This window comes from Ruegeria sp. BG5 (genome assembly GCF_056538425.1).
This window is the reverse complement of record NZ_JBQFTC010000008.1, coordinates 1-111342: the sequence shown is the minus strand read 5'-3', so window position 1 is coordinate 111342 and position 111342 is coordinate 1. Positions and strand designations below refer to the sequence as shown.

Here is a 111342-nt window from a genome sequence, read left to right as displayed (position 1 = left end):
CGATGGGGACAAAGTAGGTGTTTCACAATCTGCACTAGAGGGGCTGATGCCACTTAACGGGCTTCGTCATCCGCCGACATCAGGTGTAAGTGGTTGGTATCTTTGGGGTGGAGTAGAGCTTTCAGATGCTGCTGATTTCTTTAAACCGATGCATCTAGCTCACCTTGAAACCCGATGCGAACTCAGTCTTAAGTTTCTGATTCTTCCACCCGGTTGGCGCTTCCTCACTGACGGAACTTACGAGGATGTCTGGTTCGATCCGGCCTTGCTTGAAATCGAAGACTGAAAGCCTCCTGAGACTCGAACGTTAGCTTAATCCCACAAATGAACAAAAACGGCCCACCGGACAGGTAGACCGTTTTTTAGTTGAGCGGTTTCCAACTCAAACCTGACGCACCGCCCCTTTGGCGGCGCTGGTGGTCAGCTTGGCATAGGCTTTCAGCGCGGTAGAGACCTTGCGCTTGCGCGGCTCTGCCGGTTCCCAGCCCTTTTCGTCCTGCTCTGCGCGACGTGTGGCCAGTTCCTCATCCGACACCGCCAGATGGATCGAGCGTTTGGGGATGTCGATCTCGATCCTGTCACCCTGACGCACCAGACCGATCACGCCGCCTTCGGCGGCCTCGGGTGAGACATGGCCGATGGACAAGCCCGACGTGCCGCCCGAGAAACGGCCATCGGTCAGCAGCGCGCAGGCTTTGCCCAGACCTTTGGATTTCAGATACGAGGTCGGATACAGCATTTCCTGCATGCCCGGCCCGCCACGCGGACCTTCGTAGCGGATGACGACCACGTCGCCCTCTTTCACCTTGCCGGTCAGGATGTCACTGACCGCCTGATCCTGGCTTTCGCAGACATAAGCCGAGCCGGTGAAGGTCAGGCTGCTGGCATCCACACCTGCTGTTTTCACGATACAGCCGTCCCGGGCGATGTTGCCGAACAGCACCGCAAGGCCTCCGTCCTGAGAAAACGCGTGCTCCTTGGACCGGATCACACCGCCTTCGCGGTCGGTATCCAACTCCTTGTACCGGTTCGACTGGCTGAACGCCTGTGTGGTGCGCACACCGCCGGGGGCAGCTTTGAACAACTCCTGCGCGGCGGGGTTGTTGGCGATCTTGATGTCCCAATTGGCAATCGCCTCGCCCATGGTTGGCGTGTGCACCGTGCTGCAATGTTCGTGGAACAACCCGGCGCGGCTAAGCTCGCCAAGGATCGAGAAGATGCCACCGGCGCGGTGGACGTCCTCCATATGCACGTTCTCGGTGTTGGGCGCGACCTTACACAGGCAGGGGACATTGCGGCTGAGGCGGTCCATGTCGGACATGGTGAAATCGACGCCGCCTTCGTGGGCGATGGCCAGCAGGTGCAGAACCGTGTTGGTTGACCCGCCCATAGCGATATCCAGGCTCATAGCGTTCTCAAATGCATCGAAGGTTGCGATTTCGCGCGGCAGGAAGCCTTTTTCGTCCAGCTCATAATGCCGCTTGGTGATCTCGACGATGCGCCGACCAGCCTCAAGGAACAGGTTCTTGCGGTCTGCATGGGTGGCGAGGGTCGAGCCGTTGCCCGGCAGCGCCAGACCCAGCGCCTCGGCCAGACAGTTCATCGAGTTTGCAGTGAACATGCCCGAACAAGAACCGCAGGTGGGGCAGGCGTTTTCTTCGATATGCTGGACCTGCTCATCGGTAAAGCGGTCGTCAGCGGCGGCGACCATGGCATCCACAAGGTCGATCTTCTTGGCGTCGAGATCGGCGATGTCGATCTTGCCCGCCTCCATCGGCCCGCCCGAGACGAAAATGGCCGGGATGTTCAGGCGCATCGCGGCCATCAGCATGCCAGGGGTGATCTTGTCGCAGTTCGAGATGCAGACCATCGCATCGGCACAGTGGGCATTGACCATATATTCAACGCTGTCGGCGATCACCTCGCGTGAGGGCAGCGAATACAGCATACCGTCATGGCCCATGGCGATGCCGTCATCCACGGCGATGGTGTTGAATTCCTTGGCGACGCCGCCTGCGGCCTCAACCTCGCGCGCGACCATCTGGCCCAGATCCTTCAGGTGGACGTGGCCTGGCACAAATTGCGTGAACGAGTTGACGATGGCGATGATCGGCTTGCCGAAATCGTCATCCTGCATGCCGGTGGCGCGCCACAGGCCACGGGCGCCGGCCATGTTGCGGCCATGGGTGGAGGTTCTGGATCGGTACATTGGCATGATGCTGTTTCCCTATTGCCTCGGGTTGCATTGCGTCGAGATTGTGCGTTATAGCGCACGTATCACATGTGCGCTATAACGCACAAGGGGATTCGAAAGACAGCGATATGGCACCGGACGACATTACTCTGAAACTACGGGATGTGCGCGCGGCCTCGGGGCTGAGCCTGTCGAAAGTGGCTGAAATGACCGGTGTCAGCAAAGCCATGCTGGGCCAGATCGAACGGGGCGAATCCAGCCCGACCATTGCGACCCTGTGGAAGATCGCCAAGGGGTTCCAACTTCCGCTGAGCGCGTTGATCGGGTCGTCCGTTCTGCGCGATCCGGCCAATGCGGGCGTGTTCCAGACCGTCACCTTCCCCGGCAGTATCGAGGTCAAGATCGTATTTCCTTTCGACCCGGCGCTGGGCGCGGAAACCTTTCACGTCCAGCTTGCCCCCAACCAAAGCCACGAGTCCCCCCCCCACGCCGCCGGCGTCACCGAAGAGGTCTTTGTCCTCAGCGGAGATCTGGAGATTCTGCGCGATGGGGAATGGCTGCCCTTGCAGACCGGGCAGGGCCTGCGCTTTGCCGCCGATCTGGCGCATGGATACCGGGCCGGTGCCCAAGGGGCAGCTTTTCTGAATATGCACCACTATTCGCAACAGCCTGACCATCTGAACGGAACCTGACCGCATGACTGCATTGCTGGAAACCCTGACCATCGTGGACGCCATCGGGTCGTTCGGGGCGCTGATCGTGGTGGCGGCCTATTTTGCAACGCAGATGCGGATGATGAATTCGGACGATCTGGCCTTTCCGGTCGTGAACCTGTTGGGCTCGGTGCTGATCGTCTATTCGCTGGTGCATAATTTCAACCTTGCCTCGATGCTGATCGAAGGGTTCTGGATTCTGATCAGTCTGATCGGGATTATTCAGCATTTTCGCCTGCGCCGGGCGTCAGAATAGGCCTATCCAGCCTTGAACCCCTATCCTGCCGGGTATAGGGAAAATTCAAGCTCGCTGAGGAGAGGCTTTGATGCAGGACGATCCGAAAACCCTGGTATCTACCGAATGGCTGGCCGCACATATCAAGAACCCGGATCTGCGGATTCTGGACGGGTCGTGGTATCTGCCTGCGCAGAACCGTGACGCCAGGGCCGAATATGAGGCGGGCCACATTCCCGGCGCGCGCTTCTTCGACATTGACGAGATTTCCGACCACCGTTCGGACCTGCCGCATATGGCGCCACCGGTGGAAAAGTTCATGTCGCGCCTGCGGGCCATGGGCGTGGGTGACGGCCATCAAGTGGTGGTCTATGACGGCGCGGGGCTTTTCTCGGCGGCGCGGGTCTGGTGGCTGTTCCGCCTGATGGGGCAAGAGAACGTGGCCGTGTTGGATGGCGGTCTGCCCAAGTGGCAGGCCGAAGAGCGCGAGATCGAGGATCTGCCCCCCGTTATTCGCGACCGCCACATGACCGTGCGGGTGCAGAACCAGATGGTGCGCGATGTTACGCAGGTCTCTGCTGCTGCCAAGCTGGCCGATCACCAGATCATCGATGCCCGTTCCGCCGCCCGTTTCGCCGGAACCGAGGCCGAGCCGCGCCAAGGCTTGCGCTCGGGCCATATTCCGGGGTCGCGCAACGTGCCCTTTGGCGACCTGCTGAATGGGGACGGCACGATGAAATCGCCCGACGATTGCCGTGCCGTGTTCGAGGCCGCAGGCGTGGACCTGTCGAAACCTGCGATCACCAGTTGCGGGTCTGGCGTGACCGCCGCAATCCTCAGCCTTGCGCTCGAGCGCATGGGCAAGAAAGACCACTCGCTTTATGACGGCTCCTGGGCGGAATGGGGTGCCTTCCCGACCCTGCCCGTCGCAACCGGAGAGACCTGATGTTCGAGAACCTCAAACCGCAGCCCGCCGACAAGATTCTGGCGCTGATGCAAATGTACCGCGAAGACCCGCGCGATCAGAAGATCGACCTGGGCGTGGGCGTCTACAAGAATGCCGAGGGCGTAACCCCGGTGATGCGTGCGGTCAAAGCCGCTGAACAGCGCATCTGGCAAGAGCAGGAGAGCAAGGCCTATACTGGTCTGGCCGGTGATCCGGCCTATTCGGATGCGATGATCGGCCTGATCCTTGGCAATGCAGTTCCGCGCGGCAATATCGCCGCCGTGGCGACCCCCGGCGGCACCGGCGCGTGTCGGCAGGCGTTTGAAATGATCCGTATGGCCAACCCCTCGGCCCGTGTATTTGTGTCGAACCCGACATGGCCCAACCACCTGTCGATCCTGAACTATCTGGGGATGGAGACGGTCCAGTACCGCTATTTCGACGGCGAAACGCGCGGCGTTGATTTCGAAGGCATGATCGAGGATCTGAAAACCGCCACCGCAGGCGATGTGGTTCTGCTGCATGGTTGTTGCCACAACCCGACCGGTGCGAACCTGAACATGGTGCAATGGCAAGAGGTCGTGAACCTGATCAACGAGCGTGGCCTCGTGGCGATGATCGACATTGCCTATCAGGGTTTTGGCGACGGGCTTGAAGAAGACGCACAGGCAACCCGCCTGGTGGCCTCGTCCGTCAAGCGCTGTCTGATCGCGGCGTCCTGTTCGAAGAATTTCGGCGTTTATCGCGAGCGTACCGGCCTGCTGATGGCAATCAGCGATGATCCGGCGCAGACGGCGTTGAATCAAGCCACTTTGGCTTTCCTGAACCGTCAGAACTACTCCTTCCCGCCCGATCACGGTGCCCGGGTTGTGACCACGATCCTGAACGACGACGCCCTGCGCGCCGATTGGGCCGCCGAATTGGAAGAGGTACGCCTGTCCATGCTGGGCCTGCGTCAGCAACTGGCCGACGAATTGCAACGCCTGACGGGATCGGACCGCTTTGGCTTTGTCGCCCAGCACCGCGGCATGTTCTCGCGTCTTGGGGCTGCTCCGGAACTGGTCGAGAAACTGCGCGCCGATCACGGCATCTACATGGTCGGCGACAGCCGCCTGAACATCGCCGGTCTGAACGCAACGACAGTGCCGATCCTGGCGCAGGCGATTGTTGACGTTGGGGTTTAGTCCAAACAACATTCCAAAAAGAAACCCGGGCACGAGCGCCCGGGTTTTTTTGTTGAGCAGATTGCAGCTTAGCCCTTCGAGAACTCCGGGTAGGCTTCCATACCAAGTTCTGCCATGTCCAGACCGTTGATCTCGTCTTCTTCGCTGACGCGGATGCCGACAGTTGCTTTCAGAACCATCCACAGGATCAGCGCGGCGACGAAGGTGAAGACACCGTAGGCAACGATACCTGTCAGCTGGGTGATCAGGTTGGCCTCGCCGTAGAAGATCACGGCGATGGTGCCCCAGATGCCTGCGAACAGGTGGACCGGGATGGCACCGACCACGTCGTCGATCTTGAACTTGTCCAGCATCGGAACCGCGAAGACCACGATGATACCGCCCACGGCACCGATCCACAGCGCGCCGAACAGGGTCGGGGCCAGAGGTTCAGCAGTGATCGACACCAGACCAGCCAGTGCGCCGTTCAGCACCATGGTCAGGTCGGGCTTTTTATACAGGACCTGGGTCATGATCAGGGCGGCAACTGCACCTGACGCGGCGGCCATGTTGGTGTTGGCGAAGATGCGCGACACGTCGGATACGTCACCCACGGTGCCCATCGCCAGTTGCGAGCCGCCGTTGAAGCCGAACCAGCCCAGCCACAGGATGAACGTCCCCAAAGTTGCCAGCGCCAGGTTCGAACCGGGCATGGGGTGAACCTTGCCGTCCTTGTACTTGCCGATACGCGGGCCAAGGATCAGACAGCCAGCCAGAGCGGCCCAGCCCCCGACCGAGTGCACGACGGTCGAACCGGCGAAGTCGGAAAAGCCCATGGCGTCCAGCCAGCCGCCGCCCCATTTCCACGACCCCGAAATCGGATACAGGATGCCGGTCAGCACGATGACGAAGATCAGGAAGGGCCACAGCTTGATCCGCTCGGCCACGGCGCCCGACACGATGGACGCGGTCGCAGCCACAAAGACCAGCTGAAAGAAGAAGTCCGAGCCGATCGAGGCATAGTCCAGGGCGGCTTCGGCAGGGTCAACACCCACCGCATCAAGCACCGTCGGACCGCCAAGGGCGAAGAACCCGTTGAAGTCGCCCGGATACATCGTGTTGAAGCCGACCAGCCAGTACATGATCGCGGCGCAGGAAAACAGCGCCACGTTCTTGATCATCTGCATGGCCACATTCTTGGACCGCACCAGACCACCTTCCAGCATGGCAAAACCTGCCGCCATGAAGAAGACCAGAAAGCCCGCCATCAGGAACAGCAGGGTGGTAAAGATATACTGGGTGTGCAGCGCGGCCTCGCCTTCTGCGGCCTCTTGCGCCAAACCCATCTGCGGCAGCACGACCAGCGCAGCAGCAGGGATGAGAGATTTCATCAGGTTCATGTGTTTTCCTCGGGTTGAGTGTGAGTGTCGGCGCTTACAGCGCCTCTTCGTTGGTTTCCCCGGTCCGCACGCGCAGCGCCTGCTCGACATCGAGGACGAAAATCTTGCCGTCACCGATCTTGCCGGTCTTGGCGGTTGTGGTGATGGTCTCAATGATCTGGTCGGCCATCGTGGCGGGCACCACGATCTCGAGCTTGATCTTGGGCACGAAGTTCACGGCGTATTCGGCGCCGCGATAGATTTCAGTGTGACCGGATTGCGAGCCGAAGCCCTTAATTTCGGTCACCATCATGCCGCGCACGCCAGCCTGGGTCAGTGCCTCGCGCACCTCCTCGAGCTTGAACGGCTTGATTGTCGCAATGATCAGTTTCACGTCTTTCCCCTCTGCTTCTCCGGTCTGACCGGCTTGTTTGCACCTGCAGAAAAAGAGCGTGACCCGAGGCGGTAAGAAACGGTTTTGGGGCGTAATTCGGTTCAAAAATGACGCAAAGTTGCACAATTTTTGCACAAAACCTGCCGTGCGTCTAAATTTTAGGCGGATATGGGAGGGGAAATTCCGGTAAATCGGACCTCAACATAGGCAGGCCACCGGGGTATGGTGGGCCAAAAGTATAACCGGGCAGAGTTTGAGCATGACTGAGTCCAAGCGCCGCAAACCGACATTGGTCGCGGATAATCGGTACCCGTCGAAGGGGCGCAAACCTTCGGCGACCAAGCGGGCTGCGAAACCGGCGGGCAAGAAATCGACCGCCCGCAAGACAACCACGCGCAAGACCGCCCGCAAGAAGACACGCAAACGCTCGGGCGGCAATGGCGGTGGGATTTTTCGCCGTCTTTTCCGTTGGATCTGGCGTCTGATCTGGGGTGTGACCTGGCGCGTCGGGGCCGTGGTGGCGATGCTGATCGCGCTGGCGGTGGGGGTCGTTTACACCTCGCTGCCCGATGTGGATGCCTTGCTGGACGGGCGCGCGCGGGGGTCTGTGACGCTGTTGGATCGCGACGGCAAGGTGTTTGCCTGGCGCGGCGATCAGTTTGGTGGAGTGATTACAGCAGATACCGTCTCACCCCATCTTAAGAACGCGGTGATCGCCACCGAGGATAAGCGATTCTATCGCCATTTCGGCGTCAGCCCGCGCGGCGTTGCCAGCGCCGTGCGTATCAACCTGAGCGAGGGGCGCGGGCCGCTGTCTGGCCACGGCGGCTCGACCATCACCCAGCAGACCGCCAAGCTGCTGTGTCTTGGTGTTCCCTACGATCCCAGCGAGTGGGAGTCCGAGGCCGCTTATGAGTCGGATTGCCGTCAGGGCTCGCTGTGGCGCAAGGGGAAAGAAGCCATTTATGCGATGGCGATGGAGGTCAAGTACTCCAAGGACGAAATCCTGACGATCTATCTGAACCGGGCCTTCCTGGGTGCAGGTGCGCGCGGATTCGAGGCTGCAAGCCAGCGCTATTTCGGCAAATCCGCGGCCGAGGTCTCGCCGGCCGAAGCGGCGATGCTGGCGGGTCTTCTGGTTGCCCCGACACGCTATGCGCCCACCAACAGCCTGCAACGATCGCAGGATCGCGCGCGGCTTGTGGTCGGGTTGATGGAGGATCAGGGTTATCTGTCCGGCGCGCAGGCCAGCGAAGCGCGCAGCCGTCCTGCGGAACTGTCCGAGGCCGCAGCAGCAAGGGCTGGTGGCTATTTCGCCGATTGGGTCATGGCCAGCGGGCCTGAGTTTTTCACGCGCAATACCACCGAGGATGTGGTGATCCGTACGACTCTGGACCAGCGTATTCAGAGATCGGCAGAAGAGGCGCTGCAATTCATCTTTCAGGAGAAGGTTCGGGAAGGGTCCAAGGCACAGGCGGCGATTGTGGTGATGTCCGCTGATGGGGCCGTGCGCGCGATGGTCGGCGGGCGCAAGACCCGCGTGTCGGGCGCGTTCAATCGCGCGACGCAGGCGCTGCGCCAAACCGGATCGTCCTTCAAGCCATTCGTCTATGCCACAGCATTGGAGCTGGGCTATTCGCCCTATGACATTGTGGTCGATGAACCCTATTGCGTCGACATTCCGGGGTCGGGCAACTGGTGCCCCAAGAACTATACGAACAAGTTTTATGGCCGCGTGACGCTGGCCGATGCCCTGAAGAACTCGCTGAACATTCCCGCTGTGAAAGTGGCCGAAGTGGCCGGGCTGGACAATGTGCGCACCGTGGCCAGCGGCTTCGGGATTGCCAGCGATCTGGCGCAGGGACCGGCGCTGGCGCTGGGCGCATCCGAAAGCACACTGATCGAGATGACCGGGGCCTATGCGGGTATCCTGAACGGTGGGTCATCTGTGGAACCATATGGTCTGACCGAGTTGAAGCTGCTGGGCGATGACACGCCGGTCATGGTGACGACCACCGGGATCGGTGAGCGGGTGATCAATGACAACGCGGCCAAACAACTGACCTGGATGATGGAGCGTGTGGTCTCCGAAGGCACCGGTGGCCGGGCGCAATTGCCCGGATGGCAGGTCGCGGGTAAGACCGGGACGACTCAGGCCGCGCGGGATGCGTGGTTCATTGGCTTCACGGCGGATTACGTGGCGGGGGTTTGGATGGGCTATGACGACAACACGCCGCTGTCCGGTGTCACAGGCGGCGGGTTGCCTGCCGAGATCTGGAAAGAAACCATGCTGCGCGTGACCGAGGGGATGACGCCAACACCTTTGCCCATGATCGTGCCGGAACCACCGGTTCAGGTCGCGCAACCGCAACCCCGACGCCGCCAAGGTGGCGGCTTTGAACGGGCTATCAATAACCTGATCCGGGATATCTTCGGCGGGAACTAATACGAAAAAAGGCGGCGCACTGGGCACCGCCTTTTTTCAATTCTATTGGGGCAGCTTACAGGCTGGCATCCAGCGCCGCGATGATCGCCGCACCCATTTCCGTGGTCGAAACCGGGGTCACGCCCTCATCCGCCAGCAGATCGCCGGTGCGAACGCCATCGGCCAGAACTTTTTCGATCGCCGTTTCCAGACGGGTGGCTTCATCGCCCTGATCAAAGCTGTAGCGCAGCGCCATCGCGAAGCTGAGGATACAGGCAATCGGGTTGGCCTTGCCTTCACCCGCGATATCGGGGGCCGAACCATGCACGGGCTCGTACATCGCCTTGGGGCGGCCATTGGCCATCGGAGCGCCCAGGGACGCCGAGGGCAACATCCCCAGCGAGCCGGTCAACATCGCGGCACAATCCGACAGGATGTCGCCGAACAGGTTGTCGGTCAGGATCACGTCGAACTGCTTGGGCGCGCGCACCAGCTGCATCGCGCCATTGTCGGCATACATATGGGACAGCTCGACCTCGGGGTAATCGGCGGCGACGCGGGTTACAACCTCACGCCACAGAATGCCCGATTCCATCACGTTGGCCTTCTCCATCGAGCACAGCTTTTTGTTCCGGCGCATCGCCAGTTCAAAAGCCGAACGCGCGGCGCGTTCGATCTCGGATTCGGTGTAGCGCTGGGTATTGATGCCGACGCGCTCGTTGCCTTCCTCGAAGATGCCGCGCGGTTCGCCGAAATAGACGCCCGAGGTCAGCTCGCGCACGATCATGATGTCTAGGCCAGCGACGATGTCTTTCTTCAGCGACGAGAAATCGGCCAGCGCGTCAAAGCACTGGGCCGGGCGCAGGTTCGAATACAGGTCCATTTCCTTGCGCAGGCGCAGCAAGCCGCGTTCAGGCTTCAGGCTGAAATCCAGATCGTCGTATTTCGGACCGCCCACTGCGCCCAGCAGAACCGCGTCCACCTCTTGTGCTTTGGCCATGGTTTCGTCCGACAGGGGTTTGCCGTGGGCATCATAGGCCGCACCGCCGACCAGATCCTCGCTCACGTCAAAGTGAAGGCCGCGCTTGTCGCCGAACCAGGCGATGATCTTGCGCACTTCGGCCATAACTTCCGGGCCAATTCCGTCTCCGGGCAGGATGAGGAGCGAGGGGTTGGACATCGACAGTCTCCTTGCGTTTCGTCGCAAAGGCCCTAGCGTCTGCGCCGCATCGGGTCAATGAGACGATCCGGCAGAATCACGAGGAAAACACATGTTGATACCGGGAAATCCTGTCCCAGGCCTGAAAATCGAAACCGTAGGCCATGGAAGTTTTGATCTGGATGCCGACAAGGGCGAAAACGGCACGCTGGTGATTCAGTATCGCGGCCTGCATTGCCCGATCTGCATCCGCCAGATGACCGAGGTCGAAGCCGCGCTGGACGATTTCGCCGCGCTGGGGCTTGAGGTGATCATGCTGAGCACGGACACCGCCGAGCGTGCTGCGGAAACAGTGGAAAAGGCGGGCACAACCCGGCTGCGTGTCGGCCATAGCCTGCCGCTGTCCGTGGCGCGGGAAGACTGGGGCCTATACCTGTCCAAAGGCCGTGAAGGCACCGCCGAGGCCGCGTTCTTTGCAGAGCCGGGACATTTCTATATCGCCCCCGACCGGACGCTGTATTTTGCCTGGCAGCAATCGACCCCGTTTGGCCGCCCCTCGGTCGCCGACATGCAGGGTGGTATCAAATACGCGCTGGACAATGGCTACCCGCCGCGCGGCACCTATACCGGCCCGCTTTAAAGGCTGGCTTTCAGCCCTTCGGCCAGCAAGTCCCAGACCCTGCGAATGCGCGGGGTCTGGCGCATCGCTTGCGGCGCGGCCAGCCAGACCGGCAGGATCGGAATCTCGACATCCAGCGGCAGAACCTCGACCAGTGGATCTTCTTCGGCGACCTGAACCTGACTGAAGCCGATACCGCACCCGGCGCGGATCAGCTCCCAATAGGCGCTTTGCAGATCGCAACGGGTGGCAAAGCTGTCCTTGCTGGCGGGCCATCCCTTTTCCTGCATCTTTCGGATGATGTCTTCGTTTGCATCGAACCCGACCAGATCGTGATGGAACAGATCCTCGGGCGTTTTGGGGCGTCCGACGCGGTTCAGGTAAGTTGTGGCCGCGCAGAAACACAGCGGGACATCACCAAGGTAGCGCGACACGATATCCATCTGTTCGGGACGATACATGCGCACGGCGATATCGGCCTCGCGATAGAGCAGGTTTTCAGTTGCGTCCGTTGCGACCAGTTCCAGTTGAATGGCCGGTTCCTGCTGCCGGATATGCGCCAATATGGGCGGCAACAGGTGGTGAGAGGCAAAGACGGACGCGGTGATCCGCGCCGTGCCTTCCAGCTCTTGCGACTGGCCTGCCGCCGTCATGCTGAACGCGTTCATCGCCTGATGCATCTGCTGCGCCATGGGCAGCAGCTGGTTGCCCACATCGCTGAGTTTCAGCCCCCGTGCGTGCCGGTCAAACAGCGACACGCCAAGTTCCTCCTCCAGCGCATGAATCTGCCGGCCCAGCGTCGGCTGGCTGCGGTCCAGTTGCCGCGCGGCGGCGGACAGAGACCCGGTTTCGGCCACCGCCAGAAAGCTTTGGATCAGCGACCAATCGGCATGGGTAAGCGCTTTGTCCATTCAGATATGAATACATGATCTGCGTTTGCCGGCAATTCCTTGAATCCTGCGAATGGCTAGATTGATCCCGACAGGAGGACGCTATGCAACAAATCGCACTTATTTTGGGGGCCAGTGGCCGGTTTGGTCGCAATGCCGACCGGGCGTTTCGCAAAGCCGGTTGGACCGTTCGGGTTTTCGACCGCAAGACCGACAGGCTGGAGCAGGCGGCGCGTGGTGCGGACGTGATCGTCAACGCCTGGAATCCGCCTTATACCCAGTGGGCCCGTCTGGTGCCGGGCCTGCACCGGCGGGTGATTGAAGTGGCTGAACGCACCGGCGCAACGGTCATCGTGCCGGGCAATGTATATGTATTCGGGGCGGATACTCCCGGCCCGTGGTCTACGGACAGTCCGCATTTGGCCCGGAACCCTTTGGGTCGTATCCGGGTCGATATGGAGGACGCCTATCGCCGTTCAAGCGCGCGGGTGATCAACCTGCGGGCCGGGGATTTCATCGACACGTGTGCGTCGGGGAACTGGTTTGATCAGGTGATGATCAAGGGTCTGTCGAAAGGGCGGCTGGTCTATCCGGGCAATCCCGACATTTCCCACGCATGGGCGTACCTGCCTGACCTTGCAGCGACGGCCGTCACGTTGGCCGAGATGCGGCAAGACTTGCCTCGGTTCTGCGATCTGCCATTTGCCGGATATACGCTGACCGGGCGCGAGATTGCGCAGTCTCTGTCGCGGGTGACGGGGGGTGATGTGGCGCTCAAACGGATGCAATGGTGGCCCCTGCAGCTTGCCTGTCCTTTCTGGCGCATGGCCCCGCATCTGCTTGAGATGCGATATTTGTGGGATGTGCCGCACCGGCTGGACGATACGGCCTTGACCACGTTGATCGGCCCGGTGCCGCATACCGATCTGGATCAGGCGATGCGTACAGCGATACCATCAGAGCAGACCGCGACTGCGGTGCCTCATGGCATCGAGACATCCACCCAGACCAGCCGATGACGGCTGGCCCGTTCGGCGCTGTCCCTTTTCGCATCACCCGGCGCGGGCCAGAAGACACCGGCATCAACAACCTTCAGATCGGCTGAGGGCAGAACGTAATCCACCCGCAACTCCCCCACCGCCTTCCAATGGACCGTGGCCCTGTCGCCCGCGAGGGATTTCGGCTGCGGATCCTGCAGGCGCGGGTCCGAGAGAAGGTTGGCGATGGTCTCTCTGCGCCCATCGCTGTGATTGGGATCCAGATTGGCATCCCCAGCGATCACAAACGGATCGGTCGGGGCTGGGCCAATGCCACCATCCATCAGCACCGACCAGAGCCGGATCTCATCCCGGTTGCGCAGGCCGTTGCGATCCTCGGGGCCGTCGAACACGGGCGGGGTTGCGTGAAAGGTCATCAGGTTCAGACGGCCCGAGGGGGTGTTGATCGGCACGACCCAATGGCCGGTCGACGACAGGCGCTGCGCCGCTTGTGCCTGCTCGGACGGGTACGGTGCACCCTCGGCCACGGGCAACTCGGCCCCCGGTAGATCGCGCCACAGAAGGTCCGAGAAATTCCGCACCTCGGACATCGCAATCTCATAACGCGACAACACCGCCAGCCCGCCATGCCCGGTAAACAAGCCCCATCCCTGCGAGTCTCCCGGACCTTGCGTGCGGCCATCCCCATCCAGATCAAGCCCGCTGTCCTGCCCGGTATTGGGCTGCGCGGTAAACTGATAGGGGTAATCCAGCCCGGCCTCTCTGAGGCTTTCTGCCAGAGCCGTCAGGGCCATCGCGTTCATGTCCCAGTCGATGCCTTGCAGCGCCACGATGTCGGGCCCCGTGGCCACAAGCACATCGATGACCGCAAGCACCTGCGCCTCGTCGCGCTGAATGTCGCGCAGCAGCAGGCCGGGGCCTTTCCGGCTGAGCTCGGTGTTGAAGCTGGCAATGCGCACCACATCTGCCTGCGCCGCGACGGGCAGCAACAGCAGGATCAGGGCGCGGATCATGCGGCCTGAGTTGTCTCGGATGTTGAGTAAGCGCGGCGCTTTTCCACGATCAGCCCGGCGATACGCAGGGTCGCCATGCCACGCATGATCATGCTGGCGGGCAGGAAGGCCCAGGCGCTCATGGTCCAGATCAGGGTCTGCGGGTTGTTCAGCGAAATCGGCGTCACGAAATTGGTCAACAGCTTGATCACGGCCGGGATCAGGAACGGCAGCAGGATACCGATGCAGATGTTCAGACGACCGTCACGCTGCAGGCGGCTGACCACGTCACCGCCTTTGGTGGGGTCGAACAGCGGCAGGTTGGTCCAGACGTTGAAGGCCCCGTTGCCAGTGGGCCAGCCGCGCAGTTTCACCGCATAGGCAAAGCTGGCAATCGTGACCAGAGCGGCGACATAGGCGACACTCGCTGTGATCCGCACCAGTTCAACCAGCGGCGCGCTGGCGTCGGCAGGCAACATCAGAACGATCAGCCGGACGGGTGAGTACGGGAAGTCCACCACATTGGCGACGGCCAGACCCATAGAATACGAGAATGTGGTCAGATCGGTTGGTGCATAGCCATTCTTGCAGACCAAAGTCAGGAACGTGACCATCGACATCAGGCCGACAAAACGCAGCCGATTCACCGGCGGGGCGTCGCGGAATTCGATAAAGCTGGGAAAGGCAGAGTTGTATTCGGCAAAGGTCAGGATGAACGCGAGGATCGCGAGGAAGACCACTATCTCGGTCCCGTTCGTCGATGATACAGGCAGGTACAACGCGGGTGTCAGCACCAGAAGTGCAACCAATATTCCACGTATCGCCGCCCCAGTTGTGCGCGCAATCACTATCCGAACCCTTTTTCAAACTGGATCAGCCGATCTTTGCCGACTTGATTTCCAACTTGTGCCCGCCCGTTTCTTAATTCTGACGGATGCCTCTTTCCGTCACCATGGACGATAAGCGACATTTCGCTCAAGTCAGGGTGCAGATAACATGTGATTTCGGGCAAAATGATGGCGCAACTGGTGCGGGATTGCATCATTTTGGACGCAAATCCGACGTGTATCTCAATTTGATACCTAGATGTTGTGGTTTGGGAAAAATCAACCCCAAGAATGCGAACGGGGCCGCGTGCGCGACCCCGTTAGGTTGAGTGTCAACAGATTCGTCCCCAGAATCACACCCAGGGGCGCGCCTGACCTGCATGTTCTTCGAATTTGTCGATGTGGTGGTCTTTCTCCATCGTCAGGCCGATATCGTCCAAACCGTTCAGCAGGCAGTGCTTGCGGTGCGGGTCGATGTCAAACTCGATGACAACACCGTCCGAGGTGGTGATCTGCTGATCTTCCAGATGCACGGTCATGCGGGCGTTCTCGCCCTTGTGCGCGTCTTCCATCAGAATCGCGTGGTGTTCTTCTTCGACCACGATGGGCAGGATGCCGTTCTTGAAGCAGTTGTTGAAGAAGATGTCGGCAAAGCTGGTCGAGATCACGACCTTGATGCCGAAATCCTTGATCGCCCAGGGCGCGTGTTCGCGGGACGAGCCGCAGCCGAAATTGTCACCCGCGACCAGAATCTCGGTCTGGCGATAGGCGGGTTTGTTCAGAACGAAATCCTCGTTCTCGCCGCCATGGTCGTGATAGCGCATCTCGTCAAACAGCACGACGCCCAGGCCGGACCGTTTGATGGTTTTCAGGTGCACCTTCGGAATGATCATATCGGTATCGATATTGATCAAAGGCATTGGGGCGGCCACCCCGTGGACTTTATCAAACTTTTCCATGTTCACACTCCGTGCGGGAGAGGGCCGCGCCCATGTCCCGCGGTTAAGCTTGTTTCGTTTCGTTGGGTGCGTTTTTGACAAAGAACGCCATGAAGACCAATCCGAACCCGTTGAACAGCATCTCGATGCCCAGCAGGATGCCCAGCAAGCTCAGCAGAGCTGCGGGTTCCGATGCCGCGTAAGACCAGATGATACCGGCCAGCACGATGGACAAGATGCCCGAGATCAGCGTGGGCCAGAAGAACTGCGTTCCGCGCATCTGGAACGACAGGATGACCCGCGCGATGCCGCCTGCCATGAACAGGATCAGCATCACGGTCGCCAGCGTCAGCGTGCCTTGCAGCGGGTGATCCAGAAAGGACCAGCCCAGAAACAGCATCACCGCACCCATGATGAGTGACAGGATCTTGTTGCCGGTGCCTTCAACCGTGAAGCCGCCGACAACCTGCAATCCGCCTGCAATCAGCAGCAACACGCCGGTCACGACCGTTACGGCAACAGACGCCACCACCGGCGCACCCAGCACAAAGATGCCGAACGCGATGGACAGCAGTCCAAGCAAGAGCCATTTGATCCAGTCACTCATGTCTTCAATCCCTCAAATATCTAGATATGAGGAGACCTTACATCAATTCACGGACGTCTGTCAGCCGTCCTGTGATTGCCGCTGCGGCAGCCATCGCCGGGCTCAGCAGGTGGGTGCGTCCACCACGTCCCTGACGGCCTTCGAAGTTGCGGTTCGAGGTCGCGGCACAGCGCTCGCCCGGTTGCAACTGATCGGGGTTCATCGCCAGACACATCGAACATCCCGCCAGACGCCATTCGAACCCGGCCTCTTTGAAGATGTCAGCCAGACCTTCTTCCTCGGCCTGCGCACGGACTAGGCCCGAGCCGGGCACGACCATGGCGCGCATACCGTCCTTGATCTTTTTGCCCTTCAGAATCTCAGCCGCGGCGCGCAGGTCTTCGATGCGGCCGTTGGTGCAGGATCCGATAAAGACGGTGTCAATCTCGACATCGCTCAGCTTCTGACCGGCTTCCAGACCCATGTATTCGATGGATCGACGGGCCGCGTCGACCTTGCCGCCTTCGAAATCCTCGGGATGAGGAACCGATGCGGTGATCGGCAGCACATCCTCGGGGCTGGTGCCCCAGGTGACGACGGGCGCGATATCTTCGCCGCGCAGGGTGATGACTTTGTCGAAATGCGCGCCTTCGTCGGTGAAAAGGGTTTTCCACCAGTCCATCGCGGCTTCCCATTGCGCGCCTTTTGGCGCGTGCGGCCGGCCTTTGACGTATTCAAAGGTGGTTTGGTCCGGCGCAATCAGGCCAGCGCGGGCGCCGCCTTCGATCGCCATGTTGCAGACGGTCATGCGGCCTTCCATCGACAGATCACGGATCGCTTCGCCGCAATATTCGATGACATAGCCGGTGCCGCCAGCAGTGCCGGTCTCGCCGATCACGGCCAGAGTGATATCCTTGGCGGTCACGCCCGGCTGCAATTTACCGGTGATTTCCACCTTCATGTTCTTGGATTTCTTCTGGATCAGGGTCTGCGTGGCCAGAACGTGCTCGACCTCGGAGGTGCCGATGCCGTGCGCCAGCGCGCCAAACGCGCCGTGGGTGGCGGTGTGGCTGTCGCCGCAAACGACGGTCATGCCGGGCAGGGTCCAGCCCTGTTCCGGGCCGACGATGTGGACGATCCCCTGACGGACGTCATTCACCGGGTAATAGTGAATGCCGAAATCCTTGGCGTTCTTATCCAGCGCCTCGACCTGAATACGCGATTCGGGGTTTTCGATCCCGTTCACGCGGTCCGGTGTGGTCGGAACGTTGTGATCCGGCACGGCGATGGTCTTTTCCGGCGCGCGTACCTTGCGGCCCGCCATGCGCAGGCCCTCGAACGCCTGCGGGCTGGTCACTTCGTGCACCAGATGGCGGTCGATATACAGCAAACAGGTGCCATCATCGGCTTCGTGCGCGACATGGGCATCCCAGATCTTGTCATAGAGTGTTTTGGGGGACATCTGTCCTCTCCCGTATCTTAAATGAGAATTGGCTGGCGAGTTGGCTCAGGCCGCTTATAGGCGGGCCAGAACCGTGCGGGCAGCCCCAAAGAACCGTTCACGCAGGCGCGCACGGTCTTGCAGGTCGATATTCGGGGCCGTATGAGGTCTCATAAGCGGTCAGATATAGATACTGGCTGAGTCTATCAAGGTCCCTTGCACCCCCGCAGATGCCGTTCAGGCACAATGCTGTGCTTGTTCCGGGGCCTTCATTGAAATGTCACGGGGTGCTTGTTACCTTATAAGTATCCCTGCGCCGGGGATATGTCGGCGCGCAGCAAAGGAGGACTATGTCCTGTCTCTACATACCCAGGCGGGTTTGCCCGCCGATGATGGGGCCAGTGTAATGGCCCACTCTCAGTCAATCAGCGACAAGCTGCTTGAGCGTATCCTTTCCTCACTTTCCGATGACAAGGCCGAAGATGTTGTGCAAATCAACCTGCAGGGCAAGTCTTCTGTTGCGGATCACATGGTGATTGCCTCGGGTCGGTCGACCCGGCAGGTTTCGGCCATGGCAGAAAAGCTGACGGATCGCATCAAGCAGGAATTCGGTTTCACCTCGAAGGTCGAAGGCAAGGATGCCGGCGACTGGGTGCTGATCGATACGGGCGACGTGATCGTCCATATCTTCCGCCCCGAAGTGCGTGAATTCTATCAGCTGGAAAAGATGTGGCTGCCTCAGGGCGGCAGCGCCTCGGCGAACTGAGGCGTCATCCCGGCCCGTATTGAGGGGCCGGAGGCGAGAGAGATATGCGTATCAGCATAGTTGCGGTCGGGCGATTGCGTGCCGGACCGGAGAAATCCCTGCTTGATGATTATCTGACGCGTTTCGACCGGACCGGCCGTGGCTTGGGCCTTGGTCCTGCGCGGGTGATAGAGGTTGAAGACAAGAAAAACGCAGGCATGGGGGCCGAGGCCGCGCTGCTGCGCAAGGCCCTGCCCAAAGGCGCGGTGATCTGCACGCTGGATGAGCGGGGGCGGGTGATGACTTCGCCTGATTTTTCCAAGAAACTGGGCGGCTGGCGGGATGCCGGACGGCAGGATCTGGCGCTGATCATCGGCGGGGCGGACGGGATCGACCCCAGCCTGCGGGCCGAGGCGGATTTTTCCATCTCATTCGGGTCGATGGTCTGGCCCCATATGCTGGTCCGTGTGATGCTGGCCGAGCAACTGTATCGGGCCGCAACCATCCTGTCGGGCGGCCCTTATCACCGGGTCTGACATGGCGCAGCTTCTGATCGTTTACCATTCGCGCACCGGCGGAGCCCGGCAGATGGCCGAAGCGGCGGCTGCGGCGGGGCGAGAAGAGGCAGACGTTGTTCTGAAATTCGCCGATCAGGCCGGGCCGGAGGATTTGCTCTCCGCCGATGGCTATATCTTCTGCGCGCCCGAGAATTTGGCGGCGATTTCGGGTCTGATGAAGGAATTCTTCGACCGAAGCTATTATTCGGTGCTGGGCCGGATCGAGGGCCGCCCCTATTCCCAGATGATCTGCGCCGGGTCGGACGGAGAGAACGCCGCCCGTCAAACTGCCCGCATCGCCACCGGCTGGCGGTTGAAAGAGGTTCAGCCGCCGCTGATCATCTGCACCCATGCGCAGACGCCCGAGGCAATTCTGGCCGAGAAGACAATCCCCGACGAACAGCTTGAGAAATGCCGCGAGATCGGCGCGGCGATGGCAGCCGGTCTGAGCCTCGGGGTGTTCTGAGCGTCAGTTCAGATCGATGACCGTAGTGTCTTCAGCCCAGCCGCCAACATTGTCGCGGGCCTGAATCTGCACCTGCGCGGTGCCTTCGGGAATGGCGACGCCACCAAGTGACCGGGTAAAGGGCTGTTCATCCACATGCGGATGATGCAGCACGCGCATCCCCAGCTCGTTTCCGTCCATGTCCAGCACACGCCAGCCATCTGCGTAATCGTCCCAGCCGGTATCGGGGTGCCGGATGGTGACGTCAAACCGCCATGTATCGCCGCTTTGGCGAGCCGAGACCACTTCGATTGTCGGAGGATCGGCCAGGACGGGCGTTGCAAACAGGGCGGTGAGAATCAGATAACGCATGGGCAGACCATAATTTGTTAAGCGCAGTATTGCGATCACGTCTTGGTGTCAGGCGGCAAGTTCAAGAGAACCGAGCGGGAGTGCGAGGCGAACTCACGGCGGTACAGAACGCCAACCGTGATGGCCGCGCCAAGAATCAGCGTGATAGGCCCAAGGAACCACGCCAGCGAGGCCAGTGCGAAATAGGTGGCCCGCAGCGCGCGGTTGAAGCTGCGGGCGGCGGTCACGCAAATCTCGGCCGACTGGGCCGCGCGGGGGTAGGCCTGTGCGTCCTCTGGGTCGTTCGGAACAGCAGCCATCAGCACCGCGCAATAGCCAAACAGACGGTGCGCCCAAACGTATTTCAGAAAGGCATTGGCCAGAAACAGGATGACGACCAGTATCTTGATCTCCCACACCAGCGCAGGCGCGCTGCCGATGGCCAAATCGCTGGCGACACCGGCCAGTTGTTCGGTATTGCCCAGCAGCGCAAGCCCGCCGCCAATGGCGATCATCGTGGTCGAGGCGAAGAACGTACTGCCCTGCCGCATCGCAGCCACGACCTGCGCGTCGAACATGCGCGGTTGCCGGGTGACCATCTCGCGCATCCAGTCCCGGCGGAAGTCGTCCATCATCATGGAAACGGATCGCCTGTTGGGCGAAGGATGCTCGATCTTCCAGCCGATCCCCTGCCAGGCCCCGATCAGCAACAGGATGGCAACATAGTCCATCGTAGAAAACAGAAGCGCGCGATCAATCCAGGTCATGGGCGCGACAGTAGGCACAGATCATTGAACTTGCCAGATCGATAAATTGGTAATATTATTTTACCAAATTGGAGGATCAGCAATGGACATGCCCCAGCCAAATTCCGATGTGCTTGCGCGCAAGCAAAGCGTTCTGGCGCGTTTGCTGCAGGTTTTGCCCGAGGATGCGGTGATTCACGACCCGGCGGAAACACGCGCTTATGAATGTGATGCGCTGACTGCCTATCGCTGCCCGCCGATGCTGGCGGTGTTGCCGTCAACCACGCAAGAGGTCTCGGACGTTTTGCGCATCTGCCATGATGAGGGCGTGCCGGTGGTCCCGCGCGGGTCCGGCACATCGCTGGCGGGCGGGGCCTTGCCCACAGCGGATTGCGTGATCCTGGGCGTCGCGCGCATGAATGAGGTGCTGGAGACGGATTACGACAACCGCTTCATCCGCGTTCAGACCGGCCGCACCAATCTGAGCGTGACCGGCGCGGTCGAGGAAGAGGATTTCTTCTATGCGCCCGATCCGTCCTCGCAACTGGCTTGCGCGATTGCGGGGAATATCGCGATGAACTCGGGCGGGGCGCATTGTCTGAAATACGGTGTGACCACCAATAACCTGCTAGGCGTCAAGATGGTGATGATGGATGGCAGCGTCGTCGAGATCGGCGGCGCGCATCTGGATTCCGGTGGGCTGGACCTGTTGGGTGTGATCTGCGGCTCCGAAGGGCAGTTGGGCGTCGTGACCGAGGCAACGCTGCGCATTCTGCGCAAGCCCGAAGGCGCGCGGCCTGTGCTGATGGGATTCGATGACAATGAGGTGGCCGGGCAATGCGTTTCGGACATTATCAAGTCGGGCATCCTGCCGGTGGCGATCGAGTTCATGGATACGCTGTGCATCAAGGCCTGCGAGAACTTTGCCCATGCGGGTTATCCCGATTGCACGGCTTTGCTGATAGTCGAAGTCGAGGGGTCCGAGGCCGAGATCGACTATCAGCTTTCGAAGATCATCGAGATTGCCAAGCGTCACAACCCGGTCGAATTGCGCGAGAGCCAGTCGGCGGAAGAAAGCGCCAAGATTTGGCTGGGGCGGAAGTCGGCCTTTGGGGCGATGGGGCAGATGAATGACTATATGTGCCTGGACGGGACGATCCCCGTGTCGTCCTTACCCGAGGTGTTGCGCCGGATCGGTGAGTTGAGCGAGGAATATGGCCTGCCCGTAGGCAATGTCTTCCATGCGGGCGATGGCAACATGCACCCCTTGATCCTGTTCGATGCCAACAAGCCCGGTGATCTTGAGAAATGCGAGGCGTTTGGCGCGGATATCCTGAAGCTGTGCGTCGATGTCGGCGGGTGCCTGACCGGAGAGCATGGGGTGGGAATCGAAAAGCGGGATCTGATGTCGCATCAATACACGCCCGCCGATCTTGAGGCGCAGATGGCGGTAAAGGATGTGTTCGACCCACGATGGCTGCTGAATCCGGCCAAGGTGTTTCCATTGGATGCGTCGCAAGGGCGGCGGATGGCAGCGGAATAGGGGGCTCTGCCCCCGTCGCGCTTTGCGCGCCTCCCCCGGAGTATTTTCAAAAAAGATGAAGTGTCATGAAACCTGAGACAGAGACGGAACTGGCCGAGATCGTGGCCGGGATGAATGGACCAGTACGCATTGTGGGTGGCGGGACGCGTGGCGTGCATGGCCCAGAGCCGGTTTTGAGCACAGCCGGACTGAGCGGTATAACGCTGTATGAGCCGGGTGCGCTGACTTTGGTGGCCCGGGCGGGAACTCCGTTGTCTGAGGTCGAGGCAGCGTTGGCAGCAGAAGGGCAGCAACTGGCGTTTGAGCCTGCGGATTATCGGGTACTGCTTGGACATTCAGGAGAGCCGACGATTGGCGGAGTCGTAGCCGCCAATATCTCGGGCCCGCGCCGGGTGCAGGCCGGGGCGTGTCGGGACTTTCTGCTGGGGGTGCGCTTTGTCGATGGGCGCGGGCAGGTGGTCAAGAATGGCGGGCGGGTGATGAAGAATGTCACCGGCTATGATCTGGTCAAGCTGATGGCGGGGTCCTGGGGAACGTTGGGGGTATTGACCGAGGTATCGCTGAAGGTGCTGCCCATGCCCAAGGCGACGGCGACTCTGGGCGTTTCGGCCCCCCATGTCGCGGGTGCAATTGAAGTTCTGTCTGCGGCGTTGAAATCCCCCTTCGAGGTCAGCGGCGCCGCGTATGATCCAGCGATGGGGCAGGCTTTGCTACGGGTTGAGGGGTTTGTGGATTCGGTCGAATACCGCGCTGGTCGATTGCAGTCGGACCTGTCCGGGTTTGGTGAGGTGTCCGTCCTCGACAAGCCGGAAGATATTTGGCCCGCGATCCGGGATGCCCGGGCGTTTGCGGGCAAGGATGGCGATGTCTGGCGTATCTCGGTCAAGCCGAGCGACGCACCTGAGATTTCTGCGCGGCTTGAGGCCAACAAGCTGTTGCTGGATTGGGGTGGCGGATTGATCTGGGCGCTGGTGGATGAAGGGTCGGACGTTCGGGCGCGATTGGGGGATTTTTCAGGCCACGCGACGCTGGTGCGGGCGACTGTTGATACTGTTCGCGCGCTGGGCAGGTTTCAGCCTGAACCAGCACCGGTTGCGGCCTTGACCCGTGGGTTGCGGCAGCGGTTCGACCCGCATGGCCGCTTCAATCCGGGCCTGATGGGGTAGACAGATGCAGACGACATTTACCGAAAAGCAACTGCAGGACCCGGCGATCCGGCGCTCCAATGAAATTCTGCGCAGTTGCGTGCATTGCGGCTTTTGCACTGCCACATGCCCCACCTATCAGGTGCTGGGGGATGAGCTCGACAGCCCGCGCGGTCGCATCTACCTGATCAAGGACATGCTGGAGAATGAGCGTGTGCCGGATGAGAAAACGGTCAAACATATCGACCGTTGTTTGTCTTGCCTCGCTTGCATGACGACCTGCCCGTCGGGGGTGCATTACATGCATTTGGTCGATCACGCGCGGGAATATATCGAGAACAATTACAAGCGCCCTCTGTCGGATCGGGTATTGCGCTGGGTGCTGGCGCAAATTCTGCCCTATCCGATGCGGTTTCGTTGGGCCCTGATTGGGGCCAAGCTGGGCCGTCCGTTTCGGTTCCTGATGCCGGATGCGCGGTTGCGGGCAATGCTGGACATGGCACCGAAACAGATCCCTCCGGTCAGTCGCAATGACGATCCGCAGAGCTTTGCGCCCATCGGCCCGCGCAGAAAACGCGTCGCGCTGATGACGGGCTGTGCGCAAAAGGCTCTGAACACCGATATCAACGACGCCACGATCCGGTTGCTGACCCGTTTGGGCTGTGAGGTTGTGGTGGCCGAAGGGGCCGGGTGTTGCGGGGCGCTGACCCATCACATGGGCAAAAGTCGTGACAGTCACGTTGCGGCGGCGGCCAACATACGGGCCTGGGCCCGCGAAATGGATCGAGACGGGCTGGATGCCATCGTCATCAACACCTCGGGCTGCGGCACAACGGTCAAGGATTACGGGCATATGTTCCGCAATGATATCCTGGCCGATGATGCTGCGCGTGTCTCGGGTATTGCGATGGATATCAGCGAGGTACTGATGCAGTTGGACCTGCCTGAACAAAGGGATCAGGGCCTGACCGTTGCCTATCACGCGGCCTGTTCGCTTCAGCATGGGCAGAAGATCAAGACCTACCCGAAAGACCTGCTGAAGCGGGCCGGGTTCAAGGTGGTGGAACCCGCAGACAGCCATTTGTGCTGCGGCAGTGCCGGTACCTATAACCTGATGCAGCCCGAAATCTCGGGCCAGTTGAAGCAGCGCAAGGTCAAAACGCTTGAGGCGAAAAGACCCGATATTATCGCTGCGGGGAATATCGGCTGCATGATGCAGATCGGCTCGGCCACCGAGGTTCCGATTGTGCATACGGTCGAGCTGTTGGACTGGGCAACCGGCGGGCCGAAGCCCCGGGCACTGACCACCAGCCGGGCAAATCAAGACGTGCCAATCCTGCGCTGAAACCGCGTGATGCCCGGTGGCATCATATCGGTCACAAAACCCAATCCGCCCTATTTTCGCCGCACGCGCCCCATAAGACAGTGGGCCGGAGGAAACGGGCGGAGTACCGCGTGCGCAAATGGATCAAAGCGATGGCGCTGTGCGTGTTGCCTTTCACGGCAGCGGCACAGGACACCGGGCTAAAAAGCCTGGAAACCTCTGATTCCGGTCGGGATTGGATGGCTGTCGGTCGGTTGAACATCAAGGGCGTGGGGTTTTGCACAGGAACGCTGGTTGCGCCGAATCTGGTCCTGACCGCCGCGCATTGTCTTTTCAACAAAGGCACCGGCCAGATCATCGATCTGGCGGATATCGAGTTTCTAGCAGGCTGGCGTCTGGGGCGGGCCTTGGCCTATCGCGATGCACGGCAGGCGGTGATTCATCCGGGCTATAGCTTTGGTGCCGACGCGTCGCCTGACCGTGTCAGCACGGATATTGCCTTGATCGAGCTTTGGCAGCCAATTCGAAACACCTCCGTGACCCCGTTTGACACCGGCGCGCAGCCGAAACGCGGCGAAGAGGTCGGCGTGGTGTCCTACGCGGCGGATCGGGCCGAGGCCCCGTCACTGCAAGAGGTCTGTTCGGTCATGAATCGGCAGGCGGGCATTCTGGTCATGTCCTGCGATGTGGATTTCGGGGCTTCCGGCGCGCCAGTCTTTTCCTTCTCGGGGCCCGAGCCGCGCATCGTCTCGGTCGTGGCCGCCAAGGCCAGCATGGACGGGCAAAGCGTGGCCATTGGCACCGCAGTCGAACACGCGCTTGAGCTGTTGCAGGCCGAGCTTGCGGCAGGGCGCGGGTTCACATCCTCGGCGTCAGGAAACGGTGGGGGCAAAAACGTAGGGGCGAGGTTCGTCAAACCATGATCAGGGTCATTCTTTGTGTTCTTCTCGGTCTTTCCGTCATTGCAACCACTGCGCAGGCCCAGACCAACAAGCGCAAACTGACAGATCGAGAGGATCTGTACGGGTGGGAAGCGATTGGCCGGCTGGACGTCGGCACACGGTCTTTCTGTACCGGAACGCTGATTGCGCAGGATCTGGTTTTGACCGCCGCACATTGCGCTTTGGACAAACGGACGGGCAAACCTTATGTGCCGGGCGAGGTTACGTTTCGCGCGGGCCTCAGCAACGGTACCGCATTGGCTGAACGCAAGGTGGTGCAAATCGCCGCCCATCCCGGTTATGTGGCAAATTCGCCCCTGTCCGTTCAGAGCATTCAGGACGATGTCGCCCTGATGCGGCTGGAAGAACCGATCCCCTATGACATCGCTGACCCGTTTGCCCTGCATAACGGGCGGGTGGCGAACGGCGAGATCAGCATCGCCTCATACGGGCGCGGACGGGCCGAGGCGATTACGCGCGAACGCTCGTGCCGTATTCTGCAACGGCGGCAGGGGCTTATCACCTTTGATTGCGACATCACCTTCGGCTCGTCCGGGTCAGCCATTCTGGCCAGGAACGGCTCGCGCTGGCAGATTTTGTCCGTGGTTTCGGCCGTCAGTGTGCAGGGTGGCCGAAAGACCGGATTTGGGATGGAGCTTGAGGGCGTGGTCTCGGACCTCAAGGCAATCATGCGCCGCGACGCGCCCCAGCCCAAAGCGTCGATCCGCCGGTTGCAGGTTGGAACCGGCAAGTCCAGTTCCGGCGCGAAATTCATCAGCTCGGGCGGGGGTTGAACTTGGTCAAAATGCTACCCATGTGAACTGTACCGGGTCGCCACAAACGGGGCCTGGCAGTTGAAATCGCCCGTCCGTTCGGAGGGCATATATCGTAAATCGCTCAAGGATGAGGATACGACACATGCGTACATTTGATTTTGCACCGCTGCACCGCGCCACCATTGGCTTTGACCAGATCGCCGACATGATGGACCGCGTTCTGACCAACGACGTGGCTCAGCCCAGCTATCCCCCATACAATATCGAGAAAACCGACGCCGACACCTACCGGATTTCCGTCGCTGTCGCTGGTTTTTCCGAAGCAGACCTGTCCGTCGAAGTGAAGGAAAACTCGCTTGTCGTGGCCGGTAAGAAAGCCGCCGAGGATCAGGAGCGCAGCTATCTGCACCGTGGCATCGCCACCCGCGCATTCGAGCGTCGTTTCGCGCTGGCCGACCACGTCCGCGTCACCGGCGCGAGCCACGAAAACGGCATGCTGAACATCGACCTGAAGCGCGAAGTGCCCGAAGCCCTGAAACCGCGCCGGATCGAGATTTCTTCGGCCAAATCCATCGAGAAGGACGTGGTTGACGCCAAGGCGGTCAACTAACGCCTGAAAGTCCTGCGACAGTCGCCTCCTCCCAGACTGTCGCAACCCACGCCCCGCGTTCCTCCAGACGCGGGGCGTTGTTTTTTGTGCTGTGCCAGGATGTTCGCTGAGCGGACTAAGCTGCGGTACCTGCTGTGGACGACCCTCATTAGTTTTCAATGCTCATCGCGTTTGGCCACAACATCACTTGGAAGCATTTCAGCGGCAAATCTTGCACCCTTGGCAATCCGTTTGTAGTAGTCTCGTGATATCTGCTTATAATCGGCTAACGTGTTGCTCTCCCTATGCATAAGATACCTGAGCTCGCTAAGAACTAGGTAGATTTCTTCCAACTTCTCTTGGTCACTATGCTCGGTCATAAACTTGCTTCGGTCTTGGGGCATGAAGTCGAATCCTCACCTACATATCGGCAACACTTTCAACTGACCATCGTGTTCTTCCTCTGGTAGGTTTGGGCTCAAAGCTGACGTTAGAAATAAAACGACCCCGCACAATTTCGTGCGGGGTCTCTCAGTCTTCTGCAAGTAGTTCAATTCCCAGCCGTTACCGACCCGATCGACCAGAACATCGTCTCGCCCGAGGCATCGTCGACGCCGTCATTGTCGGTCATCACGAACGCCTCGCCCGAGGGCAGGATGGCCAGACCTTCGATCTTGTCCAGAACGTAACCGCCGGTCGAGGTCAGGTCGGGCAGCAGGTCGCGGACCTCTTCTTTGCTGACCACAGGCAGTGGGCCGCCCAGCGGGGCCGGGGTCATTTCGGACAGCGGGATGCGGTAGATCTTTTTGGTCACGGCGCGGTGGTCGTGCTGGTTGTCGCGTTCGATGACATAGACATGGTCACCGAAGGCCACGATTTCCGACAGGCCAACCCAGCCTGTTTCCGGATCCGCCTTGGGATAATGCACCGCTCCCCATTCCTGGGTCTCCAGATTGTAGGCGACCAGTTTCACGTGGTTTTCCGGGTCGTCCTGCCATTCGCGCTGAACCGCCATCCACAGGGTGTCGCCAGTCTTGGTGATGCCCTCAAAACCAAAGCGCTTTTCGACGGCCATCAATTCCGGCGGCAGACCGATCTCGCCCTTGCGGTCCTTAATCAAACCATCTGCCGAGACGTGATAGATCGCGTGCGGGATCACCCGGTCAGTGCGACCTTCCGAGGCGACGTAGAAACCGCCCTTGCCGTCCAGCGTGATGCCTTCCAGGTCCAGCTTCTGCGCCGGGTTGCCGTCTTGACGGTGAATGCGGATCACGTCCACGATACGGGCAGGTTGCTGGCTGGGGTCGATCTTGAAGATCGACGGCTGGAAACCGTAGAAGCTGTCATTGACCGCATAGATCATGCCGTCCTCATCCGCGACCAGGCCGGACAGCGCGCCCCATCCGATCAGTTCATCCGCGCCTTCCGAAGTGAGGTGCGGATAGCTGGCGGGGGCGTCCTGATACTCGAAGATCGAGACATGCGCGCGCGGGCCGCCATCTTCGATCAAGTCCTTTTCGTTGGCCGAGATCAGCAGGTTACGCTCGGGGATCGCCACATAGCCTTCCGGGCCAACACCCGAGGGCAGCAGTTGTTTCAACACCGGATTGGCCGGGTCGGTGGCGTCATAGACACCTACGACCGAGGCACGCTCGGCCCCGACAAAGATCATCGGCGTGCCGCCAAAGGTTGCTGCGGTTACGCTTTCAGGCTCAACGCCCTTGGCGTCTGAACGCTTATCCGGGTAGTGGCCGATCTGGATGATGGCCTTCTCGAACTCGGTGCCGTTTTCATAAACGACGGTGCCGTCCTTGTGGAAGATCGTCCAGCCGCGCGAGCCGCCCTGATAGTCGCCTTCGTTGGCGGTGGCGAAGTGGCTGTCGTCGATCCATTTCACTGCATCGGGTTCGCGCAGGCGACCCGGTTGGCTTTCGGTGAAAATCAGCGCGCCGCGTTCGTCGGTGGCGTCGATGCCTTCCAGATCCACGCTGCCTGCCGAGAAATGACTGACCACATTGCCGTCCTTGTCGACAACCGCGATGTGGTTGTTTTCCTGCAAGGTAACGACGGTTTCGCCAAGGGCGTTGATGCCAACAAACTCCGGTTCGGGGTCGGTGGGCGCAACTTCGGCCAAACCGGTCAGCGAGGCCATTTTCATGCCCGTGCACTCCAGTGCGCCGTCTTTCAGTGGCACCAGTGCCAGCGATCCGGCGGGCAGTTGCGGGATGATGCCGTCGTTCAGGTCTTCGTCCCGCTCATTCTCGATCGCCACGGCGACAAAGCTGCCATCGGGTGCGATCGCCACGCTGTCGGGCTGACCGCCCAGATCACAAGCACCGGTTTCGGCCTTACCCGCGATATCGACCGAGATCAGCTTGCCCGACGGCGCGGTGTAGCTTTCCGACGTGTTCACGCCCACAAAAGCCGTGTCGCCAATGATCCCAACCGAGGTCGGTTCACCCCCCACTTCCATCGCACCCAACGGCGCATGGTTCGCGGGGTCGCTGATGTCGATCATGCCGATCACGCCCAACGGGCTGTCGGTATAGACCAGCGTCATGCCATCCGCAGTGGCCGCGATGATCTCGGGCGAGGTTTCGCGAGTGGTATCGGCCCCTTCGGCCATGTTCTTGACGACGGGGAAAGACGCAATTCGGTTGAAATTCATCTCTGCCATGGCCTGACCGGCAGTCAGGGCAAGGGCAGATGTCAGGCAGACACAGCGCAATGACATCGGTTGGGATCCTCTCTGGGTTGGTCGCCAGAGGGATGACCCCGGTTCATTGCGGTATTGTGACGATTTCGATTCAGTTTGATGACAAGCGCATCCGGGTCGGCCACCGCCCGAAGGCGATGGCCGGATTGGATCAGACCGACAGGCAGACGTATTTCATTTCAAGATAGTCTTCCATGCCGTGATGGCTGCCTTCGCGGCCCAGACCGGATTGTTTGACGCCGCCGAACGGGCCAAGCTCGGTCGAGATGATGCCAGTGTTCACGCCGACGATGCCGTATTCCAGCGCCTCGGCCACTTTGTAAACGCGGCTCAGGTCCTTGGCGTAGAAATACGAGGCCAGACCGAAGATTGTGTCATTGGCCATTGCGATCACGTCATCTTCGTCTTCGAACTTGAACAGCGGGGCCAGCGGGCCAAAGGTTTCGTCCTGCGCCACCATCATGTCCTGCGTTACGCCGGTCACGATGGTCGGCTGGAAGAAGGTGCCGCCCAGATCATGGGGCAGACCGCCGGTCAGCACCGCACCGCCTTTGGATGTGACGTCCTCGATATGCTCTTTGACCTTCTCGACAGCTTCGGCGTTGATCAGCGGGCCGGTTGTGGTGCCCTCGGTCAGGCCATCGCCAATCTTCAGCGCTTCGACTGCGGCCTTCAGCTTGGCTGCGAATGCGTCGTAAACACCGGCCTGAACGTAGATACGGTTGGCACAAACGCAGGTCTGACCGTTGTTGCGGAACTTGCACAGCATCGCGCCTTCGACAGCCGCATCCAGATCCGTGTCGTCGAACACGATGAACGGCGCGTTGCCGCCCAGCTCCATCGAGCATTTCATGACCTGATCGGCGGCCTGTTTCAGCAGGATGCGCCCCACCTCGGTCGAACCGGTAAAGGTCAGCTTGCGCACACCGGGGTTTTCGCAGAACTCCTTGCCAATCTCACTGGCGCGCGACGATGGCACCACGTTGAACACGCCCGCCGGGATGCCCGCCTGTTCCGCCAGAACCGCCAGAACGATCGCGGACAGAGGCGTTTCTTTGGCTGGGCGCGCAACAAAGGCACAGCCCGCAGCCAGCGCAGGCCCGGCCTTGCGGGTGATCATCGCGTTGGGGAAGTTCCACGGGGTGATCGAGGCCGCCACGCCAATGGGCTGCTTCATCACCATGATCCGCTTGTCGCGCTGGTGGCCCGGGATCGTCTCGCCATAGATGCGCTTGGCTTCTTCCCCGAAGAACTCGATGAAAGACGCGCCATAGGCGATCTCGCCCACCGCTTCGGCCAGCGGTTTGCCCTGTTCGGCGGTCAGGATCTTGCCCAGATCCTCGGCGTTTTCCATCATCAGATCGTACCAGCGCCGCAGGATTGCCGCGCGTTCTTTGCCGGTCAGCTTGGCCCATTCCTTTTGTGCCGCCTCGGCCTGCGCAATTGCACCCGCCACCTGCGCGCGGCTGACATCGGCCACCTCGGCGACCACATCGCCCCGCGCAGGGTTGGTCACGGTGAAGGTGCCATTGTCGCCATCCACCCACTGACCGCCGATATAGGCCTTGGTCGCCAGAAGATCGGGGTTCTTGAGCAGGGATTTCAGATCGGTTGTTGCGTCCAGCATAGGTTAGCCTCCGGCAGATATGGTTTGCGCGCACCCAAACAGGTGTTGCGGGCTTTGTCTATGGCCACTGTGGCGGGCGGATCATCCCAGTTGGCGTTCCTTTCGGTCGGGCATAGCGTTGCAGCTGCGCCGCAGTGCCGTGTTCACCGTCTGGTTGCGCCTGCTTGCCTTTCAATTCGGGTGCGAGTTTGCCAAAGTTTCCGGGATTTTGGACGTTAAGGGGATGTAAATGACCGTAACATTCCCTATCTTATTGGGTATATAAGGAAAAAGGGATAGCAAGATGTCGAACCAGCAGTTTGAGGCGTTGATTCAGGAAACTCAGACCAAGGTGCGCGAGTCGCAATCGCAGATCGAAGGCCTGACCTCGCGCATTGAAGCCGCCCGTGCCAAGATTGGCACCGCCGAGGCGGATATCGACATCGAAAACGCCACGCTTGAAGATGTGCACGCTCATACAGAAGTGATGAACGCCAATATCGCCGAGCTGATCATGGGTCTGGACGACGTGACCAGTGCGTTTTCCAAGGATTTCGACGAATTGCGCTCGAAAACCGGGTGGGAGAGCTTTGTGGGCGTGTTCTCGAAAGGCAAATCCGAGTCGATGCGGCAGGAGCGGATGCGCACCGCCAATATCGACGACAAGCTGCAGGATCTGATCGCCAAATCGGACGTGATCGTGAAGCTGCTGGAAGGGCAACTGGCCGTGCTGGAAGAACAGCGTGTGAAGGTCGAGGAGAACCTGACCGTCACGCTGGATGATCGCGAAGCGACCGTGGCCGAGTTGGAGGCTCTGCGCGCCGAGATTCAGGGCATGGACCCCACGATTATCACTTTGGAAAACAAGATCAGCGTCGAACAGGACGCCGCCGCGCGGACCCAGTTGGAAACCGAACTGGCCGAGTTGAACAAGCAATACAACGCAAAGGTTCAGGAGGAACAGGTCAAGCTGGCCAAGTCGCAGACGCTTGAGCGCTACATCGAAAAGGGCAAAACCTGGGTCGATTCACTGCAGAACCAGGCGGCGACGCAGATGGTGCTGATCAACAAGCTGCAGACGGACACGCAACAGCGCGTGGTGCTGTATGACGCTCTGACCAAATCACTTAAAACCGCGCAGCAGCAGGACGTGGCCCACCGTATCAACGAGATCGGCGTGCAGACCGACCAAGAGGCACAGACGGCGATGGCCGCCATCGGCACCGCGACCAACCAGAAAATGGCCGACATGCTTGAGGCGCATGAGGACCACATGGTCTTTGCCCGCGATGTGCTGGAGAAAAAGGCCAAGGCCGACGAACGCTTTGCCCGTCGGTTTGCTTCGATTGTCGAGAAGCATGATAAGAATTTGTATGGGGGTTAGGCCCTTATGTGGAGTTGGAGAGTTTTTCGCAGATTTGGTTTCTTGGGCATCTTGATCGCGGTTGCAGGAAGACTGGTCTCGTTTTTCTCTGGACGAAGTGTTTCGTTGGCGGACATTGGTACAGACGCGCCATTTCGCTTCACGCTTCAAGATGACATGAACGGGATTATGTTCGCGGCACTCTTTCTTGTTTTTCTGTTTGTTTTGGTCGGTTGTTTCGGGATTCTTGCCCGCGCGCTTTTCTCCATGGCTGCTCACACTATTCGGAGCCGCGATCCACAATTCTTCAATGTGCGCCAATCGGAGGCCAATATGCTCTTTAGCTTCTTTGAACTTGATGCATTCGGAAGAGTGCGTTCCGCCAAGGGTAAAGGGCAGTGATTTCAGAATTTGAGATCCTGCTAAGAGACGCAAATGACTAACCCCACCCAAGACCATGTCGGCCTGACCGACACCTTCGCCTCGCGCCGCTATTTCCGCAAATTCGAGGTGATCACCGTCCACCTCCTGCGCGTGGCCGCGACGATGGAGGCCGAAGGCGCGATCAGCAAGCAAGAGGTGCGGATCGTGTCGCGTTACCTCTCGGGGCTGCTGTACACTTTCCGTGCGCTTTCCATGAAATACCTGCTGGTCGGGCGCGATACCGGGCGGTTCTTTGGCAGCCTCGCCATGGACAAGCGCGACAGCGGCTTTCCGGTGGCGGCCGAGTTGCTGACCATGGCCAACGACGCGCAGCAGGCGCAGGTGCATCTGGCGAATATGCCCTCGGAGGACGACCTGAAAACCGACATGGTGCGGACGATCATTGGCGACCGGGATATCCCCACCAAGCTGCAATTCGCGCTATCGCAAAGGCTCTATTACGAGGAATTGTTGAAGGGAGAGCTGTTCTGGGCGCGCAACGATCCCGAATGTCACTGGATCGGGACCGAGGGCGAGCGGCGCAAATTCCTGATCCACTGGGCGGTCTATGACAGCCAGATCAACCTGCCGGTCATTTACCTGATGCAGTTGGAGGACAGCGGCAAGACGGCCCTGCCCAAAGACCAGCGCCGCTGGCCCGAGGTGCAGGCGCATCTGATGGCGCAATCCTTAGGCGGGCTGAAACTGGTGACCATCGCCAAGGGCTTTGATCAGGATTTCGACGACCTGCACCCCAAACACATGCGCCGCATTCATGTGGGGCCGATGTATTCCTCGGCCTATACCGAGCAATCCGGCCCGCTGCGGCAGGTGCTGGAGGACGCGCAATCTCCGCAGGGGCAGGATTGGGCGCTGGCCTGGACCATGGAAGAGTTGGAGAGCGAGGACGTGATCGAGGAGCGCGCCGGGTGGTTTTCCACCGTCGAGCGCGAGGTCTTTGCGCTGGACCCGTTCGGCGGTCAGGGGGCCGAGACCGGGGCGACGCGCACGCAACGCTCGATCATCCTGCCTCAGCGACCCTTTCAGGTGCTGGCCGAGCGCAACCCGCCGGGTTTTGCCGATGTGCGCAAGTTTGTGGTCAGCAAGTCGGGGCAGGTGTTGCGGTATTAGAATTTTTGCCTCCGGCGGGAGTATTTTAGAAAAGATGAAGCAAGGGCTGTTATGAAATGAGTTTGACGTCAGATCAGATGGAATTACGCGAGGCGGATATTCGCAAGCACTATCCGGCAGCGACTGCCTTGCTGAACGGGTTCGAACATGCGCCGCGGATTGCCAAGGCGGTTGAGGCCGCCGTTGAGCGGTCTCCGGGCGTGTCAACGGGGCGGCGGTTTCGCTCCACGACGCCGGGACTGGTGACGCGGCGCACCGTGCGGGCCGATGGCGTGCATCTGGTCGAACGGATTGAGGCCTCGGATGATGGCGATACGCTGGTCTCTCCGCCGCAGGCGACCACTCAGCAGGCGATCCGACGCGCCATTGCCATCGCTTTGGCCGTGGCCGAGGCCTATGCGGAACAGACCCCGCTGGCTGATCTGAAGCGGGCGAATTTGGCCGGGGATTTGCATGCCGCCCGCAAGACGGAATTCTCGGAATTGCTGACGGCCGAGGCTCTGATTACGTCGCACGTGTTCGGCAATGCGCTGGCTTATCTGATGTCCTCGCATCTGGGCGAAACCACCGTCGATATTGGTGAGGTCGAAGAGGTTCTGACCGACAATGGCCAGCTCGCCCTGCATGGCGCTTTGTGGGAGCTGGACCAGACCCTTGCCAAACACGCCCCCGACGATACCCACCTGATCGCCGCAACCAGTGCCTATGCCGAGCAATTGATGGATAAGGCCGCCCTGCGTGCCCAGACCGCAGGTCATCTGGCCCCGTTCCAGAACGCCGCCTGGCATATTGAGGCTGATGATCTGACGATCCGGGGCTTTGAACCCGCCTCAAAGGCCAAATCCACCACCCTGACCATGACGTTCAAGAAACCGAACGAGGTGGTCGGCAACCATATCGCCAAGTATCAGGCGATGAAGCTGGCCAAAATGCTGATGGCCTATGATTTCGACCGTCGCCTGAACCCGTTCGCGGAACTCGGCGGGTTCATCTTTACCTTCATGGGCGACGGCAAACCGGGCACCGGCAAGACCACCCTGATCCAGATGATGGCCGGGCTGATCAACGACTATTGCCAGAACGCAGGCTATCCGTTCCGCTATCAGAACCTGAGCACCGACAATATCGACAGCTATCAGGGCAAATCCGGCCAGAACGCCAAGGCCTTTATCAACACGATCATCGACCCCTCGGTCATCGGCTTCGGCACCATCGACGATATCGACCAACTGGCGGGCAAACGTGGCGCCCGCCAGTCGTCAGCCGGTCAACTGGAAATCACCGCCGTGCTGATGGAGAGCTTTGCGGGTGCCAACACCGTCGTGCGCGGCAACTGCACCTTTGGCATGTTCTCGAACTACCCCGAGAATGTGGACGACGCCCTGCGCCAGCGGGCAGGCGCGCGGTTCCTGGTGGACGGGCCGCAAACACGCGAGGACTACATCGACATCCTGCACCTGCTGATGGGCCGCAACCATGACATACCCTTGGGCCAACACGACGCCTATGCCGCGCAGGAGATCAAAAAGGCCGTCGCCGCCAGTTTCGAAAGCCACTCCCGCCCGCATGAGGACGCGCTGTTGCAGGTCTATGACCGGGTCTCCGGTCAGATCGGCCAGATGGACACCATCGCCAAGCTGGGCACCTACCTTAAGGCGATTCAGGCCGCGGATGAGCGCTTTACCGGTCGCGCGATCAAGAACATCACCGACGCGGTCAAGGTCCGCGCGATGGATTTCGAACTGCCCGACGAGTGGATGGAAAACCCCGACCTGTTCCTGTTCCGGGACTACGACACCAAGAAGGCCATGATCGAGGACCTGCGCCAGCCGATCACGGTGGACATGGTGATGCAAGAGATCAACCGCTACGCCGACAGCGAATTCCGCTATGCCGACAAGAGCGACGAGGTCGCCATCGAAAACGCCGTGCGTGAGATGGGCCGGATGGACGAGGCCAAGAGAAGGTACTTGGAGGGGAAGGGGTGATGATTCCTTGCAATGTTGGGGTTACTACTACTACCTAAGCCATGAAAGGCATTTGATTAATGGGAATTGGTACACATCAGATGTGGAAAGATAGGCTCATCATTCCGTCATACCGGATTGGTGAAGCCGCATCTTATGCCAAGATCTCCCCTCAAACTGTGGCTGCGTGGCACAAGAAAAAGGGTGCAAAGTCCTCATCTGTTTTGAGTTCGAGAAAGGCAAAGGAAGGTTTATCGTTCCTACAACTAATTGAAGTTGCCGTGGTGGCCGAGATGCGAAAACTGGGTGTGAAACTCCCGGAAATAGAGCGAGCACGGAAGTATTTCAAAGAGACCACAGGACTGGACTATCCATTTGCGCAACTTCGCTTCAAGACTGACGGTGCAGACGTCTTGAGTGATATAGAAGGCGCTGTTGGCCGAGTCCTCACAGACAAAGTCCTCGCAGCAAATCATCAAGGCCAATACATCTGGACCGAAATGCTGTCTTCTCGTTTCAAAGAATTCAACTACGACGACGAAGGCGCTGTCATCGCTTGGAAGGTCGCTGGTGAGGACAAGCAAATTGAGATTGATCCAAGGCTTGCATTCGGTGCCCCTCAGATTCGCGGTGTCAAAACTAGCATCATTAAATCACGCTGGGCTTCTGGAGAAGAAGTAGACGAGATTGCAGAAGATTTTTCACTGTCGGAACTTCAAGTGGTTGACGCTTTGCTGTTCGAAGGCATGGAAGGAAGTGACCCTAGAATTGCACGATGGCTGAATTAACTCTTTATTTTGATAGAAATTTTGGCAAGCGGTTACCTAATGCGCTTTCTAAGCTTAGGCCGCCGGTTGGCATTCGTTGGCATCAAGGCGAGGGTTTTCGCCACGATATGCCAGATGATGAATGGATGGAAATTGTCGCGCAGAAAAACTGGGTTGTTTTAACGCAAGATGTCAAGTTCCACCTGATCGAACATGAAATGGCTGCTGTGAGACAACATGGTGTTCGATGTTTCTATTTCCCTGATGCGAACTCCGGCCTTTGGCGAACCCTCTGCTCCTTCATAAAGGTTCACGAGAGGGTAATAGAGGTGACTAACCGCAGCGAAGCACCATTTATTTTCAAAGTGGCAAAGAATGGTTCGATTAAGCCAGTTGGGATAGACTAATGATCCGCCTCATCGAAAAAGGCCTGATGTTCGGCAACCTTGTCCACATCTCCAGCCCGGCCTTAGTCGAGCGGTATAACCGCGCGCTGCAGCATCTGGCGGGCAAGACCACGGCGCTGACGGATTTCCATGTCGATATCTCGGGCTATTCGCCGGAGGTGGGGATTGAGCTGGAGGATGAGCTTTACCTCAACCCCAACGGGGTCAACCGGCAGTTCATCCTGCTGACGACCGAGCAGAAACGCGCGCCTTTGCTGAACGTCAAATTCTCAACCTCGCGCGATATCCTGCGTGAGTTCATCGAAATGAACGAGGCGCAGCTGTTCGCCCTGACCGCCACCGATGCGGTGGCCGGAGAGCTGGTGAACTCGGTCATCAAACTCACCACGCCGGGCGATCTGCTGAACCTGCGTAAGATCGAGATTGAGGCTGACACTGCCGGGGGCACCCTGCGCAAGGCGCAGCAACTGGCGGGGATGGTTGAGCGGTTCAAAACCGAAGAAGACGCCTGGTTTGACGATGTGCTGATCGCAAAAATGATCGAGACGGCCAAGGAAACCGGCGACGTCACTCGCAACCCCGTCCGCCTGCGCCATACTGCGTTTGAACAGCGCAACTTCTGGACGGCGCATTTTGGCGGGCTCTACCTGTTCCCGGATCTGGATCACCCAGCGGCGATTTGCATGGGCGAAAAACCAGACGACCTGCCGATCAAATATGTCTTTGGCCCTTCGCAACGAAACCAGATTGCGAAGTTCCTCGACTACAACGATCTGGTTGAACCCATCGTCAAGGCGCGCAGTGTGGATGCCGCTGCGATCCTGCAACAGAAGATGGATTTCCTGACCATCGCCGCCGCCGCAGATGCCGATGTCGATCTGACCGGGCTGGATCGCAGCGACATGCGACGTCTGGCGCGCAATCATTCGGATCGCCTGCCCGAGGCGTATCACGGTCTGGCGCAACTGCTGCGCTGGGCGACGGATGGCGGGCCATGGCCGCGCATCACCTCGGACCATCCGGCCTATTTCTACACACTGCGGGCCGCCGATACGCCAAACCGGGACCTTGTGAATATGCTATTGTCGGAACTGGCCCCACTGGACCCGCGCCAGATGTTCATCTGCCATAAAGAGCTGTTCTACAGCACGTATAAGACGTGGCCCGAGGCCAAGAAAGCCTATGTTGCCGACTTCCTCGCGCGCGAGTATCAGGTGGACAAGGCCGGGGCCCGCGCGGCCATGTTCGGGCATGAGCCGGATATGTCCGGCGAAGATCGGATCAGCGAGGCAGTGATCGCGCGGGTCGGGCCCTGGGGATCGGTGAGGAAGGGCTGAGATGTTCGGAGCGATGCGCCTGTTTCTGATCCTGCTGGTGATCCAGACGGTTGCCTATGTTGCGCTGTCGCTCTATTCGCGCAATGCACGCCGCCGCAAGCTGGAAAGTTGGTGGGACGAAAAGGGCAAGCGCGGCAACAAACAGGCCTTTGTGGAACGCGGTCTGCACGTCTACGACAATTCGTTCCGGCGCAAACTGATCCTGGGCGTTTATGTCGTGCCTTGGGTGGCAATCGGCGTGCTGATCTATATTGTGAATTATATGTGAGGGTTAGGGCATGGCCTATTTGAAATGGGCATTGATCATCATCTTCTGGGGCACGATTGCGGTGGTCCTGCAATACTCTCTGCCGCAGCGCGATATCGTGCGGATCGTAAACACATACGAAGAGCGGCAGGACCTGAACGACTGGACCCGTATCTTCTGGTCCGAGCCAGATGATCAATCCACCAGCCTGTCGAACCGCGATGTGCAGTTCATTCAGGCCGTGCGCGCCAATGGCAAGCCGATTGTCTACCGGAACGAGGATACCAGCTGGGGCTGGCCGCCCTATTTCAAGTTCGACACGGCAAACCTGTATACCGAAGCGAATGACGCGATATCTGATAAAGCGGACCCGGATTGGGTGGCGGTCACGCATTACGGCTGGCGGAACGAGTTCATGTCGATCTTTCCCAATGCGGTCTCCATCAAGCATGTGGACGGGCCGGATGTGCGCCTGATCCCGTGGTTCAACATCATTTTCCTGACCTTCTTCTTCGCCATGCTCTGGGCGATCTGGGTACGCTGGCGCAGGTTCCGCCAGCGTCGCATCGACCCGATGCTGGAAAATGTCGAAGACAGCCTCTATGCCGCTGGTGATGCGATCGAGGAAAGGCGCAACGGCTTCCGCCGCTGGCTGGACAGCTGGAAATCGAAATAGGCCACCTCAGCGTACTATGAATTCCGCATGAAGCGCCCCGGCGGCCTTGATCGTTTTCAGAATGTCGATCATGTCGCGGGGCGAGACGCCAAGGGCGTTCAGCCCGGCCACGACCTCGGACAATGTGGTGGCTTCAGGTATCTCGGCCAGACCGGTGCCCTCTTCTTCGATGCCAGCAACGGTACGCGGGACCACGACAGTTTCACCTCGGGCGAAGGGGTTGGGTTGCACGGCAATCGGTGCCTCTTCGACCGTCAGGGTCAGGTTACCCTGCGACACCGCCACGCGCGAAATGCGAACCTCCTGCCCCATGACAATCGTGCCGGACCGTTGATCGACAACAACCCGCGCCTTGGTTTCCGGTTCGACAAGGATGTTTTCGATCCGACCAAGGGCATGCGCGGTTGAGACAGATTGCGTCGCCGCAATGTTCAACTCGACCGTCCCCGAGTCGCGCATGATTGCCACGGCGCGATTGAATTCCGTGTTGATGGCGGCCTCGATCCGTCCGGCGGTGGTGAAATCCGGCTCACGCAGGGCAAGGCGCATCTGGGTCAGGGTTGAAAGGTCGAAGTCAATCTCACGCTCGACCCGTGCGCCCGATGGGATCACGCCGGAGGTTGGAACCCCTTGCACGACAGATGCCGCATCGCCTTCCGCCACGGCGCCGCCTGCCAGAACCGTGCCCTGCGCTACGGCGTAAATCTGACCATCCGCCGCGTTCAGAGGGGTCATGATCAGGGTGCCGCCCAAAAGACTGTTGGAATCGCCAATCGCAGAAACGGTGACGTCAATCTGCCCCCCGACGCGGGCAAAGGGCGGTAGGCTGGCGGTCACCAGCACGGCGGCCACATTCTTGGGCCGAAAATCCTCACCCGTGACATTCACGCCCAGCCGTTCAAGGATGTTCGACATGATCTCTTCGGTGAAGGGCGAGTTGCGCAGACCGTCCCCGGTGCCATTCAGACCAACAACCAGACCGTAGCCAACCAGATCGTTGCCGCGCACACCGTCGAAATCCACCAGGTCCTTCAGGCGGATTGCCCCGGCAGAGGCGAAACCGGGCAGAAGCAGTATCAGAAGGAAAACAAGAACTCTCATCTCAGGAAGTTTACCAGCGACAGGTTGGCGTTGCGCACAGTGACCGAATAGAGGCTTTCCAGTTGGAACTGCACGGTTTGCAACTGCGCTGCCGTTTCATACGGGTCTGCCTCGATCAACGCGTTGCGGCTGTATTCCAGACTGACGCGCGCCGAGGCGTTGCGCGTGGCCGCCTGCTCCACCCGTGCCTCGGCCGCGCCCACTTCGGCCCGGAGTTTCACCGTTTCGTCCTTGGCGTTGGCCAGATCGACACCCAGCTGCGTGAACATGCTGGTGCGCAGGGTCGGCGACCAGGCCAGCGCATCCTCGGACGCCAGTGCGGCCAGGGCCGTATCCCGCAGCGCGGCCTTGAACGTTGGGTCGGTGGCGGTGATCGGGAGGGTGATCCGCTCATTCTCGGCAATCTGCATGGGGGCGAGGGGGGTGTCCGATCCTTGGTAGATCACGGCATCGAACCCTGCGGGGTCGTTGAACCAATCCTCGGCTGCGGTGCGGATATCGGTCATGGTGGTGAGGCCTGAAAGCTCGGTTTCCAGTGCGGCCAGCAAGGTTTCGGCGGATGCCAAAGGTGAGATGTCGGTTGCATTTCCGGCATACAGGCTGCGCCCGGCAACCCGTGTGTTCAAGGCCGACATCATCGTGTCCAGCTCATTCCGGGCCTGAACCGAGGCCTGTTCGTGCGTGACCGTCTGATTGGCCGTACCAAAGGCCAACAGCGTGGCGGATACCTCGGCCAAGGACGTATCAAACGTGTCCAGGCTTTGCTGCATCACATCGGTGAACAGCCCGGCCTCGGTCGTGGCGATCTTGAAGGCGTCCAGCCGGGCAAGGCTGCGGTCCAGATCCAGAAGATGGGAATAATCGCCCCCCAGATGCCCCGAGATATCCTGCACCTTGCCGGTCGACATCTCGTGGGACAGGGTTTCGATCTGGGTTTTGATCTCGGTGGCGCGGCTGCGCAGGGTCATGCCGCGCGCCAGATCGCCTATAGCGGTCAAGTTCATTGTCATAACCTCAGCAGTGTTTCCATAAGCTCATCAACGACGGTGATGACCCGAGCATTTGCGGAATAGATCTGTTCGATCTGCATCAGGCGTTGCAGTTCCTGATCGGTATCAACACCTTGTTCAGCCTCGATCTGCGCCATCTGTTGCTGCGCGCCATTGGCGAAAGCGCGGCGCTGATCGGCGCGATGGGCGTTTGCGCCAGCTTCGGACAGCAGTGCTTGGGTCACTTCGGCGGCGCGCATATTGCCGGTTCCGAACAACGCGCCGGGAACAGGCCGGGCATCATTCAGCACGGTGCCAAAGGCCTGCAATTGCGATGAATCGCCCGGATTACCCGGTGTTGCGGCACCCAGACCCGCGCGCAGCCTCCAACTGTCGCCGCCTGCATCCGGGTCCACGATTGCGTTCAATGATATGCGAGAGGCCAGCCCTGTCACCATCGTTGCATCGAACCGGTTTCCATCGTCAGTGAACAGGCCCGGATCGGTTGCGGCTACGGTTGGGTCCAGCCCCGGCGTTTCGTACCGTTCGATCAGGTCGCGCGCGACGGTGTCCAGCTGTAGCTGCGCCTCAACGGCCAGATCATCCCGGATGGCAAACTGTGCCGCCAAGGTGCCGCCTCGTATCTGCGCCGCGTCACCGCCTGTGCGCACCGGGTTGCCGTTCATTTCCAGCCCCGAGAGCAGCCCGTTTGCCACGGTCATATGCGGCTTTGTCTCGCCCGTGGTGGTAAAGGCGAACTCTGCCGCCTTGCCTTCCAGCAGGATCAGCCCGCCATCTGAATAGAGCGAGACCTGATCGTTGTCGCGCGGGATCACGTTCACCGGGATCAGATCGTTGACCTGATCAATCAGCACCTGTCGCTGGTCCAGCAACGCGCCAATGTCGCCACCCGAATAGCGAATGGCGGGGATCTTGGCGTTCAGCTCTTCGATGTCCCGCAGCGTCTCGTTCAGGCTGTCGACCTGAGCGCCAATCCTGCGATCCGCATCCGATCGCGCCTGACGCACCCCTTCCGAGGCCCTATTGAGCTCGCGCGCCAGATCATCCCCGGCACGGGCGGCCTGATCCAGACGCTGCGCGGAGTCCGGCAGGCTGGCCGCAGTTATCAGGCTGCTGTCAAAGGCAGACAGACGGGCGGCCAGTGATGTCGCCTCATCCGGTGTTCCAACAAGGCGTTCGAACTGAGTATGGAACGCCGCAAGCGCCGTTTGTTGAGCCAGATCGGCGTCCGTTGCGCGTCTGTTGGCCGTCAGAACGGGATTCTCGTGACGAACCACACCGGCGGCGCGCACGCCATGGCCCGAGATCGGGCTTGTGGTCAGTTCCAGAGACCGGCGTGCATAGCCGGGCGTCAGCGCGTTGGCGATATTGCCGGACACGACCGCAGCCCCTCGACTGGCTGCGGTCAGCCCGCCCAAGGCATTGTTCAAAGCTGTCGACATATTCATGAGGCCATACCTTTCCCGTCACCGAAACCCGGATTACCGTTTGATATTCGTGGTTTCCTGCAACATCTCATCCACCGTCTGGATCACGGTCGCGCCCGAGGAATAGGCGCGCTGCGTCTGGATCAACGAGGTCAGCTCGGTCGCGACATCGGTGGTGGATTCCTCGCGCGCGAAGGAAATCAGGTTGCCGGTCGGGCCTTCGCCTGCGTTCCAAAGGAAAAAGGTGCCGCTGTCGCGCGATGGGGCATAGGTCTGGCTGTCCAGCGCGGTCAGGCCGTTGGGATTTGGAACGTCCGCCAGCGGGATCTGGAACATCCGGCGGCTGACACCTGTGTCGTAGAACGCAAAGACATAGCCGTTTTCATCCACCTCGACACTGGTCATCGTGCCCACGGCCGAGCCATCGCGTGTGATCGAAACCGGTGCAAAGGTATCGGACAGCTGCGTAATACCATCGGCGTCGCCGATCTGGCCGATATTCACCTCCATCGGACCACCTGCGACGTTGACGACAACGGTGCCCGTAGTCGGATCATAGGCCCCGCCCGAAACGGTCGTCACGCTGGCGAGGGTGCCTCCGGCGGTGCGGCTGTCGGTGAAGGTCAGCGTGTACTCTCCGATCACCGCGCCACCCGAGGCCGAATCGCGCAGGACCATCGTCCATTCATTGCTGGACCCGGTGGCCGGTACCGTCGGCACCAGCTCAATATCGACACTTTCGGATTTGCCCAGATTGTCGAAATATTCGACCGACAAGGGCTGCACGTCACCGGGCGCGCCCGCATCGGTCGCTGTTGCAGGCAGGTTCATGCGCAGGTTCATCTGCGTCGTTGGTGCGCCGGACAGCTGATTGACGCTCAGCTGCACGGGCTCCAGCGCGGCGGGGGTGTCGCGCGGTACGGCTGGGATCGACCCATCGGGATTCGCGCGCCAGCCCAGCAGCACCAGGCCGCTTTCGGTCACAAGATACCCTTCGTCATTGGTGCGGAACGACCCGGTTGTGGTCAGCAGCATCTCGTTCGATCCGCCCGCGATCTGCGAACTTGGGCGCACAGGGATCATCCCCCGCCCCCGCACCGCCAGATCGGTCGAATTGTTGGTCGTCACCAGCGAGCCACGCTGATCGATCAGCCGTTGGCTGGTGGTCCTGACGCCACCGGCGGAATAGCTGCCGCCCTGACCGGACGTAACCATCGAATGAAAATCCGTCTCGACCCGTTTATAGCCGAAGGTCGAAGAGTTCGCGATATTGTCGGATATGGTGGCCAGCCTGTTGGCATTGGCCCTCAACGCCGCCACACCGGCATTCAGCGAAGAGGAAATTGTCATCGGCACGCCCTTCTGTTGCGTCAATCGTTGATGCAACAGCTAACGCACTGCCCCTTAACAGCGCGCTAACAGGTAAAATGCGCCCTACCTTTAGGGGCCGCGCAGAAAGATCACCTCGATCCGATTGTTGCGCGGGGCCATCGGGTTATCACTGTGCAGCTTGCGATCGGCATGTCCCGTGACCCGGTCAAGTCGCTGTGCCACAACGCCTTTGTCCTGCAGCATCTGACGCACCGCCTGCGCGCGCGAGGTCGACAGATCCCAGGCAGGATTACGCGCCAGCACGACGGGCGAAGCGCCGACATGCCCCTCCACGGCAATGGAATTCGTAACCAGATCCGAGGCGCGTGCGATGAGCAAACTCAATGCCCGCAGGATCGGCGTCGGTGTATCCGAGCCCGATTCGAACAGCGGCTGATCCTCGGTATCGAACAGTTCGACAATCAGGCCTTCGTCGGTGACGCGGGTGACAATGTGCTTAAGCAGCTTGTCCGACACCGCGCTTTCACCGGTACGCCCCAGCAACTGCGCTTCGAGCGTCGAGAAATCCTGCTGCGCCCCTTTGCCGCCGCCATCCGCGTCCAGGCCGGTTGTACCGCGCGCCTTGTGCGCCTCGGTCGGAAAACGGTTGGTCGCACCCTTGCCGTCCGAGACCAGAGTGTTTTCCGAAAACATGCTGTCGCCGCCAAAGGCCCCGTCACCGCCACCGGAATCGGGGCTGATCGGGATCGTCGGCGAGAAGTAATCCGCCAGCCCCTTGCGTTGCGTTTCGGTCGTTGCGTTCAGCAGCCACATCAACATGAAGAAGGCCATCATGGCCGTGACAAAGTCCGCATACGCGACCTTCCACGCGCCACCGTGATGGCCATCGCCACCTGACACACGCTTCTTCTTGATGATGATTGGCGCCGCATTGGTCTGCGCACCCATCTCCACCACCTTTTTATCACCCAAGCTCAGGGGTAGCAGCGCAGGTCTTAAGGTGGGCTTAACACTTAAAACTGTACAGAGTTCACCTTACCTTGGCAGCCCAGCAGACGCTCGGCGCAGGATCAGGGACAGGCGGTTGAAGCTGTTATCAATCCCCTCGGGGTCGGTTTTGCCAAAGAAACCATCCAGATCGTCATGTACCCGGACCGCCTGATCCAGCAGGGGATCAGAGCCTTCGGTATAAAGCCCGGCTTTGATCATCACCTCGGATTGCTCATAGCTGCCGACCAGTTTCCGGGCCTCGGCGATCATCTGATTCTCGGCCTCGGTCGCGGCCCCCGGCAGACTGCGCGAAACCGACCGGCTGAGATCAATCGCCGGAAAGCGGCCACGTTCGGCTATCTCGCGGCTCAGCACGATATGGCCGTCCAGCACGCCGCGCAGGATGTCGGCGATGGGTTCGTCCATATCCGATCCGGCGACCAGAACGCTGAACACCGCAGTAATGTCGCCCTGTTCATGCGTGCCCGGCCCGGCGCGTTCGCACAACTTTGAAATCAGCGGTGTGACCGATGGTGGGAATCCGCGCAGCGAGGGGGTCTCACCCATCGCAACGGCAACTTCCCGATGCGCCTCGGCAAAGCGGGTGACGGAATCGGCCAGAAGCAGGACGTTCAGACCCTGATCGCGCATGTATTCGGCCACGGCCATGGCCGACCACGCGCAACGCCGCCGCGCCAATGCGGATTGGTCGGATGTGGCCGCCACAACGACCGCGCGTTTCATGGCCTCGGGCCCTAGGGCATCGGTAACAAACTCATTCACTTCGCGCCCGCGCTCACCCACCAGTGCCACGACAACAACGTCTGCCTGCATCGACCGCGCCAGCGTTGCCAACAGGGTGGATTTCCCGACGCCGGAACCCGCAAACAATCCGACCCGCTGCCCACGCACAATCGGCAGCATGGTGTTGAGCGCTGCCAGACCGGTCGCCATCCGTGCGCCAAGTGGCTTGCGATTTACGGCCGGGGGCGGGGCTTGCACGATGTCCCTCTCCTGCGTTCCGCCCAGCAGCGATTTGCCATCCAGCGGGGCACCAAACGGATCGATCACCCGCCCCAGCCAATGCATCCCCGGCGCAAAACCGGGTGAGGGGGTTAGAATCACTCGGTCCCCAAGGCTGACCCCGTCCGGTGCGCCGCCGGGCATCATATGAATATGATCGGAGCCCACATGCAGCACCTCACCCGTCAGATCGGGGCCGGATCGACGTTTCAGCGTCAGCAGATCCCCGATTCGTGCCTGTCGGGTCAAACCGCTGATTTCTATGACGCCCTGCGCGACCCCAGACACCAGCCCGACATGTCGTGTCGCGGCCATCCGGTCGAATTCGCATTTCAGAAGCATCGGGTCGAGATCTGACATCGTGGGTTCTCCAACTGAGTTCTGAAAACTGTTTCTAAAGGAATCGGGGTTAAGCCTTGATTGAAATTGATCGAGGGAGAAGCCCCGATGTTCTATGACCTGAACGTCTTTAAGACAGCGTACGCAATGGCAACCCATGCCGGGCAACGGCAGGCCGTCATCGCGCGCAACATGGCCAACGCAGATACGCCGGGCTATCAGCCGCGCGATATCGAAGCCTTTCAAACAGCATTCGAAAACACCGGGTCCGGGGCCGAAATGACGGCCACCCGGCAGGGGCATCTGAACGGCGGCATGACCGGGCAAAACTGGGCTGAATACACTACTGAGCCGAAAGGTGATCCCAATGGAAACGGTGTGTCGCTGGAAGAGGAAATGCTGAAAGCAGTTGACGTCAAACGGCAGCATGACCGGGCGCTGACGATCTACAAGTCCTCGATGGGCATTCTGCGGACCAGTTTGGGTCGGGGTTAATCGGAGATGAGCGATTTTTCCCACTCTCTCACCGCATCGGCCAGTGCCCTGCGGGCGCAGGCGGCCCGGCTGCGTCATGTGTCCGAGAATATCTCGAACGCGGATACGCCCGGCTACCGGCGCAAAACTGTCCCGTTCGAGACGGTGCAGAAGGATGGCAAGGCAATGGTGCAGGCCGGGCGCGTGCAACTGGATCGCCGCGATCTGCAGCGCGTTCACGACCCCAGCCATCCGATGGCGGATGAAAGCGGTCATTATCTGGGCTCGAATGTCGATCTGATGATCGAGATCGCCGACGCGCGCGAGGCGCAGCGCAGTTACGAGGCCAACCTCAAGATGTTCGACCAGACGCGCAAGATGTCGTCGTCGCTGATGGAATTACTCCGGAAATAAAGGAACGCCAGAATGGATATCCGATCACTCACCGCCGCACAGAACTATGCCGGCGCGCGCCCCGCAACGCAGGCCGACCCGGATCATGCCGGCATGGCGCAGGGGATGCGCGCGACGTTTCAGGACTTTGCGGCAACGCTGAAACACAGCGAGCAAATGTCTCAGGCCGCGATGACCGGACAGGCCGATCCGCATGCCTTGGTGCAGGCGCTGGCGCAGACCGAATTGGCCGTCGAAACCGCCGTTATAGTGCGCAACAAGGTGGTCGAAGCCTATCAGGAAATCCTGCGGATGCCGGTCTGAACGATGCTGAGCGAAGGTCTTTTCTACGACATCGTGCGTCAGGCGCTGTGGGTCGCGGTGATCACCTCGGTCCCGATTCTGGCTGTGGCGCTGGTGTCGGGTCTGATCGTCGGCCTGTTCCAGGCACTGACCTCGGTGCAGGAAATGACGCTGACCTTCGTTCCCAAACTGATCGCCATTGTCGTCGTGTTCTGGATTTCGATGGGCTTCATGACCCAGACGCTTGTCACGTTTTTCACAGGCACTCTGGTGCCGCTGATCGCAGGAGGTCGCTGATGGATACCGCCTATGTCACCCTGTCCCGTCAATCCGGGCTGATGAATGAAATGCGGCTGGTGGCGAACAATATCGCCAATGCCAACACCACCGGTTACCGCGCGCAAGGATTGGTGTTCTCGGAATTCGTGCGCGACATGCCAGGCAATCCGTCCCTGTCGATGAGCCGGGCCGAGGCGCGCAATACATCCCTGCAACAGGGCGTCCTGACCGAGACCGGCGGGCAGTTCGATTTCGCCATCGAAGGCGAGGGGTTCTTCATGGTCGAAACCCCCGATGGAAATCGCCTGACGCGCGCGGGCATTTTCACTCCAAACGCGCAGGGCGATCTGGTGGCGATGGATGGCGCGCGTGTTCTGGACAGCAACGGCTCGCCCGTTTTCATCCCGCCTGATGCGGCCTCGATCGACGTTGGTGCAGACGGCACGCTGAGTGTCGAGGGGCAGCTTCTGGGCCAGATTGGTGTCTATCAGGTGGACGACCCCGAGACCCTGGTCCGCGAAGGCAACACGCGGTTCCGTGCCGATGGTGGGATCGACGCCGTCGATGAACCCGTGGTCGTGCATCGGTTCCTTGAGGGTTCGAACGTGAATGCAATCCAGCAGGTCACGCGTCTGGTCGAAATCCAGCGCGCCTATGAGCTGGGGCAAAGCTTTCTGGAAACCGAGGATGAGCGCGTACGCGGGGCCCTCGACGCGCTGATGCGCTGATCTGAACAAGGAGTTTTTGAAATGCGTGCTTTGAAAATCGCAGCCACTGGCATGACCGCGCAGCAGATGCGGGTCGAGACGATCTCGAACAACCTCGCGAACATGAACACCACCGGTTACAATGCCCGCCGTGCGGAATTTGCCGATCTGCATTATCAGCAGATGGCCCGCGCGGGCGCGGTCAATGCATCGGACGGAACCGTATTGCCGACCGGTATTCAATTGGGCCTTGGCGTCCGGCCCGCTGCCGTCACAGTGCAACTGGCACAGGGTGCGCTGTCGGCCACGGGCAGCGATCTAGACGTGGCTATCGAAGGCCGTGGTTATCTGGAGGTGGCGCTACCCAACGGTCAGTCCGCCTATACGCGCGATGGCAGCCTGAAACGCTCGGCCGAAGGTCTGATCGTGACCTCGGACGGCTTTGCCGTGGCCCCAGAGATCACGATCCCGGATGATGCCCGGTCAATCTCGATCAACGCCTCGGGCGAGGTTTATGCCTATTTTGACGACACGCCCGAAGGGCAATTGCTGGGTGAATTCTCGCTGGCCAGCTTCTCGAACGCCAAGGGGCTTGAGGCCATTGGCAGCAATCTGTTCCGCGAAACCGAAGCGTCGGGCGCGCCGATCCTGGGCCTGCCCGGTGAGGATGGGTTGGGCACGCTGCGACAAGGCTATCTGGAAGACAGCTCGGTCGATGCCGTGCGCGAAGTGACCGAGTTGATCGAGGCGCAGCGTGGCTATGAGATGAATGCCAAGGTTATCACCGCCGTCGATCAGATGATGGGCGCGACAACGCAGGTGCGGTGATGCGGTTGGTGCTTCTGATTTGCCTGATGGGCGCACCCTTGGCTGCATTGGCGGATATCGTGGTCCCGACCCGCACGATCCGTGCGAAAGAGGTGATCTCGGCTGCGGACCTTGAATTGAAAGCGACGGATTTGCCCGGCGTCATCAGTGATCCGGACGCGTTGATCGGGCTAGAGGCACGCGTCGCCCTTTATCCCGGTCGCCCCGTACGCGCGGTGGATGTCGGCCCGCCTGCCATCGTGGATCGCAATGATCTGGTTGTTCTGGTGTTCAACCGCCAACCCCTGTCGATCTCCACCGAAGGCCGGGCGCTGGGGCGCGGCGCGGTGGGTGAGCGTATCCGCGTCATGAACCTGTCCTCCCGCACAACGGTCACCGGCCTGATCCGGCCCGACGGACAAATCGAGGTGAAATAATGACTGGACTGTCAAAACCCCTTCTGCTGACGATCTTTGCGCTTTCCGCCTGCGGTCGATTGGATCATCTGGGCAAACCGCCAAGCTTCACCCCGAACGAGGAGTCACCGGAACAGGTGGCAATGCTTTGGCCGGGCCTGCCCCTTCACACACAGACGCAACGGGTGGTCGACAGATCCTCGCTATGGAGCGGCGGGCAGCAATCCCTGCTGGGCGATCAGCGGGCGATCAAGAAAGGCGATATTCTGACCGTTGTGATCGAACTGGACGAAGAGGCCGAGTTTTCCAACAACACCAGCCGGTCCCGCTCCGGTTCGGAAAGCCTTGAGATCCCTAACCTGTTCGGGCTGCCGCAACGGGCCGAAGAACATCTGCCCGAGGGGGCGACCCTGGACGATGCAGTCGGGATCGAGTCGGATTCCTCAAGCTCGGGCCGGGGGTCGGTGCGGCGCAACGAAAAGCTGACTTTGCGGGTCGCGGCCACGGTGCTGGACGTGTTGCCAAACGGGGTTCTTTCGATCTCGGGTTCACAAGAACTGCGCGTGAACTTCGAATTGCGAGAGCTTTTGGTTGCCGGCTACGTCCGCCCGCAGGATATCTCGCGCAAGAATGAGATTACGTATGACAAGATCGCCTCGGCGCGGGTGTCTTACGGTGGGCGCGGGCAAATCACCGATGTCCAGCAGCCGCGCCTTGGCCAGCAGATCCTCGACTCGATTCTACCGTATTGAGGTGCGCACATGATGAAGCTGTTGCTGCCAGTCGTTTTCCTGTTGGTTGGTCTGGGTGCCGGTATTGGTGCTGCGAAATTCCTGACCCCTGAAAAACCGCCTGAGGTTGCGTCTGATGCGAAGGACGAAAAGAAGACAGAGGCCAAAGAACAAAAGGCCGATAAGAAATCCGACAAAGGGGACAAGGCGGGTGGTTTTGAGTATCTGAAACTGACCAAGCAATTTGTCGTGCCGGTGGTGAAAGATGATCAGATCTCGGCCATGGTGACGATGTCGCTAAGCCTTGAGGCGAACCCTGCCATCACCGAAACCTTCTATGCCATCGAGCCGAAACTGAGGGACGGGTTTTTGCAGGTTCTGTTCGATCACGCCAATACTGGCGGCTTTGACGGTATCTTCACGGAATCGGACACCCTGACCGTCCTGCGCAAGGCGCTGCTGGAAGTGGCACAGAAGGACCTTGGTGCGGATGTATCTCAAGTTCTGATCATGAGCGTGAACCGGCAAGATACCTGAACCCAAGAACCTCCGGCCCGATCCGATTGGGCCCCGGGGGCTACTGTTGATTTGACTGTTTTCTGACCTGAGCCAGCCGATGTTCTTGTCGAAGCTGGTCGGAGATTGAACGGATCGCCTGTTGCCGTCCGAACGCCGCCCGAAGTTGTTCGATCGCGGCTAGTTTCTGCGCCCGCAGACGGGCGAGGTCGGTGTTCAACTGGCGACGGGTTGCGGATTCCCACCCGTTCCACAGAAAATCCGTCCCGGTGACCTGATACCCTTCGGCCGAGGCACTGTCGCGCCGCACCTCTGCAACCTGTGTGTTCAGCGATGCAAGCTGCTGCTGTACGCGGGCTTCGGCCTCGATCACCGGGCGCAGGGTCTGATAGTTTTTCTGATACACGGCATCAGTGGCGCGTTGCAGGTCGGACATTTTTTTTCGGTTCATCTGATCTGACCTTTTGCACGTTTGCGCATCGCCTCGGCAAATCGAATTGCGGCGGCGACCGGGCGGTAGTGCTCTTCGGCGATTTCCTGACCGATCTCGACGGTCGCGTGCAGCGCGCGTGCAGTTGGCGGATCCGAGTGGATCGGGACCCCGCCCTCGCTGGCGGCGGATCGGATGGCCGCCGCCACCTCATCCACGCCCTTGGCAACGCAGACAGGGGCGGCACCTGCGGCGCGGGACCATTTAAGCGCGACCGCGAAATGGGTAGGGTTGGCGATCACCACATCCGCCTTGGGCACATCGGACATCATCTGGTTGGTTGCAATGTCCTGCGCACGTTGGCGGCGCTGTTGTTTGACATGCGGATCGCCCTCGGCATCCTTGGTCTCATCCTGGATTTCCTTGCGCGACATGCGGTTCTTGCGCATGTGCTCGGCATATTGCCAAAGGTAATCGATCACACCGATGGCCAGCGCAATGACGATCACGATGAACAGAAAGCGAAACAGCAGGTTCATCATCAACAGAATCGACGATTTTGCAGGTGCTGCGCTGGCCGAAATGATCTCGGTCAGATTGGCCTTCAGGAACAAGGCCAGGCAAGTGCCATAGATCAGCAGCTTGGCAAAACTCTTGGCAAATTCGAACAGGCCGCCGCGTCCGAATTTGTTTTTTGCATTCGACACAAGCGAGATACGCGAGAGCTTGGGTTTCAGCTTGGTGGGTGCAAAGATCAGCGCGCGCTGGGCAATCAGACTGAGCAAAACCGCCGCGGCGGGCAGTGCAAAAAGCATCGAGACCGGCACTAGTGCGCCCCGAAGCAACCCGGCAACCGGCGCAGAAGCAGGCCCGGTCGCGACCAGTTGAGACAACGCATCCGACTGGTCAATCAGCACAACAAACAGCGTGCCCAGATGTTGGGCTGTGTGCTGCCCCGCCGTCAGCAGCGCGATGACCAGACCGGTATATCCCGCGACCACGGACAGATCGCTGGACTTCGCAACCTCACCCTTTTCGCGCGCTTTCTGCAGCTTTTGCGGGGTGGGTTCAAAGGATTTGTCGCTGTCGTCGTCAGGTCCGCTCATGGCCTTTCCCCGGTCGGGTTGAGAAGGAAGGCGTTCAGGGCGTCTGACCAGACGGACAGGATCAGCGGTGCGCCGGCAAACAGCAGGAACAGCCCGGCAAAGGTGATGGCAGGGGCGCCGACGAAGGCCACCATCAGCTGCGGCATGGCACGGTTGATCACCCCAAGGGCCAGATTGTAGATCAGCGAGGCGATCACAAACGGGGTGGCCAGCGCAAAGGCCAGGCTGAAGCTGTGCGCGATCTGTTGCACCCCCCAGTGGGACAGATCCGATGGTGCCGGAAGCATCCCCATCGGGAACATCGCGTAGCTGTGGATCAGAAATTGCGCGGCCCGGATGTGCAGTCCCATGATCACGGCCAGCGTCAGACCGGCCAGCATCAGAAAATACCCCATTGCTGGCATCGGATCGACTGCGGCCCCGCCCAGAAGCTGCGACAGCGAGGTCGATTGTGCTGCAATGGACCCAGCGGTTTGCAGGGCCAGCACAAACAATCGTAACCCAATGCCGAGGGCCATCCCGATCAACACCTCTGTCCCCACCAGCCGGACCATCTGCGGGAAACCGGCGGCCAGCTCAGCTGCGCCAATTGCGGGCGCGATTATCAGGGTGAAGGCCATCGAAAGACCCAGTTTGACGCGCACCGGGATGCTGCGCTCGCCGAACGCGGGCAGCAGCGACACAAAGGCCGAGACACGCAGAAACACGGCAAATAGATGCCAAACGCTGACGCCGATCTGGTTCAGCAGTTCCGGGGGCAGGGCGATCACGCGGGAACCGTTCCGACCAGTGACGGCCGTGCCTCAAGCCCGATTTCCTCGAACGACAGGACCGGGTTGGCGACGCCCCGCGCCTGCATGATCGTGCGCAGCAACCGGCGGCGGCGGGTCGAGGTGACGATGGCCGGGAACAGCCCGCTATCTGCCGATTTCGCCACGCTGGTCACGACGCCATCTGCCAGTTTGTTGAACAGGTTGGGCGGCAGCGCGACATCCAGCCCGGCATTGGGGGCGTCGATCTGGTAGGTGGCGAACGTATCCTCCCATTCCGGGGCAAGTTGGATCAGCGGGATCGATCCGTCCTCTCGTTTCATCTCGGCGACCAGTTGGAAGCCAAGCCTCTGGCGAACGATCTCGCAAATCCCTTCGGGCTGTGTGGTGGTCATCCGTGCCTCGGCCACGGTTTCCAGGATCAGGGCCATGTTTCTGATCGAGACGCGTTCGTCCAGCAGCAGGCGCAGGACGGCGTGCAGCGTGTCGATCGGGACCTTATCGGGGATCAATTCGTCCAGCAGTTTGCGATTGGCCTCCGCCCGGACCGGATCGCTGAGGCGGGTCATCTCGGACAGCAGACGGCGCAGGGATTTCAGCGTCAGCAGGCGCGGGAAGTTCTGTTTTATGATCTCCAGCAGATGGGTCGCCAGAATCTCAGGCGGTGAGACGATGGTGGCCCCGCTCAGCGCTGCATCCTCCTGATCTTTGGGCAGAATCCAGCGGGCAGGCGCGCCGTAGACAGGCTCGGTCACGTCGTTGCCGTCGGGCAGCAGGTCAAAGCCGTCCTGCACCAGCGCCAGAACCAGATCGGGGTTCAGGACCCCGCGCGCCTGTTCTACCCCCTGAACCTTGATCACATATGTGCCGGTTGGCAGGTCGGCGCGGTCGGTCAGGCGAATCTCGGGCAGGATCAGACCAAAGGTCGAGGCGACATAGGTCCGCATATTGGCAATCCGCGCATCCAGCCCGGTGCCCTGGTTCAACACCATGCTGACCAGATCGGGCGCAAACTCCAGATGTACGTCGTCCAGATCCAGGATGTCTCCGATGGCCTGAGACACGGGTGCATCCACCTCGGACGATGGGGTTTCGGGTTCCAGCGCGGCGGCTTTTTGGGTGCGGTGGACGTGATAGGCGGCATAGCCCAGAACGCCGGCCCCCAGAATGAAAGGCAAAAACGGCAGGCCCGGCACCAGCGCAAACAGGACCATCAGAACGGCCACGGTTGCCAGCGCGGCGGGGTGTTTACCCAGTTGCGAGAAGATGGCGTTGTCGGTTGCCCCCTGCGTGCCGCCCCGCGCCAATAGCAACGCCGAGGCAATCGAAATGATCACGGCTGGAATCTGCGAGACCAGTCCATCGCCGACAGTCAGGATGGCATAGGTCTCAAACGCCGAGGCAACCGGCATGCCGTGCACGATCACGCCCATCACCAGACCCATGACAAGGTTCAAAAGCGTGATCAGCAGCCCGGCAATCGCGTCGCCCTTGACGAATTTGGACGCGCCATCGAGCGAGCCGAAAAAGGTGGTTTCCTGCTGTTCCCGCTCGCGCCGTTCCTTGGCCTGCTGGTGGTCGATGGCCCCGGCGGACATGTCGCTGTCGATGGCCAGCTGCTTGCCGGGCATCCCGTCCAGCGCAAAGCGCGCGCCGACCTCGGCCATGCGGGCAGCGCCTTTGGTGATGACCATGAAGTTCACGATCAGCAGCACGCCGAACACCACCAGCCCCAGAAAGATACTGCCGCCCATGACGAAATTGGCGAACCCTTCAATCACATCCCCGGCGGCATTGGGGCCGGTATGGCCCTGACCGATGATCAGCTTGGTCGAGGATACGTTCAGCGACAGGCGCAACATCAGCGACGCAAGCAGGATCGTCGGGAAGGACGAGAAATCCAGCGGACGCTCGATAAACAGGGTCAGGGTAAAGATCAGAATGGCCAGCGCAAAAGACGCGGCCAGCCCCACATCCAGCACCCAGGCGGGCATCGGCAAGATCATCATCACGATGATGGTCATCAGTGCTAGCGCCAGCAATACGGTGGGCGAGAACAGGGATCGGACGTCGATCTTGGGCACGAAACGCTCCTAATTGAAGGCGATAAAGGCGGTGGCGGACCCGCCGGTAGGCACCAGAGAGCCCAGCGACCCCCGAGGGGTCTGGGTCGGTTGCAGCGGGATCAGCGGGGCGGCGGAACCGGTGAACGGGTCACGCGACACAAAGGCTGTTTGTGTTTCAGGCGCGGTGCCAAGTTGCGCCAGGACGGTCTGGAACCGGCCCTGATAGGCGTTTGCCAGCTCGGGCGTGCGGGAATGATAGGCCCCGGCGGCGGCGGACCATGAGCCGAGCTCGGCGTGCAAATCCTTCAGGAACCGGGCCGCATAGGTGGCGTTTTCATCCGGGTCGAACATTGCGTCGATAGATCGGAACGCCTTGCCGTGCCAGCGATAGTTGATCTGGAAACATCCGACATCAAAGCTGCGCTTGCCCGCTTTGAAAATGTCGAACACGTAAGATTTGGCCTCGATTTCCGAGTTGAACCAGAACCCGTGCCCTTCGACATTGATGGTCCACGGCCAGGGAATGAAATGCCCGCCCTGCGTGCGCCCGGTTTCAACGCGCGTTATGGCGCGCAATACATCCAGCGGCACATCTTCGGACTGCGCGGCACGGCGGGCGGCCTGATCGCAGACATCGCCGGTGCGCGCGTCCGACATGGCAAACGCCGCCTGTGCCAACCACACCTGCATCAGGGAAACAAAAAACGCGACTAAACGAAAGGGCATTCTGCCGGTCCGGGATTCTGATCTGTCCCGGTCACGCTAGCCGCGCATTGGTTTACAGCGCGTTATCGCCTGTTCATTTTCGGTCGATCCGCCGACCGAACACGACGCTGGTATTGGTGCGCAGCACGCCGGGGATTTTGGCCAGATCATCGACCAGAATATCCAGATCCTCGATCCTTGGGGCCTCGGCGGAAAGCAGCAGGTCGAACTCGCCATTGATCGACAGGCAGCGTTTGACCTCGGGGTAGGTTTCCAGCCGTTTGATGATGCGGGTGGTTTCCTTCTGCTGCACTTCGAGCAGCACAACAACCTGCACACGAGGCGCATCCTCGGGCGCGTTCAGAATGACCGAATAGCCTGCGATCACGCCGCGGTCTTCCATGCGTTTGATCCGCTCGTGCACAGTTGTGCGCGCCACGCCCAGTTTGGCGGCGATATTTGTGGTCGATTCACGCGCGTTATGTTGCAGGGCGGCGATGATATGGCGATCAAGCTGATCCATAGGGTCTCCGGCAGGCGGTCGCTCAGGTTTAAAGCAAATCGATGGCGACGCTCAAGGTTTATGCGTCGCTGGCGCGGTGCCGGACCGGGGCCAGATCATCAGTGCAGTCGTCAGGCCCAGCACGGCAGCGCAAGTCATGCCCGTCAATGCGGTGGTCGCGCCGTACCGGGTCATCAACCAGCCCGCCATTGGGTACAGTACCAGCCAGCACGCGTGCGACAGGGTGAATTGTGCGGCAAAGAGGGCGGGTCGATCCTCGGGGCCGGCAGACCGGGTCAATAAGCGGCCCGAGGGGGTCAGGGTCATCGAATATCCAAAGCCCGCGATGGCCCAAAGCGTGGTCAGGGCAGGCAAAGACAAAAGGTCTGACATCGAAACAAAGGCTGCCGCTGCCATGGTCGATGTTGCGATGGTCGAGCCGCTTAGCATGACGCGGCGATCCGGAAACCGGTCCAACAGCGGGGGCAAGGCAAACGCGGCCAGCATGGACCCGCCGCCAAAGCCAGCCAGCGCAATGGCCACTGCGCTTTCGGACAGTCCCAGATCGGACCGCACCAGCACCACGGTGTTCACAATAACCATCGAACTGAGCGCGGCGGCGCACCAGCTGAGCGCCAGTAGGCCGCGCAAGCGTGTCGTGGACAGGTACAGACGAATGCCCCGCGTGGTTCGGTCGTAGATGCCGGTGCGCCCGGACGGTTTGGGCGAAGGCAATATGACTGACACCACCAGAAGGGCCGAGGCGACAAACCCAAGGCCGGTGCCCAGAAACAGGGTGTCAAAGCTGACGAACAGCAGCAGAAGGGCCGCCAGCATCGGGCTGAGCAGGCTTTCCAGATCGTAAGCCAGCCGCGACAGCGACAAAGCGCGGGTATAGTCCCGCTCATCCGTCAGAACATCCGGGATCGTGGCCTGAAACGTGGGTGTGAACCCGGCAGAGGCCGATTGCAGGACGAAAATCAGAACATAGACCTGCCAGATCTCGGAGACGAAGGGCAGGCAGAGGGCAACGGCGGCGCGGACCAGGTCCAGAACCACCAGCATCTTGCGTCGGTCGATCTGTTCGGCAATGGCGGCGGCCAGCGGGGCCACGACAACATAGGCCACCATCTTGATGGTCAGGGCAGTACCCAAAACCAGCCCGGCGGCGTCTCCGGCCAGATCATAAGCCAGCAACCCCAAGGCAATCGTTGCCAGCCCGGTTCCCGTCAGCGCAACAACTTGCGCCGCCAGAAGGTGGCGATAGGTGCGGTTTTGCAGGATACTGAACATGGATCAGAGACGGTTCGTGGTGACCTTGGAACACAGCCACTTTGTTTGGTTTGCCATAAGGGCAGACTATCCAGCAATTCAGGCGGATAACAAGACGTGCAGACCCAGGAAAACGGACGGCGTTGAGTTTGTGGGCCAAACCGCCTATCTCGGGGTCGAGACCGCACAAAGGACATTTCCGTGGCGAACCACCTGTATAAGAACGACCTGCCGGACGGGCTGGATCTGGGGCCTATTGTGGCCATTGATTGTGAAACCATGGGGCTGAACCCGCATCGGGATCGCCTATGCGTGATTCAGATGTCCGGCGGGGATGGAAACAGCCATATCGTTCAGGTCGAAAAAGGCCAGACCGAGGCCCCGAACCTGTGCGCCATGTTGGAAAATCCGGATGTGCTGAAGCTGTTTCATTTCGGGCGTTTCGACATTGCCGCGATGTATCATGCGCTCGGCGCTTTGGCCGCGCCGGTCTATTGCACCAAGATCGCCAGCCGCCTTGTGCGCACTTATACCGACCGGCATGGGCTGAAAAACCTGTGTCAGGAGTTGATCGGCGTCGATATCTCGAAGCAACAGCAGATGAGCGACTGGGGGGCGGAAACGCTGACCGACGCTCAGCTGGAATATGCTGCATCCGATGTTCTGTATCTGCACCAGTTGCGCGAGGCGCTGGATGGGCGACTTGCCCGCGAAGGCCGCACCGAGATGGCGCAGGCCTGTTTTGATTTTCTGCCGATGCGTGCGAAGCTTGACCTCGCTGGCTGGCCCGAAACGGATATTTTTGCACACTCATGACTGACACTGAATCTTTTCTGAAAACCGCCCGTCAGGTTGTCACCGATGAAGCCCGCGCGCTGGACGTGCTGGCCGACAGTTTTGATGAACATTTCGCTGAAGCCGTACAGATGATCCTGCAGGCCACGGGCCGTCTGATCGTCAGCGGGATCGGGAAATCCGGCCATATCGGGCACAAGATCGCGGCAACTCTGGCCAGCACTGGCACGCCCGCCCATTTCGTCCATCCCGCCGAGGCGAGCCATGGCGATCTGGGCATGGTCTCGAAGGGGGATGTGGTTCTGGCGATCTCGAATTCGGGTGAGGCGCCTGAGCTGGCGAACTTGCTTGTTTACACACGTCGGTTCGGCATCCCTCTGATCGGTCTGTCCAGCAAGCCCCAAAGCACGCTGATGAAACAGGCCGATGTGCATCTTCTGATCCCCTCGCTGGGCGAGGCTTGCGGGTTTGGCATGGTACCCTCGATCTCGACCACGCTGACACTGGCGATGGGCGATGCGCTGGCGATTGCGCTGATGAAATATCGCGATTTCAAACCCGAGAACTTCCGTGATTTCCATCCGGGCGGCAAACTGGGTGCGCAACTCAGCAAGGTGCGCGACCTTATGCACACGGATATGCCGGTGGTCTCAGTCGGGACACCGATGGGCGAGGCATTGCTGGTCATGAGCCAGAAAAGCTTTGGTGTCGTTGGTGTCACGGATGACGCGGGCCGCTTGCTGGGCATCGTCACGGATGGTGACTTGCGTCGTAACATGGACGGCTTGCTGGACAAGACCACCGAAGAGGTCATGACCGCAGACCCGATGACCATCGCGCCGGGCTCTCTGGCGGAAGAAGCCGTGGCGATCATGAATGACCGCAAGATCACCTCGCTTTTTGTGGCAGATCCGGACGCAGGTGGTCAGGCGCAAGGCCTGTTGCACATCCACGACTGTCTGCGCGTCGGGCTTGGGTAAGGGAGAGGCTGAGGTGGACCGCTATTCCCGCATGGTGCAGTTCCTGAAGGTTCTGTTGCCGCTTGCGGCCATTATCATGCTGTCTACCGTCTTCCTTTTGTCCCGCAGTATCGAAACCACGGTCTCAGGCCCGTTCAGCCAGCAGGATATCGATGCGCGCCTTGCCGATCAGGTGGTGACCCAACCGGACTATCGCGGCACCACAACCAAGGGCGAGGACGTGCGGATCATCGCCACGAAAGCGAAGCAGGGGACCGAAGGCGCGGTTCCAACTGCGACGGAATTCAGCGGTCGCTATGTATTGTTAAGCGGGCGGGTCATCACGTTGGACTCCAATTCAGGCCTGATCCGACCGGACAAGGGCACGGCCACCTTCGTCGGCGATGTGCTGATCACCACCGCTGACGGGATCGAGGTCACGACCGATCTGCTCAATACTTCACTTGATGAAATCCGGGGCGACAGCCCCGGGCAGGTCAACGGAACCGGCCCCATCGGCGATTTTTCGGCGGGTGGTATGACTTTCGGTACTGAAAAAACGGACGGCCCGGTCCATATTCTTTTTACAGATGGCGTGAAGCTGGTGTATGAGCCTCAAAAAGCAGAAAGATAACCTGTGTTCGATTTTCGTTTTGTCCTTTTGTGTTTTGCTCTGGTAACAGGTGCCGTTTCTGCAACCGCGCAAGAAGCGCAGGTGGCCTTTGGCGCGACGCGCGCGGACCCGTCCCTGCCGGTCGAGGTAACCTCGGAAACGCTGAACGTGAATCAAGAGGATGGCTCGGCCGAGTTCATTGGCAACGTGATCGTCATTCAGGGCGAAATGCGGCTAACGGCTGAACGGGTTCTGGTCATCTACAATGATGAACGCTCGGCGATTGAGCGGATGGAGGCGACCGAGAATGTGGTTCTGGTCAGCCCGCCCGACGCAGCCGAAGGGGATTGGGCCGAATACACGATCGACAGCGGTGTGATCGTGATGCGTGGCAATGTGCTGCTGACCCAAGGGCCCAGCGTGATCAGCGGCGATCAGATGAACGCGAACCTGACCACAGGTACAGCGACCATGACGGGTCGGGTCAAGACGATCCTGCAGCAGGGGAACAACTGATGGTGCGTCCCCAATTGTCCGTGGCAGAGGGCAGCTTGGGCCTGCGGATCGAAAAGCTGCGGAAATCCTACCGGAAAAAGACGGTCATTCGCGACGTTTCGATGACGCTGGACCGGTCCGAGGTTGTGGCGTTGCTGGGTCCGAACGGGTCGGGCAAGACGACGACGTTTTATTCCGTGGCCGGTCTGGTCTTTCCCGAAGCCGGAAAGGTGACGATTGACGGGCAGAATGTGACCACCCTGCCGATGTATCGCCGTGCCCGGATGGGGATCGGCTATCTGCCGCAGGAAATGTCGATCTTCCGCGGCATGAGCGTCGAGGACAACATCGCCTCGGTCCTGGACATTACAGTCAAACATGCCCACCGCCGCAAAGAGCGGCTGGAAGAGCTGTTGTCGGATTTCTCGATCGAACACCTGCGCCGCGCACCCGCGCTGGCCCTGTCGGGCGGTGAACGCCGCCGGGTCGAGATTGCGCGCTGTCTGGCGGCGGATCCGAAATATCTGCTGCTGGATGAACCCTTTGCGGGCGTTGACCCGATCAGCGTGGGGGATATTCGGCATCTGGTCGCGGATCTGAAAAAGCGCGGAATCGGGGTTCTGATCACTGATCACAACGTCCGCGAAACGCTGGAGATTGTGGATCGCGCCTATATCCTGCACGACGGTCAGGTTCTGATGTCCGGCACGCCCGACGAGGTTGTCGAAAACGAAAACGTCCGTCGGGTTTATCTGGGCGAAAACTTCAAAATTTCATAGGGTTGCGGGATTTTGCGCCGGTTGCATGGCGGAAATCGCGTATATACACATCTGTTTTGATTGACTCTTCCCTCGGCTCTTGTCTCAATTGGGGCATGGCATTTATTCGGTTCCAGGCTGGATCTCGATGTCCCTTCAGTGAAGGGCCGGGTCAGCGGCAACCGATCAGAATGTCGATATCCCCCACCCGATAAAAACAAGCATGTTGCGCGACGCAACGTCAGAATGGGTGTGAATTGTGAAGGAGATCACATGCGTTACCAAATCAGCGGAAAACAGATCGACATCGGCGCGGCCCTGCAGACCCATGTGCAGACCGAGCTGGGCGAGGTCGTTGGCAAATATGCCCAGCGCCCGACAGACGCCAACGTCGTCTTTTCCCGTTCAGCGCATGAATATGTATGCGAAACCACTGTGCATCTTTCGACGGGCCTGACCGCCCAAGCCAGGGCCCACGCCACTGAAATCTACGCAGCGTTCGAGGCATGCTGCGACAAGATGGAAACCCAACTGCGCCGCTACAAGCGCCGCCTGAAGGACCATCACAAGGATCGTGCCGAACCTGTTGAACTCTTCGGGGCGTCCTCTTATATCCTCGCCTCTGACGAATCGGGGACGGCAGATGAACCCGAATCGCTGCAGCCCATGATTGTGGCTGAGATGGAAACAAAGATCCCATCGCTCAGCGTCGGTGAAGCCGTCATGCAAATGGAACTTGCTGGTGCTCCGGTGCTGGTGTTCAGGAACGAAAACAAGGATGGATTGAATGTCGTTTATCGTCGGGATGACGGTAATATCGGCTGGATCGATCCTTAACAGGCAAGATTAGAAAGGCGGGCCTTGGCGCAGGTCAGGGCCGCCGTGGAGCATGATCATGGAGCTTTCGAGCATTCTGAAGCCCGAAGCAGTACGTGTACTTTCCGCCGCCTCAAGCAAGAAGCGGCTGTTTCAGGAAATCGGCGACGTCGCGGCCGCGACGCTGGACCTTGAGGCTCAGTCGATTGTCGATTGTCTTCTGGAACGCGAAAGCCTTGGCCCAACTGGCGTGGGCCATGGTGTTGCTTTGCCACATGCGCGCCTGCCCGACATCGCCGAGGTTTCGGGGGTGTTTGTCATGCTGGAAAAGCCGATTGATTTCGGCTCGGTGGACCGTCAGCCGGTCGATATTGCCTTTTCCCTGTTTGCCCCGGAAGAAGCCGGTGTCGAACACCTGAAAGCGCTGGCGCTTGTGTCCCGGACGCTGCGCGACAGCTCGGTCTGTGCCAAGCTGCGGGCCAATCCGGATCCGGTCAAGCTCTATGCCATTTTGACCGAAGCGCAGTCGATGCAAGCTGCGTAAGGTGTTGTAATCACAAAAAAGCCCCCGAAGTTCGGGGGCTTTTTTTGTTTGAAGATCCCGGCAAATTAGCCGCCGGTTCCCATTTCCAGCGTCCACCAGATCTTACCGCCGCTTTCCTGATGCCAGTTAAAGCCCATCTGCGTCGCTTTAGGGTCCATGATGACCGATCTTGGGCCGGATTCCTGCATCCAGGCTGCCAGGGTTTCGGTCTCGGTCTCGTAGGTCTCGGAAATCGCTTCGCCCAGGAATGTGCCGAAATACCCGACCCGTGCGGCCCGATCGATGGGCGAGGATCCGTCAGAGCCGAAATGCCACGGGCGGTTCTGCCGGGCCATATCCTTGGAATGGGTGGCAGCGGCAGCGTTCAATTGTGCGTTCAGTTGCACGGGCTGCAAGCCTTGCGCCTGCCGCAGGGCATTGACTGAATCCAGCATCCGGAATTGCAGCTTTTCCGGGTTGCCACGGATTTTGTAGACCGTGGGCAAGGGGCGGCCATCCGCACCAAAGCTGGTGGGCTGGGTGCTTGTACATGCCGCCAGCGCGACTAGGCACATCAACAGTAAAGAAACGATACGCGTCATGATCGACCTGATTATTGTGTCGATAACGGGCATAACCTGCCAGACGGTGCGGGGCAAACGCACAATAGTCTCACCCCGCGTGATTTTGCCGGTTTGATTTGCGACTGAAGCATTCTGGCAATAGAATACACCGGATTTCAGAACCCGCCCACGCAAAGGACCGTTTGTCATGGTCAAAAAACGTATTCCCTCGTCGACCCGCCGAGGATTTCTTGTCGGTGCGACCGCCACGCTGGCCAGCCCGGCGCTGGCGCAATACATTCCGGGCGACCCGCTGCGCCCCGCGCCCGAACCCGAAGCCCCTGTCCGCCGAAATGTTTCAGGCTTTCGGGCGCAGGACTGGCAGCCTTATTTCTCGAACACGCGGAATGGCGCCATTCTGGTCGATACGGTTTCACGAGCGCTGCATTATTGGTCAGATGATCAATCTGTATACAAACTCTACCCGTCATCGGTGCCTCTGACCGAAGAAATGACGCGCCGTGGACGGACCAGCGTCATTCGCAAGGTCGAAGGCCCAAGCTGGGCGCCGACCCCATCGATGAAAAAGCGCAACCCCGAATGGCCGGATTACATTCCACCCGGACCGGATAACCCATTGGGAACACACGCTTTGTACCTTGGGTGGAAGTATTACCGCATCCACGGCACCCATGACACGCGCAAAATCGGTCGCAAATCGTCCAATGGCTGCATCGGATTGTTCAACGAAGACATCGCCGAGCTGTTTTCAATGGCGAAGGTCGGCACGCAAGTGTTGCTAATTTGACGACATTTTCGCGCACGAAGCCGCTTAACGCTCAAGTTGCAATTGCATTCCAACCGCATTGCTGATTAGAAAAAACCACGAGGTAAGTCTTAGGTGTGCGGTTCCTGGACAGGAATCGCGCAAATTCTGGAGGTTAATATGAAAAAACTCGTTCTCGCCGCTGCACTGACCGCTGCTGCTTCGACCGCATATGCTGGCAACCTGGAAGAGCCGGTTGTTGAAGCACCTGTTGTTGTTGAAGAAACTCAGGGTTCTTCGCAGGGCATCCTGCTGCCGCTGATCCTGCTGGTCGTTGTTGCCGCAGCTGTCGCAGCCGGCTAAGCCGACGAGCGTTATCCAGAGAAAAGGCGGTGGATTTTCCACCGCCTTTTTTCATGTCTGATTGTCAGCTCAGGTTAGTCTAGCCACCCGCTCAGATTATCCTCGATGATCTTGCCCAGCGCGGCGATATGCGAATCATCGTCGTTGAGGCAGGGGATGTAGGTGAACTGTTCACCGCCTGCGTCCTCGAAACTCTCTTTGATCTCTTCGTTGATCTCTTCCAGCGTCTCGATGCAATCGGCCGAGAAGGCGGGCGCGATGACAGCGATGTTCTTTTTGCCCTGCCGCGCCAGATCGGCGACGTGATCCACGGTGTAGGGCTTCAGCCATTCTTCGGGGCCAAAGCGCGACTGGAAGGTCGACACGATCTGGTCGTCTGACCAGCCAAGCCGCTCTTTCAGCAGTCGGGACGTTTTCACACACTGGCAATGGTAGGGATCCCCCTGCTGCAAATACCGCTCGGGCATACCGTGGTACGAGCAGACCAGAATATTGGGTTTGGTCTCCATGGCGGCATAGGCGCGTTCAACGGACTGGGCCAGGGCCTCGATATAGGTCGGTTCGTCGTAATAGGCGGGCACCGTGCGGCTGGCCGGTTGCCAGGGTTCCTCCATCAGGGCGCGGAAGAACTGGTCATTCGCCGTGGCGGTCGTGGCCCCGGCATAGTGCGGATAAAGCGGGAAAAACAGGATACGGTCGCAACCTTCGGCAACCATCTGCCGGACTTTGGATTTGGTCGATGGGTTGCCATATCGCATACAGAAATCGACCAGAACCTGATCGCCAAAGCGGGCCTGCATGGTGTCGCGCAGCTTGGCGGTTTGGTCCTTGGTGATCGTCATCAGCGGGCTTTCGCCTTTGTCGTGATTCCAGATCGACTTATAGGCCTCGCCCGAACTGAAAGGACGTTTGGTCAGGATGATGGCCTGAAGAATCGGCTGCCATTTCCACGCCGGATAGTCGATCACACGCTGGTCCGACAGAAACTCGTTCAGATAGCGCCGCATCGGCCAATAGGTGTAATGATCCGGCGTGCCCAGATTGGCCAGCAGGATGCCCACGCGGCCCATCTTTACCTTTGGGTGATCGGCAGGTGCGTGCGCGGGTCGGGTTGCGTCAAACATTTGGGTCTTCCTGAGTTTACCGGTTCTGGCCTGAGATAAAGGGAAATGCCGGGTCGTCAATCGGGCAGTTTGCCCTCGTCAGTGCTCAAGGCGTCTGCAAGGCGCATCTTGGCGGACCCCGGGCGCAGGGGTTGGGGTTGGCTGGCATCCGGCGACCAGCCGGTCAGGCAGATCAGATCGAAAGTTGCGGGCAGGCGACCCTCGGGCGTGGCAAAGTGATCGGCATAGATCTGTTGCGCGCGGACAAAGACCTGCCGACGCGTGGGGGATTTCAGCCGGTCGGTCAGAACATTGGTCTCGCCCATGGCGCGCAGGTCTTGCATCAAATGGGTCAGATCGCGATATTCCGCCGTCAGCGGAACCGCATCCGCCACAGGCAAAGCAAGCCCGGCCCGTTGCAGTAAAGCGCCCAGATCCCGCAGTTCTGCCATCGGGGCGATGCGGGGGCTGAGGCCGCCGGTCACCTCAATCTCTGCCTGTCCGAGGGCGGCGCGCAGCTGGTGCAGCGTTTCGCCGCCCAGACAGACGGCCAATAGCAGTCCATCGGGGCGCAGGGCACGGTGGCATTGGATCAACTGCCCCACCGGATCATTGGCCCAGTGCAACGCCATGGCGTGGATGACCAGATCATGCGCGCCGGGGGTCAGGGTAAGCGTTTCCTCGTCTGCCACGATGCGCGCGTCGGGCAGTAAGCCCTGCCAGATCCTAGAGAAAGGGGTCACAATTGCAGGGGCCGTAAAGCTTCTGTTAACCATGCTCAGCCGATGCTGCACTTCGTCCACAGCGGCGTGGTGCAGGAACAAGGCGTCCTCCTGCATCCGCGCGCGGCGGCGCATCAGAGTCTGGCGGTCAAACAGCGAGGGCGCATTGGAAGCTGGCAATTTCATACCCCGCACGTATCGCATTTGGCCGCGAGTTCAAACCGCGTTGCACCTGATCTATCCACCCAGATGCCTTAGCTGCGGGGATCTGACCGAGTCGGACTTTGGCCTGTGCGGCACCTGCTGGCGCGACACGCCCTTTATCGGCGGAACCGTTTGCAACAGTTGCGGCATGCCGGTGCCGGGGGATGGGGACGGGCACCGGATCGAGTGTGATGACTGCCTGAAAACCCCGCGCCCCTGGCAGGATGGGCGGGCAGCATTGCTGTATAAAGGGCGGGCGCGGTCATTGGTGCTGGCGCTGAAGCATGGGGATCGGTCCGAACTGGCCCGGCCTGCTGCGCGCTGGATGGCGCAGGCGGGGCGGGATCTGTTCAAACCGGACATGCTGATCGCGCCGGTTCCCTTGCATTGGTCTCGACTGATCAAGCGGCGGTATAACCAGTCCGCCTTGCTGGCGCAGCATCTGGCGCGCGACACGGGGCTTGAGGCCTGCCCGGACCTGATGCTGCGAACTGCGCGCACGCCGGTGTTGGACGGCAAAACCGCCGCCCAAAGGGCCGAGACGCTGGACGACGTGATCGCCCCTCATCCAAAGCGGCAGATGAAGGGCCGCGACATCCTTCTGGTCGATGATGTGATGACATCGGGGGCGACCTTGGCGGCCTGTACGCGTGCCTGTCGCAATGCAGGGGCAAATCATATTTTCGTGTTGGTTCTGGCACGCGTTGCCAAGGATGCCTAATTCGCTCAAGATCGTGCGAAACCCGAAGGGACGGAATTATGAAACCAGTTGAGATTTACACCTCGCCGCTATGCGGCTTCTGCCACGCGGCCAAACGCCTGCTGAAACAGAAAGGTGTCGAGTTCAAGGAAATCGACGTGCTGTTGCACCCCAAGCGCAAGCCCGAAATGATCAAGCGCGCGGGCGGCAAGCGCACCGTGCCGCAAATCTTCATCGGCACCGACCATGTGGGCGGCTGTGACGACCTGTACGAGCTAGACCGTCAGGGCAAGCTGGACCGTCTGCTGGCGGCCTGATGAAAACCGCGCTGCTGCAAATCACCTCGTCGGACGACCCGGCTGCGAACCTGGAGATGGTTCGCGCCATGATGGCCGAGGCCGCAGCACAGGACGCGCAGTTCATCCTGACCCCCGAGGTCACGAATTGCGTGTCCAACAGCACCACCCGGCAGCGCGAGGTGTTGCAGCATGAAGAAGACGACATCACTCTGGCCGGTCTGCGGGCGCAGGCCGCCGCGCTGGGCGTCTGGTTGCTGATTGGGTCGTTAGGGATCAAGACCCACGACCCGGATGGTCGCTTTGCCAACCGCAGTTTCATGATCGACCCTCAGGGGCAGATCGTGGCGCGATATGACAAGATCCACATGTTCGACGTTCAGGTCACGGAAACCGAGACCTTTCGCGAATCGAAAAACTATCGCCCCGGAAAACAGGCGGTCATTGCCGAGACCGATTTCGGCAAGGTTGGCCTGACCATCTGCTATGACATCCGCTTTCCTTACCTGCACGCCGCGTTGGCGCAGGCCGGGGCGCATATCCTGACCGTCCCGGCGGCGTTTTCACCCGTCACCGGCGCAGCGCATTGGGAATCGCTGCTGCGCGCGCGGGCAATCGAAACCGGCTGTTGGGTCCTTGCCCCCGCCCAGACCGGCGCGCATCCAAAAACCCGAGGCAAAACCCGCTACACCCATGGCCATAGCATGGTTGTCGCCCCGTGGGGAGAGGTGCTGATCGACGCAGGCACCGATCCGGGCATTCACTTTTTCGATTTGGATGATAGTTCTGTGACAGAGGCGCGCCGCCGCGTGCCCTCATTGACTCACGTGCGGCCCTTCGTGGGGCCCTGACCCAGATCGGACCATGACGGACGAACATAATGCCCTTGCGGTCACGCTGTTCAGTGAAATTCTGACGGCAGACCAACTGTTGCGCAACCGGCTGAGCCGGGTGCTGCCCAAGGGCATGGAAATCTCGCATTTCTCGGTGCTGAACCATCTGGTCTTTGTCGGAGACGAGCGCAGCCCGGCGCAACTGGCCAACACGTTCCATGTGACCCGAGGGGCGATGACCAACACTTTGGCCAAGCTGGAATGGGCCGGATACATCCACATCCGCCCCGACTGGGACGACGCCCGCCGCAAGATGGTCGCCATCAGCCCCGCCGGTCGCAGGGCACGCGATCAGGCGATTTCCTCGATTGCACCGTTGATCAACCGCGTGGTCGGAGAACTGGGGTTGGAACGGGTCCGCAGCACGCTGCCGGTGCTACGGGATTTGCGGTTGCAGTTGGAGGGGGAGTAGGCCTCTCTGGTTTCAGGTCAGCCTTCGCATTTTTCACACTGAGTAAGCGTAGGATGGGTGCTTGCACCCATCGCGTGTCTTGTCGTCGGAATGATGGGTGTAAACACCCACCTACCCCGGCTTCACACTCGCCGTCACATAATTCACGCTCAGATCCCGGTCTGAGATCGACCAGCTCCACAGGAGCGGATTGAAGACGAAGCCTTTGCGGTCCACCGGCTCCAACCCGGCCTGGCGCAGTAGGTCGAACAGCTCGTCGGGGGTGATGAACTTGTTCCATTCATGGGTGCCGCGTGGGAGCCAGCGCATGACGACCTCGGCCCCGAAAATGGCCATCGCATAGGATTTCGGGTTGCGGTTGATGGTCGAGCAGATCAGCAATCCGCCCGGTTTCAGCAAGTGCTGCGATGCGGTCAGAAAACCCAACGGGTCGGCGACGTGTTCCACCACCTCCATGTTCAGCACCACGTCGAACTGTTCACCCGCCGCTGCCATATCCTCGGCGGTGGTGTGGCGGTAGTCGATGTCCAGCCCCGATTGCTCGGCATGGATGCGGGCGACGGGCAGGTTGCCCTCGGCGGCGTCAGCCCCCACGACTTCGGCCCCAAGGCGGGCCATAGGTTCGCTCAGCAGCCCGCCGCCGCAACCGATATCCAGCAGGCGCAGGCCCTGAAACGGGTGCGGGGACTTCAATTCTCTGTCAAATTCCCCGGCGATTTGTTGGGTGATATAATCCAGCCGGCAGGGGTTCAGCATATGCAACGGCTTGAATTTTCCGTTCGGATCCCACCATTCCGCCGCCATCGCCTCGAATTTTGCGATCTCGGATGGGTCTACCGTGTTCGGATGCGCTTGCATTCCTGTCTCCGTGTGCTCTTTTACGCTTAAGGACTATATAGGGCCGTAATGGATAAGTACCCGGACCAAAAGCGCGCAGTGCAATATCTTTACCCGCCGATCGACCCGTTCGATCAGCGGTTGGTCAGCGTGGGCGACGGGCATCAGATTTATATGGAGCAAAGCGGCAATCCAAACGGGCTGCCGGTGGTGGTGCTGCATGGCGGGCCGGGCGGTGGTTGTAGCCCGGCGATGCGGCGCTATTTCGATCCGCGTGTGTACCGGGTGATTCTGTTCGATCAGCGGGGTTGCGGGAAATCTCGGCCCCATGCCTCGGTCGAGAACAACACGACCTGGCATCTGGTGGCGGATATCGAGCGGCTGCGGTCATTGCTGGATATCGATGAATGGACGGTGTTTGGCGGCAGCTGGGGGGCCACGCTGGCCTTGGTCTATGCGCAGACGCATCCGGACCGGGTCAGTCGGCTGGTGCTGCGCGGGGTGTTTCTGGCCACGCAGGCCGAGCTGGATTGGTTCTATGGCGGCGGTGCGGGCAAGTTCTGGCCCGAGCCATGGGCCAAGTTCACCTCTCTGCTGGCCGAAGATGAGCTGTCGGACGCGATCCGGGCCTATAACAAACGCCTGTTCTCGGGCGACCGCGCGACCGAGATTCTGTATGCGCGGGCGTGGTCGGCGTGGGAGAACGCGCTGGCATCCATTCATTCCAACGGATCAACCGGGGAAAGCCCCGGTGAATATGCGCGCGCGTTTGCGCGGCTTGAGAATCACTATTTCATCAACCACGCCTTTCTGGAGAAGGACGGGCAGATTCTGGATCAGATGGACAGGATCGCCCACATTCCGGGCCATATCGTGCAGGGCCGCTATGACATGATCTGTCCGCCTGAATCGGCCTGGAAGCTGTCGCAACGCTGGCCCAATGCCGAGCTGAAGATGGTGCGCCATGCGGGCCATGCCTTGTCCGAGCCCGGAATCAGCGCCGAGCTGGTGCGCATCATGGATCGCGTGGCGGAGGGTGTAGCATGACCCGGATGGACCGCCGCGCTCTGTTCGCCTCGGGTGCCGCTGCCGCGTTGTTGGCGGCGACGGGGGCGTCGCTGGCGGATACGCCGAAAGCGGGCGGGACATTGCGACTGGCAGTGCCGCGGGATGACAGTCTGGAACAGGTTGCACGCGGTGCCGTGTTCGATACCCTGACCGAGATCGCGCCGGACGGGACCCTGCGCGCCGAACTGGCAACCGGTTGGCAGACGGATGCAAAGGCGCAGGTCTGGACCTTTGATCTGCGTGAGGGCGTAACTTTTCATGACGGAACCGCACTGGATATTGCGGATATAATGCCGGTGCTGGCCGAGTTCGGGCAAACCGAAGCTTTGACGCCAACCGTTGTGCGTCTGGAACTTGCCGCCCCTAATGCCGGATTGCCGTTCTTGCTGGCCGACAACCGGTTCGTGATCACCCGCAATGGCGCAGGAGTGACGCCCCTGAAACAGGCCAACGGCACAGGTTGCTACCGGGTTGACCGGGCCGAGGATGACAGGAACTTCCTTGGGCGCAAAGTAGCGGATCACTACAAGTCGGGCTCGGCCGGTTGGGCTGACAAGGTCGAGGTCATCGTGATCCCGGATCCTGCCGTGCGCGCCGAAGCTTTGCGCGATGGCTATGTCGATATCGCAGCCATCCCCGCGCGCGATCACCTGCGCGAAAAGCGGGGCCTGCGGTTCTTCCCCAGTGAAACCGACATGTCGCTGGCCGTTGCGGCCCATGTCGGAATGCCGCGCCAGATCGGGCAACGGACGGGAATGGATGACGGGCGAATCGCCGAAAGGTGGTGGATGGCCTAGCCCGGCTACACCTCTTGCATTTTGAATTTGTGCTTAACTGTGCTATAACCTGCACATATTTTATTTTGTTATTTGTTAAGTTGGGAGTTTTCCCATGACCAAAGAGAGTCAGAAAACGATTACCATAATAGCGTTGGCATTGATCCTGGCGGGGGTCGTTGCCTATGCGATTGTGAACGGAAACAACGTCAATGTCCTGATCAGCAAAGACGGGAAGATGGAGTTCACAGCAAATCGCGGTCAGTCCTTGATCGAGCTTTTGCATGAAGGTCTGGATCAGGTTGAACCTGCCGAGGGCGATACCGACGAAGAATTGAACCGAAAAGCATCGGAAAAGATGAAGCTGGCGGGCGCGCTCAGAACGCGGGGGTACTATAATATCCATGACCGGTCCCTTGGTGACGCAATCCGCGACCTGAACAAGGAAGACCCTTTATCAGAAGAGCTTCGCAGCGTGCTGTATAACCTCGAAGGTCCGTTTGCCTTGCCGGGAACGCTGCGCGGGGCTGATTCCCGGATGTGGCTGGCGATCTCGGATTTGTATGACGGGCTGACGGCTGAACCCAGCAATGACAGCCAGTTGTTTGCGACGCTCTATACCAACTTTATCCAGCAAGAGACGATTTTCAGCCCGTTCAAACATGTGGTGGCGGCCACGGCCGAGATGCGCGGCGAGGATGAGACCGGCGTTCCCCAGGTCTATTCCTGCCCGGACAGTTTCCTGACGCCGGGCACAATTGTTCTGGTCCGACCGCTGGGCAATACATCCAACATCATGGAACAATTCACCGTCAGAAAAGACCCGCTCCGCCATCCCTGCACGGCAACGTCGCCGTTCGAGGTTCTGTCCGGCTCGAAATTGAAGCTTGGCTTCAACAAGGCGGCCTTTGATCAGCTGTTTCCGCCGCCCCTGGCGCAGCCCGAACAGTTTCTGGGCGGGGGCAATCTGTCGGTGGTGATCTATCCCCGCAATACACAGCCGACACGGTTTGTCGGGGTAACGCAGTAGGAGATGGGAATGAACAGTTTCTTGCGTGTTCTTGCGGTTTTCGCCGCCGCTCAGGCGATGGCCGTGACCAATGCGGTCGGCCAGACAACTCAGTGCATCTTTGATGGCGTTGTGCATGAAGAAGGGGATCGCGTTGGACCTTATACCTGTACCAACGGCAACTGGATTCTTTCAGACTAAGCATGGGCGGTGGATAAGAGGGTGCACCGGGGTTGCATTCTCTTATCTTGGCAGCTATATCGCACTCAACAGCGGCGTGTCGGGCTAGGGTCCGGGGCTCCACCGGAAAAGATCGACGGGCCGCGCGCCCGTTTTTTTGTGCCCGATTGAAGGGTAGAGAACCTGATGACAAACGACCTGATAGCCAAAGCTGCCATTGACCGGCGACTGGCCGAGATCATCACCCCCGTGATCGAGGATCTGGGGTACGAACTCGTCCGTATCCGCCTGATGAGCGGCAAGACCACCACGATGCAGATCATGGCCGACAAGCCTGAGGGCGGCATCGAAGTGGACGATTGCGCCGAGATTTCCAACGCCGTCAGCGCCACGCTGGATGTCGAGGATCCGATTTTGGACGCCTATACGCTTGAGGTGTCCAGCCCCGGCATCGACCGCCCTCTGACCCGTCTCAAGGATTTCGAGACGTTCGAGGGGTACGAGGCCAAGATCGAAACCGCCGAACTGATCGACGGCCGCCGCCGGTTCAAGGGCGAATTGGCCGGGATCGAAGGGGATGAAGTTCTGATCAACATCCCCGAGGGCGATGAGACCATCACCATCGGTCTGCAATTCGACTGGCTGAGCGATGCCAAGCTGGTCCTGACCGATGACCTGATCAAGGAAATGCTGCGCCAGCGCAAGGACGCCGGTGCCCTGAACGAAAACGCTTTCGACGAGATTGAGACCGAAGGGTCCGAAGAGGAGACGAACTGATGGCAATCACCTCAGCCAACCAGCTGGAGCTGCTGCAGACCGCCGAGGCCGTGGCCCGCGAAAAGATGATCGACCCTGGTCTGGTTGTCGAAGCGATGGAGGAATCGCTCGCCCGTGCCGCCAAGAGCCGCTACGGCGCGGAAATGGACATCCGCGTATCCATCGACCGCAAGACCGGCAAGGCGACCTTCACCCGCGTCCGCACCGTGGTCGAGGATGAAGAGCTTGAGAACTATCAGGCCGAGATGACCGTCGAACAGGCGCGCCAGTATATGGAAGCGCCCGAAGTTGGTGACGTTTTCGTCGAAGAGGTTCCGCCGGTTGAAATGGGCCGTATCGCTGCCCAGTCCGCTAAGCAGGTGATTCTGCAGAAGGTCCGCGAAGCGGAACGTGACCGTCAGTACGAAGAATTCAAGGATCGTGCAGGCACCATCATCAACGGTGCGGTCAAACGCGAAGAATTCGGCAATGTCATCGTCGATCTGGGCGGTGCCGAGGCCGTTCTGCGCCGCAATGACAAGATCGGCCGCGAAAGCTATCGCCCGAATGACCGCGTGCGCGCCTATATCAAAGAGGTCCGCCGCGAGGTTCGTGGCCACCAGATCTTCCTGTCGCGCACCGCGCCGGAATTCATGGCCGAGCTGTTCAAGATGGAAGTGCCGGAAATCTATGACGGTATCATCGAGGTGAAGGCCGTGGCCCGCGACCCCGGTTCGCGCGCGAAGATTGCCGTGATTTCCTATGATGGCTCCATCGACCCCGTTGGTGCCTGCGTTGGTATGCGCGGCAGCCGCGTGCAGGCCGTTGTGAACGAGCTGCAGGGCGAAAAGATCGACATCATCCCGTGGAACGAAGATCAGCCGACCTTCCTGGTGAACGCGCTGCAGCCTGCCGAGGTCTCCAAGGTGGTTCTGGATGAAGAAGCCGGCAAGATCGAAGTTGTTGTCCCCGAGGAACAGTTGTCCCTCGCCATCGGTCGCCGCGGTCAGAACGTGCGTTTGGCCAGCCAGCTGACCAATCTGGACATCGACATCATGACCGAGGCCGAGGAATCGGCGCGTCGCCAGAAAGAGTTCGAAGCCCGCACCCAGCTGTTCATGGAAAGCCTGGATCTGGACGAATTCTTCGCGCAACTGCTGGTCTCGGAAGGGTTCACCAACCTTGAAGAGGTTGCCTATGTCGAGATCGACGAGCTGCTGGTGATCGACGGTGTCGATGAAGGCACCGCGCAGGAACTGCAGGCCCGCGCGCGTGACTTCCTTGAGGCGCAGGCCAAGGCCGCTCTGGACGCCGCGCGTGCGCTGGGCGCCGAGGACAGCCTTATTGAATTCGAAGGCCTGACACCCCAGATGGTAGAGGCGCTGGCCAAGGATGATGTGAAGACGCTGGAAGACTTTGCAACCTGCGCCGACTGGGAACTGGCCGGTGGCTGGACCACAGTCGATGGTGAGCGCATCAAGGATGATGGCGTGCTGGAGCCTTTCGGTGTGACACTGGAAGAGGCTCAGGATCTGGTCATGACAGCGCGCATCATGCTGGGCTGGGTTGATCCGGCTGAACTGGAACAGGCCGAAGAAGATGGCGACGTTGCAGAGGAGGAGGCCGAGGCCTGATCTCAGGGCCTCGGGTGGCTGACATGGGTCGCGGTGGCGTCCATAAGGATCGGTCCGAAGGGCCTGAGCGCAAGTGCATTGCCACGGGCGAGGTGCAGCCAAAATTCGGGCTGATCCGCTTTGTCACTGGCCCGGACGGTCAGGTCTATCCGGATGTCGCGGCGAAACTGCCGGGGCGCGGGGTCTATGTGGCGGCGGATCGTGCCGCTTTGGACAAGGCCGTTGGCAAGAAACTGTTTTCCCGCGGGTTCAAGGCGCAGGTCACTGTGCCCGCCGACCTGACCGCCGAGGTGGAAAAGCAGGTTGCGCGCCGGGTGATCGAGCTGTTGAGTCTGGCCCGCAAATCCGGTGATGCGGTTGCGGGCTATGAAAAGGTCAAGACGTGGCTGGACCGGGAAGAGGCCCAGGTGCTGATTCAGGCCTCTGATGGATCGGGGCGCGGCAAGTCGAAACTCAGCACGCCGCACTTTGGAAAATACATCGGTTGGCTGACTGCGGATGAATTAGGGCAGGCATTTGGGCGCCAAACCGTGATTCATGCGGCCTTGGCCTCTGGCGGACTCGCCAAACGTGTTGTAGAGGAAGCGCAGCGCCTGCGTGGCTTGCGCGAAACGGATGACGGCGGCAGGGGCCGCACGGAAGGGTAAGAAGCTTTATGAGCGATAATGACGGCAAAAAGACATTGGGTCTTCGTGGCGGGGCACGCCCCGGAAATGTGAAACAGAGTTTCAGCCACGGACGCACCAAGAATGTCGTGGTGGAAACCAAACGCAAACGCGTGGTGGTCCCCAAGCCGGGTGCCAGCAAGCCGAGTGGCGGTGCAACGCCTTCGGGTGATCCGTCGCGTCGTCCGGCAGGAATCTCGGATGCCGAAATGGCGCGCCGGATGAAGGCATTGCAAGCCGCAAAGGCGCGTGAGGTCGAAGAGGCTGCCGCCCGCGAGGCTGCTGAAAAGGCGCGGGAAGAAGAACGCGCCCGCCGCCGTGCCGAGCAAGAGGCCAAGGAGCGCGAACAGCGCGAGGCCGAAGAACGCGCCCGCGCCAAGGCCGAGGAAGAAGACCGCAAGCGCAAAGAGGCCGAAGAGGCCGCCAAACGAGCGGCGGCTGCCCCGGCGCCGGAAGAACCCAAAGCGGCCCGGGCTCCGGCAAGCAAACCGGCCCCCGCAGCGACCCCGCGCAAGCAGGATCGCGAGCGTGAACAGCGCGGTCGCGGCAAGGGCCGTGACGACAACCGCCGTTCGGGCAAGCTGACTCTGGGTCAGGCCACGGGTGGCGAAGGCAACCGCCAGCGTTCGATGGCGGCGATGAAGCGCAAGCAGGAGCGTGCGCGTCAGAAAGCCATGGGTGGCACGGTCGAGCGCGAAAAGGTGATCCGCGACGTGCAGCTGCCCGAGGCGATCATGGTCTCGGAACTGGCCAACCGTATGGCTGAACGTGTGGCTGACGTTGTCAAATCGCTGATGCAGATGGGCATGATGGTCACGCAGAACCAGACCATCGACGCCGACACCGCAGAACTGATCATCGAAGAGTTTGGCCACAAGGTCACCCGCGTCTCGGATTCGGATGTTGAAGACGTCATCAAAGAGGTCGAGGACAGCGACGAAGATCTGAAACCGCGTCCGCCGGTCATCACCATCATGGGTCACGTCGACCACGGCAAAACCTCGCTGCTGGATGCAATCCGCGATGCGCGGGTTGTGGCAGGCGAAGCCGGTGGCATCACCCAACATATCGGCGCTTATCAGGTTAAGACGGATGGCGGCACCACGCTGACCTTCCTGGATACGCCAGGCCACGCGGCCTTTACCTCGATGCGCTCGCGCGGTGCTCAGGTCACGGATATCGTGGTTCTGGTTGTGGCTGCCGACGACGCTGTGATGCCGCAGACCATCGAGGCGATCAACCACGCCAAGGCGGCCGAAGTGCCGATGATCGTGGCGATCAACAAGGTCGACAAGCCGGACGCAAACCCGGACAAGGTGCGCACCGATCTGCTGCAGCACGAAGTGATCGTCGAGAAAATGTCGGGTGAGGTTCAGGACGTCGAAGTCTCTGCCATCACCGGTCAGGGTCTGGACGAATTGCTGGAAGCCATCGCGCTGCAGGCCGAGATTCTGGAACTGAAAGCCAACCCCGACCGCGCCGCCCAGGGTGCCGTGATCGAGGCGCAGCTGGATGTGGGTCGCGGCCCCGTGGCCACGGTTCTGGTTCAGAACGGCACGCTGCGTCAGGGCGATATCTTCGTTGTGGGTGAGCAATACGGTAAGGTCCGTGCGCTGATCAACGACAAGGGCGACCGCGTCAAGGAAGCTGGCCCCTCGGTTCCGGTCGAGGTTCTGGGTCTGAACGGTACACCCGAAGCGGGCGACGTTCTGAACGTGACCGAGACCGAAGCGCAGGCCCGTGAGATTGCCGCCTATCGTGAGCAAGCCGCCAAGGACAAACGCGCCGCCGCCGGTGCCGCGACCACCCTTGAGCAGCTGATGCAGAAGGCCAAGGAAGACGAGAACGTCACCGAGCTGCCGATTCTGATGAAAGCGGACGTGCAGGGTTCTGCCGAGGCCATCGTTCAGGCGATGGAAAAGATCGGCAACGACGAGGTGCGCGTGCGCGTTCTGCACTCGGGCGTTGGTGCGATCACCGAAACGGATGTCGGCCTTGCCGAAGCCTCGGGCGCTCCGATCTTTGGCTTCAACGTGCGTGCCAATGCTTCGGCCCGGAACACCGCAAACCAGAAGGGTGTCGAGATTCGCTATTACTCGGTGATCTATGACCTCGTGGACGACGTGAAAGCCGCCGCATCCGGCCTGCTGAGCGCCGAGATCCGCGAGAAGTTCATCGGTTACGCCGAGATCCGCGAAGTCTTCAAGGTCACAGGCGTCGGCAAGGTTGCGGGCTGTCTGGTCACCGAAGGTGTTGCGCGTCGTTCCGCAGGCGTCCGTCTGCTGCGCGACAACGTGGTGATCCACGAGGGCACGCTGAAGACCCTGAAACGCTTCAAGGACGAAGTGGCCGAGGTTCAGTCGGGTCAGGAATGCGGTATGGCGTTCGAGAACTACGACGATATCCGCGCAGGCGACGTGATCGAAATCTTCGAGCGCGAAGAGGTCACACGGACGCTGGACTGATCCGGTCCTGCATTAAAACGAAAAATAGCGGCCCTTTCGGGCCGCTTTTTTTGTGGAACGCTGAGAACCTTTAGTGTTGATCGTGCGCTAGATTCTTGGTCATGGAGACAGTGTTTGCACTCCGAGACACCTCAACCCATCCCAGATGTTGATACAATCGAACATTCTCGGGCATGTCGACATGGGTGTTCAAACGCATCTCATCAAACCCCTGCCGTCTGGCCTCGACTTCCGCAAGTTCGATCAGTTTCCGTCCCAATCCCTGCCCACCATGGTCGGGATGAACTGCCAGATTTGCCAGCTTGATGAAGCCGTCACCGGCAATAAGAACGATGCCGGCAATGATCTCATCACTTTGCACCGCGACCCAGACCTGACTATCCGCAATGTCCTCGGCGCAGCCCTCGGAAACCTTGGGCAAATCAGAGATCCTCTGGGCGTATTTGGCATAGGCCGCGTCAATGCAGGCTGCCAATCCAATAGCGTCCGTCAATTGTGCAGGCCGGATGGTGGGGGGGTGAAGTTTCAATTCGTTGCGTTGGAGTTGTTTCAGTTGTCTGATGTCATAGCCTGAAAAGCGGGGATTTTGAAGCTGACCGTAGTTGTATCAAAAGATGTTGGAATGGGCTTTCCGCAGAGGATCCGCATTCGCCAATAAGAAACACACGCCAGCTTTGCGAACAAAGCTGCCGATCACACTTTAAATGTCCCAACGCCTTCGAACTGTCTCACTTCTTGGGGCGACCATAGTACAGATTACGTACTTTCATTGTCAGACCATCCTTTGGCCAGGGTCGAAAAGGCGACTTTTTTCCGCTCTGCTTATAGGCAGTCCCGTAACCATTCAGCTTTGGACCCACTTGCCACTGTATCGGAGGACGCAAGTCCATTTTGTCTAAATGGCATTGTTGTTTCGCTTTGGTTCCACAGGCGGGAGGAATTGCATTCTGACCGTTCAGTGCAAAGATGCGTTTCCCTTCACAAAACACTTCCATGAAGCCGTCATTATTTTTTGACCATTTGACACGCATTTTAAATGACACCCATCGTCCGAAGCGGGACGGTGGAAAACACGTTCTGTCTTCGAATTTAGCGCCACCCGAGGAGTCAAGATGCAAGACGTAGATGTGGTTTTTTATCGTGTTAATCCGCTGCCATTCCATCAGCGTAAGTTTGCTTCTGGGAACGTTGCCTTTGCTATATCGAAATCCCGGCTCTATCCAAAAATCTAAACTGTATTCCACCGTTTGGCCGAGTTTTGCATACTTTTTTGCGTTAATTTGCGATCGGATGTTTCCATTTTTGCAATCGCTTTCTCCTCGACCATCGCCGTAGTTCTTTGAGCTAAATTGACCTGGCAAAAGCGTGAAAATAACTTCGTTACCATTCAGTTTTGGGCTGCTTCCTTGAAACGTTGCTTCCTTAAATCCCTTTGGCGTGTCAGCTGACACTGGAACCGTGAAATACAGAGGTAGTAACACCAACATGGTCAGCAATTTTTGCATTTGATACTCCCCTTCAACTCACTAAACCCGATCAATGTAGCGACGAGAACAAATGCAGGCAACGGACTACCGCCTGTCACTCGTTCTTGAAACTACAGAGCGAGCCCTTTGTGTTCGAACCGGAAATACCCAGTTTCACAAGTCATGTGGGGTTCAAAGTGGTTGCTTTGGCCTGTGGCGCAAGAACCAAATCCGTCTGCCGTCCAACACCTGTGACTATCGAGACACGGGCAAAAACGTCCCCGGATGCATGATGATATCGAAATGCTGCATCCCCTTCTTCAAATCAAAGCCAATCGAATGCCCGGCCTTGCGCAGTAACTCGGCGTAATCGCGGCTTTGGCGGATGAACTCGGGCGTATCGCGTTCGGCCACGGTCACGTGGTAGCGCGGGCCGGGGCGGGGCAGGTGGCGGATGGGGGAGAGGTCGTTGACCTCAACCGGGGTCAGTTGCAGCGGGTCGTTCACCGGGGTCAGGCTGATCGGTTCCAGATCGTAGACCCCGCTGATCAGGATCACATCGCGAACCCGTAGCCCGGCGCGGGCCAGATCGTTGGCGGAACCCGCCATGACCATGCTGACCAACTGCGCCCCGGCGCTGTGGCCTGACAGGGTGATCCGCGAGGGGTCAAACCCAAGTGTTTCGGCCTGCGCGGCCAGCCACAGCAGCGCGTCTCGGCATTCTTCGACCATCTCGCCGATCCGGGCATCGGGGGCGAGCGTGTAGTTCAAGGTGGCAAAGGAGTGTTCGGCCTCGATCAGTGCCGGGGCCATCATCGCCGACTCGCGCTGGCTGAGCGCCTGCCAATAGCCGCCGTGAATGAACACATGCAGCGGCGCCCCGGCCCCCTTTGCAGGAAAGAAATCCAGAACCTGCGTGGGGCTGTCGCCATAGGCGAGGTTTTCCCGCACCTCCATCTGCGCCCGATACTGCGCGCTCAGCGCCGCGTAGCTGTCCAGATAGGGCGTCAGGTCGCCGCCGATCATCGACCGGGGGGAATATTCCTGATCCAACTCGGTCTGAGTGAAACCCCGATACAGCATCTCTTACTCCTGATCCTTGTACATCAATTCGGTGCGCACATCGTAGAGATCATGGAAAAAGCGTAAATCCAAGGCCTTGCGCAGGAAAGAGACGCCGCTGGACCCTCCGGTGCCGGGTTGGTTGCCGATGACACGCTCGACCGCTGTGACGTGATCGAAGCGCCAGCGCTGAAACAGGGATTCCACATCCATCAGCTTTTCGGCCAGCGCATAGAGGTCCCAATACCGGTCCGTGTCGCGGAACACCTGCACCCAGATTTTCACCACACGGCTGTCGCCCGAATAGGGCTGCGCAAAGTCGCGGTCCAGCAGGTCTTGCGGCACGTCAAACCCCTGACGGGCCAGCATGAACAGGACCTCATCATAAAGCGACGGTTTGGTCAGGGCGGCATTCAGCACCTCCATGACCTCGGCGTCATGGGCGTGAACCTTCAGGGTCGAGGCATCCTTGTTGCCCAGAATGAACTCGATCTGGCGATAGCCATAGCTTTGAAACCCCGACGAACTGCCAAGCGCCTGCCGAAAGGTCATGTAGTCGGCCGGGGTCATGGTCAGCAGCGTCTCCCACGCGGCGATCAGTTGCCGCTGGATCGCCTTGACGCGGTCGAGGTTCTTCATCGCCGGGCCGAACGCATCCTGTTGCAGAAAGCCGCGCACCTCGACCAGTTGGTGATGCATCAGTTTCAGCCACAACTCGCTGACCTGATGGATGATGATGAACAGCATCTCATCCGGCTGCGCAGGGTCCTGAAAGGTCTTTTGCAGGTTCAGCAGGGTCTTGAGCTGCAGGAAATCACCGTAACTCTTGCGGTGGGTCTGCGCGAAATCGGTGACCAGAGTCTCTTCGATCCCGCGTTCCAGATACCTGTCCTTGTCGCTCATATGCGTCTCCCAACACCTGCGTTTCCCTATGTTTAGGGTCTGAATTGGCATGAGGCCAGAGCGTCAGGTCCAGTCCAGCACCACCTTGCCCGATTGGCCGGATTTCATTGCGGCAAAGCCTTCGGCAAAATCATCGACCTTCATCTGGTGCGTGATGACGCGGCTGACATCCAGACCGTTCTGCAACATGGCGATCATCTTGTACCAGGTCTCGAACATCTCGCGCCCGTAGACGCCCTTGATGGTGATGGCCTTGAACACGATCCGGGACCAGTCCACGGGGGATTTGCCGGGTGGGATGCCCAGCAGGGCGATCTTGCCGCCCATCACCAGCGCCTCGACCATCTGGTCCAGCGCGGCTTGTGAACCGGACATTTCAAGGCCCACGTCAAACCCCTGCGCCATGCCAAGTTCCGTGATGACGTCTTCGAGATCTTCCATCGAGACATCCACGGCGCGCACGGTTGGCACCACATGCTCGGCCAGTTTCAGGCGGTCGGGGTTGATATCGGTGATCACCACGTGCCGTGCGCCCGCATGGCGGGCAACGGCGGCGGCCATGATACCGATGGGGCCTGCGCCGGTGATCAGCACATCCTCGCCCAGCAGATCGAAGCTCAGCGCCGTATGCACCGCGTTGCCGAGCGGGTCTAGGATGGCCCCGATCTCGTCCGGTACGTCATCAGGCAAGGGAACCACGTTGAAGGCGGGCAGTTTGAGGTATTGCGCAAAGGCCCCCTGTTCGTTTACCCCGATCCCGCGCGTACCGGGGTCGAGGTGAAACTTACCCGCGCGGCTTTGGCGGCTGTCGGTGGTGATCAGATGCCCCTCGCCCGAGCAGCGCTGACCGATTTCAAGCCCGGTCACGTTGCGGCCCATCTCGACGATCTCACCGGCAAATTCGTGGCCGGTGATCAGGGGCACCGGAACCGTATGCGCGGCCCAGTCATCCCAGTTCCAGATATGAATGTCAGTACCGCAGATGCCGGTCTTTTTGATGCGGATCAGCACTTCGTCGGGGCCGATTTCAGGCACCGGAGCCTGCACCATCCACAGCCCTTCCCCGGGCCTTGACTTCTCCAGCGCCTTCATCGTGTTGGGGCGCATCAGATCACTCCCAGCTCTTTGCCGACCCTGCCAAAGGCGATGAGCGCACGGTCTAATTCGTCCCTTGTTAGAGCCGCATTCATCTGCGTCCTGATCCGTGCCTGACCGCGTGGAACGACCGGGAAGAAAAAGCCCGAGACATAGACGCCCTCGTCAAACAACCGTGCGGCCATGTCCTGCGCCAGTTGCGCCTCACCCAGCATCACGGGGATGATCGGGTGTTCGCCGGGCAGCAGGTCGAAACCCAGATTTTCCAGCCCCGCGCGCCAGTATTTCGCGTTGCCGAACAGTTGCGCGCGCAGCATGTCGCCCTGTTCGACCAGACGGATGGCCTCAAGCCCCGCAGCGACGATCGAGGGCGGCAGCGAGTTCGAGAACAGATAGGGCCGCGCCCGCTGCCGTAGCAGATCAATCACCGGCTGCGGCCCAGCGATGTAACCGCCGATTGCCCCCCCAAGTGCCTTGCCCAATGTTCCGGTCAGAATGTCCACATCGACGCCGAAATGATCCGGCGTTCCGGCCCCGTTCGGCCCCATGAAGCCGGTGGCGTGGCAGTCATCGACCATGACAATGGCGTCGTATTTATCGGCCAGTTCACGGATTTTCGGCAGGTTCGCCAGATAGCCATCCATCGAAAACACACCGTCGGTGGCGATCATGATATGCCGCGCCCCGTCCGCGCGCGCCTGTTTCAGCCAGGCTTCGAGGTCGTTCATGTCATTGTTCAGGTAGCGATAGCGTTTCGCCTTGCACAGGCGCACCCCGTCGATGATCGAGGCATGGTTCAGGCTGTCTGAAATAATTGCGTCTTCAGGGCCTAACAAAGGCTCAAACAGCCCTCCGTTCGCGTCAAAGCAGGCGGCGAACAGGATCGCATCGTCCTTGTTGAGGAATTGCGCCAGCTTTTGCTCCAACTCGCGGTGAATATCCTGCGTACCGCAAATGAACCGGACCGAGGCCATGCCGAACCCTTTCCGCCCCATCGCGCCCTGGGCGGCCTCGATCAGCGCGGGGTGATCGGCCAGACCCAGGTAGTTGTTGGCGCACAGGTTGATGACCTGCCGGTCACCCACCGTAATCTCACCGCCCTGAGGCGAGGTGATCATGCGCTCGCGCTTATACAGGCCTTCCGCTTCGATCTGCGCAAGGGTGTCCGTGATATGGGACAGGAATGCATCTGCCATGGCGGCCTCCGTTCAACCTGAGTCGCATATCTAACATAACGGAGGAATTTCCCAAATAGGGGAATTACAGTATGAAGGAAAAATATCCGTGAAGGCGGAAATTTGCCGGTTTCAAGCGTTCTTTACAATCAGGAAGACCCGGGCTGGTGCGCTGGCCGAGATGGAATGGGCGATATCTGCCGCATAGCGGGCGGTGTCGCCCTGTTTCAGCTCGGTTACGGCGCTGCCCGAGGTGACTTTGACCGCGCCGTCCAGCACGGTCAGTTGTTCACGTGCACCGCGCGCATGGGGCTGGCTGTTCAGCGCGCCGCCCGCGTCGAACTGAATGTCATAGACCTCATGCCCGCCGGCCTCTTCTGGCGGTGACAGGATGCGGATACGGCAGTTCTGGCCCATATTGTCGATGCTGGGCACCTCGGATTTCCTGAGCACTTCGATCTGGTCGGCGGTCTTGGTGCCCTCTAAAAGACCGGCAAAATCCACCTGCAGCGCGCGCGTCAGGTTCCACAGGGTCGAGATCGTGGGGCTGCTTTCCCCCCGTTCGATCTGGCTGACCATGGACCGCGAGACGCCGCTGAGATTGGCGACCGCTTCCAGCGAGAGGCCCTTGGCCCGGCGCGCCTCTTTCAGGCGGGCGGGCAGCAGGTTCAGGATATCGTCTGTGTTTTCCGTCATGACGGAATCCTTGCGGGTTGAGCGGACAGATGTCAATTCCGACCGTGACGGGACGTCCTGCGCGACAGTATCTTTCTGCATGTGCATACTGCGCCAAAATTCAACAGGAGAGATCCATGACCGATATCGTAATCCTTGATGGTGCCCGCACCGCAATTGGCACCTTTGGCGGCGCCCTGGCCTCGACCGCGCCGATCGATCTGGCGACCGTGGCGACCGAGGCCGCGCTGGAGCGTTCAGGCGTCGAGGGTGCCCAGATCGGCAACGTGGTGTTTGGTCATGTGATCAACACCGAGCCGCGGGATATGTACCTGTCGCGCGTCGCCGCAATGCAGGCCGGTATTCCGAACGGCACACCTGCGATGAACGTGAACCGTCTGTGCGGATCCGGCGCGCAGGCGATTGTTTCGGCGGTTCAGTCGCTGATGCTGGGCGATGCCGAATTTGCCGTCGCGGGCGGGGCCGAGAGCATGTCGCGCAGCCCGTATATCGTGTCGCAGGCGCGTTGGGGCGCGAAGATGGGCGATATCTCCTCGCAGGACATGATGCTGGGCGCGCTGAACTGCCCGTTTGGCACCGGCCATATGGGTGTGACGGCGGAGAACGTGGCTGACGAACATCAGATCAGCCGCGAGCAGATGGATGAGTTCGCTATGACCAGCCAGACCCGCGCGGCAGCGGCGATTGAGGCCGGTCTGTTCGACGGCCAGATCGCCCCGGTGCAGGTGAAGGTCAAGCGTGACATGGTTGACTTCAAGGTGGACGAGCATCCCAAGGCGACCTCGCTTGAGGTGCTGGCCGGGCTGCGTCCGGTGTTCAAGAAGGATGGCCGGGTGACGGCGGGCAATGCCTCGGGCATCAATGACGGTGCGGCGGCGATGGTGCTGGCAACGGCGGATGCGGCTGAAAAGGCCGGTCTGAAGCCCAAAGCGCGCGTGTTGGGCTATGCCCATGCCGGCGTTCGCCCCGAAGTGATGGGCATTGGTCCGGTTCCGGCGGTTAAGAACCTGCTGAAAAAGACCGGCCTGTCGGCCGAGGATTTCGACGTTATCGAAAGCAACGAGGCGTTTGCCTCGCAGGCGCTGGCCGTCAATCAGGAGCTGGGGCTGGACGCGTCGAAAGTGAACCCCAATGGCGGCGCAATTGCGCTGGGTCACCCGGTGGGTGCGACCGGTGCGATTATCACTCTGAAGGCGCTTTATGAGCTGGAGCGCACAGGCGGGTCCAAAGGTCTGATCACCATGTGCATTGGTGGTGGTCAGGGGATCGCCATCGCCATCGAGCGGCTTTGATCTGAAGCCGGGCAGGGGGGCTGTCTGCCCCCCATCGCGCCTTGGCGCGATTCCCCCCGAGGATATTTCTGGCCAGATGAAGCGGGCGGGTTGGTTCTAGCTGAGCGCGTTGAGCAGTAAGACAAGCGCCGCGCCTGCTGCAGCGCCAATGGTGGCGGGCAGGGCGGCGGACCAAAGTGGCGATTTTGGGGGTTCGTCTTTTTGCGTCTGGGCGATCAGGGCGTTTTCGACCAGTGATGGCAGGCGCGGGCCGAACCGGGCCAGTACCATTGCAGTCTTGCCGAAATCGCGCAAGGCGGCGCGGGGGCCGATGGATTGCTTGATGTAATCCTCGACCACGGGACGGGCGGTTTCCCAGATGTTCATATGCGGGTCCAGTGAGCGGGCCACGCCCTCAACGACGACCATGGTGCGCTGCAGCAAGATCAGTTCGGTCCGGGTTTCCATGCCGAAGCGCTCGGTGACTTCGAACAGGTAGTTCAGCAGGCGGCCCATTGATATGTGCGAGGCGTCCATGCCGAAGATCGGTTCACCCACCGCGCGCAGGGCGCGGGCGAATTCATCGACATCCCGGTCGGCGGGGACGTATCCGGCCTCGAAATGGACCTCGGCCACGCGTTTATAGTCGCGGCGGATGAAGCCAAAGAGGATCTCGGCATAGACCCGGCGGGTATATTCGTCGATATGGCCCATGATGCCGTAGTCATAGGCGATGATGTCCCCGTTTGCGGCGACCTTCAGGTTTCCCTGATGCATATCAGCATGAAAAAACCCGTCGCGCAGGGCGTGCAATAGGAACATTCGCAGTACACGTTCCGCCAAATCGCGACGGTTATGGCCTGCGGCGTCCAGCGCGTCGTTGTCGCCCAGCGGGATGCCATCCGCCCAGCTGAGTGTCATCACGCGCCGCGCCGAGAGCGACCATACCACGGGGGGCAGCCAGAAGCCTGCGTCGTCTTTGGTGTTGGCCGCGTATTCCGAGGCGGCGGCGCTTTCCAGACGCAGGTCCAGTTCCCCGCGTACCACGCCGTCGAAATGTTCGATGACCTCCATGGGCCGCAGGCGGCGCGCGCCGGGGGCGAACAATTGCACAATGCGGGCGGCGAAATAGAAGGCGTCCACATCCTTGCGGAAGGCGCGCTCGATCCCCGGGCGCAGGACCTTGACGGCGACGTCTTCGCCGGTGCTGACCAGCTTGGCCTTGTGGACCTGCGCGATGGAGGCGGCAGCGATCGGCTCGCTGAAATCGCTGAATATCTCGGCGACGGGCTGGCCCAGTTCCTTTTCAACCTCGGCCAAAGCCTCGGATTTGGAAAAGGGCGGTAGCTTGTCCTGAAGAACGCGCAACTGAGCGGCCAGTTCATTGCCCACAACATCGGGTCGGGTGGACAAGACCTGCCCGAACTTGATGTAGGCCGGACCCAAGGCGGTAAGGGCGCGGGTTGCGGGCGGCATGTCGGGATCGCCCTTGTAGCCCAGCCACTGGAAGGGTTTGCCCAAAGCATGGGCGACGAAACGCAGCGATTTGGGCGCCTCGAACGCATCCAGCACCACGTTCATGGCGCCTGTGCGCTCGAGCGTGGCGCCTGTACGGATCAGGCGTATAATGTTGTGAGGGCCGCGCATTAAATCTTCCAGCCGGAATGCAGCGCGGCGATGCCCATGCTGAGGTTGCGGTACTTGGCGTTTTCGAAACCGGCCGTGCGGACCATGGTCAAGAAGGTGTCCTGATCAGGGAATTTGCGGATCGATTCCACCAGATACTGATAGCTGTCATAGTCGTTTGCGATCAGCTTCCCCATGCGCGGGATGACGTTGAAACTGTAGAGGTCATACAGCTTCTGCAGCCCGTCATTGGGCAACTGGCTGAACTCCAGCACCATCAGGCGACCGCCGGGTTTCAGCACCCGGAACGCCTCGTTCAGGGCCTCTTGCGGGCGGGTGACGTTTCGGATGCCGAATGAGATGGTGTAGACGTCAAAGGTGTTGTTTTCGAACGGCAGGGCCATCGCATCGCCCACCACCCAGTTCAGACTGTCTGACATCTGATCGGCCTCGGCACGTTGGCGGCCTTCGACCAGCATCGGTTCGGTCAGGTCCAGAACGGTGGCGTGGCCGTGGCCCGCGCGCTTCAGGAACCGGAAGGAAATATCGCCGGTGCCGCCCGCCACATCCAGCAGCCGCTGACCGGGGCGCGGGGCCAGCCAGTCCATCATCGCGTCTTTCCAGACTCGGTGAATGCCCATCGACATGACATCGTTCATCACATCGTATTTCGAGGCGACCGAGTTGAACACGCCCTGTACGCGCCCGGCCTTGTCAGCCTCGCGCACGGTTTCGAACCCGAAATGAGTGGTCTTGTCGTTGGTGTCGGACATTTGCCTTGCCGTTCGTCGAATTTCGCCTCTGTTATAGGGCCATAAGAAGCGGGCACAATGCGGCCCTTTGGAATAGGAGCCATCTAATGCCCGAATTGCCCGAGGTCGAGACAGTAAGACGCGGCCTGAGCCCTGCAATGGAAGGGGTGGTGATCGAGCGCGCGGATGTAAACCGACCCGATCTGCGCTGGCCTTTCCCGGATCGGATGGCCGAACGGCTGACCGGGCAGCGGGTAGAGCGGTTGCGGCGGCGGTCGAAATACATTCTGGCCGATCTCAGCAGCGGTGAGACGTTGCTTATTCACTTGGGTATGTCAGGGCGGATGACGGTTTCGGGCGATCCGCTGGGGCAGTTTGTGCATGACCATCCTGCGGCGCAAAAACACGACCATGTTGTATTTCACATGGCCAACGGTGCGCGCGTCACCTTCAACGACCCGCGCCGGTTCGGGGCGATGGACCTGCTGCCGACGGCCACCGCCGAGGCACATAAGCTGCTGGCGGTTCTGGGGCCGGAACCGTTGGGGAATGATTTCCACGAACAGCACCTGATCGACGCGTTCAGGGGCAAGAACACACCTGTGAAATCCGCCCTGCTGGACCAGGGAATCGTTGCTGGGTTGGGGAATATTTACGTCTGCGAGGCTTTGTATCGCGGAAAGGTGTCGCCACGTCGCAAAGCGGGGCAAATTTCTTCGGCACGTGTCTCGGGTCTTGTGCCGATCATCCGGCAGGTGTTGCAGGACGCCATCGACGCAGGCGGATCCTCGCTTCGCGATTTCCGCCAAGCCGATGGAGAACTTGGATATTTTCAGCACAGCTTTGATGTCTACGGGCGCGAAGGCGAACCCTGTCGGACCGAAGGGTGTAGCGCCCGGATCAAGAGAATCACCCAGTCCGGTCGCTCAACTTTCTATTGCGCGCAATGCCAAAGATAACTTGATCCAGCTTTTGCGCGTGATAATGACTCGTATCTGAACGGAACAACCGGAAGCTTTCACCTCATGGCTTTTGAGACGATCATCGTCGAAATCGAAGACCACGTCGCCCTTATCAAGCTCAACCGACCGGACGCGATGAACGCGCTGAACACTCAGCTGCTGGGTGAGTTGTGCGATGCGCTGGAAGACGCTGACCGCAACGACAAGGTGCGCTGCATCGTGATCACCGGCTCGGACAAAGCCTTTGCCGCTGGTGCGGACATCAAGGAAATGTCCGAGATGAGCTTTGTCGATGTGTTCAACACCAATCTGTTTGCTGACGCCAACGACCGCGTTACAGCTATCCGCAAGCCAATCATCGCCGCCGTTGCGGGATATGCGCTGGGCGGGGGCTGCGAGTTGGCGATGATGTGCGACTTCATCATTGCCGCCGATACCGCCAAATTCGGCCAGCCCGAAATCAATCTGGGTGTCATCGCAGGCTTGGGGGGCACGCAGCGTCTGACGCGCTTTGTGGGCAAGTCGAAAGCGATGGACATGAACCTGACCGGCCGCTTCATGGACGCCGAAGAGGCCGAGCGCGCAGGTCTTGTCAGCCGCGTGGTCCAGGCCAAGAAGCTGATTGAAGAGGCGATGGGGGCAGCCCAGAAGATTGCCGAGAAATCACAGCTGACCGCGATCGCCGCCAAAGAGGCCGTGAACCGCAGCTATGAATTGCCGCTGAACGAAGGAATGCTGTTCGAGCGTCGCGTCTTCCATTCGATGTTCGCGACCGAAGACCAGAAAGAGGGCATGGCCGCCTTCCTGGAAAAACGCGCAGCCCAGTTCCGCGACAAGTAAACCAGCGGAGCATTCGAAACAGGCGGGCCCGGCCCGCCTTTTTTCATGGCCGCTATGCGCCGGTAAAGAATCGGCTTGGCAAAGACCGCAAACTTGGATAACTAGCGCCGCTATACATGCGCGTGCGGCCCGCCTGGCCCGACTCACACTCGTGATTTCTGATCCGGTGCGGATATGTCCGTGGCGCGCAACCCAAGATAACCGTACCGAACAAAGGTCAAGAAACACATGGCTAACTCGCCCCAGGCAAAGAAGCGCGCACGTCAGAACGAAAAGCGTTTCGCCGTTAACAAAGCGCGCCGTTCGCGCATCCGCACCTACCTGCGCAAAGTTGAAGAAGCGATCGCATCCGGCGACAAGGACACGGCCACCGCAGCCCTGCGCGCCGCTCAGCCCGAGCTGATGCGCGGCGTCACCAAAGGCGTCTTCCACAAGAACACCGCAGCCCGCAAAATGTCGCGCCTGTCGGCCCGCGTCAAAGCGCTGGGTTAAGCTTTTTGGATGACCTAGGGTCATGTCAGAAAGGCTGAACTAATTTGAAAGGCGTCGCGGTCAGCGGCGCCTTTTTCACGTGTTGCCGGAATACCGCGCCCTCACGAAACCGAGAGATTCTTTCGGCCAAAGAGCCGAGTCAATATCAGAGTTTCGTTGCCGCGACCCATTTCATCTTGCTACCACTGTTACAGCGATTCACTCGCTTGGGGGGACAGGCTGTTTCCTCGGTCAGACTGACGGGCATCAGGATGATTGAGGAGCTAGCGTCGTTGACCGGCCTTGGCCGGGCTGCCGATCTGCCATGGATCTCGGGATAACCGCTGATCCGGGCCCTGTCTAAAAAAATGTGTTTGCGATGTGCCACCCGGTTTGCCGGACGCTGTTGTTTTGTTTGGCGTCTGAACCTGGCAGTACTGACATTCGGGCGAATAACCCGCCTGACTACTCGGTCCGGCGCACCGTATCCCTGTGCGTGTGTTTTCGTAATCCGGGTTACCGGATCCGTATGAATAAGGCCGACAGGCCAATAAAGAATGGGATGCGTGAGGCGCTTGATGACACAAGAGAAATGGGGACTACTGCGTAATAAATTGCTTAAGGTGATTGGCCGGAACAACTACACGACCTGGATCGAACCGCTGGAGTTCGAAGAGCTGCAGGACGGTGTGGCGGTTTTTTCGGTGCCGACGAACTTTATGGGCAATTACGTAAGCCAAAACTTTGCCGACCTCATTTTGTATGAACTGAACACGTCGGGCGAATCCGTGCAGCGCCTGGATTTCCGTGTTGCCGCAAATACGCCGGCGCGCCCCAATCCCGTTGCGCGCCCAAAGGCCGACCCCGAGCCCGTGGCAGAAGCGCCCGCCACCAGATCAGATGTTGCGCAGGAGGCCTTGGATTCCCTTCAGGCCGCACCGCTGGATGCGCGCTTTACTTTTGACAGCTTTGTCGTCGGCAAGCCGAACGAATTGGCCCATGCCGCTGCGCGCCGCGTCTCGGAGGGCGGGCCGGTGACGTTCAACCCGCTGGTCCTGTATGGGGGTGTCGGTCTGGGTAAGACGCACCTGATGCACGCCATTGCGTGGGAGTTGAAAACCAAGCATCCCGAACTGAATGTGCTGTACCTGTCGGCGGAACAGTTCATGTACCGCTTTGTTCAGGCCCTGCGCGAGCGTCGGATGATGGATTTCAAACATCTGTTCCGTTCGGTCGATGTGCTGATGGTCGATGACGTGCAGTTCATCGCCGGGAAGGATTCGACGCAGGAGGAATTCTTCCACACATTCAACGCGCTGGTCGATCAGAACAAGCAGATCATCATCTCGGCCGACCGCGCCCCCGGTGAAATCAAGGATCTGGAAGAGCGCGTGAAGTCGCGCCTGCAATGTGGTCTGGTCGTTGATCTGCACCCGACCGATTATGAACTGCGTCTGGGCATCCTGCAGAACAAGGTGCAGCAGCATATCAGCACCTATCCGGATCTGGTTATCGCGGATGGCGTGCTTGAATTCCTCGCCCATCGCATCTCGACCAATGTTCGGGTGCTGGAAGGCGCGTTGACGCGTCTCTTTGCCTTCGCCTCGCTGGTCGGGCGTGAGATCGATATGGAATTGACGCAGGATTGTCTGGCCGATGTGCTGCGCGCATCGGAGCGCAAGATCACCGTCGAAGAGATTCAGCGCAAAGTCTCGGATTATTACAACATTCGTCTGTCCGACATCATCGGTCCGAAACGCCTGCGGTCTTACGCGCGTCCGCGTCAGGTGGCGATGTATCTGTGCAAGCAGCTGACCAGCCGGTCCCTGCCCGAGATCGGGCGCCGCTTTGGCGGGCGTGACCACACCACGGTCATGCATGGCGTCAAACGTATCGAAGAGCTGAAAGTGACGGATGGCCAGATCGCGGAAGACGTCGAAATGCTGCGTCGCGCGCTGGAAGCCTGAGGTTTATCCCTAAAACCACTCAGAGACGCCTCGGGACTTGAGTTCCGGGGCGTTTTCTTGTGCGCAATTGTCCACGGTCGCGGATGAACTGTGTCCACAGCACAACGCGCCCCTTGACCGAATGGGTTTTCCGACCCAGAAATCCTTAAAAAATCCTTGTGCCTCAGGGCTGAACCGCTAACGTGCCAGTCCCGCCCATTTCGGCACTTAAGTCAGAGGAATTGAGGGTATGAAGATCAGCATCGAACGCGGCACCCTTCTCAAGGCCGTTTCGCAGGCCCAATCGGTTGTCGAACGCCGCAACACAATTCCGATCCTGGCCAATGTGCTGATCGAGGCCGAAGGCGATCAGGTTCAGTTCCGCGCCACCGATCTGGATATCGAAGTGGTCGACAAGGCTCCGGCGCAGGTCGAGAAGGCCGGGGCGACCACAGTGGCGGCCACAACGCTGCATGAGATTGTGCGCAAACTGCCTGACGGGGCGCTGGTGACACTGACGGCGGACAGCGCTGCGGGCCGTTTGACGGTTGAGGCGGGGCGCTCGAATTTCTCGCTGGCGACATTGCCGAAAGAGGATTTCCCGGTCATGGCGTCCTCGGAATATCAATCGAACTTTACGGCCTCGGCGGCGCTGCTGCGGCGGCTGTTCGACAAATCGAAATTTGCGATCTCGACGGAAGAGACGCGCTATTACCTGAACGGCGTTTACATGCATGTCACGGATGGCTCCGACGGCAGCAAGGTGTTGCGCTGCGTGGCCACCGATGGTCACCGACTGGCGCGGATCGACGCCGATTGCCCGGATGGGGCGGCGGACATGCCTGGCGTGATCGTGCCGCGCAAGACCGTGGGTGAGTTGCGCAAACTGCTGGACGATGACGAGATGGACATCGCCGTGTCGGTCAGCGAAACCAAGGTGCGCTTTGCGACGCCCGACATCACGCTGACCTCGAAGGTCATTGACGGCACCTTCCCCGACTACACCCGCGTTATTCCGCAGGGCAATACTCGCAAATTGGAAGTGGACGCGGCTGAATTCGCTCAGGCCGTGGATCGGGTGGCAACGGTTTCATCCGAACGCTCGCGCGCGGTGAAGCTGCAACTGGACGGGGACAAGCTGGTGCTGTCGGTCAATGCACCGGACAGTGGTGCGGCCGAAGAAGAACTGGCCGTGGCTTACGGCGATGAGCGGCTGGAGATCGGATTCAACGCGAAATATCTGCTGGAGATTGCGTCTCAGGTCGATCGCGAGAATGCAGTGTTCCTGTTCAATTCTGCCGGTGATCCGACCCTGATGCGTGAAGGCAATGATCAAAGCGCGGTTTACGTCGTCATGCCGATGCGCGTCTGATCGCGCTGGCGCGCGATGCCTCCGGCGGAGGTATTTTTGAACAGAAGAAGGGAGGGGTCATGGGATTGGCCCTGACCGAGCTTACGGTCTCGCATTTTCGGTCTCACAAGCTGGCGCGGTTGTCTTTGGATGGGCGGCCTGTGGCGATTCATGGGCCGAACGGGGCCGGGAAGACCAACATTCTGGAAGCGGTGTCCCTGTTTTCGCCTGGGCGCGGGATGCGGCGGGCGAGCGCGGCCGAGATGACGCGGCGGCCCGAGGCGCTGGGCTGGAAGCTGTCCGGGCTGTTGCAGGCGCAGGGGCAACGCTACGAGATCGAGACCTGGTCCGAGGGTGGCGCGGCGCGGCAGGTTCGGATTGATGGCAAGGCGGCGAGTCAGATTGATCTGAGCAAGCTGGCGCGGGTTGTCTGGCTGATCCCCTCGATGGATCGGCTGTGGATCGAGGGGGCCGAGGGGCGGCGGCGGTTTCTGGACCGGATCGCGCTGAGTTTTGATCCCTCGCATGCTGAGGCATCCCTGACTTATGAAAAATCCATGCGGGAACGGAATCGCCTGCTGAAAGAGCAGGTGCGCGATGCCCATTGGTACGCCGCGCTGGAAGGACAGATGGCCGAAACCGGGTATCGCATTCACGCAGCGCGGTTGGCGGCGCTGGATCATCTGCGCGTGGCGCAGGACCAGGCAGAGACGGCGTTTCCGTCGGCTGATCTGGAATTGGTGCAGACCGAAGGTGCGATGCCAGATACAGCAGACGACCTGCGAGAGGCGCTCAACGAAAGCCGGTTTCGCGATCTGGCGGCGGGGCGGACTTTGGTGGGGCCTCACCGGTCTGATCTGTACGGAGTGTTTGCGGCCAAGGGCGTGCCGGCCAAGGATTGCTCGACTGGTGAACAGAAGGCGTTGCTTGTCTCGCTGATCCTGTCGAATGCGCGGGCGCTGGCCGGGATGGTCGGGGCCCCGCCCATTGTGTTGCTGGATGAGGTGGCCGCGCATCTGGACGCGGATCGACGGGCGGCGCTGTATGATGAGATTTGCGCGCTGGGGGCTCAGGCCTGGATGACGGGCACCGGGCCTGAACTGTTTGCGGAATTGGGGGACCGGGCCCAGACGCTGGTTGTCACCGAAGGCGACGCGGGCTCGGTCGTCGTTTAGGCGGGTTCGCTGACTTTACGTTCCCACAGGAAGCCGCGCATCACTTCGTCGACCGGTGTTTGTGCCATGTGGTTGACGTAGTTCGACATAGTTTTCTGCGCCAGACCCAGAACCACGTCCAGAACCGCGCGGTGCGAGTAACCTGCGTCAAAGAATGCCTGCATCTGTGCGTCGGTGACGTTGCCGCGGGTTTCCATCATCTGCAGGGTGAAGCTGCGCAGCGCCTCAAGCTTGGCCGATGGCAGCGGGGTTTCGTTGCGCAGCGCCTCGGTGATCTCATCCGAGACCTTCATCATCTTGGCAATGCCTGTATGGGCCGGGACGCAGTAATGGCACTCGTTCTCCACATTGATGGTCTGCCAGACCACGGTTTTCTCGTCATTGTCGAAATCGGTCTGCATGAACAGGTGATGCAGAACCTGATAGCCTTCCAGATGTTGCGGGCTTTCAGACATCACCTTGTGCAGGCCCGGCAGACGACCAAAGGCAGCCTGCGACTTTTCCAGCAGTGGTTTGGACCCTTCCGGGGCGGTTTCGAGGTCATGAGAGGGGAAGTTTGCCATGTCAAAACTCCTGTTTCTGGCGCGATAAGGCAGAAATAGGGTTTCTTGAGCAATCACTCAAGTATATATTTGAGCAATCGTTCAAGAAATGGTGAAGAGAATGCCAAGAAAACCCGGATATGACCGAGACGCGCTGATCGCGCAGGCCAGGGATATGTTCTGGCGTCAGGGATGGGCGGGGACCTCGCTGAAAGATCTTGAGCGTGAATTGAAGCTGAAACCCGGCAGTTTCTATGCAGCCTTTGGGTCGAAAGACGCGCTGTATGCGCTGGCATTGAAGCGCTACACGCAGGACGGCATCGCGCGGCTTGAGGTGCTGGCTGAGGAGCTTGGGCCAAAAGGCGCGCTGAAGGCGCAGCCGTTTCGGGTGATCGAGGCGGCGGATATGCCAGCCAAAGCCTGCATGCTGGCCAAAACCTATGCCGAGTTGCAGGCGAAGGATCACGATTTGGCGGATCGGGCAGGTGCCTATATGGCCGAGATGAAAGCATGTTTTGCCGCCCTGTTTCGGCGCGCGCAAATGGACGAGGAGATCGGGCCCGAGCATGATCCCGAACGGTTGGCCGCGCGCTACCAATCCGACCTTTTGGGGCTGCGTCTGTCAGCTGAGCGCAGAGACGTGGACGCCGCTGCTATCGCCTCGGATATCGCGGCTGATCTGGACAGGCTTTGACCTTTCGCGATCGGCAGCGAATGGCACAAAATGTGGGGGTAGCGCGTGACAATCCCCACCAGAAAACGTATAAGTTATCAAAATAATATAGGTACTGACTGAATGTCCGAAGACGCACAGGCACCACAGGAATACGGCGCGGATTCCATCAAGGTTCTCAAAGGGTTAGAAGCTGTTCGCAAGCGTCCCGGTATGTATATCGGGGACACGGATGATGGCTCGGGTCTGCACCACATGGTGTATGAGGTTGTCGACAATGGGATCGATGAGGCTCTGGCCGGTCATGCCGACCATGTGACGGTGAAAATCCACGCCGATTCCAGCGTCTCGGTCAGTGACAACGGGCGCGGAATTCCGGTGGATATTCACCCTGAAGAAGGCGTGTCCGCTGCCGAGGTCATCATGACCCAGCTGCACGCAGGCGGGAAATTCGACAGCAACTCGTACAAGGTGTCGGGCGGGTTGCACGGCGTTGGCGTTTCGGTGGTGAACGCGCTGTCCGACTGGCTGGAACTGCGCGTCTGGCGGAACGGCAAGGAACATGTCGCCCGGTTTGAGGGGGGCGAGACGGCCGAGCATCTGAAAGTGGTTGAGGAATGCGGCGACCGGACGGGCACCGAGGTGCGATTCCTGGCCTCGACCAATACGTTCTCGAACCTGGAATACTCGTTTGAGACGCTGGAAAAGCGCCTGCGCGAACTGGCCTTCCTGAACTCGGGCGTGCGCATTATTCTGATCGATGAACGCCCTGCGGAACGGCTGGAAACCGAGCTGTTCTATGAGGGCGGCGTCAAGGAGTTCGTCAAATATCTGGACCGCTCCAAAACGGCGGCGATGCCTGAGCCGATCTATATCAAGGGCGAGCGCGATGACATTGGCGTGGAAATTGCCATGTGGTGGAATGACAGCTACCACGAGACGGTGCTGCCCTTCACCAACAACATCCCGCAGCGCGATGGCGGTACCCATGTGGCGGGCTTCCGCGGCGCGCTGACGCGCACGATCAACAACTATGCGCAGTCCAGCGGGATTGCGAAGAAGGAAAAGGTCAGCTTTACCGGTGACGACGCGCGCGAGGGTTTGACCTGTGTGCTGTCGGTCAAGGTGCCCGATCCGAAATTCTCATCCCAGACCAAGGACAAGCTGGTCAGTTCCGAAGTGCGCCCGGCGGTCGAAGGACTGATGAACGAGAAACTGGCCGAATGGTTCGAGGAAAACCCGAACGAGGCCAAGACCATCGTCGGCAAGATCATCGAGGCCGCACTGGCCCGTGAAGCGGCGCGCAAGGCTCGCGAACTGACCCGCCGCAAGACCGCGATGGATGTGAACTATCTGGCTGGCAAGCTGAAGGATTGCTCCGAAAAAGACCCGTCCAAGACCGAAGTCTTCCTGGTCGAGGGGGACTCGGCCGGTGGGTCGGCGCAAACCGGCCGGGATCGTCTGACACAGGCGGTTCTGCCCCTGCGCGGGAAGATCCTGAACGTCGAACGCGCGCGGTTTGACCGGATGCTGTCGTCTCAGGAAATCGGCAATCTGGTGATGGCGCTGGGCACCGGCATTGGCCGGGATGAGTTCAACATTGAAAAGCTGCGCTACCACAAGATCGTCATCATGACCGACGCGGATGTGGACGGCGCGCATATCCGGACGCTGCTGCTGACCTTCTTCTACCGGCAAATGCCGGAGCTGATCGAAGGCGGGTATCTCTATATCGCACAGCCGCCGCTATATAAGGTTTCGCGCGGTAAATCAGAGGTTTACCTGAAAGATCAGGCGGCGCTGGATGACTACCTGATCAATCAGGGGGTTGAGGGCGCGGTGCTGAAACTCGGCTCGGGCGAGGAAATCATCGGTCAGGACCTGACCCGCGTGGTCGACGAGGCGCGACAGCTGAAACGCGTGCTGGATGCGTTTCCAACGCATTATCCGCGCCATATTCTGGAACAGGCCGCCGTTGCGGGCGCGTTTGTGCCGGGCGCGGTGGATGCCGATCTGCAGGGCGTGGCCGACAAGGTCGCCGCCCGCCTCGATCTGATCGCGCTGGAATACGAGCGCGGCTGGCAGGGCCGGATCACACAGGATCATGGCATCCGTCTGGCCCGCATCCTGCGCGGCGTCGAAGAGGTCCGCACGCTGGACGGCCCCATGCTGCGCTCGGGCGAGGCCCGCAAGACCGGCAGCTTCACCCAAAGCCTGCAAGAGGTCTACAACACCCCCGCCACCCTGATCCGCCGCGACCGGATGCAAGCCATCCACGGGCCTCTGGATCTGCTGCGCGCGATTCTGGAAGAGGGCGAAAAGGGCCTGTCGCTGCAACGCTACAAAGGTCTGGGCGAAATGAACCCCGACCAGCTATGGGAAACCACACTGGACCCGGACGCGCGCACGTTGTTGCAGGTGCGCGTGGACGATATGGTCGAGGCCGACGATCTGTTCACCAAGCTGATGGGCGACGTGGTCGAACCCCGCCGGGAGTTCATCCAGCAAAACGCGCTGAGTGTGGAGAATTTGGATTTCTGAGGAGTTGTAGGGATCCTCAAAAACCGACAGCGTGAGCGATTAAACATCCAGCTGGCTACGGATCCAGCTGAGAAGGGGGGATCGCGCGTCTCGCTCATGCCAAATCGCACGGATTCCCAATTCCGGCAGGGGAAAAGGGCAATCACGCGTGATTAGAGTTCCGTTGATGGCGGCTTGGGCGAGCGTCTCCGGTACAAAAGCGATTAGATTTGTTCCTTCCAGGAAGGCCGGTTGCAGATGCAGACTATCTGTCACCAGCCCCACCTGGCGTGGGGGCAAACCCTGATCCTTGCCAAAAAGGTGAACTGGGTCATCTTGTTTGGCCATGAGGCTCAGCCGGACATGTGGATATAGAAAGACCGTCTCGGCATTCCAGCTTTTCAATGCTGGATGGGTTCGGTCCAATAGGCACACAAGGCGCTCGCGCAGTAGCAGCTTTTGAAGAAACTTCGGATTTGCCTGAAGTCCTGCGCCAATGATCAAGTCGGCATCCCCAGAATCGAGCATCTGGTAGCTGTGATCTGAATAGCTGTGAACTTCGAACACGATCCCTGGTGCTTGCTCTCGAATACGCCGAACAGCGTTTGCAAGGAAACTGGTGGCAATAAAATCATGGGCATGTATTCGAATAGTTGCGCTTGCGTTTTCAGGTGAGAATGTAACCGGTGCGGTCAGTACGCTGATCTCAGAAAGGATCGTGTTCAACCGCGCAGCAAGGCCCAGAGTGCGCGCTGTTGGCACCATTTCGCGCCCTTGCTTGACGAACAGAGGGTCGTCAAACAGGCGGCGCAATCTTGCCAGAGTATGACTCATGGCAGGTTGTGTTACGTTCATTCGCTGCGCAGCCCGCCCGACATGCCGCTCCGAGATGAGGGCTTGCAGAGATTTCAGTAGATTGAGGTCAATTCCATCAATTTCATTCATGTTAAGAAGAAGTAGTGATAATTTCCAATCATGTCCATTGAGTGCCATTTCCCTCTCGACCACCAGAGGAACGGATAGATGAATATTCTGATCACAGGGGCCAGCAGCGGCTTCGGAAAAGAAATGGCCATCAGACTTGCGGGCGAAGGCCAGACTGTGTTTGTCGGATTGCTGTCCGTCTTCTTCCTCTTCGCAAGCTCGATCAAGATCTTCGGCTGGCAGAAGTTCATATTTGAAACCCAATTGGCGATGTTCATCAAGTACGGGTTGAACCGGCAGATCATGGCCCTGGTTGGCGTGGTTGAATTGTTTGGTGCAATCGCGATCTGGTTTCAGGGATCATGGGTCGGGACTTTGGGCGCGTTGGCAATTCTTGGCACGTCCATCGGCGCCATTGGGTGTCATCTGATCTGGGACACCTGGAAAGAAGGCGTTCCTGCCATGGTCACAGGCACCTTGTCCGCTATCGTAGCCTGGTCTGGCCGTGACGCGTTGTTGAGCATTTTAGGTATTGGCTAAAACCAAACTGTGAAACGGGAGTACATATCGTGACTGACAGTATCCGCGTGGCAAATGCCAAGGGCCTTTATCTGGAAGGCATTCGTGATGGCAAGATGGTCGATGCGCTCGATAAATATACCGGGGATCGCTACACGCAACACTCAACGGGTGTACGTGATGGTAAACAAGGTTTCATCGAGTTCTTCACACCTTTTCTTGAGCGGAATCCGGTGCGCGACATTCAGGTTCTGCGCACCATCGAGGATGGGAATTTCGTCTTCGTTCATGTGTATCAAAGCCTCAACAACGGTGAAGCCCAGTGGGTAACGGCCGATATCTTTGATACCGACGACGACGGTAAAATCGTCGAGCATTGGGATGTGATTGCCGCGTATAAATGGCCAACCGTCTCGGGCCGCAGCATGGTGGATGGCCCAACCGAAATCGAAGATCTCGATCTCACCGAAGCCAACAAGACCGTGGTGCAAGGGTTCATCGACAATGTCCTGATGGCCGGACGCACCGATCTTGTGAATGACTACATATCGACCGACCAATACGATCAGCACAATCCAGACATAGCCGACGGATTGGAAGCTTTCTCCAAGTATCTTGGAGAGGTGACGAATGGTGGAAAAACCGCGCAATACATCAAAGTTCACCGACTACTCGGCCAAGGAAATTTTGTGGTTGCCTTTAGCCATGTAAATCAAGACGAGGACGATTGGGCCGTCTTTGACTTGTTCCGGCTCAAAGGTGGAAAGATCGTCGAACATTGGGATGTTCAGGAACAGATTGGCCCGAAAGAGACTTGGAACAACTCTGGCAAATTCTAGAGGAGTAGAGCGTCATATTTTCTTTGGCCGAGGCCGAAGATTATTGCCTCTTCAGGGCTAGGGCGCGTTGATTTCGGTTCAACATTCCAGAAATTGAATGGTTGTATTTGAATAACCCCGCGCGATACTCTGAACGCAGCTTATACTTTCGAAACTGGTGTGGAGTATCGAATGAAGAAGTTGGCGCTGACAGCAATAGCATTGATCTCCACTGGCGCGGTGTGGGCCGCCGGTATGGAACGGTGGGGTGAATCCGGCGACTGGACAATCCTGATTGATCCCGAAAAGGGCAACGGCTGTCTTGCGTGGAAACCGTTTGAAAATGACATGACCGTTGAAATTGGCGCGGCACCCAATCAGGCCGGTGGCTTTTTTGCCGCCTTTAATCCGGCCTGGGTTCAAATCGAGGATGGTGCGACAGGGGTCGTACAGTTCGACTTTGGTGATGCGAAATTCGAAGGTGAAGCGGTTGGTGTCTTCAAGAATGGCGTGCCCGGTGGCTACGCCTTTTTTGACAACCCGGCATTTGTAACCGAGTTTGGAAAACGCCAAAGTGTTACGATCATTGGTGAAAGTGGGGCCGAGGTGGAGCTTGATCTCAGCGGATCTGCCAAAGCCATTGAGGCCGTTCTGGCGTGTCAGGCCGAACAGCCGGAGCCGCTGAAGAACTAGGACGCGCCCGATTATTCCAATTGATTGATGTCTGGCACACATGGCTGCCTTTCGGCAGGCATTTCATCAGCACCGCCCGGAGCCTTGTTTCTGGACCCGCCCACATCCAGCTTGAATTTTGGCGACGAAAGCGGGCCAGTCACATCAAAGGGCCAGGCGCTTCGGGAAAGGGGTTTACCCACGCGCCGCGGCTCCGCTCGTATTGCTATCGTATCGTTCAGCCAGTCCACTTGCCCCCTTGCAACCAATTGAACTGATCCCTTTTCAATGACGATGGAGTTTGAGCTGACCCGCCCGGCCTGGATATCAACCGGGGCGACCACGCACGTGATGTCGGTGTAGCCTTGTCTGAATTCTTCTGAAAACAGCCACGGGAAAATACCCAGCCCGGCCAGTTCCAGTAGACTGGTACTAATGTAACCTTGCGACATCGACAAAGACGCATTGCCGCGCATCGAGTTGACGAAGGCCTTGCCCGAGGCGGTACTGCCAGAAACGTTGAACTCACCGCTCAATCGCCCATAGGCATCAATACCTATGCCCAATTCATCAAGGATCTCACCGAATTCCCATCCCGAGGTCGATCCTGACAAGGAAAGCCAATCAGGTGAGTCAATCAGATCCATGACTGCACGCAGGCTGAAGTTTCCGCCACCATAAGCCATCTGGAGCGGGCCGAAATCCACGGTTCCTTCTTTGGCAGACAATTGGCTTGAAACAGATGTAACGCCTTGCTGGCCTACAATCTCTTTGAATTCGATCAGCACCTCGACGTCAGCTTCTCGCAGCACGCGCTGCACATCCAGAAGATCGGCAGGTTTCCCTTTTTCTTTTGGCAACACCAAGGGCTGGACATTTGTCTCCTTCGGTAGAACCAAGGGTTGAACCTCGGTTTCAGGTTTTTGCGAGGCCTCGCCTACCAGGCCCTTCAGTTGGTCCAGTACGGCGGTGAGGGTCTTCAGGTCGTTGAGATCGAGCCTCTCACTCGTAATGTTGCCCCGAACGACGGATGCACCTTCGGGAAACCGCGCATCCAAAGCGGCAAGAAGATGCGAAGACCCGGCTTCGAACTCGATTGCGGCATCAAAGTCTTCGCCCTGCCTGGAGGTTTCAGCATCGATCGCCAGAGCGCCGATTTCGACAGGTTGCAAGTTGAGCGCGGTCAGAAACTGCGCACCGTCGTCGACATCCAGTTCCACGTCAAAATCAAGACCAGCGAGCCCTTTGAGCTCGTTAACTGATAGCGCAATATCCAGCGCCCAGAGATCGGTGTCGTAAGTGGTCGCGTTAAACCTGTTGAGTGAAACCGGCCCGCCCGCATTGGATATGTTGAAATCGGCTTTGATGCCGCCGAATTGGTAAACATAGTCTTCTTCGAGGTTGGGCAAAATCAACTTGGCAGGCCCGTTCAACACACCATCGAATGTTACGTCCTGAAGCTGAAGCAGGTCGAGGATTTCACCTTCGGCTTTGAGGACCGGTTCCTCAATTGGCCCGGCTTGCAAGGCAATTCCCAGCATGGCGAGCCGGCCGTCCGGCATGCGGCGAATGCTTTCGATTGAAGCTGGGCCGATTACGTCCAGCCCTTGGTCAAACGCATTGGTCTGGAACAGCAACTTCTCGAATTCGAAGGAAGCCAGCGATCCGACCATATGCATTTCAAAGCCTGTGAATTTCAGCTCCTGAATACTCTTTGCTGCTGGCGGCGGCTGCCCTTCCGGATGAAGCCGTGCGTTGAAAAGCAGATCGACGCCCTGAGCAGTGTAGAGATCATCTATGGAACCCTCAGCTTCAAGTTTCTGCCCATCCTCAAGGCTTACGGTGCTTGTAAACGCTTCGATCTTCAGGGCGTCCTGAGACACGAGTTCAGCTTGCAACTGGCCATTGCCTTCCAAAACCCGTTCCAATCCAATGACATCCAGAAAATCACCGAATTCTCCGGTGTCCATCTCTAAGACTGCGCGATAGCCGCCACCTTCGTCTTCCGCCAATGGCTCGCCGTCGTAGCTTACGGTCATTTCGCCAAAGCTGGCGCGCGTCGTAAATGGCGCGTCATGGGGGTAGTCGCCTTCGATTTCGAAACCCTGAGCGTTGACGGAGCCGGAACCAGAGACCTTTGACCGTTGTCCACTATCTACTTGTTCGAGCGCGAGGGACTGAAGGTCAAACACAAACGAGAAGCCCGAGACCTTGTCATCGATGTTTAACCCTATTGATGTGAAACGGACGTTCTTGTCGCTCAGGAAGTTCAGGATTCCACTGCCTTCTGTGTCACTCTCACTGGCACTATCAGCGCTGGCGACGTCTTTTTGATCCTCCGCTGATACAGGTTCCTCGGACGCGGGCTTGGGTGTTGGATTGCCTTTTCGCCAGCTTGTTGTGCCGTCTGCGGCTGTAAGAATATTCGCCTGCAGACCTTCCACGACCAGATTGTCAAAATGCAGACGCCCATTGGTCAAAGCGGCAATGTCCAGCTCCAATTCCAGCAGGTTCAATTCAACAAAGGGTGAGTCCGGCATTGTCAGGCTCGGGATGACCACACCACCGACGTAAATGTGACTAATGCGGCCAAGCGCGACGCTTACATCATCGTTTACCAAAAGGGATCGACCAATTTGTTCCGAAAGAACTCTTTCTACAAGGTCACGCCGCATGTCCGAAAACATCGGAGCAGCAAGCAATAACCAAACAAATGCGACTGCTGCGAATGCAAGTAATGCCACAAGCCCAATTATTCTAAATAGCCAAACCCTCATACACTCCCCTATCGCCGCTTTTACCGTTCAGTCTCTCATGCAGATATTCCGCCCACCAAACTGAACGCCCGTTCTGAACCTTATTCGGGTCAATTGGCTCGTGTCACTGATCGTCTCTGGTAGCACCGCCAGTCGCCTTGATCCTTCCCATCAATACGCGTTCCTTATTGGTTGCAGCCTCTTCGGAAGTCTTGGTTGGTCTAAAAGTCTGAACGTCATCGACCTCCAAAGTAAACGCAGCCTTCATGAGGACGGGACCATCAACAACCAGCATTTCCTTCTGCGTCGGCTCAATCCTGATTTGACCGGTCACAACGATGGGTTCGTAGACTGTCGATGGCGCCCAGGAATCACTCAGGCGCAAACGCACCATCTGGTTCGGGGGCGGAGGTGGAACATGGCTGCACATTCCACGTTCCGGCACGATATACGCCATTTGGGAGCCATCTTCGTCCCGGGGTGCCGGGATCACAAACCCGCCCAACGAAACGGTCATGCCATCATATTCGGTGTTGGCGGCCGTGCCCGCCTTCTCACGTCGTTCCATCACAATCCAGCGTTGGGAAATCAGCCAGTCCGCATCAACGCCTTCCTCAGCAAGGATTGCTTCGGTCGCCTCGAGATCCATTTGAAGCTGGTCCAGCTGTTCCGGCGTCGACCCACCTTTTTCTTGCTGCGCGCGCAACCGGACCAATTTGCGAAGCGCGCCAAGCTGTTTGCCCGTCAATTCGACGAACGGATCTTCATAGTTCTGAGCAGTTTCATCGATCAAGTCTGACCACTCGATACGTGCGACTTCCGAATGAGTCGGCAATACCAGAAAGAATGCAGCAATCACAGCATAAGACAGTCTCATTGTAATATGCTCCTCTTTAGTCCGGTGAACGATTTACAGTTTGCAACTGCACCGCGTGTGGTCATTCCTGTGGCAAGTGCAAAAAGTACAAGAAGGGGCTCTATCGTCGTAGCGCCTCGGATCCGGTTTTTGAACTTGGGCCGGGGTTCACAGTATGATCGCCCCGGCCAGCTTCAGGACAAACGAGGTAGTTCTTGCCCTGAAACATTGAACTTTCGCCTAGTTTAGAAGATCACCGACGATGCCGACCGCATCGACAACGGTAGACAGATCATTCGTAACTTCGAGGACTTCGTCATCGACCAGAATGTAGCGGTTTCCTTTGCCCGGCTCCCCCAGCTTCCATTTGGAAAGGTCCCCAATATCCTCGAACTCCAGATCAGATGGGAGCTTGGCACCGCGCGTGTAGCGCTTGATCTGACCGGGCGGCACAGCCTTTGGGCCTTTGCCGGGTTTGTCTTCGATCTGAATGCTGACATCACCTTTCTTGCCCCCCTTGTTCGGCTTTTTACCCTTGTTGTCTTTGGCAAAGGCATCGCTGCCTCCAAGGATGAAAAACACAACTGCCAAGGCTGCGAGAATTCCGTATGCGATCTTCATAGCTTGTTCCTTTGCTTCCCAACATCATTCGACCGGCGTTGAAAATTCCGGCACGCGCTTCAGGGCTTCGATCATGTCCGCGCTCGTCATCAGTTCGATGAACGTATAGTCTTTCAGAACCCCTTGGCTCAGACGCGAAATATACATGGCCTGCACCATGCCCGGATCGTCCGGGAAGCGGACGGTGATGTAGTTCTTGCCATCGGCCAGTCCCCAGAAATAGCTGATCATCTCACCGCCCATTGCGGCGAGCGCAGCGCCCATGTCCTTTTCCCGGTCGGTTGGGTTGTCGATCATGATTTGCCAGGCATCGGGGTTTGGTTCCCCGATCCCCAGGTAGTATCGGCTGTGAGACTCCTCCGGCGCTGCTCCGGAAACTCCAATCCCAACTGCGCAAAGAGATACTGCGATTGCCTTGTTCATTGATCGCTCCCCTGTTCAGGATCGACGGCGCAAGGCGCAGGGGCCAATTTTCCGCATACTCCGATCATTCGAGTGTATTCTTGTAGAAGACGCCGTCTTTCATGATCACACGAATGGTCTCAAACCCTCGATCACGCGCGGGTGCATCGAACCACTTCGGGTTGGCTCCAAGAACCGACAGGTCCTCCAGCGGGTTTCCGTCGACGATCAGGATGTCGGCATAGGCCCCTTCTTCGATCACGCCCAGTTTGTTGGGATAAGGGTTCCGCCGCCCTGTCAGTTGGGCCAACTCACCCCCTGTTGATGTGGCCGCGACCAGGAAAGCATGGTTCCCCAGCAATTCAGCGAAATAGTACTTTTCAAAGTCGCGGTGCGCGCGTCCAAATCCAATGGTGGACAACACGGTGTCGACGTTATGCACGATCTTGGGTTTGTACTTCTTGATGTACTCAATGACGTTTTCTGACCCGACCAGATATTCTTCCAGTTTCGGTTTAACCGTCGGCATCGAGAAATTGGGATGATCAAGCAGCGCCGGGTCCATTCCAGCCACATTTAAGGCCCAGAAGATACCTTCATCCGCTATGCGTTTGACGGTCTCCTCGCTCACCATCTGAGCGTGCTCCAGTGACTTGACGCCTGCGTCGAGAGCCATTGTGACCGTTTCGTCAGTATAGGCGTGGACAGTCACATAGGTATCAAAGAAGGACGCAGCCTCGACCGCTGTCGAAATCTCATCAACGTTGTAGGCAACGGACCAGAGCGGATCGAGCTCGGATGACACACCGCCGCCGGCCATCAGTTTCAGGAAACTTGCCCCATGCGCGAAGTTAAGCCGCGATGCCTTCCGGATTTCCGCGGCACCATCAGCAATATAGGACAGGTTGAACGTATTGGCGACGTCGTCCGATCCCATGTTGAAGGTTCGCTGCTCGGGGTTTCGCCAATCACCATGTCCGGATGTCGGGCCGATGGCGGCACCTGACGCATAGATGCGTGGCCCGTCTACAATCCCCTTGTCGATCAGTTCGCGCAGACCTGATCCCATTCCGCCGGTATCCCGAACCGTGGTGTAACCATCGTAGAGATAGTCGCGGGCATTTTCAGCCGCGGTGGCCCCGATCTGATCCCATTTGGCGGCCTGAAGACCCGAGAAGGACTGCACGAGCCCTGTCGCGTAGAGATGCACATGACTGTCTATCAATCCGGGCATCAGCGTGCGACCACCCCCGTCAACAAGCGTCGCATCAGGCGCATCAATACCGTCGATCGAGACTGTCTTTATGAGATTGCCTTCAACCAGAACATTCGCGTTTTCAATCCGCTCTTCACTAATTCCGTCAAAGATATGCACGTTGGTGAACAAGGTTTGTGCGGGCGCGTCCTGCGCCAACGCGCTGCTTGCTGCCAAGGAAACAAGTCCAGCGATTGCTGTCAGTGGGGCCAGTGTTTTCACGTTTCAGTACTCCCATTTGCCAAGCTAAGGGGGCGCGGGATGCCGAGGTAAATTCACCCCGCGCGACACTCAATCGAGTGTATTCTTGTAGATCACGCCATCTTTCATGATCAGATCGACGTTGTTGGTGTAGTCGACCAGGACCTCGGCATCCTCGACCGGGTTACCTTCGACCAGCAGCAGATCGGCGTATGCGCCCTGTTCGATCACGCCCAGCGGGCCTGCCGTGTAGGGGTTGAGTTTTCCTGACAGTGCCAGAAGTGCGGCCGATTTTGACGTGGCCTGTTGCAGGATTTCGTGTGAAGTCCATGCCTCCAGCCGGTATTTGAACTCATCGTTCTGCTTGGTCAGCGCGACGGGATCGCCGATGATATCGGTCGAGAATGCGACGTTCTCGATCTCATACTCTTTCAACAATTTCATCTGGTTGCGCGCACCTGCCTGAACATCAAGGAATTTGGGTGCCGCCGCAGGGCCAAGCGCCTTCTTGACAACTTCCTCATCAAGCCCAAGCAGAGAATAAAACGGGACAATCCAGGCGCCAGAGTCCTTGATGGCCTGTGCCGATACTTCAGTCATCAGTTGCCCATGTTCTATGCTGATGACGCCCGCTTCCAGTGACCGCAGGATCGAGTCGTCGTTGTACGCGTGGACCATCACATAGGTCCCCCAATCGGCTGCTGCGCGAACCGACGCCTCCAACTCTTCAGGCAATCCTTGAACGGTGTGCAACGGATCAACCGAAGATGACACACCACCACCTGCCATCACCTTGATCTGCACGGCGCCCATGCGCAGGGCTTCACGCGTTGCACGTAAGACTTCGGGCACGCCATCGGCCAGGAACTCGACATGCTGGTTGAAGAAAGACGGCTGCGCCCCCATGAAGTTCGGGTGGGGTTCGGTATAGACTCGATGCTCGCCATGTCCGGAAGTCTGCGAAATGACCGGCCCTGATGCGTAAATCCTTGGACCCACGGCCTTGCCGCGGTCTATAGCTTTTTGCAGACCAATTGCCGGACCACCCGCATCCCGAACGGTTGTGAAACCACGTAGCAGCATTTTCTCGGCCTCAATGGTGGAAACCGCACCCCAGTACATCCAGTCGAAGTTGTCCCTCAGGTCCGCGACAGGCTCGGTGATTGCCATATGCACGTGGGCATCGATCAGACCCGGCATCAGCGTTCGACCACCACCGTCAATGATCCGGGCATTGGCAACGGCCAGCGGTTCCGCCGATACCTCGGCAATCAGGTTGTCCACGACCAGAACGTTTGCGTTCTCAATGCGCTGTTTATCGACACCGTTGAACACGTGCACATTGGTAAACAGGATCGGGAAGTTTTCTTCCTGCGCACAAGCCTGGCCCGCGATCGCCAGACTTGCAAAGATCGCTGTTGCAGACAGTATTTCCTTTAATCCAAGCGTCATGGCGGCTCTCCAATCGCGAATCACAAATGTTGATTTGTGAATGTGATTTTAGACTGACCGCTGAAAATTGCCTGACAATATGACCGGTCCGGCCAAATTGACTTGGCATTCTGCAAGCTTTCGGCGCCTTTTCTGTGTGTTTGCTGTCTTTCTGTCATTAACTTCATGATATTTGAGGGCGACATGGACGCATTTGAGCAAAAAACAAAGAAGGCGTTGCCGTTGGTTCGGGCATCGGTTGCTGCACCCGTGGTAGCTGCATTGCGTGGCGCCGGTGTTGAACCGACCTTCGTTCTAGACCCTCTGGGCGTGAGCGAATCCCAAGTGATGGATCGCCAGAATTTCCTGCCACACGAGACGATCTATAAAATCCATCAAGCCGCTGCTGACGCAACATCACCGGATTTCTGCGCGCAAGTTGGTCAATCAATCGACCTTGTTCGGTTTCTGCCTCTTGGTGATATGTTGGCCAAGGCGTTGACGCTGGGCGACTTTTTTACGCGCTACACTCAAGCCGTCTCGAAAGAATCCAATGCGGTCACGCAATCGCTGCTTGTGGAAGGCGAGCACGCCTATTTCAGTGCCAAGCGGAATTTCAAGCTTTCGGTTTCGCCCGGACAGACCGACGCATTTCTGGCGGGCATCTGGATATCCTTGCTGCATCGGGTTCTGGATTTCAGATGGGACCCGAGCCAGATCATTTTACGGGTCAGCGAACCTGACGTGCTCCCCAGGCATTTTCATGGTGTTCATGCCATCATGTGCGGCCCTCAGGGTTTTTCGATCCGGTTTCCCTCAACCTGGCTGAGCCATCAGTTGACCCCGGAAATATTGGAGAATCCGTCAGACCTGACACGCGCTACCCTCGACCAGCATGCGCCTCAGGATTTCTTGGCCGGGCTTCAGGGTCTGATCCGGATTCACCTGGCCGAGCCGGGATTTGGCGTCGACCAACTGGCGCGGCTGTGCGGTTTCCACCGGGAGACATTGAACAACCGGCTGGCCCCTTACGGGCAATCAGCCTCTCAGGTCATGTCTGGCGTCAAACTGGAAGAAGCAAAGAGGCTGCTGGGTCCGGCAGGGAAGTCCGTTGGTGAAACCGCACAGCGGCTTGGCTACGCAGACTCTACCGCGTTTTCGAGGGCGTTTCGAAATTGGTCCGGAATGTCACCGTCGGCCTATAGGAATTTGGTGAAAGGGCAGGGCTGAGGATCACTGTTGTCGAATCGCTTTGCATCCGGTTGTATGCAGTTGGATGCAGCAAAAGCGACGTGAACATGATGACCCTTCATGACGCCCCGTTACAGCCTGGCCCACAAGGCAATTCTGCGTATCAGCGCCTGCTGGACGAGATTCGCGAGGGCACTCTTCTGCCCGGCGACCGGCTGCGCGAGATTGAGCTCTCGGAACGGTTGGGCGTCAGCCGTACCCCGGTACGCGAGGCGATAAGGCAGTTGGAGGCCGACGGGCTGGTCACCCATGTGCCACGGCAAGGTGCCACCGTGCGCAGTCTGGATTACGCCGAGGTCATGGAACTCTATGAGATGCGCGCGGTGCTTGAAGGGACAG

Annotated in this window: 119 protein-coding genes (1 of these 119 only partly in view); 70 read left to right on the top strand and 49 right to left on the bottom strand. The window is 59.4% G+C overall.

Annotated features, from left to right (window positions below; translation table 11 throughout):
- Positions 1–286: the 3' portion of an immunity protein Imm33 domain-containing protein gene (locus ACR0KX_RS19220; protein WP_170455922.1), read on the top strand. Its footprint begins 71 nt before the window's first position; only the last 286 of its 357 coding nucleotides appear in the window; its start codon lies beyond the left edge, outside the window; it ends in the stop codon at positions 284–286.
- Between the two features lie 96 nt (positions 287–382).
- Here ACR0KX_RS19220 and ilvD read toward each other — a convergent pair whose 3' ends face one another.
- A complete protein-coding gene (gene ilvD / locus ACR0KX_RS19215; protein WP_170455920.1) occupies positions 383–2215 on the bottom strand; it encodes a dihydroxy-acid dehydratase in 1833 nt (610 codons plus the stop codon).
- A 107-nt stretch (positions 2216–2322) separates the two neighbouring features.
- On the opposite strand from ilvD, the gene ACR0KX_RS19210 reads away from it, so the two are divergent.
- The 4 genes from ACR0KX_RS19210 (at position 2323) to ACR0KX_RS19195 (ending at position 5272) form a co-directional block, all read left to right on the top strand.
- Entirely contained in the window at positions 2323–2886 is a 564-nt protein-coding gene (locus ACR0KX_RS19210; protein WP_170455918.1) for an XRE family transcriptional regulator, read from the top strand.
- A 4-nt stretch (positions 2887–2890) separates the two neighbouring features.
- The gene (locus ACR0KX_RS19205; protein ID WP_170524174.1) at positions 2891–3163 is read left to right on the top strand and encodes a CBU_0592 family membrane protein; all 273 of its coding nucleotides are present in this window, start codon (positions 2891–2893) and stop codon (positions 3161–3163) included.
- A 70-nt stretch (positions 3164–3233) separates the two neighbouring features.
- A complete protein-coding gene (gene sseA / locus ACR0KX_RS19200; protein ID WP_170624793.1) occupies positions 3234–4088 on the top strand; it encodes a 3-mercaptopyruvate sulfurtransferase in 855 nt (284 codons plus the stop codon).
- Positions 4088–5272 carry an amino acid aminotransferase gene (locus ACR0KX_RS19195; RefSeq protein WP_170624792.1) on the top strand — a complete coding sequence of 395 codons (1185 nt, stop codon included), beginning with the start codon at positions 4088–4090 and terminating at the stop codon, positions 5270–5272. Before sseA ends, ACR0KX_RS19195 begins: the two co-directional genes overlap by 1 nt.
- A gap of 68 nt (positions 5273–5340) precedes the next feature.
- Here the strand turns inward: ACR0KX_RS19195 and ACR0KX_RS19190 are convergent, their stop codons facing one another.
- Complete coding sequence (locus ACR0KX_RS19190) at positions 5341–6651, bottom strand: ammonium transporter (protein ID WP_170524184.1); 1311 nt, start codon at positions 6649–6651, stop codon at positions 5341–5343.
- Between the two features lie 34 nt (positions 6652–6685).
- Positions 6686–7024 carry a P-II family nitrogen regulator gene (locus ACR0KX_RS19185; protein ID WP_170624791.1) on the bottom strand — a complete coding sequence of 113 codons (339 nt, stop codon included), beginning with the start codon at positions 7022–7024 and terminating at the stop codon, positions 6686–6688.
- 259 nt (positions 7025–7283) lie between these two features.
- Between ACR0KX_RS19185 and ACR0KX_RS19180 the strand changes: the two genes are divergently transcribed.
- Positions 7284–9470: a PBP1A family penicillin-binding protein gene (locus tag ACR0KX_RS19180; protein WP_170624790.1), complete on the top strand. Its 2187-nt coding sequence runs from the start codon at positions 7284–7286 to the stop codon at positions 9468–9470.
- A 55-nt stretch (positions 9471–9525) separates the two neighbouring features.
- Here the strand turns inward: ACR0KX_RS19180 and leuB are convergent, their stop codons facing one another.
- A complete protein-coding gene (gene leuB, locus ACR0KX_RS19175) occupies positions 9526–10629 on the bottom strand; it encodes a 3-isopropylmalate dehydrogenase (protein WP_170624789.1) in 1104 nt (367 codons plus the stop codon).
- Between the two features lie 91 nt (positions 10630–10720).
- Between leuB and ACR0KX_RS19170 the strand changes: the two genes are divergently transcribed.
- Entirely contained in the window at positions 10721–11248 is a 528-nt protein-coding gene (locus ACR0KX_RS19170) for a redoxin domain-containing protein (RefSeq protein ID WP_170624788.1), read from the top strand.
- Here ACR0KX_RS19170 and ACR0KX_RS19165 read toward each other — a convergent pair.
- Positions 11245–12138 carry a LysR family transcriptional regulator gene (locus tag ACR0KX_RS19165; RefSeq protein ID WP_170624787.1) on the bottom strand — a complete coding sequence of 298 codons (894 nt, stop codon included), beginning with the start codon at positions 12136–12138 and terminating at the stop codon, positions 11245–11247. The two genes, ACR0KX_RS19170 and ACR0KX_RS19165, sit on opposite strands and share 4 nt — an antisense overlap.
- An 83-nt stretch (positions 12139–12221) precedes the next feature.
- Between ACR0KX_RS19165 and ACR0KX_RS19160 the strand changes: the two genes are divergently transcribed.
- Positions 12222–13136, top strand: a complete 915-nt coding sequence (locus tag ACR0KX_RS19160; RefSeq protein WP_170624786.1) for a Rossmann-fold NAD(P)-binding domain-containing protein — start codon at positions 12222–12224, stop codon at positions 13134–13136.
- Here ACR0KX_RS19160 and ACR0KX_RS19155 read toward each other — a convergent pair.
- From ACR0KX_RS19155 to ACR0KX_RS19130, 6 genes are all read right to left on the bottom strand, one after another.
- Positions 13100–14128 (bottom strand): endonuclease/exonuclease/phosphatase family protein, encoded by a 1029-nt coding sequence (locus ACR0KX_RS19155; protein WP_170624785.1) that lies wholly within the window; start codon positions 14126–14128, stop codon positions 13100–13102. The genes ACR0KX_RS19160 and ACR0KX_RS19155 overlap by 37 nt on opposite strands.
- On the bottom strand, positions 14125–14955 hold the full coding sequence (locus tag ACR0KX_RS19150) for a hypothetical protein (protein WP_170455896.1): 831 nt from the start codon (positions 14953–14955) through the stop codon (positions 14125–14127). The genes ACR0KX_RS19155 and ACR0KX_RS19150 overlap by 4 nt, the downstream gene beginning before the upstream one ends.
- Before the next feature lie 332 nt (positions 14956–15287).
- Positions 15288–15893: a 3-isopropylmalate dehydratase small subunit gene (gene leuD / locus ACR0KX_RS19145; RefSeq protein WP_170624784.1), complete on the bottom strand. Its 606-nt coding sequence runs from the start codon at positions 15891–15893 to the stop codon at positions 15288–15290.
- A 43-nt stretch (positions 15894–15936) separates the two neighbouring features.
- Complete coding sequence (locus tag ACR0KX_RS19140) at positions 15937–16479, bottom strand: DUF308 domain-containing protein (protein WP_170624783.1); 543 nt, start codon at positions 16477–16479, stop codon at positions 15937–15939.
- Between the two features lie 37 nt (positions 16480–16516).
- The gene (leuC, locus tag ACR0KX_RS19135) at positions 16517–17920 is read right to left on the bottom strand and encodes a 3-isopropylmalate dehydratase large subunit (RefSeq protein WP_170624782.1); all 1404 of its coding nucleotides are present in this window, start codon (positions 17918–17920) and stop codon (positions 16517–16519) included.
- Between the two features lie 54 nt (positions 17921–17974).
- Entirely contained in the window at positions 17975–18073 is a 99-nt protein-coding gene (locus ACR0KX_RS19130; RefSeq protein ID WP_170455888.1) for an isopropylmalate isomerase, read from the bottom strand.
- 232 nt (positions 18074–18305) lie between these two features.
- On the opposite strand from ACR0KX_RS19130, the gene rsfS reads away from it, so the two are divergent.
- From rsfS to ACR0KX_RS19115, 3 genes are read left to right on the top strand one after another with little or no spacing between them, the layout of a single operon-like run.
- Complete coding sequence (gene rsfS, locus ACR0KX_RS19125; RefSeq protein ID WP_058276550.1) at positions 18306–18665, top strand: ribosome silencing factor; 360 nt, start codon at positions 18306–18308, stop codon at positions 18663–18665.
- 44 nt (positions 18666–18709) lie between these two features.
- The gene (rlmH, locus tag ACR0KX_RS19120; protein WP_170624781.1) at positions 18710–19180 is read left to right on the top strand and encodes a 23S rRNA (pseudouridine(1915)-N(3))-methyltransferase RlmH; all 471 of its coding nucleotides are present in this window, start codon (positions 18710–18712) and stop codon (positions 19178–19180) included.
- Between the two features lies 1 nt (position 19181).
- A complete protein-coding gene (locus ACR0KX_RS19115; RefSeq protein WP_170624780.1) occupies positions 19182–19667 on the top strand; it encodes an NAD(P)H-dependent oxidoreductase in 486 nt (161 codons plus the stop codon).
- A 3-nt stretch (positions 19668–19670) separates the two neighbouring features.
- Here ACR0KX_RS19115 and ACR0KX_RS19110 read toward each other — a convergent pair whose 3' ends face one another.
- Positions 19671–20018: a hypothetical protein gene (locus ACR0KX_RS19110; protein WP_170624779.1), complete on the bottom strand. Its 348-nt coding sequence runs from the start codon at positions 20016–20018 to the stop codon at positions 19671–19673.
- A 35-nt stretch (positions 20019–20053) separates the two neighbouring features.
- Positions 20054–20764, bottom strand: coding sequence for a DUF599 domain-containing protein (locus tag ACR0KX_RS19105; RefSeq protein WP_170624778.1), 711 nt, complete (start codon positions 20762–20764; stop codon positions 20054–20056).
- Positions 20765–20846: 82 nt separating this feature from the next.
- Here ACR0KX_RS19105 and ACR0KX_RS19100 point away from each other — a divergent pair, with 82 nt between their 5' ends.
- From ACR0KX_RS19100 to ACR0KX_RS19075, 6 genes are all read left to right on the top strand, one after another.
- Positions 20847–22286, top strand: coding sequence for an FAD-linked oxidase C-terminal domain-containing protein (locus tag ACR0KX_RS19100; RefSeq protein ID WP_170624777.1), 1440 nt, complete (start codon positions 20847–20849; stop codon positions 22284–22286).
- Between the two features lie 65 nt (positions 22287–22351).
- Entirely contained in the window at positions 22352–23452 is a 1101-nt protein-coding gene (gene glcE / locus ACR0KX_RS19095) for a glycolate oxidase subunit GlcE (protein WP_170624776.1), read from the top strand.
- Positions 23453–23456: 4 nt separating this feature from the next.
- Positions 23457–24776, top strand: coding sequence for a glycolate oxidase subunit GlcF (glcF, locus tag ACR0KX_RS19090; protein WP_170624775.1), 1320 nt, complete (start codon positions 23457–23459; stop codon positions 24774–24776).
- A gap of 110 nt (positions 24777–24886) precedes the next feature.
- Positions 24887–25678 (top strand): trypsin-like serine peptidase, encoded by a 792-nt coding sequence (locus ACR0KX_RS19085; protein ID WP_480585895.1) that lies wholly within the window; start codon positions 24887–24889, stop codon positions 25676–25678.
- A complete protein-coding gene (locus ACR0KX_RS19080) occupies positions 25675–26490 on the top strand; it encodes a trypsin-like serine protease (RefSeq protein ID WP_170624774.1) in 816 nt (271 codons plus the stop codon). The genes ACR0KX_RS19085 and ACR0KX_RS19080 overlap by 4 nt, the downstream gene beginning before the upstream one ends.
- A gap of 124 nt (positions 26491–26614) precedes the next feature.
- Complete coding sequence (locus ACR0KX_RS19075; RefSeq protein WP_170524217.1) at positions 26615–27082, top strand: Hsp20 family protein; 468 nt, start codon at positions 26615–26617, stop codon at positions 27080–27082.
- A 529-nt stretch (positions 27083–27611) separates the two neighbouring features.
- Here ACR0KX_RS19075 and ACR0KX_RS19070 read toward each other — a convergent pair.
- Both ACR0KX_RS19070 and ACR0KX_RS19065 read right to left on the bottom strand, forming a co-directional pair.
- Positions 27612–29795, bottom strand: coding sequence for an esterase-like activity of phytase family protein (locus ACR0KX_RS19070; RefSeq protein ID WP_480708696.1), 2184 nt, complete (start codon positions 29793–29795; stop codon positions 27612–27614).
- A gap of 133 nt (positions 29796–29928) precedes the next feature.
- On the bottom strand, positions 29929–31404 hold the full coding sequence (locus ACR0KX_RS19065) for an NAD-dependent succinate-semialdehyde dehydrogenase (protein WP_480708695.1): 1476 nt from the start codon (positions 31402–31404) through the stop codon (positions 29929–29931).
- Positions 31405–31687: 283 nt separating this feature from the next.
- On the opposite strand from ACR0KX_RS19065, the gene ACR0KX_RS19060 reads away from it, so the two are divergent.
- From ACR0KX_RS19060 to ACR0KX_RS19020, 9 genes are read left to right on the top strand one after another with little or no spacing between them, the layout of a single operon-like run.
- Positions 31688–32767 carry a hypothetical protein gene (locus ACR0KX_RS19060; RefSeq protein ID WP_480708694.1) on the top strand — a complete coding sequence of 360 codons (1080 nt, stop codon included), beginning with the start codon at positions 31688–31690 and terminating at the stop codon, positions 32765–32767.
- A gap of 42 nt (positions 32768–32809) precedes the next feature.
- Positions 32810–33148 (top strand): hypothetical protein, encoded by a 339-nt coding sequence (locus tag ACR0KX_RS19055; RefSeq protein ID WP_170455860.1) that lies wholly within the window; start codon positions 32810–32812, stop codon positions 33146–33148.
- Positions 33149–33181: 33 nt separating this feature from the next.
- A complete protein-coding gene (locus tag ACR0KX_RS19050; protein ID WP_170455858.1) occupies positions 33182–34300 on the top strand; it encodes a hypothetical protein in 1119 nt (372 codons plus the stop codon).
- 56 nt (positions 34301–34356) lie between these two features.
- On the top strand, positions 34357–36288 hold the full coding sequence (locus tag ACR0KX_RS19045; protein ID WP_170624772.1) for an ATP-binding protein: 1932 nt from the start codon (positions 34357–34359) through the stop codon (positions 36286–36288).
- Positions 36289–36347: 59 nt separating this feature from the next.
- The gene (locus ACR0KX_RS19040) at positions 36348–37055 is read left to right on the top strand and encodes a DUF433 domain-containing protein (protein WP_170624771.1); all 708 of its coding nucleotides are present in this window, start codon (positions 36348–36350) and stop codon (positions 37053–37055) included.
- A complete protein-coding gene (locus ACR0KX_RS19035; RefSeq protein WP_170624770.1) occupies positions 37043–37441 on the top strand; it encodes a PIN-like domain-containing protein in 399 nt (132 codons plus the stop codon). Before ACR0KX_RS19040 ends, ACR0KX_RS19035 begins: the two co-directional genes overlap by 13 nt.
- Complete coding sequence (locus ACR0KX_RS19030; RefSeq protein ID WP_170624769.1) at positions 37441–38778, top strand: DUF6638 family protein; 1338 nt, start codon at positions 37441–37443, stop codon at positions 38776–38778. The genes ACR0KX_RS19035 and ACR0KX_RS19030 overlap by 1 nt, the downstream gene beginning before the upstream one ends.
- A gap of 1 nt (position 38779) precedes the next feature.
- On the top strand, positions 38780–39046 hold the full coding sequence (locus tag ACR0KX_RS19025) for a hypothetical protein (RefSeq protein ID WP_170455850.1): 267 nt from the start codon (positions 38780–38782) through the stop codon (positions 39044–39046).
- 10 nt (positions 39047–39056) lie between these two features.
- Positions 39057–39701, top strand: coding sequence for a DUF1523 family protein (locus ACR0KX_RS19020; protein ID WP_170624768.1), 645 nt, complete (start codon positions 39057–39059; stop codon positions 39699–39701).
- Between the two features lie 6 nt (positions 39702–39707).
- Here ACR0KX_RS19020 and ACR0KX_RS19015 read toward each other — a convergent pair whose 3' ends face one another.
- The 6 genes from ACR0KX_RS19015 to ACR0KX_RS18990 all read right to left on the bottom strand — a co-directional run bounded on the left by ACR0KX_RS19015 (position 39708) and on the right by ACR0KX_RS18990 (position 46944).
- Entirely contained in the window at positions 39708–40802 is a 1095-nt protein-coding gene (locus tag ACR0KX_RS19015; protein ID WP_170624767.1) for a flagellar basal body P-ring protein FlgI, read from the bottom strand.
- Entirely contained in the window at positions 40799–41806 is a 1008-nt protein-coding gene (locus ACR0KX_RS19010) for a flagellin (protein ID WP_170455844.1), read from the bottom strand. The genes ACR0KX_RS19015 and ACR0KX_RS19010 overlap by 4 nt, the downstream gene beginning before the upstream one ends.
- A gap of 2 nt (positions 41807–41808) precedes the next feature.
- Positions 41809–43260 (bottom strand): flagellar hook-associated protein FlgK, encoded by a 1452-nt coding sequence (flgK, locus tag ACR0KX_RS19005; RefSeq protein WP_170624766.1) that lies wholly within the window; start codon positions 43258–43260, stop codon positions 41809–41811.
- A 33-nt stretch (positions 43261–43293) separates the two neighbouring features.
- The gene (locus ACR0KX_RS19000; protein ID WP_170624765.1) at positions 43294–44589 is read right to left on the bottom strand and encodes a flagellar hook-basal body complex protein; all 1296 of its coding nucleotides are present in this window, start codon (positions 44587–44589) and stop codon (positions 43294–43296) included.
- A gap of 90 nt (positions 44590–44679) precedes the next feature.
- Positions 44680–45519 (bottom strand): flagellar motor protein MotB, encoded by an 840-nt coding sequence (locus ACR0KX_RS18995; RefSeq protein WP_170624764.1) that lies wholly within the window; start codon positions 45517–45519, stop codon positions 44680–44682.
- An 87-nt stretch (positions 45520–45606) separates the two neighbouring features.
- Positions 45607–46944 carry a FliI/YscN family ATPase gene (locus tag ACR0KX_RS18990; RefSeq protein ID WP_480708693.1) on the bottom strand — a complete coding sequence of 446 codons (1338 nt, stop codon included), beginning with the start codon at positions 46942–46944 and terminating at the stop codon, positions 45607–45609.
- An 87-nt stretch (positions 46945–47031) separates the two neighbouring features.
- Here ACR0KX_RS18990 and ACR0KX_RS18985 point away from each other — a divergent pair, with 87 nt between their 5' ends.
- Genes ACR0KX_RS18985 through ACR0KX_RS18945 form a run of 9 tightly spaced genes read left to right on the top strand, consistent with a single transcriptional unit; the run spans position 47032 to position 51570 of the window.
- Positions 47032–47418 (top strand): FlgB family protein, encoded by a 387-nt coding sequence (locus ACR0KX_RS18985; protein ID WP_170624762.1) that lies wholly within the window; start codon positions 47032–47034, stop codon positions 47416–47418.
- A 6-nt stretch (positions 47419–47424) separates the two neighbouring features.
- Positions 47425–47811: a flagellar basal body rod protein FlgC gene (flgC, locus tag ACR0KX_RS18980; protein ID WP_170624761.1), complete on the top strand. Its 387-nt coding sequence runs from the start codon at positions 47425–47427 to the stop codon at positions 47809–47811.
- A 12-nt stretch (positions 47812–47823) separates the two neighbouring features.
- Positions 47824–48114 (top strand): flagellar hook-basal body complex protein FliE, encoded by a 291-nt coding sequence (gene fliE / locus ACR0KX_RS18975; RefSeq protein WP_170455830.1) that lies wholly within the window; start codon positions 47824–47826, stop codon positions 48112–48114.
- Positions 48115–48117: 3 nt separating this feature from the next.
- A complete protein-coding gene (locus ACR0KX_RS18970) occupies positions 48118–48390 on the top strand; it encodes a flagellar biosynthetic protein FliQ (protein WP_170455828.1) in 273 nt (90 codons plus the stop codon).
- Positions 48390–49100: a flagellar hook-basal body complex protein gene (locus ACR0KX_RS18965; RefSeq protein ID WP_170624760.1), complete on the top strand. Its 711-nt coding sequence runs from the start codon at positions 48390–48392 to the stop codon at positions 49098–49100. The genes ACR0KX_RS18970 and ACR0KX_RS18965 overlap by 1 nt, the downstream gene beginning before the upstream one ends.
- A gap of 21 nt (positions 49101–49121) precedes the next feature.
- The gene (flgG, locus tag ACR0KX_RS18960) at positions 49122–49907 is read left to right on the top strand and encodes a flagellar basal-body rod protein FlgG (protein WP_170455824.1); all 786 of its coding nucleotides are present in this window, start codon (positions 49122–49124) and stop codon (positions 49905–49907) included.
- Positions 49907–50323, top strand: a complete 417-nt coding sequence (gene flgA / locus ACR0KX_RS18955) for a flagellar basal body P-ring formation chaperone FlgA (protein WP_170624759.1) — start codon at positions 49907–49909, stop codon at positions 50321–50323. The genes flgG and flgA overlap by 1 nt, the downstream gene beginning before the upstream one ends.
- Positions 50323–51054, top strand: a complete 732-nt coding sequence (flgH, locus tag ACR0KX_RS18950; RefSeq protein WP_170455820.1) for a flagellar basal body L-ring protein FlgH — start codon at positions 50323–50325, stop codon at positions 51052–51054. Before flgA ends, flgH begins: the two co-directional genes overlap by 1 nt.
- A 9-nt stretch (positions 51055–51063) precedes the next feature.
- On the top strand, positions 51064–51570 hold the full coding sequence (locus tag ACR0KX_RS18945; protein WP_170455818.1) for a flagellar basal body-associated FliL family protein: 507 nt from the start codon (positions 51064–51066) through the stop codon (positions 51568–51570).
- Between the two features lie 40 nt (positions 51571–51610).
- Here the strand turns inward: ACR0KX_RS18945 and ACR0KX_RS18940 are convergent, their stop codons facing one another.
- The 7 genes from ACR0KX_RS18940 to ACR0KX_RS18910 all read right to left on the bottom strand — a co-directional run bounded on the left by ACR0KX_RS18940 (position 51611) and on the right by ACR0KX_RS18910 (position 58421).
- Complete coding sequence (locus ACR0KX_RS18940; protein WP_480708692.1) at positions 51611–52000, bottom strand: hypothetical protein; 390 nt, start codon at positions 51998–52000, stop codon at positions 51611–51613.
- Positions 51997–53085, bottom strand: a complete 1089-nt coding sequence (gene flhB, locus ACR0KX_RS18935) for a flagellar type III secretion system protein FlhB (RefSeq protein WP_170624758.1) — start codon at positions 53083–53085, stop codon at positions 51997–51999. Before flhB ends, ACR0KX_RS18940 begins: the two co-directional genes overlap by 4 nt.
- Positions 53082–53855, bottom strand: coding sequence for a flagellar biosynthetic protein FliR (locus ACR0KX_RS18930; RefSeq protein ID WP_170455812.1), 774 nt, complete (start codon positions 53853–53855; stop codon positions 53082–53084). Before ACR0KX_RS18930 ends, flhB begins: the two co-directional genes overlap by 4 nt.
- Entirely contained in the window at positions 53852–55939 is a 2088-nt protein-coding gene (gene flhA / locus ACR0KX_RS18925; RefSeq protein ID WP_170624757.1) for a flagellar biosynthesis protein FlhA, read from the bottom strand. The genes ACR0KX_RS18930 and flhA overlap by 4 nt, the downstream gene beginning before the upstream one ends.
- Positions 55940–55948: 9 nt before the next feature.
- Positions 55949–56647, bottom strand: a complete 699-nt coding sequence (locus ACR0KX_RS18920; RefSeq protein WP_480708691.1) for a transglycosylase SLT domain-containing protein — start codon at positions 56645–56647, stop codon at positions 55949–55951.
- 73 nt (positions 56648–56720) lie between these two features.
- Positions 56721–57149: an Lrp/AsnC family transcriptional regulator gene (locus tag ACR0KX_RS18915; RefSeq protein ID WP_170455808.1), complete on the bottom strand. Its 429-nt coding sequence runs from the start codon at positions 57147–57149 to the stop codon at positions 56721–56723.
- A gap of 51 nt (positions 57150–57200) precedes the next feature.
- Complete coding sequence (locus ACR0KX_RS18910; protein WP_170455806.1) at positions 57201–58421, bottom strand: MFS transporter; 1221 nt, start codon at positions 58419–58421, stop codon at positions 57201–57203.
- 180 nt (positions 58422–58601) lie between these two features.
- Here ACR0KX_RS18910 and ACR0KX_RS18905 point away from each other — a divergent pair, with 180 nt between their 5' ends.
- The 7 genes from ACR0KX_RS18905 (at position 58602) to ACR0KX_RS18875 (ending at position 63380) form a co-directional block, all read left to right on the top strand.
- Positions 58602–59216 (top strand): ribonuclease D, encoded by a 615-nt coding sequence (locus ACR0KX_RS18905; protein ID WP_170624756.1) that lies wholly within the window; start codon positions 58602–58604, stop codon positions 59214–59216.
- Entirely contained in the window at positions 59213–60175 is a 963-nt protein-coding gene (locus ACR0KX_RS18900) for a KpsF/GutQ family sugar-phosphate isomerase (RefSeq protein WP_170455802.1), read from the top strand. Before ACR0KX_RS18905 ends, ACR0KX_RS18900 begins: the two co-directional genes overlap by 4 nt.
- A 13-nt stretch (positions 60176–60188) precedes the next feature.
- Positions 60189–60788, top strand: a complete 600-nt coding sequence (locus tag ACR0KX_RS18895) for an LptA/OstA family protein (protein ID WP_170624755.1) — start codon at positions 60189–60191, stop codon at positions 60786–60788.
- Positions 60789–60791: 3 nt separating this feature from the next.
- A complete protein-coding gene (locus ACR0KX_RS18890) occupies positions 60792–61283 on the top strand; it encodes an LptA/OstA family protein (RefSeq protein WP_170455798.1) in 492 nt (163 codons plus the stop codon).
- Positions 61283–62041 carry an LPS export ABC transporter ATP-binding protein gene (lptB, locus tag ACR0KX_RS18885; protein WP_170455796.1) on the top strand — a complete coding sequence of 253 codons (759 nt, stop codon included), beginning with the start codon at positions 61283–61285 and terminating at the stop codon, positions 62039–62041. Before ACR0KX_RS18890 ends, lptB begins: the two co-directional genes overlap by 1 nt.
- 252 nt (positions 62042–62293) lie before the next feature.
- The gene (gene hpf, locus ACR0KX_RS18880; protein WP_170455794.1) at positions 62294–62857 is read left to right on the top strand and encodes a ribosome hibernation-promoting factor, HPF/YfiA family; all 564 of its coding nucleotides are present in this window, start codon (positions 62294–62296) and stop codon (positions 62855–62857) included.
- Between the two features lie 58 nt (positions 62858–62915).
- Positions 62916–63380: a PTS sugar transporter subunit IIA gene (locus ACR0KX_RS18875; RefSeq protein ID WP_170455792.1), complete on the top strand. Its 465-nt coding sequence runs from the start codon at positions 62916–62918 to the stop codon at positions 63378–63380.
- Positions 63381–63445: 65 nt separating this feature from the next.
- On the opposite strand, the gene dalA is transcribed toward ACR0KX_RS18875, so the two are convergent.
- Positions 63446–63961, bottom strand: coding sequence for a divisome-associated lipoprotein DalA (gene dalA / locus ACR0KX_RS18870; RefSeq protein ID WP_170455790.1), 516 nt, complete (start codon positions 63959–63961; stop codon positions 63446–63448).
- A 169-nt stretch (positions 63962–64130) separates the two neighbouring features.
- Here dalA and ACR0KX_RS18865 point away from each other — a divergent pair, with 169 nt between their 5' ends.
- Both ACR0KX_RS18865 and ACR0KX_RS18860 read left to right on the top strand, forming a co-directional pair.
- Positions 64131–64730 carry a L,D-transpeptidase gene (locus ACR0KX_RS18865; RefSeq protein WP_170455788.1) on the top strand — a complete coding sequence of 200 codons (600 nt, stop codon included), beginning with the start codon at positions 64131–64133 and terminating at the stop codon, positions 64728–64730.
- A gap of 138 nt (positions 64731–64868) precedes the next feature.
- Positions 64869–65051, top strand: a complete 183-nt coding sequence (locus ACR0KX_RS18860) for a hypothetical protein (RefSeq protein ID WP_170455786.1) — start codon at positions 64869–64871, stop codon at positions 65049–65051.
- Between the two features lie 74 nt (positions 65052–65125).
- Here the strand turns inward: ACR0KX_RS18860 and hemH are convergent, their stop codons facing one another.
- Together hemH and ACR0KX_RS18850 are read right to left on the bottom strand one after the other, a co-directional pair.
- The gene (hemH, locus tag ACR0KX_RS18855; protein ID WP_170624754.1) at positions 65126–66175 is read right to left on the bottom strand and encodes a ferrochelatase; all 1050 of its coding nucleotides are present in this window, start codon (positions 66173–66175) and stop codon (positions 65126–65128) included.
- A 56-nt stretch (positions 66176–66231) separates the two neighbouring features.
- Positions 66232–67062 (bottom strand): class I SAM-dependent methyltransferase, encoded by an 831-nt coding sequence (locus ACR0KX_RS18850; protein WP_480627192.1) that lies wholly within the window; start codon positions 67060–67062, stop codon positions 66232–66234.
- Between the two features lie 40 nt (positions 67063–67102).
- Between ACR0KX_RS18850 and ACR0KX_RS18845 the strand changes: the two genes are divergently transcribed.
- From ACR0KX_RS18845 to ACR0KX_RS18830, 4 genes are read left to right on the top strand one after another with little or no spacing between them, the layout of a single operon-like run.
- Complete coding sequence (locus ACR0KX_RS18845; protein ID WP_480708690.1) at positions 67103–67801, top strand: double zinc ribbon domain-containing protein; 699 nt, start codon at positions 67103–67105, stop codon at positions 67799–67801.
- A 38-nt stretch (positions 67802–67839) separates the two neighbouring features.
- Positions 67840–68097 carry a glutaredoxin 3 gene (gene grxC / locus ACR0KX_RS18840; RefSeq protein ID WP_170524318.1) on the top strand — a complete coding sequence of 86 codons (258 nt, stop codon included), beginning with the start codon at positions 67840–67842 and terminating at the stop codon, positions 68095–68097.
- The gene (locus ACR0KX_RS18835) at positions 68097–68927 is read left to right on the top strand and encodes a carbon-nitrogen hydrolase family protein (RefSeq protein WP_170624752.1); all 831 of its coding nucleotides are present in this window, start codon (positions 68097–68099) and stop codon (positions 68925–68927) included. The genes grxC and ACR0KX_RS18835 overlap by 1 nt, the downstream gene beginning before the upstream one ends.
- A gap of 13 nt (positions 68928–68940) precedes the next feature.
- Positions 68941–69381 (top strand): MarR family winged helix-turn-helix transcriptional regulator, encoded by a 441-nt coding sequence (locus ACR0KX_RS18830; RefSeq protein WP_037313149.1) that lies wholly within the window; start codon positions 68941–68943, stop codon positions 69379–69381.
- Positions 69382–69492: 111 nt separating this feature from the next.
- Here the strand turns inward: ACR0KX_RS18830 and ubiG are convergent, their stop codons facing one another.
- A complete protein-coding gene (gene ubiG / locus ACR0KX_RS18825; RefSeq protein ID WP_170624751.1) occupies positions 69493–70239 on the bottom strand; it encodes a bifunctional 2-polyprenyl-6-hydroxyphenol methylase/3-demethylubiquinol 3-O-methyltransferase UbiG in 747 nt (248 codons plus the stop codon).
- Between the two features lie 48 nt (positions 70240–70287).
- On the opposite strand from ubiG, the gene pip reads away from it, so the two are divergent.
- The 8 genes from pip to infB all read left to right on the top strand — a co-directional run bounded on the left by pip (position 70288) and on the right by infB (position 78771).
- Positions 70288–71265, top strand: a complete 978-nt coding sequence (gene pip / locus ACR0KX_RS18820; RefSeq protein WP_170624750.1) for a prolyl aminopeptidase — start codon at positions 70288–70290, stop codon at positions 71263–71265.
- Complete coding sequence (locus tag ACR0KX_RS18815) at positions 71262–72083, top strand: ABC transporter substrate-binding protein (RefSeq protein ID WP_170624749.1); 822 nt, start codon at positions 71262–71264, stop codon at positions 72081–72083. Before pip ends, ACR0KX_RS18815 begins: the two co-directional genes overlap by 4 nt.
- A 94-nt stretch (positions 72084–72177) precedes the next feature.
- A complete protein-coding gene (locus ACR0KX_RS18810) occupies positions 72178–73092 on the top strand; it encodes a hypothetical protein (RefSeq protein ID WP_170455766.1) in 915 nt (304 codons plus the stop codon).
- 9 nt (positions 73093–73101) lie between these two features.
- On the top strand, positions 73102–73272 hold the full coding sequence (locus ACR0KX_RS18805) for a hypothetical protein (protein WP_170624748.1): 171 nt from the start codon (positions 73102–73104) through the stop codon (positions 73270–73272).
- Between the two features lie 165 nt (positions 73273–73437).
- Complete coding sequence (gene rimP / locus ACR0KX_RS18800; RefSeq protein ID WP_170455762.1) at positions 73438–74028, top strand: ribosome maturation factor RimP; 591 nt, start codon at positions 73438–73440, stop codon at positions 74026–74028.
- Complete coding sequence (gene nusA, locus ACR0KX_RS18795; RefSeq protein WP_170455760.1) at positions 74028–75641, top strand: transcription termination factor NusA; 1614 nt, start codon at positions 74028–74030, stop codon at positions 75639–75641. Before rimP ends, nusA begins: the two co-directional genes overlap by 1 nt.
- 23 nt (positions 75642–75664) lie before the next feature.
- Positions 75665–76288 carry an RNA-binding protein gene (locus tag ACR0KX_RS18790; RefSeq protein ID WP_170455757.1) on the top strand — a complete coding sequence of 208 codons (624 nt, stop codon included), beginning with the start codon at positions 75665–75667 and terminating at the stop codon, positions 76286–76288.
- Between the two features lie 8 nt (positions 76289–76296).
- Positions 76297–78771: a translation initiation factor IF-2 gene (gene infB, locus ACR0KX_RS18785; RefSeq protein WP_170455755.1), complete on the top strand. Its 2475-nt coding sequence runs from the start codon at positions 76297–76299 to the stop codon at positions 78769–78771.
- 70 nt (positions 78772–78841) lie between these two features.
- Here the strand turns inward: infB and ACR0KX_RS18780 are convergent, their stop codons facing one another.
- From ACR0KX_RS18780 to ACR0KX_RS18750, 7 genes are all read right to left on the bottom strand, one after another.
- Positions 78842–79300 carry a GNAT family N-acetyltransferase gene (locus ACR0KX_RS18780; RefSeq protein ID WP_480708689.1) on the bottom strand — a complete coding sequence of 153 codons (459 nt, stop codon included), beginning with the start codon at positions 79298–79300 and terminating at the stop codon, positions 78842–78844.
- A 199-nt stretch (positions 79301–79499) separates the two neighbouring features.
- Positions 79500–80276, bottom strand: coding sequence for a polysaccharide lyase family protein (locus ACR0KX_RS18775; RefSeq protein ID WP_170624746.1), 777 nt, complete (start codon positions 80274–80276; stop codon positions 79500–79502).
- Positions 80277–80492: 216 nt separating this feature from the next.
- Entirely contained in the window at positions 80493–81320 is an 828-nt protein-coding gene (locus ACR0KX_RS18770) for an alpha/beta hydrolase (protein ID WP_170624745.1), read from the bottom strand.
- Between the two features lie 3 nt (positions 81321–81323).
- The gene (locus tag ACR0KX_RS18765; RefSeq protein WP_480708688.1) at positions 81324–82202 is read right to left on the bottom strand and encodes a tryptophan 2,3-dioxygenase; all 879 of its coding nucleotides are present in this window, start codon (positions 82200–82202) and stop codon (positions 81324–81326) included.
- 63 nt (positions 82203–82265) lie between these two features.
- Positions 82266–83294 (bottom strand): L-threonine 3-dehydrogenase, encoded by a 1029-nt coding sequence (gene tdh / locus ACR0KX_RS18760; protein WP_170524496.1) that lies wholly within the window; start codon positions 83292–83294, stop codon positions 82266–82268.
- Positions 83295–83308: 14 nt separating this feature from the next.
- Positions 83309–84493 carry a glycine C-acetyltransferase gene (locus ACR0KX_RS18755; protein ID WP_170524350.1) on the bottom strand — a complete coding sequence of 395 codons (1185 nt, stop codon included), beginning with the start codon at positions 84491–84493 and terminating at the stop codon, positions 83309–83311.
- Positions 84494–84604: 111 nt separating this feature from the next.
- On the bottom strand, positions 84605–85168 hold the full coding sequence (locus tag ACR0KX_RS18750; RefSeq protein ID WP_170624744.1) for an XRE family transcriptional regulator: 564 nt from the start codon (positions 85166–85168) through the stop codon (positions 84605–84607).
- A 116-nt stretch (positions 85169–85284) separates the two neighbouring features.
- Between ACR0KX_RS18750 and ACR0KX_RS18745 the strand changes: the two genes are divergently transcribed.
- Entirely contained in the window at positions 85285–86460 is a 1176-nt protein-coding gene (locus ACR0KX_RS18745) for an acetyl-CoA C-acyltransferase family protein (protein ID WP_170624743.1), read from the top strand.
- 96 nt (positions 86461–86556) lie between these two features.
- Here the strand turns inward: ACR0KX_RS18745 and ubiB are convergent, their stop codons facing one another.
- The gene (ubiB, locus tag ACR0KX_RS18740) at positions 86557–88086 is read right to left on the bottom strand and encodes a 2-polyprenylphenol 6-hydroxylase (RefSeq protein ID WP_170624742.1); all 1530 of its coding nucleotides are present in this window, start codon (positions 88084–88086) and stop codon (positions 86557–86559) included.
- Positions 88086–88838, bottom strand: a complete 753-nt coding sequence (gene ubiE / locus ACR0KX_RS18735) for a bifunctional demethylmenaquinone methyltransferase/2-methoxy-6-polyprenyl-1,4-benzoquinol methylase UbiE (RefSeq protein WP_170524361.1) — start codon at positions 88836–88838, stop codon at positions 88086–88088. The genes ubiB and ubiE overlap by 1 nt, the downstream gene beginning before the upstream one ends.
- 86 nt (positions 88839–88924) lie before the next feature.
- Here ubiE and mutM point away from each other — a divergent pair, with 86 nt between their 5' ends.
- The 6 genes from mutM to recF all read left to right on the top strand — a co-directional run bounded on the left by mutM (position 88925) and on the right by recF (position 95562).
- A complete protein-coding gene (gene mutM / locus ACR0KX_RS18730; protein WP_170624741.1) occupies positions 88925–89776 on the top strand; it encodes a bifunctional DNA-formamidopyrimidine glycosylase/DNA-(apurinic or apyrimidinic site) lyase in 852 nt (283 codons plus the stop codon).
- Between the two features lie 66 nt (positions 89777–89842).
- Positions 89843–90619: an enoyl-CoA hydratase gene (locus ACR0KX_RS18725; RefSeq protein WP_170624739.1), complete on the top strand. Its 777-nt coding sequence runs from the start codon at positions 89843–89845 to the stop codon at positions 90617–90619.
- Positions 90620–90847: 228 nt separating this feature from the next.
- Entirely contained in the window at positions 90848–91111 is a 264-nt protein-coding gene (gene rpsT / locus ACR0KX_RS18720) for a 30S ribosomal protein S20 (protein WP_480708687.1), read from the top strand.
- A 557-nt stretch (positions 91112–91668) separates the two neighbouring features.
- The gene (gene dnaA / locus ACR0KX_RS18715; RefSeq protein ID WP_170455729.1) at positions 91669–93057 is read left to right on the top strand and encodes a chromosomal replication initiator protein DnaA; all 1389 of its coding nucleotides are present in this window, start codon (positions 91669–91671) and stop codon (positions 93055–93057) included.
- A gap of 229 nt (positions 93058–93286) precedes the next feature.
- On the top strand, positions 93287–94408 hold the full coding sequence (gene dnaN / locus ACR0KX_RS18710; RefSeq protein ID WP_170455727.1) for a DNA polymerase III subunit beta: 1122 nt from the start codon (positions 93287–93289) through the stop codon (positions 94406–94408).
- Positions 94409–94467: 59 nt separating this feature from the next.
- Positions 94468–95562: a DNA replication/repair protein RecF gene (recF, locus tag ACR0KX_RS18705; RefSeq protein WP_170624737.1), complete on the top strand. Its 1095-nt coding sequence runs from the start codon at positions 94468–94470 to the stop codon at positions 95560–95562.
- Here the strand turns inward: recF and ACR0KX_RS18700 are convergent.
- Positions 95559–96125, bottom strand: a complete 567-nt coding sequence (locus ACR0KX_RS18700) for a carboxymuconolactone decarboxylase family protein (RefSeq protein ID WP_170524370.1) — start codon at positions 96123–96125, stop codon at positions 95559–95561. The genes recF and ACR0KX_RS18700 overlap by 4 nt on opposite strands.
- Before the next feature lie 100 nt (positions 96126–96225).
- Between ACR0KX_RS18700 and ACR0KX_RS18695 the strand changes: the two genes are divergently transcribed.
- Both ACR0KX_RS18695 and gyrB read left to right on the top strand, forming a co-directional pair.
- Positions 96226–96798, top strand: coding sequence for a TetR/AcrR family transcriptional regulator (locus ACR0KX_RS18695; protein ID WP_170524373.1), 573 nt, complete (start codon positions 96226–96228; stop codon positions 96796–96798).
- Positions 96799–96900: 102 nt separating this feature from the next.
- Positions 96901–99318 carry a DNA topoisomerase (ATP-hydrolyzing) subunit B gene (gene gyrB, locus ACR0KX_RS18690; protein WP_170624735.1) on the top strand — a complete coding sequence of 806 codons (2418 nt, stop codon included), beginning with the start codon at positions 96901–96903 and terminating at the stop codon, positions 99316–99318.
- Between the two features lie 39 nt (positions 99319–99357).
- Here gyrB and ACR0KX_RS18685 read toward each other — a convergent pair whose 3' ends face one another.
- Positions 99358–100242 (bottom strand): LysR family transcriptional regulator, encoded by an 885-nt coding sequence (locus ACR0KX_RS18685; RefSeq protein WP_480708686.1) that lies wholly within the window; start codon positions 100240–100242, stop codon positions 99358–99360.
- A gap of 78 nt (positions 100243–100320) precedes the next feature.
- Here ACR0KX_RS18685 and ACR0KX_RS18680 point away from each other — a divergent pair, with 78 nt between their 5' ends.
- From ACR0KX_RS18680 to ACR0KX_RS18670, 3 genes are all read left to right on the top strand, one after another.
- Complete coding sequence (locus ACR0KX_RS18680; protein ID WP_480627206.1) at positions 100321–100761, top strand: DoxX family protein; 441 nt, start codon at positions 100321–100323, stop codon at positions 100759–100761.
- A 29-nt stretch (positions 100762–100790) separates the two neighbouring features.
- The gene (locus ACR0KX_RS18675) at positions 100791–101579 is read left to right on the top strand and encodes a nuclear transport factor 2 family protein (RefSeq protein ID WP_480708685.1); all 789 of its coding nucleotides are present in this window, start codon (positions 100791–100793) and stop codon (positions 101577–101579) included.
- Positions 101580–101750: 171 nt separating this feature from the next.
- On the top strand, positions 101751–102251 hold the full coding sequence (locus ACR0KX_RS18670) for a hypothetical protein (RefSeq protein ID WP_170624730.1): 501 nt from the start codon (positions 101751–101753) through the stop codon (positions 102249–102251).
- An 11-nt stretch (positions 102252–102262) separates the two neighbouring features.
- On the opposite strand, the gene ACR0KX_RS18665 is transcribed toward ACR0KX_RS18670, so the two are convergent.
- The 6 genes from ACR0KX_RS18665 to ACR0KX_RS18640 all read right to left on the bottom strand — a co-directional run bounded on the left by ACR0KX_RS18665 (position 102263) and on the right by ACR0KX_RS18640 (position 109773).
- Positions 102263–104974 carry an AsmA family protein gene (locus tag ACR0KX_RS18665; protein WP_480708684.1) on the bottom strand — a complete coding sequence of 904 codons (2712 nt, stop codon included), beginning with the start codon at positions 104972–104974 and terminating at the stop codon, positions 102263–102265.
- A 136-nt stretch (positions 104975–105110) separates the two neighbouring features.
- Positions 105111–105863, bottom strand: a complete 753-nt coding sequence (locus tag ACR0KX_RS18660; RefSeq protein ID WP_170624726.1) for a DUF3299 domain-containing protein — start codon at positions 105861–105863, stop codon at positions 105111–105113.
- A gap of 219 nt (positions 105864–106082) precedes the next feature.
- On the bottom strand, positions 106083–106463 hold the full coding sequence (locus ACR0KX_RS18655; RefSeq protein ID WP_170455709.1) for a hypothetical protein: 381 nt from the start codon (positions 106461–106463) through the stop codon (positions 106083–106085).
- A 24-nt stretch (positions 106464–106487) separates the two neighbouring features.
- On the bottom strand, positions 106488–106760 hold the full coding sequence (locus ACR0KX_RS18650; protein ID WP_170455707.1) for a hypothetical protein: 273 nt from the start codon (positions 106758–106760) through the stop codon (positions 106488–106490).
- A gap of 190 nt (positions 106761–106950) precedes the next feature.
- On the bottom strand, positions 106951–108297 hold the full coding sequence (locus ACR0KX_RS18645) for an amidohydrolase family protein (protein WP_170624724.1): 1347 nt from the start codon (positions 108295–108297) through the stop codon (positions 106951–106953).
- 114 nt (positions 108298–108411) lie between these two features.
- The gene (locus ACR0KX_RS18640; protein ID WP_170624722.1) at positions 108412–109773 is read right to left on the bottom strand and encodes an amidohydrolase family protein; all 1362 of its coding nucleotides are present in this window, start codon (positions 109771–109773) and stop codon (positions 108412–108414) included.
- 183 nt (positions 109774–109956) lie between these two features.
- Here ACR0KX_RS18640 and ACR0KX_RS18635 point away from each other — a divergent pair, with 183 nt between their 5' ends.
- Positions 109957–110982 (top strand): helix-turn-helix domain-containing protein, encoded by a 1026-nt coding sequence (locus ACR0KX_RS18635; protein ID WP_170624720.1) that lies wholly within the window; start codon positions 109957–109959, stop codon positions 110980–110982.
- Between the two features lie 71 nt (positions 110983–111053).
- Positions 111054–111342: GntR family transcriptional regulator (locus tag ACR0KX_RS18630; protein ID WP_480708683.1), on the top strand; the 289-nt coding region annotated here is incomplete at its 3' end.

What these genes read in the sequence shown, in the direction of transcription:
- ilvD (WP_170455920.1), bottom strand. Translation starts at nt 2,215, where the DNA reads ATGCCAATGTACCGATCCAGAACCTCCACCCATGGCCGCAACATGGCC.
- ACR0KX_RS19210 (WP_170455918.1), top strand. Translation starts at nt 2,323, where the DNA reads ATGGCACCGGACGACATTACTCTGAAACTACGGGATGTGCGCGCGGCC.
- ACR0KX_RS19205 (WP_170524174.1), top strand. Translation starts at nt 2,891, where the DNA reads ATGACTGCATTGCTGGAAACCCTGACCATCGTGGACGCCATCGGGTCG.
- sseA (WP_170624793.1), top strand. Translation starts at nt 3,234, where the DNA reads ATGCAGGACGATCCGAAAACCCTGGTATCTACCGAATGGCTGGCCGCA.
- ACR0KX_RS19195 (WP_170624792.1), top strand. Translation starts at nt 4,088, where the DNA reads ATGTTCGAGAACCTCAAACCGCAGCCCGCCGACAAGATTCTGGCGCTG.
- ACR0KX_RS19190 (WP_170524184.1), bottom strand. Translation starts at nt 6,651, where the DNA reads ATGAACCTGATGAAATCTCTCATCCCTGCTGCTGCGCTGGTCGTGCTG.
- ACR0KX_RS19180 (WP_170624790.1), top strand. Translation starts at nt 7,284, where the DNA reads ATGACTGAGTCCAAGCGCCGCAAACCGACATTGGTCGCGGATAATCGG.
- leuB (WP_170624789.1), bottom strand. Translation starts at nt 10,629, where the DNA reads ATGTCCAACCCCTCGCTCCTCATCCTGCCCGGAGACGGAATTGGCCCG.
- ACR0KX_RS19170 (WP_170624788.1), top strand. Translation starts at nt 10,721, where the DNA reads ATGTTGATACCGGGAAATCCTGTCCCAGGCCTGAAAATCGAAACCGTA.
- ACR0KX_RS19165 (WP_170624787.1), bottom strand. Translation starts at nt 12,138, where the DNA reads ATGGACAAAGCGCTTACCCATGCCGATTGGTCGCTGATCCAAAGCTTT.
- ACR0KX_RS19160 (WP_170624786.1), top strand. Translation starts at nt 12,222, where the DNA reads ATGCAACAAATCGCACTTATTTTGGGGGCCAGTGGCCGGTTTGGTCGC.
- ACR0KX_RS19155 (WP_170624785.1), bottom strand. Translation starts at nt 14,128, where the DNA reads ATGATCCGCGCCCTGATCCTGCTGTTGCTGCCCGTCGCGGCGCAGGCA.
- leuD (WP_170624784.1), bottom strand. Translation starts at nt 15,893, where the DNA reads ATGGAAAAGTTTGATAAAGTCCACGGGGTGGCCGCCCCAATGCCTTTG.
- ACR0KX_RS19140 (WP_170624783.1), bottom strand. Translation starts at nt 16,479, where the DNA reads ATGAGTGACTGGATCAAATGGCTCTTGCTTGGACTGCTGTCCATCGCG.
- leuC (WP_170624782.1), bottom strand. Translation starts at nt 17,920, where the DNA reads ATGTCCCCCAAAACACTCTATGACAAGATCTGGGATGCCCATGTCGCG.
- ACR0KX_RS19130 (WP_170455888.1), bottom strand. Translation starts at nt 18,073, where the DNA reads ATGAGACCTCATACGGCCCCGAATATCGACCTGCAAGACCGTGCGCGC.
- rsfS (WP_058276550.1), top strand. Translation starts at nt 18,306, where the DNA reads ATGGCCCACTCTCAGTCAATCAGCGACAAGCTGCTTGAGCGTATCCTT.
- rlmH (WP_170624781.1), top strand. Translation starts at nt 18,710, where the DNA reads ATGCGTATCAGCATAGTTGCGGTCGGGCGATTGCGTGCCGGACCGGAG.
- ACR0KX_RS19115 (WP_170624780.1), top strand. Translation starts at nt 19,182, where the DNA reads ATGGCGCAGCTTCTGATCGTTTACCATTCGCGCACCGGCGGAGCCCGG.
- ACR0KX_RS19110 (WP_170624779.1), bottom strand. Translation starts at nt 20,018, where the DNA reads ATGCGTTATCTGATTCTCACCGCCCTGTTTGCAACGCCCGTCCTGGCC.
- ACR0KX_RS19105 (WP_170624778.1), bottom strand. Translation starts at nt 20,764, where the DNA reads ATGACCTGGATTGATCGCGCGCTTCTGTTTTCTACGATGGACTATGTT.
- ACR0KX_RS19100 (WP_170624777.1), top strand. Translation starts at nt 20,847, where the DNA reads ATGGACATGCCCCAGCCAAATTCCGATGTGCTTGCGCGCAAGCAAAGC.
- glcE (WP_170624776.1), top strand. Translation starts at nt 22,352, where the DNA reads ATGAAACCTGAGACAGAGACGGAACTGGCCGAGATCGTGGCCGGGATG.
- glcF (WP_170624775.1), top strand. Translation starts at nt 23,457, where the DNA reads ATGCAGACGACATTTACCGAAAAGCAACTGCAGGACCCGGCGATCCGG.
- ACR0KX_RS19080 (WP_170624774.1), top strand. Translation starts at nt 25,675, where the DNA reads ATGATCAGGGTCATTCTTTGTGTTCTTCTCGGTCTTTCCGTCATTGCA.
- ACR0KX_RS19075 (WP_170524217.1), top strand. Translation starts at nt 26,615, where the DNA reads ATGCGTACATTTGATTTTGCACCGCTGCACCGCGCCACCATTGGCTTT.
- ACR0KX_RS19070 (WP_480708696.1), bottom strand. Translation starts at nt 29,795, where the DNA reads ATGTCATTGCGCTGTGTCTGCCTGACATCTGCCCTTGCCCTGACTGCC.
- ACR0KX_RS19065 (WP_480708695.1), bottom strand. Translation starts at nt 31,404, where the DNA reads ATGCTGGACGCAACAACCGATCTGAAATCCCTGCTCAAGAACCCCGAT.
- ACR0KX_RS19060 (WP_480708694.1), top strand. Translation starts at nt 31,688, where the DNA reads ATGTCGAACCAGCAGTTTGAGGCGTTGATTCAGGAAACTCAGACCAAG.
- ACR0KX_RS19050 (WP_170455858.1), top strand. Translation starts at nt 33,182, where the DNA reads ATGACTAACCCCACCCAAGACCATGTCGGCCTGACCGACACCTTCGCC.
- ACR0KX_RS19045 (WP_170624772.1), top strand. Translation starts at nt 34,357, where the DNA reads ATGAGTTTGACGTCAGATCAGATGGAATTACGCGAGGCGGATATTCGC.
- ACR0KX_RS19040 (WP_170624771.1), top strand. Translation starts at nt 36,348, where the DNA reads ATGGGAATTGGTACACATCAGATGTGGAAAGATAGGCTCATCATTCCG.
- ACR0KX_RS19035 (WP_170624770.1), top strand. Translation starts at nt 37,043, where the DNA reads ATGGCTGAATTAACTCTTTATTTTGATAGAAATTTTGGCAAGCGGTTA.
- ACR0KX_RS19030 (WP_170624769.1), top strand. Translation starts at nt 37,441, where the DNA reads ATGATCCGCCTCATCGAAAAAGGCCTGATGTTCGGCAACCTTGTCCAC.
- ACR0KX_RS19025 (WP_170455850.1), top strand. Translation starts at nt 38,780, where the DNA reads ATGTTCGGAGCGATGCGCCTGTTTCTGATCCTGCTGGTGATCCAGACG.
- ACR0KX_RS19020 (WP_170624768.1), top strand. Translation starts at nt 39,057, where the DNA reads ATGGCCTATTTGAAATGGGCATTGATCATCATCTTCTGGGGCACGATT.
- ACR0KX_RS19015 (WP_170624767.1), bottom strand. Translation starts at nt 40,802, where the DNA reads ATGAGAGTTCTTGTTTTCCTTCTGATACTGCTTCTGCCCGGTTTCGCC.
- ACR0KX_RS19010 (WP_170455844.1), bottom strand. Translation starts at nt 41,806, where the DNA reads ATGAACTTGACCGCTATAGGCGATCTGGCGCGCGGCATGACCCTGCGC.
- flgK (WP_170624766.1), bottom strand. Translation starts at nt 43,260, where the DNA reads ATGAATATGTCGACAGCTTTGAACAATGCCTTGGGCGGGCTGACCGCA.
- ACR0KX_RS19000 (WP_170624765.1), bottom strand. Translation starts at nt 44,589, where the DNA reads ATGACAATTTCCTCTTCGCTGAATGCCGGTGTGGCGGCGTTGAGGGCC.
- ACR0KX_RS18995 (WP_170624764.1), bottom strand. Translation starts at nt 45,519, where the DNA reads ATGGGTGCGCAGACCAATGCGGCGCCAATCATCATCAAGAAGAAGCGT.
- ACR0KX_RS18990 (WP_480708693.1), bottom strand. Translation starts at nt 46,944, where the DNA reads ATGTCAGATCTCGACCCGATGCTTCTGAAATGCGAATTCGACCGGATG.
- ACR0KX_RS18985 (WP_170624762.1), top strand. Translation starts at nt 47,032, where the DNA reads ATGTTCTATGACCTGAACGTCTTTAAGACAGCGTACGCAATGGCAACC.
- flgC (WP_170624761.1), top strand. Translation starts at nt 47,425, where the DNA reads ATGAGCGATTTTTCCCACTCTCTCACCGCATCGGCCAGTGCCCTGCGG.
- fliE (WP_170455830.1), top strand. Translation starts at nt 47,824, where the DNA reads ATGGATATCCGATCACTCACCGCCGCACAGAACTATGCCGGCGCGCGC.
- ACR0KX_RS18970 (WP_170455828.1), top strand. Translation starts at nt 48,118, where the DNA reads ATGCTGAGCGAAGGTCTTTTCTACGACATCGTGCGTCAGGCGCTGTGG.
- ACR0KX_RS18965 (WP_170624760.1), top strand. Translation starts at nt 48,390, where the DNA reads ATGGATACCGCCTATGTCACCCTGTCCCGTCAATCCGGGCTGATGAAT.
- flgG (WP_170455824.1), top strand. Translation starts at nt 49,122, where the DNA reads ATGCGTGCTTTGAAAATCGCAGCCACTGGCATGACCGCGCAGCAGATG.
- flgA (WP_170624759.1), top strand. Translation starts at nt 49,907, where the DNA reads ATGCGGTTGGTGCTTCTGATTTGCCTGATGGGCGCACCCTTGGCTGCA.
- flgH (WP_170455820.1), top strand. Translation starts at nt 50,323, where the DNA reads ATGACTGGACTGTCAAAACCCCTTCTGCTGACGATCTTTGCGCTTTCC.
- ACR0KX_RS18945 (WP_170455818.1), top strand. Translation starts at nt 51,064, where the DNA reads ATGATGAAGCTGTTGCTGCCAGTCGTTTTCCTGTTGGTTGGTCTGGGT.
- ACR0KX_RS18940 (WP_480708692.1), bottom strand. Translation starts at nt 52,000, where the DNA reads ATGAACCGAAAAAAAATGTCCGACCTGCAACGCGCCACTGATGCCGTG.
- flhB (WP_170624758.1), bottom strand. Translation starts at nt 53,085, where the DNA reads ATGAGCGGACCTGACGACGACAGCGACAAATCCTTTGAACCCACCCCG.
- ACR0KX_RS18920 (WP_480708691.1), bottom strand. Translation starts at nt 56,647, where the DNA reads ATGCCCTTTCGTTTAGTCGCGTTTTTTGTTTCCCTGATGCAGGTGTGG.
- ACR0KX_RS18915 (WP_170455808.1), bottom strand. Translation starts at nt 57,149, where the DNA reads ATGGATCAGCTTGATCGCCATATCATCGCCGCCCTGCAACATAACGCG.
- ACR0KX_RS18910 (WP_170455806.1), bottom strand. Translation starts at nt 58,421, where the DNA reads ATGTTCAGTATCCTGCAAAACCGCACCTATCGCCACCTTCTGGCGGCG.
- ACR0KX_RS18900 (WP_170455802.1), top strand. Translation starts at nt 59,213, where the DNA reads ATGACTGACACTGAATCTTTTCTGAAAACCGCCCGTCAGGTTGTCACC.
- lptB (WP_170455796.1), top strand. Translation starts at nt 61,283, where the DNA reads ATGGTGCGTCCCCAATTGTCCGTGGCAGAGGGCAGCTTGGGCCTGCGG.
- hpf (WP_170455794.1), top strand. Translation starts at nt 62,294, where the DNA reads ATGCGTTACCAAATCAGCGGAAAACAGATCGACATCGGCGCGGCCCTG.
- ACR0KX_RS18875 (WP_170455792.1), top strand. Translation starts at nt 62,916, where the DNA reads ATGGAGCTTTCGAGCATTCTGAAGCCCGAAGCAGTACGTGTACTTTCC.
- dalA (WP_170455790.1), bottom strand. Translation starts at nt 63,961, where the DNA reads ATGACGCGTATCGTTTCTTTACTGTTGATGTGCCTAGTCGCGCTGGCG.
- ACR0KX_RS18865 (WP_170455788.1), top strand. Translation starts at nt 64,131, where the DNA reads ATGGTCAAAAAACGTATTCCCTCGTCGACCCGCCGAGGATTTCTTGTC.
- ACR0KX_RS18860 (WP_170455786.1), top strand. Translation starts at nt 64,869, where the DNA reads ATGAAAAAACTCGTTCTCGCCGCTGCACTGACCGCTGCTGCTTCGACC.
- hemH (WP_170624754.1), bottom strand. Translation starts at nt 66,175, where the DNA reads ATGTTTGACGCAACCCGACCCGCGCACGCACCTGCCGATCACCCAAAG.
- ACR0KX_RS18850 (WP_480627192.1), bottom strand. Translation starts at nt 67,062, where the DNA reads ATGAAATTGCCAGCTTCCAATGCGCCCTCGCTGTTTGACCGCCAGACT.
- grxC (WP_170524318.1), top strand. Translation starts at nt 67,840, where the DNA reads ATGAAACCAGTTGAGATTTACACCTCGCCGCTATGCGGCTTCTGCCAC.
- ACR0KX_RS18835 (WP_170624752.1), top strand. Translation starts at nt 68,097, where the DNA reads ATGAAAACCGCGCTGCTGCAAATCACCTCGTCGGACGACCCGGCTGCG.
- ACR0KX_RS18830 (WP_037313149.1), top strand. Translation starts at nt 68,941, where the DNA reads ATGACGGACGAACATAATGCCCTTGCGGTCACGCTGTTCAGTGAAATT.
- ubiG (WP_170624751.1), bottom strand. Translation starts at nt 70,239, where the DNA reads ATGCAAGCGCATCCGAACACGGTAGACCCATCCGAGATCGCAAAATTC.
- pip (WP_170624750.1), top strand. Translation starts at nt 70,288, where the DNA reads ATGGATAAGTACCCGGACCAAAAGCGCGCAGTGCAATATCTTTACCCG.
- ACR0KX_RS18815 (WP_170624749.1), top strand. Translation starts at nt 71,262, where the DNA reads ATGACCCGGATGGACCGCCGCGCTCTGTTCGCCTCGGGTGCCGCTGCC.
- ACR0KX_RS18810 (WP_170455766.1), top strand. Translation starts at nt 72,178, where the DNA reads ATGACCAAAGAGAGTCAGAAAACGATTACCATAATAGCGTTGGCATTG.
- ACR0KX_RS18805 (WP_170624748.1), top strand. Translation starts at nt 73,102, where the DNA reads ATGAACAGTTTCTTGCGTGTTCTTGCGGTTTTCGCCGCCGCTCAGGCG.
- rimP (WP_170455762.1), top strand. Translation starts at nt 73,438, where the DNA reads ATGACAAACGACCTGATAGCCAAAGCTGCCATTGACCGGCGACTGGCC.
- nusA (WP_170455760.1), top strand. Translation starts at nt 74,028, where the DNA reads ATGGCAATCACCTCAGCCAACCAGCTGGAGCTGCTGCAGACCGCCGAG.
- ACR0KX_RS18790 (WP_170455757.1), top strand. Translation starts at nt 75,665, where the DNA reads ATGGGTCGCGGTGGCGTCCATAAGGATCGGTCCGAAGGGCCTGAGCGC.
- infB (WP_170455755.1), top strand. Translation starts at nt 76,297, where the DNA reads ATGAGCGATAATGACGGCAAAAAGACATTGGGTCTTCGTGGCGGGGCA.
- ACR0KX_RS18775 (WP_170624746.1), bottom strand. Translation starts at nt 80,276, where the DNA reads ATGCAAAAATTGCTGACCATGTTGGTGTTACTACCTCTGTATTTCACG.
- ACR0KX_RS18770 (WP_170624745.1), bottom strand. Translation starts at nt 81,320, where the DNA reads ATGCTGTATCGGGGTTTCACTCAGACCGAGTTGGATCAGGAATATTCC.
- ACR0KX_RS18765 (WP_480708688.1), bottom strand. Translation starts at nt 82,202, where the DNA reads ATGAGCGACAAGGACAGGTATCTGGAACGCGGGATCGAAGAGACTCTG.
- tdh (WP_170524496.1), bottom strand. Translation starts at nt 83,294, where the DNA reads ATGAAGGCGCTGGAGAAGTCAAGGCCCGGGGAAGGGCTGTGGATGGTG.
- ACR0KX_RS18755 (WP_170524350.1), bottom strand. Translation starts at nt 84,493, where the DNA reads ATGGCAGATGCATTCCTGTCCCATATCACGGACACCCTTGCGCAGATC.
- ACR0KX_RS18750 (WP_170624744.1), bottom strand. Translation starts at nt 85,168, where the DNA reads ATGACGGAAAACACAGACGATATCCTGAACCTGCTGCCCGCCCGCCTG.
- ACR0KX_RS18745 (WP_170624743.1), top strand. Translation starts at nt 85,285, where the DNA reads ATGACCGATATCGTAATCCTTGATGGTGCCCGCACCGCAATTGGCACC.
- ubiB (WP_170624742.1), bottom strand. Translation starts at nt 88,086, where the DNA reads ATGCGCGGCCCTCACAACATTATACGCCTGATCCGTACAGGCGCCACG.
- ubiE (WP_170524361.1), bottom strand. Translation starts at nt 88,838, where the DNA reads ATGTCCGACACCAACGACAAGACCACTCATTTCGGGTTCGAAACCGTG.
- mutM (WP_170624741.1), top strand. Translation starts at nt 88,925, where the DNA reads ATGCCCGAATTGCCCGAGGTCGAGACAGTAAGACGCGGCCTGAGCCCT.
- ACR0KX_RS18725 (WP_170624739.1), top strand. Translation starts at nt 89,843, where the DNA reads ATGGCTTTTGAGACGATCATCGTCGAAATCGAAGACCACGTCGCCCTT.
- rpsT (WP_480708687.1), top strand. Translation starts at nt 90,848, where the DNA reads ATGGCTAACTCGCCCCAGGCAAAGAAGCGCGCACGTCAGAACGAAAAG.
- dnaA (WP_170455729.1), top strand. Translation starts at nt 91,669, where the DNA reads ATGACACAAGAGAAATGGGGACTACTGCGTAATAAATTGCTTAAGGTG.
- dnaN (WP_170455727.1), top strand. Translation starts at nt 93,287, where the DNA reads ATGAAGATCAGCATCGAACGCGGCACCCTTCTCAAGGCCGTTTCGCAG.
- recF (WP_170624737.1), top strand. Translation starts at nt 94,468, where the DNA reads ATGGGATTGGCCCTGACCGAGCTTACGGTCTCGCATTTTCGGTCTCAC.
- ACR0KX_RS18700 (WP_170524370.1), bottom strand. Translation starts at nt 96,125, where the DNA reads ATGGCAAACTTCCCCTCTCATGACCTCGAAACCGCCCCGGAAGGGTCC.
- ACR0KX_RS18695 (WP_170524373.1), top strand. Translation starts at nt 96,226, where the DNA reads ATGCCAAGAAAACCCGGATATGACCGAGACGCGCTGATCGCGCAGGCC.
- gyrB (WP_170624735.1), top strand. Translation starts at nt 96,901, where the DNA reads ATGTCCGAAGACGCACAGGCACCACAGGAATACGGCGCGGATTCCATC.
- ACR0KX_RS18685 (WP_480708686.1), bottom strand. Translation starts at nt 100,242, where the DNA reads ATGAATGAAATTGATGGAATTGACCTCAATCTACTGAAATCTCTGCAA.
- ACR0KX_RS18680 (WP_480627206.1), top strand. Translation starts at nt 100,321, where the DNA reads ATGAATATTCTGATCACAGGGGCCAGCAGCGGCTTCGGAAAAGAAATG.
- ACR0KX_RS18670 (WP_170624730.1), top strand. Translation starts at nt 101,751, where the DNA reads ATGAAGAAGTTGGCGCTGACAGCAATAGCATTGATCTCCACTGGCGCG.
- ACR0KX_RS18660 (WP_170624726.1), bottom strand. Translation starts at nt 105,863, where the DNA reads ATGAGACTGTCTTATGCTGTGATTGCTGCATTCTTTCTGGTATTGCCG.
- ACR0KX_RS18655 (WP_170455709.1), bottom strand. Translation starts at nt 106,463, where the DNA reads ATGAAGATCGCATACGGAATTCTCGCAGCCTTGGCAGTTGTGTTTTTC.
- ACR0KX_RS18650 (WP_170455707.1), bottom strand. Translation starts at nt 106,760, where the DNA reads ATGATCGACAACCCAACCGACCGGGAAAAGGACATGGGCGCTGCGCTC.
- ACR0KX_RS18640 (WP_170624722.1), bottom strand. Translation starts at nt 109,773, where the DNA reads ATGACGCTTGGATTAAAGGAAATACTGTCTGCAACAGCGATCTTTGCA.
- ACR0KX_RS18635 (WP_170624720.1), top strand. Translation starts at nt 109,957, where the DNA reads ATGGACGCATTTGAGCAAAAAACAAAGAAGGCGTTGCCGTTGGTTCGG.